Genomic DNA, 115,343 nt, shown 5'->3' with positions numbered 1-115,343 from the left:
CAAGACGATACCGTCCGGCCAGCACCGTTCCCGCTCGCAGCAACGCGACCACCTTCGCAGCCAGACAGACCAATCCCGACTCGAAGAGGGTACGGCGCCCCGCATCGATCTTCGGCGAGGGTGCTCCTCCGGTGCCGGGACGCGGGACCCGCGCTCGGTGGAGGTCCGCGGCGCCCGGCCGCAAGGGTCTGCCGAGTCGACGGGTTGCGGCCGATCTCGCAGGTCGCGCACTCTCAGAAGGTGATCGCCGAACACTTTCCTCTGCTCGGCCTGCGGATCGAGGTGGCCGATCTGGAACTGCGGCTGCCGAGCCCGGAGGAACTGGGACAGCTTGCCGACGCCGCCGCCGACGGCGTGCACGAGCCGGGCATGATGCCGTTCATCGTGCCCTGGAGCGCGCAGAGCCCGGCGGACCGGGGCCGGTCGGTGGTCACGCACCACTGGTCGGTGCTCGGCCGGTGGGCGCCGGATGCCTGGTCGCTGCCGCTGGCCGTGCTGCGTCGCGGCGCGGTCGTGGGCCAGCAGGCGCTCAACGCCAAGGAGTTCGCGATCACCACCGAGTGCACCACCGGCAGCTGGATCGGCCTGCGCCACCAGGGCCAGGGCATCGGGACGCTCATGCGCGCCGCCGTGGCGCACCTGGCCTTCGAGCACCTCGGCGCGACCGACCTCGTCTCGGCGGCCTACCTGGACAACCCGGCGTCGCTGCGCGTGTCGGCCAAACTCGGCTACCAGCCCGACGGCATCGCACGCCACGCGGTCCAGGGCCGCCTGCGGATCTCCCAGCGGCTCCGCCTGACCCGCCAGGACTGGCAGCCCTCCACCCGCCCACCCGTGACGGTACGCGGCCTGGAGCCCTGCCTACCCCTGTTCGGCCTGCCCGACCCGCAGCGGGCATGAACTGGGCGTGGCGCTCTAGCCGAATGACGCCAGATCTGAACCGCCTGAGCGCGCGACCGCAGAGCACAGCCCCGCGCCCGCTCAGCGGAGGCTGGCGGCCCGGTTCTCGAGTCGTTGAGCCGCGGCGAGACCGCGGCTGCGGTAGGCGGCCAGCCGGGCGCGCATGGAGCTGACCGCGTCGCGGGTGCGCGCGGAGTGGATACCGGTCATGCCGTCGAGTGCGGTGTTCCAGGTCTGGCAGGCGGCCTCGACGTTGCCCTGCGCGCACTGGATCTCAGCGAGGTCGGCCATGGTGAGCGCGTGGATGCGCGGGTGGGTGGTGGGGTTCCAGCAGCGCGCTGAGCGGCGCAGTTGCTCCTCGGCGGCTTTGAGATCGCCCATCGCCTGGAGGGCCTTGCCGGACTGGTTGGCCAGCCTCGCCTCGGCGGGTCCGCCCAGCGACGCCCACTCCGGCGCGGCGTCGCCTCGGGTGCGTTCGAGCAGCCGCCCCGCTGCGGTCAGCGCCGCGAGTGCCTGACGGCGGTCACCGGCGGTGGCGTGAGCGCGGGCGGCGGTCAGCCAGAACAGGCTCTCGGTGTCGGGGTCTACGCGACCCTTCACCCGGTCGAGTGCCGCGTCGGCCAAGTCGACGCAGTGCTCGTGTCGTCCGAGATCCATCGCCTGGTGAGCGAGAATCCGCAGCCCGTACGCGGCGTGGGCGTAGGGGTCGGCCTCGGCGGCGAGCTGGTACGAATGCAGGTAGTAGCGCTGCGCCAGACCGGGCAGTCCCAGGTCATGCGCTTTCCAGCCGGCCAGGTAGGACAGCTGCGCGGCGGCGGCGAACATCGATCGGCGCAGCGTGTCGGTGGCGAACGAACCGCGCAGGTAGGCGGTGACGTCGGTGGTGAGGTATTCGACGACGGCACTGCGGGCGTGGCCGCCGCCGAGCCGTTCGTCGGCGGCGTTGAACGCGGCGGTCATCTGCCGAACCGCATCGATCTCCCCCTGCCCGACGGCGACCGTGGTGCGGGTCCGCGCGGCGTCGGCGCGGGCGGCCAGGTCCGGCTGTTGCAGCGGAAGCAGGAGTGCTGCCACCGAGTACGCGGAGCCGGAGATCAGCGTGCGACGGTCCACGTCCGCCCGTCCCAGATGCGCGACCGCTGCCACGGGGTCGTTCGACAGGGATGCCGGGTCGTAGATCGGTTCATCGCCCGAGCGTAGCCCGAGATCTGCCGGTGTGAGTGGACGCGCCAGCCGCCGTGACAGAGCTTCGGCAAGGTAGCGCGCGGTGCGTGGTTGTGGGCGGGTCCCGGAGACCCAGTGCGCCACCGCCGACTTGTTCGCCCGCAGCGCGTTGTCACCGTTCTCGGCGGCGATCTGGCGAACCGATCGGGCCAGCGCCTCGTAGGACACGCCAGCCTGCGCTATCAGTAGTAACAGCTGGTCGTTGGGTGCGGATTTGGGGCTCACGCGTCTACCTCTCGTGAATCCGGTTCATCAACGTGGTTAAACCCGTGAAACGTCCGCACCTGCTCCTAAGCCTACAAGCCGTCCGTGCCCGGCGGTTGACTGTGGGTGGGCGATCGCACCCGCCCCGAACGGCGCGGCGGCCGGATTCATCCCATGGCTCCTGGCCGCCGCGCTCCGATCGCGATGTCAGGAGAGGACGGGGTCATGGGGAGGTCGCTGACGGCCGAGCAGTTCACCGCGTACGCCCGCCGGCAGATCCACACCGCGTGGGACATACTCGATCGCCATCGCGCGGGCCTGTTCGGGTTGTGTGACTGCGGCCGGGCTCAGCCGTGTTCTGTGGCTGTCACCTGCCACGCGGCAATTGCTCGGTACACGGCCAAGCTGGCCCTTGTCGAGGCGACCCAACCGCTCCCGCCCCTCGCGTTCACGGCCGGTCGTGCATCTCGCAGGGGAGTCGCGCTGCCACAGATCGACTCCTGACGCTCGACCACCCACCATCCGGGGGGCTACGTCGGCGGGCCGGAGATCGTCGTCTGCGGCCAGAACGTGAAGTCTGAGGTGAGGAAACGACCGGAGAAGCCGATCATCTCCCCGCGACCGGTGCGCGGGCGACGGTGCGTACCGCGATCGGGCGGTGGCCGGCGCGGGGCGGGTCCGGTGCCGGGAACCGGGCGGACCCGCCCCGCGCTGGCGGACAGGGTCTCAGCAGGTGGCGAGCATGCTGTTCAGGGCCGACTTCTCGGCGCTGTCGACGGTCAGGTTGTAGTAGTACTTCACCTGGATCCAGGCGCGGGCGTACGTGCAGCGGAACGACGCCAGCGACGGCTGCCACTCGGCCGGGTCCTTGTCGCTCTTGGACTGGTTCACGTTGTCGGTGACCGCCCACAGCTCGGGACCGCCCAGGTCGTTGGCGTACGTCTGGCGCTGCGCCGTGGTCCACGCCCATGCGCCCGAGGCCCACGCCTCGGCCAGCGGCACCATGTGGTCGATGTCGACGTCGGCGGAGTTGGTCCAGGTCGCGCCGTCGTACGGGCTGTACCAGGAGCCGGAGGTCGGGGCACAGCTGCTGTTCACCACGACGCCGGAACCGTCGCGCTTGAGGACCTGCTCGCGGGTGTTGCAGGCACCGCTGATGGTGATCCAGTGCGGGAACAGGTCCCGGTTGTAGGTCGAGCCGTGCGACTCGGCGGCGACGGTGAGGCCGGCCAGGCGGCTCACCGCGGTGCTGTACGACGGGATGTTCGGCGGGGTGGCGTGCGCGGGGCTGGCCGAGGCGGCGACCACGGCGACCACGGCGGCCGCCACGGCGACGGCCGCCTTGAGGGTGCGGACCACGGGGGCTCCTGACTGTCTGCCGTCGCGGCCGGTGAGGGTGGCCGGCAGGGGGCGCGGCGGCATGACGGATAGACGATCCCGCATATCGCGGACCCCGGCGCGATCTTGTTACGAAGTTGGCATGAACGTCGTGTGAAGACAGCCCGCCGAACGTCGCGCGATCCGGCCCGCCCGAGCAGACCCGGCTATTCGGTCGCCCGCCCCCGCACCCGGCCGCTATCGTCCGCCGTATGCGACTGGAGCAGGTCACCCCGGAGAACTACGAGGCGGCGCTCGCGCTGTCGGTCCGCCCCGATCAGCAGGACCTGGTCTCGCCGGTGGTCAAGTCGCTGGCCGAGGCGTACGTCTTCCCCGACCACGCCTGGCCGCGGCTGATCTTCGAGGGCGACCGGCTGGTCGGCTTCCTGATGGCCTTCTTCGACTTCCGCTGGGGCGGCAACCCCGACGACCTGCGCTCCGGCCTCTGGCGGCTGAACATCGCGGCCGACACGCAGGGACGCGGCTACGGCCGGTTCGCCGTCGAGGCCGTCGCGGACGAGATCCGCGCTCGCGGCGGCAGCCGGATGTTCGTCAGCTGGGAACCTCGTGAGGGCGGCCCGGAGCAGTTCTACCTGAAGCTGGGCTTCCGGCCGACCGGCGAGCAGAGCGGCGGCCAGACCGTGGGCGTCCTGGAGCTCTGAGAGGCCCGTCCAAACCGCTGCCCGGTGCCCCGCAGCCCGCAGGGGAACTCCCTGATGTGGTCGATACCGAGCGATACATATGGTCGTACTGCCCAACCCGGATCAAGAGGAAGCGGGGGAATGCGGTGCGGAAAGTCCTGTACGGCCTGGGCCTGGTGATGGGCCTCTACCTGATCGGCCGGGCGATCGCCGAGCCGTTCAACATCGACATGAGCGACCCGGCGACCTACCGCGACGACTGGGGCGGTCCCGGGCTGCCGGGTGTGCTCCTGGCCCACTGCGGCCCCGGTGTGCTCTCGGCGATCATCATCGTCGCCGTAGTGCTCCGCCGTCGGTCGCGGCCGGCTTCGTCAGGTCGTTGACGGCCCGAAACCTCGTTGCGGTGCGACAGGCGTGCCGGTCCCGACCGAGGGTTCGAATCCCTTCTGGCCCGCGCATTTCCGAAGTAACTTCTCCAAAATGGCCCGAAGTGGCAGCGCGCAGCCGGATGGTCAGCGCTTATTCCCGGGCGCCGCCGACCGGGCAACTTCGGAGAACCCGCCGCACCGCCGCGCCCGGTACTTGTGGAGGTACATCCGACCCCTGAGCGAGGGAGTACACCGTGCACAGGCGAACACTGGTGGCCGCGGCGCTGGCCGCGCCCATCGGAGCCGTCATCGGTGCCAACGCGGCACAGGCACACCGCCCCGGACCGTCCCGTCACCTCCCGGCCACCGTCGGCCTCCCCAACGGCTTCTGCCCCGAGGGCATCACCCGCGGCAGCGGGACCAAGGCGTACGTCAGCTCGATGGGCGACGGCGCCATCTACTGCACCGACCTCTCGACCGGCCACGGCATGCCGCTGGTGCCGGGCACCTCCGGTGGCAAGGCCACCGGCCTGGCGTTCGACGACGAATGCCGGATCTGGGCCGGGTGCGGCACGATGGGCGGCGCCGCCGTCTACAACGAGTCGGGCACCTGCCTGGCCATGTACCACCTCGGCGGCAACGTCCACGGTGTCGCCGCCACCGCGAAGAACGTCTTCTTCACCGACGCCGACCAGGGCAAGGTCTACTGTGTCGGCCTCGGCCGCCACGGCCGGCTCCCGGGGCAGGAGGGCGTGCAGACGCTGTCGCTGCCCGGCGGCCTCGGCGAGGCGGGTGCCTGCAACAAGGGCGTCGTCGCGGCGTGGAACGGCTGCCTGATCATCGTGCAGGCCGCTGCGAACCGCCTGTACGCGTTCGACCCGGTGACCTGCATGGCCAAGCGCATCGACATCGGCCGGGCCTCCGTGGCCGACGCCGACGGCCTGCTGCTGCGCGGCAACACGCTCTACGTCGTGCGTACCAAGAAGAACAAGGTGTCGAAGTTCCGCCTCAACCACGACCTGTCGCGCGCCACGCTGGTGGAGCGGATCACCGACGCCGACCTCGACTGCCCGTCGACGGTCACCGCGTTCGGCGGCCACCTGTACGCCGTGAACGCCCGGTTCAGCACCCCGCCGACCGCGAGCACCGAGTACTGCCTGGTCCGCCTGTCCGACTGACGGCTGGACCGCGGGAGCGGGCACCCGGCGACGCGGCCGGGTGCCCGCTCCTTGCCGTCAGCGCCCAGCAGATGGTGGACGGCGGCGATCGGGCCGTTCATACTGCGACCCGACCGTCTGGGAGGTCGGCTGATGATGTGGCAGAACCTGCTGTTCAGCGCGCTGGCCGCGCTCGCGGTGGTGCTGGTGGCGTTCGCCGTGGGCGCGTCGCGCGACCTGCACCGGGTGGTGGACGTCGCGTGGGGCCTGGGCTTCGCGGCGATCGCGGTCACCACGTACGTCCTGTCGGCCGGGCACGGCGATCCGGTGCGGCGCGGGCTGGTCACGGCGCTGACGGTGATCTGGGGCGTACGGCTCGCCGCGCACATCGCGTGGCGCGGCCGCGGTCACGGCGAGGACCCGCGCTACGAGAAGCTGCTGTCCCGCGCCACCGGCAGCCGCACCTGGTACGCGCTGCGGATGGTGTACCTGCTCCAGGCCGCGGTGATGCTGTTCATCTCGCTGCCGGTGCAGTTCGCGCAGTACGACGCCGCCCCGCCGGACTGGTGGCTGGCGCCCGGGGTGGCGCTGTGGGCGGTCGGCCTGTTCTTCGAGGCGGTCGGCGACGCGCAGCTGGTCCGGTTCACCGCCGACCCGGCGAACCGGGGGAAGGTGCTGGACACGGGCCTGTGGCGCTACACCCGGCACCCGAACTACTTCGGCGACACGTGCGTGTGGTGGGGGCTGTGGCTGCTGGCGGCGGCGGGCGGCTGGGCCGGGGCGGCCACGGTGCTGTCGCCGCTGCTGATGACATGGCTGCTGGTCGCCCGGACGGGCAAGCCGCTGCTGGAGGCGGGCCTGGTCCGCCGCCGCCCCGGCTACGGCGCCTACATCGACCGCACCAGCGGCTTCATCCCGCTCCCGCCCCGCCGCCGGTGATCCACCCCCCACGCGCGCGCCGAGTTGCCGGGCAATCGGGCGAAAGAGAGCCCAAGATACGCCCGGCTGCCCGGCAACTTGGGTGATCTAGGGGCGGGTGGCGGGAGCGCGGGGCGTGCTCTGGGAGAGTGCCGGTATGCGGATCGTGTCGTTGCTGCCTGCCGCCACTGACATCGTCGCCTCGCTGGGCGCGCTCGGCCAGCTCGTGGGACGGACCCACGAGTGCGACTGGCCGCCCGGGGAACTGGACCACATTCCGGTCGTGACCCGGACCGGGTTGGCGCACGGCCTGGCCAGCCGGGAGATCAACGCGGCCGTGGCGGGCGCGCACCGGGGCTCGGGCATCTACGACCTCGACCATGAGGCGATCGAGGCGCTGCGGCCGGACCTGATCCTCACCCAGGACCTGTGCGACGTGTGCGCGGTGTCGTACCGGACGGTCAACGAGGCGGTGCGGGTCATGCGGCTGGACACGACGGTGGTGTCGTTGCAGCCCGCGACGATCGAGGAGGTGCTGACGGCGGTCACGACCGTGGGCGACCTGATCGGCGCGGCTCCTGCGGCGGCGCGGGTGGTGGCCGGGGCGCGGCGGCGGCTGGCGGCGCTGCCGGGCCCGGATCCGGCGGGGCCGCGGGTGCTGTTCGTCGAATGGCTGGACCCGCTGATGCCGGGCGGCCACTGGGTCCCGGAGCAGATCGCGTACGGCGGCGGGCGCTCGCTGCTGACGTCGGCGGGCGAGCACAGCACGCCGTACCCGGTGGAGACGGTGGTGGCGCTGGACCCGGACGTGATCCTGGTGGGACCGTGCGGGTTCACGCCGGAGCAGACGCGCGCCGAGCTGGCGGGGCTGGCGGCGGTGCCGGGCTGGGAGTCGGTCGCGGCGGTGCGATCGGACCGGGTGTACGTGGTGGACGGCCCGGCCTTCTTCAACCGGCCCGGACCACGGGTGGTCGACGGCGCGGAGCTCGTCGCCGAGCTGCTGGCGCGGTGACCGGCCGCGGTCAGGAGGGCTGGGTCAGGCCGGGTCGAGGGCTCCGCTGCGCAGGGTGTGGGCCACGAACTCGGCCGCGTTGGCGGCGGCGAGGAGGTGGTGGTCGTCGGTCTTGTGGCTGGCGAAGTCGCAGATCGCCTTGACCATGCCCCACTCGACCTTCGCCCGGGTGGCGAACGGGTACACCCCGGCCGCCTCCATCTCGCCGCCGATCGCCTCCGGGAACCGGGCGCGCAGCTCGTCGCGGTAACCGGGATCGTTGACCAGCACGCTCTCGGAGATCATCGGGCCGATGTGCACCCGCGCCGGGCCGGGCCAGGTGCTGCTGGCGCGGGTGAAGCGGTTGATGAGCTTGGGGGAGGGGTGGACCGCCCCGCCGCGCTCGGTCAGGACCTCGGCCCGCTTGTGGTGCGCGGCGACGTAGAGCAGGTCGGCCGCCAGGATGTCACCGTAGTACTGGGAGCCGTGCGGGGCCGGGCCGCGCAGGCCGTAGCAGATGCCGACCAGCACGATGCAGTCGGGCTTGATCGCCTGGATCAGCTCGGCGGTGGCGGGGCCCGCGGAGTGGGGCGTCTGGGTCCCCTGCCCGACCCGGCTGAGCAGCACCTCGCTGCGGCTGACGGTGCCGAGCGCGGTGACGGTCTGGGTCGGCAGGAAGCGGTCGGCGGGGGTGGTCCGGGTGAGGGCGGTCACCGCCCGGATGACGGCTGCCTCCTCAGCCGCGGTGACGGTGAGCAGCAGCGTGCGGCTGAGGCCGGGCGGGGCCGCTGCCGGTGCCGAAGGAGGGCTCGCGGCGTCGTTGTAGTTGTTGGTGATGGTGCCGCCATCGCCGAAGATCGCGCCTCCGGTCACGTTCATCGAGCCGATGGAGTACCGGTCCGGGTGGGACATGGGGGCTCCTACTGCTGTTGGGGCGGCTGCTGGCCACCCGGTCCCTGGGTCTGCTGCTGCGGTGGCACGGCGTTGTTGTTGTTGATCGTGTTGTTGCTGCCGAACGTGACGCCGCCCTGGCTGTTGATGGTGCTGATGATGTACTGCTGCATGTTGACGATCGTGGCGGCCGACTGGCGTCTGAACTCCGACGCGTCGATGCCGGCCTCCTCCAGGTAGGCGGCGACGGCGTCCACGACGCGTCGCTGGAGCCGGTCGGCCTGGGTCAGCATGTCGATGAACGCGTTGTGGTGCTGCAGCTTCTTGTTCATCGCGAGGTCTTCGCGCAGCGAGGCGTTCGCGCCGAAGTCGAAGTCGCCGCGCTCCATGCCGCGCCGGTCCCGCCATGCGGTGACCTTGCGCAGCCCGGGGCGCAGGATCGCGAGCGCCGTCCGGCTCGGCGCCGCGAACAGCACGGACGGCGTGCTCCGCGTGCCTGTCACCAGCCCGTGCCATACGGCGTGGAACAGGTGCGGGGGTACGTGGACGGTGCGTGGCTTCTTCTCCTCCTGCGGGTGGATCAGCAGGGGGGTCTCCGGCTTCTCCTGGCGTGGCCAGGTGACCTCGGGCAGCGCGTTCACACTGACTTCGAGCTGAAGCCGCTCGCCCTCCCGGATCGCCCGCACGAAGACCGTGACGATGACCTCGCCGTCGGGTTCCTCTGCTTGCAGGCAGAGGTAGCCCCGCTGGTACTTGGCGGGACGCGCGACCCGGGTCATGATCTGGTGGTCGGGCAGGACGGTCGCCGGCGGTTCGTCGCCGCCGTCTCGCCGGAGGTCGGGGAGGTACTGCTCGGAGCGGCCGTCGACGTACACGCGGTGGCGGCAGACCACGTTCGGCAGCCCGAGCTCCGCCACGGCCGCGACCAGCCGCCGGTGCAGTGCCAGGACGTCCACCGGCCGGACGATGCTGCCTTCCATCGGCACGGTCACGTCGACCGGGTCGCTGTTCCACCTGGTCAGCAGATGACCGGCGCCCACGAACGGTCCGAGGGCGGAGCGTGCCCGCTCGCGGTCGTAGACCAGGACCGTGGCGTCGCTGATCGCTTCGGCACGTTTTTCGAGCGTGGCCGGTATGCGCGCGCCGAGCCGGGCCAGCTCGCCGGTCGCGGTCAGCACCCGCCGGGCCCGGAGATAGGCGATGACCTGCACCGTCGTGTTGGCCAGCCACGCGGCCACGGCCGCGGCGGTGATGACGCCGACGACGACCTGCGCCGTCCGGTGGTACGCGACCACGACCGCCAGCGCGGCCAGCGCCAGCGCGCCGACCAGGACGCGCTGGAGGAACTGGTCGCCCTGGCGCCTGGCGTAGCGGAACAGCGTGCGCAGTGCCTGCCGCGCCGAGATCTTGCGTCGGCGCAGGTCCCACCGGAGCACGGACACGGCCACGACCAGGCATACGGCGACGGACAGCGCGAGGGCGAGCGAGCCGGTCCACAGCACGGCGGCGGTGGCTGCCGTGAGCAGCAGCCCGGTCAGCACCGCGTCTCTGAGGTGCGCGAGCCGGGCGGCGGAGCGGTTGTGGCGCAGCAGCGCGACCAGGTCGATGCCGTAGCAGGGCGCCCAGGCGCGGGCGCGCCACGCGGGGAAGTGCTCGTCGACGACGTCGCGCAGCTCCTGCTCGACGTGGACCAGGGTGCACAGGTACCGGGTCGGCTCGCTGGTCTCGACCCCGGTCAAGGACATGGGGCCGGCCGGTTCCGCGGCCGGACGCTGCCGGGGGATCCGGGCGGCGCCGGGCCCGGCCATGTCGACGGGCCGGGGGTCGTCGGCGAAGAGGCTGCTCACGGCATGTCCTGGGGTGCGGTTCCCGCGTCCGTGCCGCGGTCGGCGTTGGCGACGATGGCCCAGGCCAGGGTGAGCAGCCCGGCGACCTCGGTGGCCGCCAGCGTCGCGAGGCGGGCCGAGCCGATGGCGGCGGAGACGTTCGCGCCGACCGCGATCAGTCCCGGGGCGCAGAAGGTCAGCAGCGTCACGGTGATCTGGACCCGGCGGCGGCGGCGGTAGCCGGTGTCGGCGCGGTGCACCGTCTCCCAGGCGAAGGCGGGCATGCCGCCGGTGGCCAGGCGCGGTGCCAGGTGCTGGCGGATGTAGCGGCCGATCTCCCAGACCTTGCGGTCGTTGCCGGCATGGATCCAGCCGAGGATGACGCAGACCGGTGGCAGCACCAGCAGCATCAGCGGGCTGGACTGCAACGCCGCCGCGCCGACCGCGCCGACGGCCACCAGCGTGGCGTAGACGAGGTTGTCGCGGCTGGCGATGCGGGCGCGCTGCTCTTCCTTCAGCTGCTCGTACTCGACCACCAGCAGGTCGGAATAGGTGAGTGGGGCGTCGGTTCGCTGACGGGCCACGGCTCCTCCGTTCGACGTGGCGAAACATCGACGACCGTACGGGCGTGCCACTATTATTGTCAAGGTGACATTTAATTGTGGCACAAGGGTTTCCGGGTGACGGCGATCCGATGAGGACGATTGGGTGAGCTGCTTCCGGAAGCGGGCGCCTGTCAAAAATGACACACGCGTGTTATTTTCTCGCGCATGTCGATCGGCACCGTCGCCGCACCCCGCACCAGCTGGCGCACCAAGGTCGCCTACGGCTGGGGCAGCCTGGGCAACAACATCGTGTACGGCTTCATCGCCACCTACCTGGCCGTCTTCTACACCGACCACTACGGCCTGGCCCCCGGTGCCGTCGCGGTGCTGTTCTTCGTGGTGCGCACCGCCGACGCCGTGCTCGACCCGGTCATGGGCGCCCTGGTCGACCGCACCAGCACCCGCTGGGGCCGGTTCCGGCCATACCTCATCTTCGTGCCGCCCGTGCTGGCCACCGCGACCGTCGTCTGCGTCAGCGGCCCGGAGCTGGGCACGGGTGGCAGACTGGCCTTCGCCTACCTCAGCTACCTGCTGTGGGGCATGGCGTTCAGCGCGATGGACGTGCCGTACTGGTCGATGTCGGCCGCGCTGAGCAGCGACGCCCAGGACCGCACCGCGATCGTGATGGTGCCGCGCACCCTGGCCAGCGTCGGCTACATCGGGGTCAACATCGTGACCCTGCCGCTGGTCGGGCTGCTGGCCGGGGGCGACGACCGGCGCGGCTGGCAGCTGGTGGCCGTCCTCTACGGCGCCGTGGCGATCGGCCTGACCTGGCTCACCGCCGCGTTCGTCCGCGAGCGCCCCGCGCCGCCGGCCGAGCCGTACGGCCCGCGCACCATGGCCCGGCTGCTGGCCGCCAACCGGCCGCTGCAACTGCTGCTCGCCGCGATGCTGGTCACCGAGGCGGTCTTCGCCCTGCGCAGCATCGTCCCGGTGTACTACCTGACCTACAACTTCGACGCGCCCGGCCTGGTGCCCGCGTTCATCGGCGTGTTCGCGGTGGCGACGATCGCCGGTTCGCTGCTCAGCCCGGTGCTGGCCCGGCGGGTGGGCAAGCGCCGCCTGGCGGTGGCGGGCATCGTGGCGACGTCGCTGACCTCCGTCGCGGCCTGGTTCACCGGGTACGCCTCGCTCACGCCGGTCATGGCGTGGACGGCGCTCGGGGGCGTGGGGTTCGGGCTGGCCAACATCACGCTGCTGTCGATGCTCACCGACACCGTCGAGTACGGCCAGTGGCGCACCGGCCGCCGGACCGAGGGCCTGGTCTTCTCGCTGAACATCGTCAAGACCAAGATCGCCTCGGCACTCGGCGCGGCCGTGGCCCTGGCGGTGCTCGGCGCGGTCGGCTACGTCGCCAACCAGGAGCAGACCCGGGCCACGCTGGACGGCCTGCACCTGCTGATGACGCTCGCCCCGGGGCTGGCCGGGCTGCTCGCCGTGGTGTTCCTCGCGCGCTACCCGCTGTCGGAGCAGCGCCACGCCGAGATCGTCGCCGAGCTGCGGGAGGCGGCCGCGTGAGCGCCTGGCGGGACGCGCTGCGCCGCGACGTGGAGGACCCGGCGACGGTCGGGCGCGGCAAGCTGCCCGCCCGTGCCGAGGCCGACTGGGCCGACGCGGCGCGCTGGACGGCGAGCCTCGACGGGCGCTGGCGGTTCCACTGGTCGCCGCGCCGCGACCAGGTCCCCGAGGGGTTCACCGCGCCGGGGTACGACGACGGCGGCTGGGACACGATCGCGGTGCCCGGCGTGTGGGAGTTGCAGGGCCACGGCACGCCGTACTACCTGGCGTTCGGGTTCCCGCCGTCGCTGGGCGTACGGGGGCGGCGGCTGGGCACCGTCGATCCGGCCGACAGCCCCACCGGCGCGCACCGGACCTGGTTCCAGGTGCCGCCGGAGTGGACCGGCCGGCGCGTCGTCCTGCGCTTCGGCGCGGTGAAGTCCGCGATGCACGTGTGGGTCAACGGAACCGAGGCCGGCTACAGCGAGGGGTCGATGACCCCGGCCGAGTTCGACGTCAGCCACCTGGTGCGCCCCGGCGCCAACCTGCTCGCGGTGCTGGTGCACCGCTACAGCACCGGGTCGTTCCTGGAGGGCCAGGACATGTGGGCGCTCAGCGGGATCACGCGCGGGGTCAGCGTGACCGCCGAACCCGCGTACGCCCCCTGGGACGTCGCCGTCGCGGCCGACCGCGATCCGGCCACCGGCGACGGCGCCCTCGACCTGACCGTCACCGGCGGCAGCGGGCGCTGCCGGGTGCTGCTGACCGACCGCCGCACCGGCACCACCGCCGAGCTGGGCACGGGCGAGCTCGCCGGGCCGCGGACGGTGCTGAGCTTCCGGGTCGCCGCCGCGGCCGCGTGGAGCGCGGAGACCCCGGACCTGTACGACCTGGCCGTCGAGGTCGCCCACGGCGGCGGCACGTGGCGCAGCACCCGCGCCGTCGGGTTCCGGCGGGTCGAGATCGTCGGCTCCGAGCTGCGCGTCAACGGGCGGCCGGTGGTGTTCCACGGCGTCAACCGGCACGACTTCCATCCGCGCCGGATCTGGGACGTGCCGTCGGAGGTGCGCCGCCAGGACTTCACCATGATGAAGCGCGCCAACGTCAACGCGGTGCGGATGTCGCACTACCCGAACCCGGTCGAGGTCTACCGGCTCTGCGACGAGCTGGGGCTGTACGTCGTGGACGAGGCGGAGATCGAGTCGCACGGGGTGCGCCGCCGGGGCCTGCCCGGCGACGATCCGCGCTGGCACGCCTCGGTCGCCGACCGGGTCGAGCGGATGGTGCGGCGCAGCGGCGGCCACCCCTGCGTGGTGATGTGGTCGCTGGGCAACGAGGCGGGCGACGGCACCGCGTTCGACGTGGCCCGGCGCACCGTGCTGGCGCCGGACCGGACCCGGCCGGTGCACTACGAGGGCGACACCGACCTGCGCAACAGCGACGTCCTGTCGATGATGTACCCGACCCCCGACGACGAGCGGGTGCTGGGCGAGGGCCGCGACCTGCGGGTCACCCTGCTCCAGCGGGCGCTGAACGCCGTCGCCGCCGACCACAAGGCGTTCCGCGCGGACCAGTACGCCGGGCGCCCGATCGTGGCCTGCGAGTACGCGCACTCGATGCAGAACAGCCTGGGCAACCTGGCCGAGCACGTCGACAACTTCCACCGCTACCCGAACTGGGCGGGCGGGTTCATCTGGGACTGGGTGGACCAGACCATCGACGTGGACCTGCCCGACGGGCGGGTGCGCCGGGCGTACGGCGGCGACTTCGGCGACCGGCCGCACGACCGCTACTTCTGCGCCAACGGGCTGGTGGCCGCCGACCGCACCCCGCATCCGGCGCTGGCCGAGGTGGCACGGGTCTACCAGCACGTGGTGTTCGAGCAGGCCGACGGCGGGGTGCGGCTGCGCAACCGGTACGCCTTCGCGGACCTGTCCGGGTTCGCGCTGCGCTGGCGGGCCGACCGCCACGGTGAGCCGCTGGCCGAGGGCGAGGTCGGCGAGGTGCGGACGGCCGCGGGCACCGATCGCCTGGTGCCGCTGCCGGACCTGCCCGAGGGCGCGACGACGCTGACCGTCAGCCTGGTCCACCGGGCCGCGACGGCCTGGGCACCGGCCGGGTTCGAGCAGGCCTGGGCGCAGTTCCCGCTCGGTACGGCCGCCCCGGCGCCGCTGCCGCTGGACCGGGCCGACGGCTCGGCCTGGCGGCTGACCCGGACCGCCGGGCTGGTCACGTTCACCGACGGCGACCGGAGCCTGACCCTGGACCCGCGCACCGCCGCGATCACCGGGTTGCGGGCCGGCGGCCGGGAGCTGCTGGTGGAGCCGCTGCGGCTGAACCTGTGGCGGGCCGAGACCGACAACGACCGGGGCTGGGCCAACTTCAAACCGGCGCTGGCCCCGCTGATCCCGGCCCGGCGCTGGTTGCGGGCCATGGGCCGGGTGCGCGGCCGGGCCACGGCGGTGCGTGCCGACAGTCCCGAGGCGACCGTGCGGCTGTCCGTGCCGGGGCTGCGGGGGACGCTGACCGTCGCGGCCGGCGGGCCGGACGTGCTGCTCACCCTGGACGTGGTGCCCCGGCGGGCGCTGGTGCGGCTGGGCTGGCTGGGCACGTTCGCGCCGGAACTGACCCAGGTCGACTGGTACGGCCGGGGGCCGCACGAGAACCACCGCGACCGCAGCACCGGGGCGCGGCTGGGCCGCTGGTCGGCGCCGGTGGCCGAGCTGCCGCACGCCTACGCCCGGCCGCAGGAGAACGGCAACCGCGCCGGCCTGGACTGGCTGCTGCTGCACGGCGCCGGTGGCGCGGTCGGGTTCGCGCGGGTGGCCGGGGAGCCGTTCGAGGCGTCGGTGCGGCCGTACCCGCAGGAGGCGCTCGCGGCGGCCGAGCACGCCGACGAGCTGCCGGTGACCGGGGCGCCGACGGTGTCGCTGGACGTCGCCCAGCGCGGGGTCGGCGGGGACCAGCCGGGCGAGCTGGCGCTGCGGGAGTACGCGCGGCTGCCGAAGGGGCGGCGCTACCGGCTGACGGTGGCGCTGCGCTGGCGGCAGGCGCCGTGACCGTACCCTGGTCGACGTGTCCGTGACCGACACCCGTGTTCCGATGGAGAACGCCCGGCTGCGCGCCCGCCGCCGGGCGGAGCTGCTGGCCGCCGCGCGCACGCTCTTCCTGGCCCGCGGTGTGGACGCGGTCACGGTGGAGCAGATCGCCGAGCACGCCGAGGTGACCCGGCGCACCGTGTACCGGTACTTCCCGAGCCGCGACCACATCGCGCTGGCGATCGAGGCGCAGATCCTGGACCGCTGGGCCGGGCTGGCCGAGCAGGCGGCCGCGGCGGCGGCCGGCAGCGGGGCGCAGCGGCTGGCCGGGTACCTGGACCGGGCGGAGGCGCTGGTGGACGCGGCCGCCGAGGAGATCGGGTTCACCCGGGTGTTCGACGCGACCTCGCTGGGGGCGCTGGACGACTCGGCCGAGGCGCAGCTGTACGCGCAGGCCATCCGGCGGCTGCACGCGCCGCTGGTCGGCATCCTGCACGAGGGCGCGGCCGACGGGTCGCTGGCGGTGCCGGAACCGGTCGAGCTGACCGCCGCGACCATCTCCAACGGGTACCTGGCCCTGGCCCAGCGGGTGCACGGGCGGGGTGACGCGATCGCGGGGGAGCAGGGGGTCGCGGCGCGGGGCATGCTGACCGCGTACGCGGTGCTGATCCAGCGCGGTCTGCGACCCTGAGCCCTATACGCATAGTAGCCTGACGGTGACTTTGCGTTGCCGTCGGCCGGGCCGGCGGTCCCAGGAGGGCGTGGAAATGGATCTCAAGTTCGAAGCTGTGGTCATCCCGGTCTCGGATGTGGACCGTGCGAAGGCCTTCTACGGCGAGAAGCTCGGCTGGCGGGAGGACATCGACTTCTCCGCCCCGACGTTCGGCGAGGCCGTCGGCTTCCGCAACCCGGGCGCCGACAGCTACCGCATCGTGCAGTTCACGCCGCCGGGATCGGCCTGCTCGATCCACATCGGCAAGGGTGTCAGCGCGGCCCAGCCCGGCTCGTTCAAGGGCATGCACCTGGTCACCTCGGACATCGTGGCCACGCGCGAGGACCTGGTCTCGCGCGGTGTCGAAGCCGGCGAGCCGTTCCACTTCGGACCCGAGGGCAGGATCCCCGGTCTGGAACCGGCGCGCGCCGACTACAGCAGCTACCTGACCTTCGACGACCCCGACGGCAACACCTGGGTCGTACAGGAGATCGTCAAGCGCCTGCCCGGCCGGTGAACCCCGGTGGAGTTCCTCGTCGACATGGTGACCACCGTCCCGCCCGGCACGACCGACGGCGAGATCGCCGACATGCGCGCCCGGGAGGCGGTCCGGGCCGCCGAACTGGCCGCCCAGGGACACCTGGTCCGCCTGTGGCGCCCGCCGCTGGCGCCGGGGGAGTGGCGCTCGTGGGCACTGTTCCAGGCCGACGACGCCGACCAGCTGGAGACGGCCCTGGCGTCGATGCCGCTGCGGGTGTGGCGGCACGACACCGTCACACCGCTGACCCCGCATCCCAGCGACCCGGGGTCGGCCGGGCGGCTCAGCGGAACGGGTCGTCCTTAGGGAGCCAGACGTCGGCGCCGTCCAGCCCGAGCGGGCCGACGTCGCGGGTCAGCGCCTCGGCCACCGCCCGCACCGCGATGCGGGCCTCGTCGCGCCGCCACACCAGCGACCAGGTCCAGCACGGCTCCGGCGCCACCACCTGCCGCCGGGCCAGGTCGGAGGGCACCGGGACCGTCTGCCCCTTCGGCGAGTTCACCACCGGCCGCCGCAGCCGGCGGACGCGGTCGAAGAAGCCGGGCCCGGTGACGCCGCCGTCGTCGACGCGGACCAGGGTGGCGCCGGTGTCGGCGGCGAACCGCTCGGCATATCGGTTCCACGACGACCAGCTCGCCGTGTCGGCGTCCACCAGCACGACGGTGTCGGCGGCCGCGACGGGGGACATGTCGGCGCCGGGGGCGACCGCGTACAGCCGGTCGGCGCCGATCACCCGCCCGTCCAGGCCCAGCTCGGCCAGGTCGGCGAGCTGCACCCAGCACACGGCCAGGTCGATGCTGCCGTCGGCCACCCGGCGCGCCTGCGCGTGCGAGGGCATCACCCACGTGTCCACGTGCAGCTGCGCGATGCCCGACACCCGCGCGGCCAGGTCGCCGGGCAGCCAGTTGACGTAGCCGAGCCGGACCGACTCGTCGGCGGCCAGCCCGGCGGCGGTGCGGCGCAGCTCGTCGGCCTGGTCCAGCAGCGCCCGGGTCCGGCCGAGCAGGGTCTGGCCGCACGGGGTCAGGGTCACGGTCCGGCGGTCGCGCTCGAACAGGCGTACCCCCAGGTCCCGTTCCAGGGCCTTGATCTGCTGCGAGAGGGAGGGGCCCGCGATGCGCAACCGGGCGGCGGCCCGGCCGAAGTTCAGCTCCTCGGCCACGGCGACGAAGTACCGCAGCTGGCGCAGCTCCACACCCGCATCGTAGTGCGCTGGGAGGCTGCGCCTACCAGCAGGGAGCAAACCGGTCGTGGCGGGTGGGCCCGGCGCGGCGCAGGCTTTGACCTGTACATCGGCGGAGGTGCCGGGACCGGCTGACCGGCCGGGACACCACCGCCCGGAACAGAAACGAGAGACTCTGATGAACACTTCGAAGGTCGCCGTCGTCACCGGCGCGTCCCAGGGCATCGGCGCGGCGCTGGTGGCCGCCTACCGCAAGCTCGGCTACGCCGTCGTGGCCAACTCCCGCACCATCGCCCCGTCCGACGACCCGATGGTGCTGACCGTCGCGGGCGACATCGCCGCCCCGGGTGTCGGCGCCCGGGTGATCGAGCAGGCGCTGGCGACGTACGGCCGGGTCGACACGCTGGTCAACAACGCCGGCATCTTCCTCGCCAAGCCGTTCACCGAGTACACCGACGCCGACTACGACCTGGTCACCGGGGTCAACCTGCGCGGCTTCCTCGAGATCACCCAGCGGGCGGCCGCCGCGATGCTCGAACAGGGCGGTGGCCACATCGTCAACATCACCACCAGCCTCACCGACCACGCCAACAGCAGCGTGCCCTCCGCGCTGGCCTCGCTGACCAAGGGCGGCCTCAATGCGGTGACGAAGTCCCTGGCCATCGAGTACGCCACCCGCGGCATCCGTGTCAACGCGGTGTCGCCGGGCGTCATCCGCACCCCGATGCACCCGGACGAGACCCACGGGTTCCTCGCCGCCCTGCACCCGGTCGGCCGGCTCGGCGAGGTCGCCGACATCGCCGACGCGGTCATCTACCTGGAGCAGGCCGGTTTCGTCACCGGCGAGATCCTCCACGTCGACGGCGGCCAGAGCGCGGGACACTGAGCCTGCCCCACGCGCACGGGCGGCGCCCGGGGGCCGCTGCCCGTGCCACCCTCCGAACGAGACAGGACGAAGATGCGCACCCTGCTGCGAGATCTCGGCGTCACCCTGCCCGTGCTGGCCGCGCCGATGGCCGGTGGCGCGGGCACCCCGGAGCTGGCCGCGGCGGCCGCCCGCGCCGGGTCGCTGGGCTTCGTCGCCGCCGGATACCGGACGCCGGAGCAGTTCGCCGAGCAGCTGACCGCGACGGCCGCGGCCGGGGTCCCGTTCGGGGCCAACCTGTTCGCCCCCAACCCGGTGCCCGTCGACCCCGCCGGGTTCCGCCGGTACGCCCAGCTCATCGCCCCGGAGGCCGAACACCTGGGCGTCGTCCTCGACGCGGCGGCGCCGGTCGAGGACGACGACGGCTGGCAAGCCAAGCTCGACGTGCTGCGCGCCCACCCGGTGCCGGTCGTCAGCTTCACCTTCGGCATCCCGGCCCGGCCGGACCTCGCGCTGCTGCGCCGGACCGGGGCGCTGCTCGTACAGACCGTCACCAGCGTCGACGAGGCCAGGGCCGCCGCCGAGGCCGGGGTGGACGCGCTGGCCGTGCAGGCCGCCGCGGCGGGCGGGCACTCCGGCACGCTAACCCCGGCCCGCCTGCCGGCCGACGTGCCGCTGCCGGACCTGGTCGCAGCGGTACGTGCCGCCGTCGGCCTGCCCGTGCTGGCATGCGGCGGACTGGGCACCCCGGCGGCGGTCGCCGCCGCCGTACGCGCCGGCGCCGACGCGGTCGCGGTCGGCACCGTGCTGCTGCGCAGCCACGAGGCGGGCACCTCGGCACCGCACCGGGCCGCGCTGGCCGACCCGGCCCGGACCGAGACCGTGCTGACCCGGGCGTTCACCGGCCGCCCCGCCCGCGCCCTGCGCAACGGGTTCACCGACCGCCACAGCGCGCAGGCGCCCTCCGGCTATCCGGCGCTGCACCACCTGACCAGCCCCATCCGCAGAGCCGCCGCGGCCGCCGGTGACCCCGAGCGGCTGCACCTGTGGGCCGGGACCGGCTTCGCCCACGCCACCGGCGAACCCGCCGCCGCGATCCTCGCCCGCCTGTCCGCCCAGCTGTGACCAGTCCGCACCGAATCCTGGGAGAGCCTCATGACCAGCCACGACACCGAGATCCTGCGCCCGCTGCTGGAGGACTGGAAGTCCGGCGTGGACGCGCACGACCCCGAGGCGGTGGCGGCGGTGTTCGCCGACGACGCCATCTTCCAGGGGCTGCACCCGTACAGCGTCGGGCCCGACGGGGTGGCGGCGTACTACGCGGCGCAGCCGCCGGGGCTGGGGGCCGCCTACGAGATCCGCGAGACCCGGCGGCTGGCCGAGGACGTGGTCCTGGGCTACCTGAGCGTCGAGTTCACCTTCACCGACGGCCGGGCGCCGCTGCCGGTGTTCCTGAGCGTGATCGCCCGCCGCGCCCAGGACGGCTGGCGCCTGGCCCACTACCAGGTCTCCAAACTCGGCTGACCTGACACGCCCGGCCGCGACCAGGCACTCGTCCGAATGAAGTGTGTTCGTCTGATATCGACGTATGAGGGCAGGACACCCTAGATTTCCGGGTATGGCTACGGAGATGCAGCTACGGAAACTGGACAAGGCCTTCAGTCACCTGGACGCCGACGGCAGCGGCTACGTCGAGCAGCAGGACCTGCACAACCTCGGCGTGCGGCTGCTGGCGAACTTCGGCGTCGACGGCGACGCGCCCAAGGCCCGGCGGATGGCCGAGGACTTCGGCATGTTCTGGCAGGAACTGGCCAAGACGCTCGACGTCGACCACGACCGGCGGCTCAGCCTCCAGGAGTGGCGCGCGGGCATGACCTCGGCGTTCGTACACGGCGACGCCTTCGACCGCAGCTTCCGCCCCGGCGCGCTCGCGGTGCTGCGCCTGGCCGACACCGACGACGACGGCCTGGTCAGCCGCGACGAGTTCGCCACCATGCAGCGCGCCTTCGGCACGCCCGTCGGCGAGATCAGCCTCGCCTTCGACAAGCTCGACGCCGACGAGGACGGCTTCCTCACCGTCGACGAAATGATGGTCGGCGTCCGCCAGTTCTACATCGGCGCCGACGAGACCGCCCCCGGCAACTGGTTCTTCGGCACCGTCTGAGCCCCCGGCGGCACGGCACGGCGCGGCGCGGACCGTCCGCGCCGCGCCTTTACCCGTGGTGCCGAGGCGGCCCCGCAGCGGGCACCGAAACTTCCGACCGTTCCGGTCGAGTCATGTCGATCACTGCGTGCTTGACATTCCCGGAATTGTTTCAAGGTCTAATGGGCCACGGGCGCCATTGGCGCGCTCGCATATCGATTGTTCAGGCATTATGCGGAGATGGGGCCCGCGCCGGGTTACCGCAGAACTTCCGGAAGTTGTTGACAGTCCCGTCGGGACGGTCCAATACTGCGTGCATCGATGAAAGTCGACGCTCGTCGGACCTCGGCCGTAGCCACGACCTGGCACTCAGCCGTCGACCGGATCACGCCCACACGTCCCTGGCATGATCCGCTGCCGCGTGACGGCCGACCGCCCCGGCGACCCGCGACAGCATCGAGTCGAGTCCCGCAGCCTGGCCCGCCGGCTGCCCTCCCGAGAAGGATGCACTCGCGTGAACGATCACCCCTCCCACCCCCGGCCCCGCAGGCGCAACCTGGTCAAGCCGCTCATCGCCGGCCTGGCCGCCATCGCGCTGGCCGCCGCCTCGATGGCGCTGTCCGGCACGGCCCACGCCGAGGCCGACCGGACCATCACCTCGAACTCCACCGGCTTCCACAACGGGTTCTTCTACTCGTACTGGAAGGACAACGGCAACGTCACCATGAACCTGGGTGCGGCCGGCCAGTACAGCGTCCAGTGGAGCGGCATCAACAACACCGTCGTCGGCAAGGGCTGGAACCCCGGCTCCAACCACACCGTGAACTACTCCGGGAACTTCAGCCCCAACGGCAACGGCTACCTGGCGCTGTACGGCTGGACCACCAACCCGCTCATCGAGTACTACATCGTCGAGAACTTCGGCAGCTACAACCCGAGCACGGGCACCACCCGGCTGGGTTCGGTCACCACCGACGGCAGCACGTACGACATCTACCGCACCCAGCGTGTCAACCAGCCGTCGATCATCGGCACCGCGACGTTCTACCAGTACTGGAGCGTCCGCCAGCAGCACCGCACCGGCGGCACCATCACCACCGCCAACCACTTCAACGCCTGGGCGAGCCTCGGCCTCAACCTGGGCACCCACAACTACCAGATCCTCGCGACCGAGGGCTACCAGAGCAGCGGAAGCTCCAACATCACCGTCAGCGAGGGCAACCCGCCGACCAGCCAGAGCCCGTCGGCCAGCGCGAGCCCGCGGCCGAGCCCGTCGACCTCGCCGGGCACGGGCGGCGGAGGCTGCCGCGTGACCAACGCGCTCAACCCGTGGAACAACGGCCTCACCGACAACATCACCATCACCAACACCGGTTCGACCGCCGTCAACGGCTGGTCGTTGCGCTTCACCCTCGCCTCCGGCCAGACCATCACCTCCGGCTGGAGCGCCACCTACTCGCCGGCCAGCGGCCAGGTGACCGCGACCAACGTCAACTACAACACCGCGATCCCGCCAGGCGGATCCACCACCATCGGATTCCAGGCAACCCACACCGGCAACAGCTCCGCACCCACCGGATTCTCCCTCAACGGCACCGCCTGCAGCTGATCAGCAAGACCGCATAGGCGCAACCCCTGAGGGCGGCTGCCCCGGCAGGCGGGACCAACCGCCGGCCGGGGCAGTCTGATGCTCGTTGACATCACACATCATATGACTTAGCTTTGGCTGCATTCAGCGAGGGCCGGGCCGTCGGCCCCTTCCCGAGAAGCGAGCATCGATGAAGCAGCGAGCATTCTGGTCGGTCGCCGTGGCGGCGACACTGGCCTTGGCCGGCTGCGGAAGTGCCACTGGCACAGACTCCTCCAACAGCACGAGCGGCAAGCTCGTCGTGTGGGACTGGAAATCCGGTGACAAGACCGCGACCGCGTACGTGGCGAAGGCGAAGGCCGACTTCGTCAAGAAGCACCCAGGGGTGACCGTCGAATTCGTCGCCCAGCCGTTCGATCAGTACTACACGCTGCTCGGTGCGGCGATCCAGGCCGGAAAGGGTCCGGACGTCATGATGTTCAACGGGGGCGGCCAGATTCGCGACCGGGTGGACGCCCTGGTGCCCCTGGACGGGTTCGTCGCACCGGACCAGCAGCGCCTCACCGGATGGGATGCCTTCGCCAAGGACGGCAAGACCTACGGCGCGCCCGTCACGCTGCAGGGCTACCCCGTCTACTTCAACAAGACCCTGTACAAGACGGCCGGGCTCGACCCCCAGCGTCCGGCCACCACCTGGGACGGGTTCACCGCCGACTGCGCCACCATCACCAAGGCCACCAAGGCCAGCTGCTTCGCCCTGGGCAACAAGGAGGGCATCGGCATCCAGTTCTTCCTGTCGGCGTTCGGGTCGGGCATCCTCACCCCCCAGGAGTACGACAGCTGGATCGCCGGGCAGCGTGACTGGACGTCCCCGCACGTCAAGCAGGTCTTCCAGCTGTGGAAGGACGTCAACGACCGGGGCCTGAACAGCAAGGGCGGCAACTCGACCACGCTGTTCACCGACGCCTTCGGCATCTTCCAGTCGGGCAAGGCCGTCAACATCATCGGCCTGATGTCCGACATCGGGCACTGGAAGGACTTCAACGAGTTCCTCGGACCCGACAACGTCGGTGTCATGAAGTCCCCGGTCATCGCCGCGGGCGCCACCCCCAGCCTGCCGTTCGACGGCGGCATCGGCTACGCCGTCGCCAAGTGGACCAAGGACCCGGCCCTGGCCGCCGACCTCGTCCGCTCGCTGACCTCGACCGAGGCCCTCACCGCGTTCTATGCCGACGCCGGTGCGGTGGTCTCCGACACCACCGTGCAGACCTCGAGCGGCGGAGCGGCGATCAGCGCCATCGTGGCCGACCTCAAGACCGGCAAGCCGGCCCTGCACGTCGCGCTGTCGTCGAAGACCATCGAGCTGATGGGCCGGCTGTCCCAGCAGATCCTCGAAGGCACGGTCAGCGTCGACGACGCGCTCAAGCAGCTCGGTGAATCGGACCGGAGCTGACACGTGCAGCTCGGTGATTCTCCGCCGCTTTCGGCCCGCCCCGCCCCGCTGGGGCGGGCCGATGGAACAGGACACGCCCACCGCAAGACGCGACGGGCCGGTCTGCTGTCCGGGGAACGACTGTCCCCGTTCGTGCTGATGGCCCCCGCCGTCCTCGTCATCGTGCTGTTCAGGTTGTGGCCGCTGCTGCTGGGAGTCAACTTCTCCCTGACCGGTGACGGCGACCGCAACGGTGTCGTCGTCGGCCTGGACAACTACGTCGAGCTGTTCGCCGATCCGCTGTTCCTCGGTGCGCTGCGCAACGTCGGATGGCTGGTGCTGCTGCTGCCCGTCGCGGTGGCGATCCCCGGCATCCTGGCGACCTTCATCTACCTCCGGGTGCCCGGCCACCGGTTCTACCGCAGCGTCTACTTCTTCCCCGCGGTGCTGTCCCCGGTCATCGTCGGTTCCATCTTCAACCTCCTGCTGTCGTTCGGCGGCCCGCTCAACCGCCTCCTGGACGTGCTGGGCATCGGCCCGGTCGACTGGCTGGGCGACTCGCACGTCGCGATGTTCACCGTGGTCGGCGTCCACATCTGGGCGACCTTCGGCATGGCGCTGGTGGTCTTCCTGTCCGGGTTCGCGACCCTCGACCCGGCGCTGCTCGACGCCGCCAGGTCGGACGGCGCCACCCTGCCGCAGGTGATCCGCCACGTCATCGTGCCGGGCCTGTCGCGCACCATCCAGTTCGTCTTCGTGACCACCATGATCGGCATGCTGACCTCCATGTTCGGCCTGATCTACGTGATGACCAGCGGAGGCCCGGGCGGGTCGACGTACCTGCCCGAGTACTACATCTGGATCCAGCAGGGCCAGATGAACCGCCCGGCCTACGCCTCGGCCGCCTCGACAGTGCTCTTCCTGGTCATGCTCGTCGTCGGGCTCGCCCAGGTCAGCATCCTGCGACGTACCGGAAGGGAGGACTGATGCGAGGCGCCCGAATCAGCCGGTGGCTGATCGCAGCCCCCATGGCACTGCTCGCGCTGGCCACGATCTACCCCCTGGTCTTCACCGCCAACGCGGCCATGAAGACGCGCCACGACTACGTCCTCGACAGGTTCTCCCTGGCCGACTCGCTGCGCTGGGACAATGTGGTGACGGCGTGGACCAGCGCCGGCACGGCGCGCTATTTCCTCAACTCCGTCATCGCGGTGACCGGCGCCGTGGCTCTGCTGCTGCTGTTCGGCTCGATGGCCGGGTTCGCGCTGAGCCATCTCCGCTTCCGCGGCTCGCGGGCGCTGCTGCTCGGCTGCCTGGCGGCGCTGTTCGTGCCGTTCCAGGTCATCATGGTTCCGCTGGTGCGGACCATGGCCGACACCGGGCTGGTCGACACCTATCCCGGACTGATCCTGGCCTACGTCGCGCAGTTCCTCCCGTTCACGATCTACCTGATGGCCAGCTACTACAGTGCCATTCCGGCCGAGATCGTGGACGCGGCGCGCATCGACGGCAACACCACCTACGGCGTCTATCTCAGGATCATGCTGCCCATGGGGCTGCCGGCTCTGCTGTCGGTCGGCGTGCTCAACGCGCTGTTCTGCTGGAATGACGTGCTCATCGCCCTGCTGCTGATGCCCTCGGCGGAGCACCGGACTCTCATGGTCGGGGTGACCTCGCTGAGAGGGCAGTACTCGGCTGACATTCCCACGTTCGCCTCGGGAGTGCTGATCGCCGCGGTGCCCGTACTGGCGGTCTACCTGTTCTTCCAGCGCCGGATCGCCGACGCTGTCACCGCCGGTTCGACGAAAGGCTGACATGCGCATCACTGGGTTTCGCGCCCTGACCACCGTCCAGGAATGGGGCCGCGCTGTCGGTGACGCCAACGGTGTCTTCGCCGACGGCGTCACCGAGGTCCCCATCGTGCTGGTGACCACCGACGAAGGCATCACCGGTGTCGGCATGGGCTCGCACGTGCAACTGGAGGCCGTCTTCGCGGCGATCGAAGGCGAGGACCCGCGGAGTGTGACGGCACTGTACGACCGCATGCAGCGGCAGACGTTCAAGGCGGGGCATGCCGGGGCGGTGTCCGGCACCATCGGAGCGTTCGACACCGCGCTGTGGGACATCAAGGCCAAGGCGGCGGGGGAGCCCCTGTGGCGGCTGCTGGGCGGACGGGACCGGGCAGTGCCGGCGTACGCCTCCGGTCTGGATATCGGCCTCGACGACGAGGAGCTGGTCGCCGCCTACCAGGCCTACGCCGAACGCGGCATGCGTGCGGCCAAGCTGAAGGGGGGCCTGGACGTCGAGCGCGACCGGCACCGCCTCGCCCTGGTGCGTGATGTGCTCGCCGACACCGGCGGCGTCTCGCGGCCGGGCCTGATGCTCGACGCGAACGAGTGCTGGAACCGCAAGCAGGCAGTCCGCTACGTCAGCGAGCTCGAGCGCACGCTGGACCTCATCTGGGTCGAGGAGCCGGTGCGCCGCTGGGATGCCGAGGGCCTGGCCGCGGTGGGATGCGGGGTGCGGGCGGCGGTGGCCGGCGGTGAGAACCTGAGCGGCCTGGAGCAGTTCCGCGGCCTGCTGGCCGCCGGCGCACTGGACATCGTGCAGACCGCGTCGGTGTGGGGCGTGACGCACTTCCTGCGGGTGGCGGCCCTGGCCCATGCCCACGACCTGCCGGTCAGCCCCATCGGAACCCACCCGGTCGGTCTGGTGCACGCCGCCACGTCGGTGCCCAACCATCTGTCCACCGAGCTGCAGATCATCCAGCCGCCGGTCGGGGTGGCGGTGGACGTCCGGGTCGAGGACGGTGCCTTCGTCCTGGGAGACAGCCCCGGCCTGGGCATCGTCGTGGACGAGGACGCTGTCGCCGCCTGCTCGGCGCGGCCCACCACGGTCGCCTACGACGGGCCGGGCGTCCGGCCGGAGCGGGCTGGCCAGCGGATGCCGGCGGCAGCCTGATCGCGGGTGTCGTGGCAGACGCGTCCACCGGGCGAAGTCTCGCGGTGGACGCGCCGCAGGGCGCGGACAGGCTCACCTGAGTGGTGAGCGGCTCCCGCCGATGGCCACGCATAACACTTTTGTGCGAGAATTATGGCTCTGCGCGGTGAGCTGGCAGGTAAGTGACATATGACATCTTACCTGTGACGTCCTCGGGGGCATACCATGTCCCGTGTCGGGGCAGGCGATTCTGATTCATGTTCCAGGGGGCTTCGTTGGCACGGCAGGTTGCGGCTGGTCCGTTCGGCATGGCCCATGCCGCGTCCGGTGAGGTCGTCCCGCCCCGGGTGCGCGGCACGAAGCTGGGCATCAACGTGGTGCAGCAGATCGTCAACGACATCGTGCGCGGCGCGCTGCCGCCGGGCTCGACCCTGTCCCCGGAGAACGAGCTCTGCGATCAGTTCGGCGTCAGCCGCACGGTGATCCGCGAGTCGGTCAAGGTGGTGCAGGAGAAGGGCCTGGTTCGGATCGAGCACGGCCGGGGCACCCAGGTCACCGACCCGCGCCAGTGGAACCTGCTCGACGACGTGGTGCTCACGGCCATCATCGCCCACGACGCGAACCTGTCGTTCCTGGACGAGCTGGTGGCCACGCGCACGGCGCTCGAGGCTGACATGGCCGCCGCGGCGGCGAGGTCGCACACCCACGAGGACAGGCTGCGCATCAGCGGGGCACTCGAGCTCATGCGCTCCAAGATCAACAATGTGCCGGAGTTCGGCGCGGCCGACGCCCACTTCCATGACATGGTCATGGCGGCCTCGCGCAACCGCCTCGGGCGGGCCATCGTGAACAGCATCCACGACAAGGCGCGCGGCAGCATGCGCTACCACGGGGAGTACAACGAGGCCGTCATGCTGCGCACGCTGGCCGAGCACCAGGCGGTGCACGACGCGGTCCTGGCCGGCGACGCCGAGGGTGCCGCGGCGGCCATGCGCGCACACATCGTCGGCTCCTGGAACCGCCGCCGCCCGAACCTGGACGCCGACCAGCCCGCGACCGCCGCGCGCAAACGGGCACGCTGATCGAGCCACTGCCGGCCGGCGCGTCGGACGTGCGTCGCCCGGGCGGTTCGACACAGCGGACCACCCGGGCGCGGCCCGTCATCCGAAGGCGGCGGCCAGACGCCGCTCATCGATGCCGTAGACGCGCGCCGCGGTCGCCGCAAGGATGTCGTTCCATCCCGCGTCGTCGAGGTCGGGCAGGCTGTGCCGGACGATCTCCAGCGTCCGGCCATAGGGTTCGTGGAGCAGGCAGATCGGCCAGTCGCCGCCGTACATGAGCCGGCGCGAACCGAACAGGTCCAGCGCCGCACCGATGCACCCGCCGACCCGCGCCAGCGCGGACCGGTCCGGGTCCCGCCTGAGGTACAGCCCCGACAGCTTGGCGCAGGCCAGCGGGTGCTCGGCCAGCGCCTCCAGCGAGCGCAGCCACTGCCGCGACGGGGAGGCGTCACCCGACACGGGCGGCGAACCCAGATGGTCCAGTATCAGGTGAAGACCGGGATGCCGCCGTGCCACCTCGGCGGCGACGGCCACCGCCTGCGGCCCGGCCGTCACGAAGTCGAACGGGATCCCGGACTGCTCCAGCAGATCCAGGCCCGCGTCCACCTCGGCACCCAATATCCAGTGCGGGTCCGGTCGCTCGTGGATGAGGTTGCGCACCCCGACCAGGAGGGGGTTCTCCCTCAGCCGCGCCAGCCGGGCCGCCGCGCGGGCCGGCTGGTCCAGGGGGACCCAGCCCACCACGCCGACGACCTGCGGATGTGCGTCGGCGGTTTCCAGCATGAGGTCGGTGTCGAAGTCGTCGTCGGCCGACTGCACCAGCACGACCGCTCCGACACCGTGCCCGGCGAGGCCGGGAAGCAGCTCGCTCAGCGTCATGGTGCGGTCGATGGGAGAAAGCTCCGGCGTGAGCCAGGGGTATCGGCCCCGCGACGGATCCCACACGTGGATGTGTGAGTCGATCACCTTGACATTGCTGATGTCCGGCATGAAGTGACTCCTGAGCAGCGGTTGGCTGACGTCGCGTCCGCAGTGGACGCGAGTCCGGGCGGCGGGTGGGAGCTGACCTTGTCAACTCGCTAAACATATGATGTCATATGTGCGCCGCCAGCTGAAGCCCCCACCGCATGGCGACGAGCCGGCGGCAACCGGCCCGAGTTCGGCACGAAGTGCTCCGCCCTGGAAGGAACGTCATGCAGCAGGCCATATATCAGGGCACCGGGCGCATCAGCGTCGTGGACGTGCCCGAGCAGCCCCCGGCCGCCGGCGAGGTGCAGATCGACGTCGCCTATACCGGCATCTGCGGCACCGATCTGCACATCCTGCACGGCGCCATGGACCACCGGGTCGCCGTCCCCGCCGTCATCGGCCACGAGATGTCCGGAACCGTCGCGCGACTCGGCGAAGGAGTGCACGGCTGGGCCGTCGGCGCTCCCGTCACCGTCCTTCCCGTCCTGCCCTGCGATGACTGCCCCACCTGCCGCGCCGGTCACGGCAACGTCTGCCCCCGCCTGACCTTCATCGGCATCGACAGCGTCGGTTCGATGCAGCAGCGCTGGAACGTGCTCGCGCGAGCGCTCATCGGTCTGCCCGACGGGCTGGACCTCGCCCACGGCGCGCTGGCCGAGCCGACGGCGGTCGCCGTGCACGACGTGCGGCGCAGCGGACTGGCCGGGGGCGAGCGCGCCGTCGTGGTCGGCGGCGGCCCGGTCGGCCTGCTCATCGCGGTCGTCGCCCGCCACGCCGGTGCCCAGGTCCTCATACTGGAGCCCAGCGCCCCACGGCGGGCGACAGCCGACCGGCTCGGCTTCACCACCATCGACCCCTCCCGCGGCGACACGGCCGATGCCGTCCGTGACTGGAGCGGCGGCCACGGCGCGGCCGTCGCGTTCGAGGTCTCCGGCGCGGCGGCAGGGGTGAACGTCGCCGTGGAAGCCCTGGCGCCGCGCGGCAGGCTCGTCATGGTGGCGATCCACCCCACCCCCCGAAACGTCGACCTGCACCGGTTCTTCTGGCGCGAACTGACGATGCTGGGCGCCCGTCTCTACAGCCAGGACGACATGCAGACCGCGGTGGCGCTGGTCGCCTCCGGACAGATCCCGGCCGCCGACCTGATCACCCGGATCGAACCGCTGGGGCAGGTCGACGGCGCCTTCGCCGCCTTGGCGTCCGGAGCAGGAATGATGAAGATCCTCCTCGACTGCGGGGGGCAGCGGTGAGCACGATGTTCGACCTGAGCGGAAGACTCGCCGTCGTCACCGGCGCTCGCCGCGGCATCGGGTTGGCCATCGCCGATGCGCTGGCAGCGGCCGGTGCCGACATCGTCGCCGTCAGCGCGCAGCTTGAGCACGAAGGCAGCGAGGTGGCCCGCCGCGTGACGCGACACGGCCGGCACTGCGAGGTGCGGGCCGTCGACTTCGCCCGCAGAGACGCGGTCGCCGGCCTGGCGGCGGAGCTGACGCGGCGGCACCGGCCCGTCGACATCCTCATCAACAACGCGGGCACCATCGCCCGGGCTCCGGCGGCCGAGCACAGCGACGAAGACTGGGACCGAGTCCTGGCCGTGGACCTGACCGCCCAGTTCGTCCTCGCGCGCGAAGTCGGCCGGGCGATGCTGGCCCGCAGCACCGGGAAGATCGTATTCACCGCCTCGCTGCTCAGCTTCCAGGGCGGTATCACCGTCCCGGGCTACGCCGCGGCGAAGTCCGGCGTGGCGGGACTGACTCGGGCGCTGGCCAACGAATGGGCACCGCACGGGGTGAACGTCAACGCCATCGTGCCCGGCTACATAGCCACCGACAACAACCAGGCCCTGCGCGACGACGCCCGGCGCAACACGGCGATCCTCGACCGCATCCCCGCCGGACGGTGGGGGACGCCGGCCGACCTCGCCGGCGTGGCGGTGTTCCTTTCCTCGGCGGCATCGGACTACGTGCATGGAGCGCTCATCCCGGTCGACGGCGGCTGGCTGAGCAGGTGAACGGGCCGGGCTCCCACCCGCCGTCGCGGACCGGCAGCCGAGCGTCACACACACTGGAGGAACCGTGCAGGTCATCGGCTTACACACCCGACTCCGCCCTGGTCTCGAAGAGACCTACGAACGGATCCATGCGAGGCTGTCGCCCGAGCATGAGCAGGCCCTACGCGACAGCGGTGTGCACTCCTGGCACATCTGGCGGGACGGTCTCGACCTGTTCCACACGATCGTCTGCGCGGACTGGGCAGGCATGGAGGAGGCGATGGGCAGACTGGAGCTGACGCACCGGTGGCACGACGTCATCCACCCGATGCTCGACCTGGCGGTGTCTCAGCGAGGGCCGCTGCCGCTGGTCTGGAAGCTGCCCGAACATACCGCCGCCACGCCGGCCGACGACCGGACAGGGGAGGCCGCGTGACCGGAGCCGATCACCGGATGCCGCAGCGTCCGCTCGGCCGTACCGGCATCGACGTCACCGTGCTGGGCTTCGGTGCTTCCGGCATCGGCAACCTGGGCTATGCCACCGCGGACGGCGACGCCGCAGCTGCCGTCGGCGCGGCCTGGGACGCCGGCATCCGGATGTTCGACACCGCCCCCCACTACGGCCTGGGGCTGTCCGAACGCCGCCTGGGCGAGGCACTGCGACGGTACCCCCGCAGCGAATACGTGCTGTCGACCAAGGTCGGCCGGCTACTGCGCCCCAACCCGGCACCCACCGGATCGGACCTCGCTTCCGGCGGCTTCGCCGTCCCCGACGACCTGACCAGGGGATGGGACTTCACGGCGGCCGGGGTCGAACGCAGCCTGGAGGAGAGTCTGCGCCGGCTCGGCGTGGACCGCATCGACATCGTCTACGTCCATGACCCCGACGATGCCGTCGACGACGCGGTCAGGCACGCGATCCCCGCGCTGGTGAAGCTGCGGGACCAGGGAGTGATCGGTGCGGTGGGCGTCGGCATGAACCAGTGGCAGGCGCCGCTGCGCATGGTCGGGGAGACCGACCTCGACGTGGTCATGCTCGCCGGCCGGTACACGCTGCTCGACCGGTCGGGGACGCGGCTGCTCGACGAATGCGCCCGGCGCGGGGTCGCGGTGGTGGCCGCGGCTCCCTTCAACTCCGGCCTGCTGGCCCGGCCGTGGCCACCCGACGACGCGCGCTACGACTACGGCCCCGCCCCGCAGGACGTGTTGCGGCAGGCCCGGCGCATAGCCGGGACGTGCCAGGCGCACGGCACCGTGCTGCCCGCCGCGGCGGTGCAGTTCCCGCTGCGCCATCCCGCGGTGGCATCGGTCGTCACCGGGATGCGGTCGGCGCGTCACGTCGACTCCGTGGTGACGGGCGCGTTCGCCCGGCTGCCGGACGCTCTGTGGCACGCGGTCGGCTGATCGTCGGCAGGAGACGACGCGGTCCGTCGGACAGGGTCGACGCCCTGCCCGACGGACCGCATGGGGCGGTCATGGAAGATCCGCACCCCCCGGCCCGGCCGCCCCGGTGCGGCTGGGCCGGGTGATCAGGGCGTCAGCCTCGGCTCCACTTCTGGTCGTTGCCGCCGGTGCAGGTCGCCAGGACGATCGGGGTGCTGTTGGCGCCCCCTGCGCCGCTGGGAGCCAGGCAGATGCCGGACTGGACGCCGGTGATGGTGCCGTTGGTGTTGACGTTCCACTGCTGGTTGGCGCCTCCGTTGCAGTCCCAGATGATGACCTTGGTGCCGGAGCCGGTGCCCTGCGCGTTGGCGTCCAGGCACTTGCTGCCGTACACCTGCAGCTGCTTGCCTGCCGTGTAGGTCCACTGCTGGTTGGCGCCGCCGTTGCAGTCCCACAGGGTCACCTGGGTGCCGTTGGTCTGGGCCTGGCCGGGCACGTCCAGGCACCTGCCGGAGTTGGTGTTGAGGACCGGACTCGTGCTGCCGCCCGGCCCGCCCACCACGGACAGGTTGTCGAACTGGGCGGTCTCACCCTGGCTGGTGCCGAACCCGACCTGGCCGGTGCCGAAGGTGGAGTCGGTGGCGGTGCCGACCGTGGTGCCGTCGACGGCGGCGGTGATGCTGCCGTTGGAGAAGGCGAGGGAGAGGCTGTGCCAGCGGTTGGTGCCCAGCGCCGAGACCGTGCCGCTGCGCAGGGTGGTCAGCTGTCCGCTGGTGTTGTTGCGCAGGATCGACCAGGAGCCGGTGTCGGTGACCCGCAGGAAGTAGGCGTTGTAGTTGCCGATCGGGTCCAGGTTCGTCGACCCGACGTGGCCTTCCAGCTGGGCGTATCCGGACCGTTCGAGCATGACCTCGGCGGAGACGGTGTAGTTGCCCCAGTTCAGGTTCCCGCCGTAGGTCGCGGGGTCGGCGAGGGTCTTCCAGGTGATGGGAGCCTGCTGCGACATCTGGCGCAGGCACATGCCGGACCGGCCGCCACCGCAGGAGACGACCTCGAAGGCGCCCTGCATGTCCTGTAGGTACCTCGGCATCCGGCCGGTGGCGTACCCGTCGAAAGTGTCGCTGTACGGGAGGTTCAGCGAGCCCTGCCCCGGGCTGGTCGCGGTGCCCTTGCCCTGTCCGGTGGTCGTGGTGATGCTGTAGAGGTAGCCGGGCTGTACGGTCAGCGAGAAGGCACCGCCCGACGGGGTGATGTCGCTCGTGTGCACGAAGAAGTCGCCGGTGTTGTTCGAGTTCAGGTTGGTCGCCCAGACGTGTACCTGGCCGGTGGACAGGCCGCCGGTGACGTTGAGGTTGAGCTGCTGGGCGCTCGTGGCATCCATCGTCTCGATGATCGTGCTGTAGTCGGTGTTGTTGGTCGACTTCAGCGACACGTAACTGCCGTTGTTGCGGTTGCCGCCGAGGTAGCCGCTGGAGGAGTCCAGGTACTTCCAGCCCGGCGCGGTGAACTGGGTCGTGTGCGCCAGGGCCCAGTTGTTCTTGCCCACGGAATACCAGCCCGACCACGGCTGGTTGGCCAGGATCAGCCCGACGGTGGCCCACGGGAGGTTCGGGGTGATCGCCGCGATCAGGTCCCAGTTGAGGTAGGCGACCATCCTGCCGTCGATGTAGCCGCGGTTGATGCCCCGGGCCAGTGGCTTGGCGCCGTCGTTGTAGTCCTGCGAGCCGCCCTCGCTGTTCCACAGCGTCTTGCCCGTGCCGGTGGCGGTCGACGACACCGGGCAGGAGCTCTGCGCGCTGAGGTAGCCGCACACGTAGTGGGCGCTGAGCACGTCGATGCTGCTGCGCAGGGTGGAGTTGCCGGCGACCGTGTTGGCCGGGCCCCAGCTGCCGGGGTAGTCGTCACCGAAGATGATCTTCACGCCGCTGTAGCCGTTGCTGTTGAGCGCGGAACGGAGGTTGATGGTCCAGGTCGCGTCGGTGCGCTTCTCGTTCTGCGCGGCGGTGATGTAGTCCATGGTCAGGTTGTGCTGCCGGGCGCAGCCCAGCCAGTCCAGATAGTAGTTGATCATGTCCTGGGACATGAAGTTGCCGTTGCCGATCCAGCCCGGGGCGCCCCAGGGCAGCGCGGCCAGCCTGATGTTGGGGTTGCGGGCCTTGGCCTGCTCCATGATCCACCACTCGTAGCCGCGGTTGCAGTCGAGGTCCCCGCGGACGTGCTCGTGGCTCGGCTCGGAGCCGCTGGTGGAGTTGGTGTCGCCGCCCATCTCGACCTTGAGGATCTGCAGGGCGGCACCGTAGCCGGGCTTGAACAGGTAGTCGAGGATCTGGCCGCGCTGTGGCTCCGGGTAGTCGATGAGCAGTCGGCTGTTGCCGCCGCCGCCGCTGACCGCCCCCACTCCGTCGAACGTCTGTCCGCCGGAGGAACCGTTGATGGTGATCGACGTGGCGGCCTGCGCTGGGTCGGCGGCCACCGCCACCAGGCCCGTGGCCGCCAGGGCGGCCGCGGCCAGTGCTGCCGCCGGCCGCGACCAGTGAAGAATTCGTCTCGTTCTCAGCATGGAATGGATCCCTTCGGGAAGCGGAACGGATGCGCCGGACCGGGCACGGCGCCGGTGCTGCGGACTCCGCCGTCCGCGCCGGCTCGCCGACGCGGACGGTGCGGACGATGCAGACGTCAGCGGTAGCCGGCGGCCACGATGTTGGCCTGAACCGCGTTCTCGGTCGCGTCGGACGGGTAGCCGGCGACGATCGCGCCCTCGTAGAAGGTGCCGGCGCTGAGGTTCGCGCCGCCGCCCGGCTTGCAGCAGTCGCCCCCGCTGCCGAGGATGATGGCGCCCTGCTTCTTCATGGGGCTGTACCCGCCGGGCAGGCCTCCGTCCCACAGGGTGAACAGGCTGCCGGACTGGGAGTTGCTGCCCTTCATGGCGAAGCGCGAGGTGCCGTTGTTCTTCAGCGTGGCGGTGACGAACTTGCTCGTGAACGCCCGCTGGTTCGAGTTCCAGGACTGGCTGCCACCGGAGTACAGGCCCCACTCGAGGTCTGCCTGGACCCACGGACCTGCTCCGGAGCAGCCGCCGAACCAGCACTGCGTGCTGAAGTTGATGGCGTCCATCGCCCCGGCGGCGTCGGCGCTGCGGGTGGTCTCGCTGTTGCCGTAGTCGAAGCAGCAGCCGCCGTTGGCATGGACACCGCTGGTCACCATGTACATGCCCTCCGGCGCGCTGCCGGTCGGCACGCCGGTCAGGTGCCCGTCGCGCCAGTAGCTGTTGCCCGGATTGATGTACAGCGAGTACGCCTTGCTGCCGCCGACCGTGAGCGACTCCGAGGTCGCTCTGGCCGGACTGCTCTGGCTGGAGCCGGGCACGACGCTGGAGCCCTGGTACCACAGGTCGTTGCCGCGACCGGACTGGTCGTACACGACGGTGATGACACAGGTCGTGCCGGCGCAGAAGGAGTCCTGGGTGCCGGCGTTCGCCACGCCGCCGGTGCTCAGCACGGCGATGTTCCTGGTCGTGTTGTCCGAGGACCGTCGCACCTGGTAGAGATTGCCGCTGTACGACTGGTAGAGCGCCCGGGTGGTGCTGTGGGCGGCCACGCAGGGCGTCCCGCCGGCGGCGTAGATGTCACAGGGGCCCGAGCCGGGCGGCGGTGTGGTCGTCGTGGACTGACTCCACTGTTGGTTGGCGCCGCCGCCGCACGACCAGATGATGATCTTCGTGCCGTTGGCGGTGGCGGCGCCGTTGGCGTCCAGGCACAGCCCGGACTGCACGCCGGTGATCGTGCCGTTGGTGTTGAGGTTCCACTGCTGGTTGGTCTGGCCGTTGCAGTCCCAGATGATCACCTGGGTGCCGTTGGTCGTGCCGCGGCCGCTCGCGTCGAGGCACTTGCCGCCGTACACCTGCAGCTGCTTGCCGGACGTGTAGGTCCACGACTGATTGGCCTGACCGCTGCAATCCCACAGCTGGATCTGGACTCCGTTGTCGGTGCTGGAGTTGGGCACGTCCAGGCAGCGGCCGGACTGGCCGCCGGTGATCGGCGTGGGTGTGCCGACTGTCGCCGCCGAAGCGACGCCACCAGCGGCCAGCAGGGTCAGGCTGCCGATGAGGAGGGCGACGAGCGTGGCGCCCGATGCGGGCGACCATCGCCTCCGCTGGGCACTTCGCTGATTCGAATAGTCCATGGCCGGGTTCCTTGAGTTCGTTGGGCCGGGTGAAGACGTCCGGACTGCGGTGCTTGTCGAATCGATTCAGAGCGATGGTAGCGCTCACATCGGCAAGGTCAATACGGCAGACTTCAGCGTCATGGCCTGTACCGGAGTGCGACTCCTGAGGTAGATGGGCGATAACAGAACGGGCACGACTCTTTTTTGGATCAATGCGAATGACATTGCTTGTCGCCCGCGACGGAGGTTGGGCCGAGAACGTTTGTGGACAGTCGTTGACACCGGATTAATGTGGCGGGAATGATGGCCGTGGAGCCCGATAGGCGGCGCCGTGGGTGAGGGCAGAACCATCCGACGGCGGCGGCTTCGTCATGGCACGCCTCTGTAGCAGACAGATCCGGGCGGTACCCGATCCTGCACGCACAGATCCTCCAGGAGATGCGTTGAAACCCGATCTCATGTCCTCGCCCCGGCGCCGGATCCTCGCCGCCGCGGTCTCCGCGGTATCCGTCGTGGCCGCCGCCACGGCCGGGTTGCTGCTCGGTGCGGGTGAGGCCGCGGCCGGCACCCTGTCCGGCAGCTTCTACCGCGATCCCACCTCGGCCGTGAACCAGTGGCTGGCCGCGAACCCCAACGACTCGCGGGCCTCGCTGATCAGCCAGCGCATCGGCAGCCAGCCGCAGGCGCGGTGGTTCGCGTCGTACAACCAGAGCACGATCCAGTCGCAGGTCGCCTCGTACGTCGGCGCCGCCAACGCGGTGAACCAGATTCCGGTGCTGGTGGCGTACATGATCCCGAACCGGGACTGCGGCGGCGCCAGCGCCGGCGGCGCGCCGAGCTACTCGGCGTACCGGACCTGGGTGGACGCGTTCGCCGCCGGTCTGGGCAGCCGTACCGCGGTGGTGATCCTCGAACCCGACTCGCTGGCGTTGCAGACGTGCCTGTCGGCCAGTGAGAAGTCCGAGCGCAACTCGGCGCTCAGCTACGCGGTCGGCAGGCTCAAGCAGGCCGACCCGAGTGTGAAGGTGTACCTCGACGCGGGGCATTCGGCCTGGAACAGTGCCTCCGACACCGCGTCGCGGCTGCAGGCCGCCGGTGTGGCCAACGCCGCCGGGTTCTTCTCGAACGTGTCCAACTTCCACTGGACCGCCGACGAGGTCAACTTCGGGCGCAACGTGCTCAACGCGCTCGGCAACGGGAACCTGCACCAGGTCGTCGACGTCAGCCGCAACGGCAAGGGCGCGCTGGGCAGCGAGTGGTGCGACCCGGCCGGTCGCGGTACCGGTGCCGCGCCGACCACGGCGACCAACGAGTCGACCGTGGACGCGCTGCTGTGGATCAAGCCGCCGGGTGAGGCCGACGGCTGCGCCGCCGCGGCGGGCACGTTCGTGCCGGACCTGGCGTACTCGCTGGCCCAGAACGGTGTGGTGACCAGCCCACCGCCGAGCACGTCGGCCTCCCCGTCCCGGTCGGCCTCGCCGTCAGCCTCCCCGTCGCGGTCGGCCTCCCCGTCGCCGTCGGGGAGCACTCCGGCCGGGGCCTGCACGGTGGCATACCGGGTGGAGAACCAGTGGGACAACGGCTTCACCGCCTCGGTCACCCTGACCAACCGCGGCCCGGCCATCACCGCCTGGACCGTCACCTGGTCCTACGCGGGTAACCAGCAGGTCACCAGCGCCTGGAACACCGTGCTGACCCAGAGCGGCACCGCGGTCACGGCCAAGAACGTCGGTTACAACGGCTCGGTCGCCACCAACGGCAGCACCAGCTTCGGCTTCCAGGCGACCTACAGCGGCACCAACACCAGTCCGACCGTGTTCAAGCTCAACGGCACCACCTGCAGCTGAACCGTGCCGGAGCCCGGACGTCGCCCGACGTCCGGGCTCCGGTCATCCCGTACGGCGAGCCGGACCCGCTCGCCGCCGACCTGGCCGCAGCCCCCTCCTGCCGAGTTCCGGATCGTGCGAGCCTCCGCATCGGGCCGCCGGGGAATCCCACTGCTACCGCCGCAAGTCATGTGATGTGTAACCCACGACTTTCGCGTAGAAAGTCCGCCCTGGCCATGGCATCGCCCTCGGTCGGGCCGCCCGTGCCGCTGCCGTGAAGTGGGTCTGATCAGGTAATTCCCGACCGCGCGGCGGTCGATAGGCAGTCGTTGACATGTGACGTGATATGTCGCTACCGTGGTGCTGTCCCTTGGGGACATACGGCCCAGGGCAGAGGGCCGAGCGCCGTCGAAGCAGCCGTGTGGTGAAGAACGTCGGGCCACCCGCGGCCGCGCTCCTGGACTCATCGCCCAGGTCGGCTCCACCTGCCGACGACATCGACCAGCCGCTGCCCGCCCGGGTACGGCGGTCCCGGCCGTGCTGTCGGAATGCACCAGCCGCACGCGGCCACCGGCAGGGCCGCCCCCGCTCCCAAGCAAGGAGACAGCATCGTGACAACAGTCCATATCCGAAGGCCGCGGCACCGATGGCTGGCCGCACTCGGCACGGCCGCCATGGTCGTCGCGGGCGCCCTGGCGGTGACCGCACTGACCGGACCGTCGGCGTACGCCGCGACGACCGCGGGCTGCGGCAAGGCCCCCACGCTGCACAACGGGACGTACACCGTCCAGAGCAGCGGCCAGAGCCGCAGTTTCATCCTGCGGATCCCCGACGGTTACAGCAACACCCGGCCATACCGCCTGATCTTCGCCTACCACTGGCGGGGCGGCACCATGAACGACGTCTCGTCCGGCGGAACCAGCGGCACCACCTGGTCGTACTACGGGATGCAGGAGCAGTCCGACAACAGCGCGATCCTGGTCGCCCCGCAGGGCATCGGAAACGGCTGGGCCAACACCAACGGCGCGGACCTGACCTTCACCGACGACATGGTCCGGATGATCGAGAACGATCTGTGCGTCGACACCGCCCAGCTGTTCGCCATGGGCTTCAGCTACGGCGGTGGGATGAGCTACGCCGTCGCCTGTGCCCGCGCGACCGTCTTCCGGGCCGTCGTGGTCTACTCCGGCGCCCAGCTGTCCGGTTGCAGCGGCGGCAGCCAGCCGGTCGCCTACTTCGGCATCCACGGCGTCTCCGACAACGTGCTCAACATCTCGCAGGGCCGGTCGCTGCGGGACACGTTCCTGCGCAACAACGGCTGTGCCGCGCAGAACGCCCCCGAACCGGCTCCGGGAAGCGGCAGGCACATCACGACCACGTACTCCTGCCGCGCCGGGTACCCGGCGCAGTGGGCCGCCTTCGACGGCGGCCACGGCCCGGCGCCGGTGGACGGATGCTCCGGCTGCGAGGACGGCGTCAGGACCTGGAGCAAGGGGGAGGCCTGGCGATTCCTGTCCCAGTTCGGTGCCGGCCCGGCACCGAGCTCGCCGCCGCCGAGCAGCCCCGCACCCGGCCGGTCGAACGTGCTGATGGTGGGCCAGCAGTCGGGCCGCTGCGTCGACGTGCCCAATTCCGCCACCGCGAACGGCACCCAGGTGCAGCTCTGGGACTGCCATGGCGGAACCAACCAGCGCTGGACCTACACCGCGAGCCGGCAGCTGACGGTGTACGGCAACAAGTGCCTGGACGCCAATGGCAGCGGTACGGGCAACGGCACGGCCGTGATCATCTGGGACTGCAACGGGCAGGCCAACCAGCAGTGGAACGTGAACTCCAACGGCACGATCACCGGCGTCCAGTCGGGGCTGTGCCTCGACGTCAGCGGCCAGGCGACCGCCAACGGCACGAAGATCCAGCTGTGGAGCTGCCACGGCGGCGCCAACCAGCAGTGGACCCTGCGTAACTGATCACCTGACCGGTGGCGGCGGCGAGCCGCGGTACGGCAGCCCACGCCGCCGCCACCCCTTCCCCCATCACTACCCGATAACGGAGTCGAACAGTGAGAATCACCTTGCGGCGGGCGTCGATGCGCGCGCTCGCCCTGGTCGTGGGCCTGTCGTGCCTGGCGGTAGCCGCTCCACACACGGCCCGCGCGGACAACCCGATCGTGCAGCACATCTACACCGCCGACCCGGCGCCGCTGGTCTACAACGGCCGGGTCTACCTGTACACCGGACACGACGAAGACGCCTCGACCTACTTCACGATGCGCGACTGGCGCGTGTGGTCGTCGGCGGACATGGTGAACTGGACCGACCACGGTTCGCCGATGAGCCTGGCGACCTTCAGCTGGGCCAGCTCCGACGCCTGGGCGGGCCAGGCCGTCTACCGCAACGGCAAGTTCTACTGGTATGTGCCGATGCGGATGTCCAACGGATCGCAGGCGATCGGCGTCGGGGTGTCGGACAGCCCGACCGGACCGTTCCGCGACGCCCTCGGCCGTCCGCTGATCCAGGGCTCCGAGATCGACCCGACCGTCTTCATCGACACCGACGGGCAGGCGTACCTGTACTACGGCAACCCGCACCTGTGGTATGTGCGGCTCAACGCCGACATGATCTCGTACTCGGGCAGTCCGACGCAGATCCCGCTGACCACCTCGGGCTTCGGCACCCGCAGCGGAGACGCGAACCGGCCGACCCTGTACGAGGAGGGGCCGTGGTTCTACAAGCGCAACAGCCTCTACTACATGGTGTTCGCGGCGAAGTGCTGCTCTGAGTTCATCGCCTACTCCACCTCGACCAGCCCGACCGGGCCGTGGACCTACCGCGGGACCATCATGCCCACGCAGGGCGGCAGCTTCACCAATCACCCCGGGGTCGTCGACTTCAACGGCGGCTCCTACTTCTTCTACCACAACGGCGCGCTGCCCGGCGGCGGCGGCTACACGCGGTCGGTCGCCGTGGAGAAGTTCAGCTACAACAGCGACGGCACGATCCCGACGATCAACATGACGGCGACCGGTGCGCCGCAGGCCGGCACGCTCGACCCCTACGTCCGGCAGGAGGCGGAGACCATCGCGTGGGGCAGCGGCATCGAGACCGAGGCCGCGGGCGAGGGCGGGATGAACATCGGCTGGATCGAGAACGGCGACTACGTCAAGGTCAAGGGCGTCGCCTTCGGCACCGGTGCCAGCTCGTTCACCGCCAGGGTGGCCTCGGGAGCCGGCGGCGGCCGGATCGAGGCGCGGATCGACAGCGCGACCGGGACGACAGTCGCGACCTGCACCGTCGCGGGCACCGGCGGCTGGCAGACCTGGGCGACGGTGTCGTGCCCGGTGACCGGCGCGACCGGCACCCATGACCTCTACCTGCGCTTCACCGGCGGCAGCGGGTACCTGTTCAACATGAACTGGTGGCAGTTCACCACCGGCCAGGCCACCGGCTACCCGACCGGCTACCACCCGCTCGTCATCGGCAACAACGGCCTGTGCGTGGACGTGAGCGGCATGTCGACCGCGGCCGGCGCGGCGATCGTCCAGAGCACCTGCGGCGGCCAGAACAGCCAGAAGTTCCAGTTCGTGCCGGTGTCCGGCGGCTACGGCCGCCTTCAGGCGCAGCACTCGGGCTACGACGTGGCCGTGGCCAACAGTTCCACCGCCGCCGGAGTCCTCAACATCGTCCAGCAGGTGCCCAACAGCGCGTCGAACAGCCTGTGGCTCCCGGTCCAGCAGTCGGACGGCTCGTACTCGTTCCGGAATCAGAACAGCGGCCTGTGCCTGGACGTGTACGGCGCCAACAGCACCGTCGGCCAGCAGCTCGACCAGTGGCAGTGCAAGAACGCCCCCGGCAACAACCAGGACTTCTCACCGCGCTGACAGCAGGGGCGCATCCCGCCCCCGGCAGGCAAGGAGCTGCTCATGAAACGAACATTCGCCGCGGCGGCGGCCGCGGCACTGGTCACGCTGGGCTTCGTGGCCGTGGCCGCCCAGCCCGCGTCAGCCGCGACGCTGACACAGGTGGTGAACTTCGGCAACAATCCCACCAACCTCAACATGTACGTGTACGCGCCGGACACGACGGCATCGCGCCCGGCGCTGCTGGTGCTGGTCCACTACTGCGGCGGATCGGCGTCGCAGATCTTCGGAGGCAACGGCCACGACTACGCGACCGCCGCGGACCGGTACGGCTACGTCATCGTCCTGCCGGAGGCCACCCGCTCAGGCCACTGCTTCGACGTCTCCACGGCCCAGGCGCTGCGGCGTGACGGCGGTGGCGACTCCACCGGCATCATGTCGATGGTCAGCTGGGCACGCACGCGGTACAACGTCGACTCGTCCCGGATCGTGGTGAGCGGCTTCTCGTCCGGGGCGATGATGACCAACGTCCTGGCCGCCGAGTACCCGGACGTCTTCGCGGCCGCCTCGGCGTTCTCCGGCGTACCGGCCGGATGCTTCGCCACCACCGACGGTTCGCTGTGGAACAGCCAGTGCTCCGGCGGCAACATCAGCAAGACGGCGCAGCAGTGGGGAGATGTCGCGCGTGCGATGTATCCCGGCTACACCGGCCGCTACCCCCGCATGCAACTGTGGCACGGCACCACGGACACCACGCTGGCCTACCCGAACTTCAACGAAGAGGTCAAGCAGTGGACCAACCTGAACGGGCTGGGCCAGACGCCGTCGTACACTGACAGCCCGCAGGCGAGCTGGACCCGGGCGCGCTACGGCAACACGGGCACACAGGCCACTGTCGAGGCGGTGAGCATCTCCGGCACCGGGCACACGCTGCCGCAAGCCGGAATGCTGGCCTATTCCATCTCGTTCCTCGGTCTGGACGGCAGCGCACCACCCAGCAGCCCGCCCCCGAGCAGCCCGCCCCCGAGCCGCTCGAACGTGATGATCGTCGGGACCGAGTCCGGCCGCTGCCTCGACGATCCGAACGGCTCCACCGCCAACGGAACCCAGATGCAGCTGTATGACTGCTGGGGTGGCAGCTCACAACGGTGGACGTACACGTCGAACAGGCAGTTGACCATTTCCGGCAAGTGCCTGGACGCCAGCGGCCACGGCACGACCAACGGGACCCAGGTGATCATCTGGGACTGCAACGGCCAGGCGAACCAGCAGTGGAATCTCAACGCCGACGGCACCATCACCGGGGTCCAGTCGGGGCTCTGCGCAGACGCGGCAGGCGCCGCCACCGCCAACGGGACGAAGATCCAGCTGTGGAGCTGCCACGGCGGCACGAATCAGCGATGGAGCCTGCGCACCTGACGCGAAGGGCGCCGTGACAGGCTGCTTCGCCACCGTGGCCGGTATCGCGGCGGTGGCGAAGCAGCCGCCAGACGCTGCGCGCACAACCGGGGCAGAAGCTAACTCCCGGACTGGAGCCCGCCCACGCCGTGCAGGTACGGCTCGAGCATCTCCTTGACGAGACCTCGAACGCCGTCCGGCGGGACTCCGTTCTCGATCATCTGGGATCCGGTCCGCACCACTGCCTGGATCAGCTCAGCCATGTGCGGTGCCTGCGTCGCTCCCGACCGGGCGAGCGCGTCGACGAGCGGCACGCGCAACTGATCATGCAGCACCCTGCTCGACTCGGCCAGGGCGGCTCCGGGCGCCGCCATGGCCAGGCCGCGCATGACGGCGTGCTCGCCCTGGGCGACCAACTCCAGGTTGGCGTCGGCGTATGCCAGGACCTGCTCAGCCGCGGTCGCCGCACTGTTCATGCGCTGGGCGACGAAGCTCGCCCAGCGGGGGAACATGTCGGCGATGACCGCTTCGAGCAGGTCTTCGCGTGATCTGAAGTACTGGTAGACGCTCGAACGCGCCAAGCCCGCCCGCTGCGCGACAGCGGACAGGCTCGGCGTCTCGGGCGCGCCCGAGGCCAGGATGTCACGGGCAGCGTCCAGCAGAGCGCGGTGCTGCAACGAGCGGTGCTCGGCGACCGTAGCGGCCTGAATCCTCGGCACACACCCTCCCGGCGGTCAAACCCTGCTCAGTGCGCCGTCCATCATCTCGTAGACGGAGTCGCAGTACTGCAGCACCTCGGTGTCGTGCGTGACCATCACCGTGGCGACCCGGTGCCGGCGGGTCTCCCGAGCGAGCATCTGCACGATGTCGCGGCTGCGCGCCTGGTCCAGCGCGGCGGTCGGCTCGTCGACCAGCAGCAGCCGCGGCCCGGTGACCAGCGCGCGAGCTATCCCGACGCGCTGGCGCTCGCCGCCGGAAAGCTGGTGGGGCCGCCGGTCGGCCTTGCCCGCCATACCGACCTCGGCCAGCAGTTCCATCGGATCGCGCGGCACGGTGCCCGCGGAGGCGAAGCGGATCGGCAGGCGCAGTTGGTCGACGGCGGTCAGCGCGGGCAGCAGGTTGCCCGACTGGAAGACGAAACCCACCAGGTCCCGCCGCAGCGTGGTGCGGGCCCTGCGGGAAGCCGTCGTCATCGGCCGCCCGGCGACGGTCACCGTCCCCGACGCCGGGACGGCCAGCCCACCGGCGACTGCCAGCAGACTGGACTTGCCGGATCCGGAGGGGCCGACGATGGCCGCGAACTCGCCCGCGGCCACGGTGAGGCACACGCTGTCGAGCGCACGCACGGTGTCCTCGCCATCGCCGAGCAGCATGGTCACGTCCCTCATGACGAGGCCGTCCTGCTGCGCGGTGTCGTGCGGGTCTCCAGCGAAGGCCTGTCGGGTGGTCACGGTGTCTGCGTTCATCGGTTTCCTCCCAGTGCGGTCGCCGGGTCGACGGCGGCGATGCGGGCTACGGCCACTGCGGCTCCGGTCAGTCCCAGGCCCACCAGCAGCGCGGCGGCGACCGCCACGGCCTGGACGTCCAGCGCGAACGGCACGCCGCCGCCGACCAGGGAGCCCAGCCCGACTCCGGCCCCGATACCGACGGCGGCAGCGGCCAGCAGCAGCACCAGCGCCTGCGCCAGCCCGTCGCGCAGCAGGTAGCCGGTGGGCGCGCCCAGGGCGCGCAGTACGGCGAGCTCGTGCTTGCGCTGGATGGTCCAGACGGTGAAGAACGCGCCCGCGACGAGTGCGCAGATCAGGTACAGGAAGACCTGGATGAGGCTCAGCGTCGACGTCTCGGCGGTGTAGCCGGGCGAGGCTCCGTACGACTCGGACAGGGTCATGCTTTCGGTGCCCGCAGCGGCGTCGCCCGCGGCGAGGTCGACGCCGGTGCCCCGCACCGCGACCGCGGTGATCTCCTGACGGGCGCGATCGGGGACGGGCTCGCCCGGACCGGCGCCCGCGTGGATCGCCTGCCAGGCGGCCAGCGGCAGATACGCGACGTCGACGTGGCCGAAGGTGTGCTGTCCGGCCAGCACGCCGACGACGGTGAGCCGGGTGCCGAGCCGGTCCACGGTGACGATGTCACCGAGCCGCAGGCCCGCGTCAGCGGCGGTGCTGCTGACCACGATGCCGTCGGCATCTGCCAGCACGGACCCGCTGGCGACCTTCGGGTGCGAGGAAAGAGTCCGGCTCGACCCCGAACAACGCGAGGTCGATCTCGACGCCGGAGCCGCTGCGGGCGTTGATGAGGGCGCTGCCGAAAGGGGCGGCCTGGGTGACGCCCGGCTGCCGGGACCAGCTGTCCACGGTGTCGAGGCCGATGACGCTGCGGGTGAACGCGGCGTCGCGCGCGACGCCGTGGCTGAAGGCGAGGGAGGTGACCGGCAGCTGTTGCAGCCCGGACACGCCGTCGCGGACCAGGCCCTGGGACAGGCCGGAGAGGAGGACCATGAGCACGGCGATGAGGGCGATGACCGCTCCCATCAGTGCGAAACGGGCGCGGGCGAAGCGGAGCTCGCGGACGGCTAGGAACACGGGCATCGCCCAGCATTTTTTACTGACATCATGTCGGCATCTTATCGACATGGTGTCGGCAACATGTGGGGCACCCCGCAGCGCGCTGTCCCGGCGCTCGGACCTGCGGCGGCCGCCGTGCCGACCGGTTCGGTCCGCACGGCGGCTGCTGTCACGGCGTCGCGATGCCGACCCTGGTCAGCCGCGCAGGCTCCACTGCTGGTTGGTGCCGCCGTGGCAGGCCCACAGGTGGAGCAGGGTGCCGTTGGCGGTGCCGTAACCACTGGCGTCGACGCACAGGCCCGACTGCACGCCGGTGATCGTCCCGTCGGCGTTGACGTTCCACTGCTGGTTGGTCTGGCCGTTGCAGTCCCAGATCACCAGGCGGGTGCCGTTGGCGGTGCCCTGCCCGGTGGCGTCCAGGCACTTGTTGCCGTACACCATCAGCTGCTTGCCCGTGGTGTACGTCCACCGCTGGTTGCCGGCTCCGCCGCAGTCCCACAGCTGGACCTGGGTGCCGTTGGCGGTGCTGGCGTTGGGCACGTCGACGCAGCGGCCGGAGGGCACCCCCACGATCGTGACGGACTGCTGGGTGGAGGTCTGCAAGCCGGCCGACGTCATGACGGTGCGGGCGGCTGCCGGCCAGTTCCCGCCGGTGACCACGACGGTGCCGGTGTTCGTGTTGCCTCGCGAGCCGGACGTGATGTTGGTGTTGGTGCTGGTGGTCCAGTTGTTGGTGAGGGTGAGGTTGCCGGTGTTGTTGTTCGCCCAGTGCTGCCCGTAGGCCCACTGCCCGATGTTGTCGAACACGTTGTTCGTGGCGGACATGTAACGGGAGCCCTCGTCGAAGTACAGGCCCAGCCAGCCGTTGGTGTTACGGAAGTAGTTGCGGTCCACCGTGGTCCCGGGCAGCGCGGACAGGGCGTAGAACGCCGCCCCGTCGGTCATCTGCGACATCACGTCGTGGACGTGGTTGGCCTGGACGCGATAGTTCTTCGCGATGGTCGCGGTGGTGTACTTCGGCTGGTAGTTGTAGAGGCCCCGGTCGACGTAGTCCTGGGCGCCGCCGGCGTCGTTGGCGCCCCAGCCGTACCCGATCGAGATGCCGGTGTAGGGCAGGTTGTAGACCTCGTTGTTGGACATCGTCGAGTCGGCCAGGTAGGTCATGAGCAGGCCGACGTGGCTGCGGTAGTCGATGGCGACGTCGTGTACGACGTTGTTGCCGTAGGTGATGGCCCGGTTGGTCATCCGGCTGTCGCCCGGGTGGTGCGCGTCGGCCTGCACGCCGCCGGCGATGACGGCGCCGGCCGCGATCTGGTCGAAGGTGTTGCCGAGCACCTTGATGTCGCTGGCCCCGAGGCCGACGCCGGTCGCGTGCGCGTTCGCGTCGTTGCCGATGCCCAGACCGACCTGCCCGAGGTTGGTGAACCTGTCGTTGCTGAAGGTGATGTTGTTGGCGGCCGAGACCTGTACGGCCGCGGGCATCTGCTGCCAGTGCGGCCGGGCGGCCTCGAACGCCTGGCAGCCCGACTGGCACGAGGTGAGCCAGTCGCCCGGCCTGGACCAGGTGCCGTAGATGTACGCGCCGGTCTGCTGGTCGGCGTAGCCCTGGCTGCTATTGGGCTGCAGCCAGCTGGTGTGGGCGAACTGCAGGCCGGAGAAGGAGATGTGGTGGGCGGGCCCGGCATAGGTGCCGCCCACCCTGAGCAGCGACTCCAGCCGGGGGAGCTGCACGTCGGCCGTGGCCATGTTCTGACCGCTCAGCGGCTTGTAATACAGCGCGCCGGCAGCGGTGTCGAGATACCACTCCCCGGCGGTGTCGAGGAATTCGCGCGCGTTGACGAGGTACAACGGCCCGCTGCGGAAGGGCTTGCTCAGCGTGTCATAGCCCCAGGTGTTGTTGTTCCAGGCGGGCTGCTCCATGGCGATGGTGTTGTTGTTGATCGACTGGACCGGCACGTAGCGATCGGTGAACGAGTTGACCGACTCCAGTTCGACCCGGTCCTCGGCGGCGATGTTGTTCAGGTACGCCAGCGCGCCGTTGGTGAAGGTCATGCCGCTGGTCGTGAACGTGAAGTCGCCGCGGTTGACCTGCGTACGAGCGCGCGTGGCGAGGCGGCCGTCGACGTACAGCTGCCGGGTGTCGAAACCGCCGCTGACGCTGGCCCGCCAGATGTTCTGGCCGGAGTCGGCCACGGTCCAGCCGGTCACCCGCTGCCCACCGGAGATGACGGGGACCGCGCCCTGCGCGGCCGTCCAGGACACGGTGTACCCACCGGTCCCGGAGTCGGCGGCGGTGAAGGTCAACGGCGAGCTGAGGGCATACGTGCCGCCCGCCAGCTGCACCACGATGTCACCGGTCATCGTGGGGGCGATCCCGCGCACCGTGGACTGCGCCTGGCCGAGGGAACAGGGCTGGGCGGACGAGCAGGCCGTCCCCGAGCCGGTCGGGGAAACGTACACGGTCGTCATCACGGCGGCGTGCGCCGGCGCGGCGGCGACCAGCGATGCCGCTGCGAGCAACCCGGCGGCACAACTTGAGAACAGGGCGGAGCGGCGCGGCTTTCGCCGACTGCTGCCGCTGCGATCGAGGGCCACGATCTGGCGTCCTTCCTGGAGGGGGATGGGCTCCGGCCGTCCGCTGGGCGAATCGGCCCGCGGAGGTCGGCGGGAGCGGTCATCGCGTGGAAACACCGGTAAAAGTGGAGACACCGGTAAAACCCGTGAATGCATCACATCATATGTATGACGTCATAGCAATGTCGCGGAAACACGGAACTGCCCAGCCTGCTAACGGTTCTCAGCAAACTTCAGCACGCCCGCATACGGCAGGTCATGTGATGTCTGATGTGGTTCAGCGGGCTGGGCAGCGGGGTGGAGCGGGTGTCTGCGAGGGCCTATGCCCGAGTCCACCGCTGGTTCGCGGCGGTGGTGCAGGTCCACAGGATCACGGGTGTGCCGTTGGCGGTGGCGGCGCCGGAGACGTCCAGGCAGAGCCCGGAGCCGGCATTGCTGACGGTGCCGTTGGCGTTGAGGGTCCACCGCTGGTTGGCCGCGCCGCTGCAGGTCCAGATCTGCACCTTCGACCCGGGCGAGGCCCCCGTGGGCGCGTCCAGGCATTTGCCGAGCGACTGGATGGCCTGGCCGCTGACGGTCCACTGCTGGTTCGGGCGGCCGCTGCAGTCCCAGATGATGGGCTGGACACCATTGGTCGTGCGGCTGTTGGGCACGTCGAGGCAGCGTCCGGAGGCCGCGCTGACCAGTGTGGACGACGCCGGGTCGGTGCCGCCCGTGCCGATGCTGCCGGATACCGAGCGCAGCGCGGCGTACCAGGTGGCGGCCATCTTGTCGTAGCCGGTCGCGGTGGGGTGGATGCCGTCGATGAGGTCGGCGGTGGTGAGCGCGCTGTGCATGTCCACGAGGTGGACGTGCTTGCCGGCGTTGGCCTTGTTCTGCACGATGCCGGGGATGGCGGCGTTGTACGTCCGCGCGGCGGACTCCTGGCCGCTGTTGCTCAGGGGGATGATGGTCGCGACGAAGACCTCCGCGCTGGGCGCCGCGGCGGTGACGCGATCGATCAGGGTCGACAGTCTGCCGGGTGCGCCGGACAGGTTGTAGTTCTGCAGCACGTCGTTGGTGCCGATGTGCAGCAGCACGGTGTGCGGGGTCGTCGTCTGGAGCCAGCCGGTGATGTTGGCGTCGATCTGGTCGATCCGCCATCCGGGGTGTCCCTCGTGGTCGTGGTCGCCGAGGCCGGACGGCCCGTTGAACTGCGAGCCCACCAGGTCGACCCGGTAGCCGCCCGCGGCCATCCGCTGCCACAGGCCCGTCCGGTAGCCGCCCGGCACCTGGGTCCCCTCGGTGATGGAGTCACCCAGCGGCATCACCCGTACCCCGCCGTTGGACTCGGCTACGGCGGCGCCGCTCTGTGTCGCGACCACCGCCGCGGTCAGCGTCAGTGTCGCCGCTGCCGCGACGAGCCAGCGTTTATACGTGTACATCTCAATCCCTTCGCTGTGATCAAACGGACTCGGTGTGGCGCTTCGAACGAATCGGCTGCTCCCGCGGAGAGCGGAAGCGGCTGAGCCGGTGCGCGGCCGGTGTCCGCGCACCGGCGTTTTCAGCGGTGAGAGCGTGTCTGGGGCAGCAGCGTGGAACCGCCGCCGCTGCGGTTGATCAGCTGTGGGCGGCCGTGGCCGGGCTCACGACCTCAGCGCTGGAGGGTGAGTACGCCGGGTCGGTAGGGCAGTAGGCCGTAGTCGCCGCCGGAGTTGGTGGCGCGGCCTTGGTAGAGCAGTTGGAGGTTGCAGGGGTCGATGGTCATGGTCTGGTCGGCGGTGTTGCGGATGATTTCGCCGTGGCTGATGTCGTTGGTCCAGGTGGCGCCGCTGTTGGTTTTGCCCGCGAAGGGGTTGCTCTCGGTGGCGGCCTGGGGGGTCCAGGTTCCGTTGAGGGTGGTGGTGGTGAAGGAGCGGAAGTAGCGGCCGTTGTTGCCGATGGCTTCGACGATCATGAGGTATTGGTTCTGGCCGGCGATTTTGTAGACCTGGGGTGCTTCGAAGAGGTTGTTGGTGGTGTCGGTCAGGATGGTGGTGTAGGTGGTGCCGAAGTTGCCGGGGAAGTTGGCGATGGGCATGCTGGCGCGGTAGATCTTGCCGTTGTCGCCGGCGAAGAACAGGTACATGTTGGTGTTGTCGCCGATGATGGTCTGGTCGATGGGTCCGGTGCCGGAGCCGGTGATGGTGCCGGTGAACAGGGGTTGTGCGGCGGACCAGCCGTTGGCGTTGGTGGGGTCGCTGGTGGTGCGGTAGGAGAACGCGGTGGGGCCCCATTGGTAGGTGAGGACCCAGGTGTTCTTGGGGGCGAAGTAGAACAGGTGGGGTGCGACGGTGCCGGATGTCATGGTGTTCTGGGTGGCGGTGGCCATGTCGGTCCAGTTGGTGAACGGGCTGAAGTTCATGGAGCCCCAGGTGGAGCCGTTGTCGTGGGTGGTGGCGTAGACGAGGTGTCTGCCGTTGTAGGGGACGGTGGTGAAGTCTTTGAGTGAGGCCCAGCCTGATTTGGGGGTGGCCAGGGCGCCGGTGGAGGTCCAGCGGTAGCTGGACGGCAGCGAGCACTGGCCGGGCGGGGTGGACGTGGACGGGCTGGGGGTCGCGCCGACGGGGACGAGCTGCCACTGCTGGTTGGTGCCGCCCCAGTCGTCGTACTGGACGATGTTGCCGCCGTCGGCGGTGGAGGCGCCCTGGACTTCGAGGGCCTTGCTGCTGTTGCGGTTGATGAACCGGACGTAGCCGTCGGGGGAGTCGGCCAGGCGCCACTGCTGGTTGGTGCCGTTGAGATCGGACCACTGGACGATCGAGCCGCCGTTGGCGGTGGAGAGGTTGTAGACGTCGAGCACCTTGCCGGAGTGGCGGGACTTGATGCGGTAGTAGCCGCCGCCGGAGTCGACGAACTGCCACTGCTGGTTGTTGGCGGTGCTGCGGGTCCACTGGGTGATGCGGCCGCCGTCGGCGGTGGAGAAGTTGTAGACGTCGATCGCCTTGCCGCTGTTGCGGTTGACCAGGTAGTACCAGGCGTTGGTGTCCACGGTCGCGGCCTGGGCACTGCTGGTGCTGACGGCTGCCATGCCCGCGGTGGCCAGGGCGGTGACCACGGCCATGGTCAGCGCGGCACGCCAGCCTCGCCGGCGGGTAGTGGGCGGTGTGCTGATGCCGGTCACGGCATCCTCCTTCGGGGATCGGTCAGGGCACGACGGGACGGTCCAGGGCGCGACGTATCGCCGTGATCGGCCGTCGTGATGCGTCGGACGGCCGACCACTGTGGTGCTGCCCGGAGACGGGGTCGTGGGTGCGCCGTGGAGCACGTCATGGAAGACGCCGCCCGCTCCAGGCGGTCACTGTGGCGCCACGTTGCCTGCGCGCCGGACTGTCCCGCTCGTCGAATGTGACCGATAACATGGGCGCTCGTCAAGGGTTACGAAAATGTTTCAGGCCCCGTCTCTGCTGCATGCCTTCAGGGCGCGCTGATGTCGAGCCCTATCGGGGCTGCGAGCGCTCACACAAAGCTGGCGATCGGCGCGGGAGGCGGCGATGCGGCTGCGTCAGTCGGCGGATGTCGCCTATCCGGCCAGCGCCGACCGGACCCGGAAGGAACCGGCGGCACGGAAGGCGGCCGAGCCGTCACTCTGGTCGACCCACATCTGGGCGTCTCGCCGGTGCATGAACCAGCCGGGGTAGTTCGACGCCTCGAGCAGGACCGTGCCGGGGAGGGCTCCCGCCCGTACACAGAACGTCGCGTCACCGCGGAACAGCGCGGTGTCGATCCTGGGATCCAACCGCAGCCGCCACGACGAATGGCGGAGATAACGTCCGTCAGCGGCGCGGAACGAGAAGCACCTCGGGTCGGCCAGACCCGGCACCACCTCGAAGGTCGCCTGCTGGCGAGCCGTCATGACGCTGGTGGCCGACAGCGGCTGCAGCACGCCGAACCCGTCGGCGGTGGTCACATACCGGCCGGGGGAGTCACCGGCCTCCAGCGACACCGGCCCGGTCGCCAGCAGTCCAGCCGGGCTGGGCAGCGGCCGGGGCCGTGTGGTGCTCGGGGTGGGGCGTACGGCTGAAGGGCTCACCGTGGCGGTCGCCGCGGGCGCGGCCGTCGCGGCTGACGGCCGGGGTGTCTCGACCGCGGCGGGTGGCGCGGGCGCGGGTGCCGGCCAGGCGATCGCGGTGACGACGGCAGCCGCCGCCACGGACCCGGCTACCGTCGAGGCGACCGGCGCGGCCGCGAACGCCTTCGCCACACTGCCGAGCAGCCCCGTCTTCGCCGCACCGGCGAGGGGCGCCGCCGACGCGGCTGCGCCGATGCCCTTGCCGATCACCGCGGCCGTGATCGCGGCCGGGACGGGCAGCAGGGCGAGCCCGATGAGCAGCTGCTCGGCGGGCAGCAGGTCGTCGGCTGCCTGATCGCAGGTCTGGCAGGCACGTACGTGCCGGATCAGGCGCTTGCGCCACGCCGAGGTCGGCGTGCCGTCCCAGCCGGCCGTCAGACTCTCGAGCGAGGCGCACCGCGGCTGTTGGTCGAGTGCCGCCACGAGGGCGCGGCACAGCTCCAGTTGTCGGCGCATACGCTGAACGCGTACCCCGGCGTGGGCGACGCTGACACCGGCGGCCGCGGCCAGTTCGGTGCGGGTGAGCCCGCCCGCCACCTCCAGCCACCACAGCGACAGCAGTACGCGGTCGTCGTCGTCCAGCCAGTGTGCGGCCCGCGTCGTCTGGCCTCTTTGTGCGGCCAGGTCCAGGCGCAGCATGGTCAGCTCTTCGAAAGCCGGGTCCGCGTCCGGCACTTCGACCAGATCGTTGAGGCCGTCGGCGCGTTCCGGCGAGGTTCGCCGTCGATGCAGGCAGGTGCTGACCTGCCGGACGGCGATGGTGCCCAACCAGGCCCGGAAGGTGTGCGGCTCGCGCAGTCCCCGCAGCTCGCGAACGGCCCGGACCATCGTGTCCTGGACGACGTCGTCGACGTCGTCGGAGTCGAGCGCTCGGCGCGCGATGGTGTAGACGAACGGCAGGTACGCCCGGAACAGGGTTTCGAGGGCGCGGCGGTCGCCGGCTTGGGCCGCGATGACGAGAGCGGCGTGGTCTGGGCTGGTGGCTGGCATGGTCCGTATCGCTGTCGGCAGTGGATGGAGGGGGTTGACTGTCGCCCAGGATCGCTCCGGCGTCAAGACGCGGCGGGGCGGGCACGCCGTGGCACGTGGGCGACTTCGCCGCCGGCACTGTGTAACGGATTCTGATGACAATCCTTCACCGCGCGAGGACGGTGGATTTTGGCGGCGATAGTGTTATGGCCGTCCTGCCGAGATGGTCGCAGGCACTCACTTCCTGCGGCGTTGGATTCTGCCGGGCATGACGACGTGCCCTCTGCCTCTGGAAACGGCGCAGGAGAGCCGACCGGGGGAGGTGGCCGGAGCAGTGCGCTGGCCGGTCGATCGTCAGTGCCCTCTTGAACGTGGGGTGACACTCTGGCAATCTCCTCGGTTACCGAATGGGTGCGCCCGGCGCCCGCCTCGGGCACATGCCGCCTCACGGTCCGCAGCCTGGCCTGTAATGTGAGCGCTAACATAGATTTGTACGAATAAGCGAAGGGTCGAGGCGCGTCGCCCCGCACCTCGGCTCGTTGCTGCCACCCACGCCCGGCGCCTCGACGGCATCGCCGGGCGAATCCACCGCGCTCGTGAAGAGGAGCCTTGTTGACCCTCGGTGGCAACTGGCAGTAATTTGGCTGCCACTCCCGAAGGCCGGAACTGCCGCCGCGGACACCGGCCCCGGACGGTAGTCGAACGCCGCCATGCCGCAGGCGGTCTGCGGCGCCGCGTCGCAGGGGGCATGGGCAGAGGTGGGGCGGTTGACGATCAGGGACCTGGACCACTCGGAACTGGTCATCGCGGCGCGCGACGGCGACCGGCGGGCACAGGGTGACCTGATCTCGGCCTACCTTCCGCTGGTCTACAACATCGTCGGGCGCGCGCTCGGCGGCCACGCCGACGTCGACGACGTCGTCCAGGAGACGATGCTGCGCGTCGCGCGCGACCTGCCGAAGCTGCGCGAGCCGGACAGCTTCCGGTCCTGGCTGGTCGCGATAACGGTCCATCAGATCAGTTCCTACCGGCACCGGCGGCGTCGGCGGGCTGCCGTCGACACCGCGGTCGCCGGCATGGAACAGTTCGCCGACACCGACGCCGGTTTCGAAGACACGGCCGTCCTCCACCTGCAGCTGGCCGGCCAGCGCCGCCAGGTCGCCGAGGCGAGCAACTGGCTGGACCCCGAGTACCGCCTGGTCCTCTCACTGTGGTGGCAGGAACAGGCCGGGTTGCTCACCCGCGGTGAGGTGGCCGCCGCGATGGGACTGACGATCGCCCACGCCGGCGTGCGCCTGCAGCGCATGCGTGAGCAGCTCGACACCGCGTGGGCGATCGAGGTGGCCCTGACCGCGCAGCCCCGCTGCCCCCAGCTGGCCGCGGCCGCGGCCGGCTGGGACGGCGGCCATACCTCGGTATGGCGCAAACGGCTCGGCCGTCATGTCCGCACCTGCCCGGTGTGCACGGCCGGCACCGCCGACCGCGTGCCGCTCGAGCGCCTGCTGCTCAGCGTGGCACCACTGGCCGTTCCCGCCGCGCTCACCGCCGCGCTCGCGGCCAAGGGCCTGCTGGCAGGCGCAGCCGGGTCGTCCGGTCAGGCACTGATCGGTTCCGTGGCCGCGGCGTCGGCCGTCGGCCCCCGCACCTCGGTGATCGGCAAACTCGCGGCGGGCGTGTCCGCTCACCCGCTGCCGAGCCTCGCCGCAGGCCTGGCACTCGCGGTGGGCGCCACCGCGGTGTATGCGAACTGGCCACCGTCACCACAGCCGCCGCAGGTCGTCGCGGACCCGAGCCCTGCCGCTCCGACCCGCTCCCCGTCGCCGGCCGCGGTGTCGCCCTCGCCGACGCCCTCGCCGTCGCCAGGACCGGCCAGCCCGTCCGCGCCGCAGCACAGTCCATCTGCCGGCGCGTCGCCGGGACCCACCCTGCCGTGGGGAACGTGGTCGCTGGAATCGGCAGGTGCTCGCGGCACCTACTTGACCTACGCCGGGATGTACGCGGCGCTCGGCGCCGTCGACGGATCGAGTAGCGAGCAGGTCCGCAGGCAGGCGACGTTCACGGTCGTCAGGGGGCTCGCGGACGCGAACTGTGTCACCCTCCGTGCCGCCGACGGCCGCTATCTGCGCCACTACGAGCTGCGGTTGCGGCTCAGCCCCGAGGACACCACCGCGCTGTTCCGGGAGGATGCCACGTTCTGCCCCCGGCCCGGCCGGATAGCCGGGTCGGTCGAGTTGCAGGCGCACAACTACCCCGCATTGGTCATCCGCTTCCGCGACGGTGCCTTCTACATCGATGTGCCCGACGGCAGCGCCGAGTTCGCCGGGCAGAGTTCCTTCATCAGACAACCCGCCTGGGCGGGCTGACACCGCACTCGTATGTCGTGGTTGTCACCGCGCAGTTTCCGTTACGGCACCCCCGGCTCGAAGCCTCCTGCCCACGAGGGCACCCTGACTCTCGCGTCCTAGCAGATGGACGGTGCGGAGAGCGCAGGCGTGTCCGACGACCGCGGCCGCCCGGGCCCGGATGCGAAGGAGGCGCGATGGACGGACGTGTGGCCAGAGCCAGCTCGCGGCGGCGGGAGGCGGCGTCGGCCCCGGGGGCCGCCGCTGCCAGGGGCGGGGCCATGCTCAGCGCACGGCCGTCCCGTCGGCTGCAGCCCATGCCCCAGGGCCGTACCGGCCGACACCGAGACCTCATCGGGGTGGTCGCGTTCGATGCCGTCAGGTACAGCACGGCCGTGACCATGCGAGGCGTCGAACAGGCGGCCAGACGCGCCGGATACGGCACCTGCATCGTCGAACTCGCGCGGCCGGACGACGTCGGCATGGCGGAGGCGATCGGCCGACTCGCCCGCCAGCCGGTGGTCGGCACCGTGATCATCGCCCCCCTGACCCCGGGGGTGGCAGCCGGCATTCTGCACTCGGCTGTTCCCACCGTCGTCGTAGGCGCCGGTACCTTCGGGCACGTCCAGGTCCCCACCGTGGACCACGCGCTCGGTGCGCGACTGGCTGTCGAACACCTGCTGGACCTCGGACACGAGACGGTGTGGCACCTGTCGGGACCTCAGGACTGGCAGCAGGCACGACACCGCGCTGACGGATGGCGTGCCGCGCTGCGACAGGCCGGGCGGCGCATACCGCCGATCATGCTCGGCGGCTGGGGCGCGGAGTCCGGATACGAGGCGGGCCGGCTGCTGGCCGAGCGCGCCGACGTGAGCGCGGTGTTCTGCGCCAGCGACCAGCAGGCCATGGGCATGCTGCGCGCGCTGTGCGAGCGCGGCGTGCGGGTACCCGACGACGTCAGCGTCGTGGGCTGCGACGGCATCCCCGAAGGCGAATACCTGACCCCGTCGCTGACCACCGTCCGGCAGGACTTCGACGCGCTCGGGCGGTCGTGTCTGACGACACTGCTGGCAACGATCGAGCAACGCGAACTGCCGACGGCGGCAGGGTGCCCGTGGGCGGTGCCCACGCTGGTCGTCCGGGCCAGCAGCGGGCCGCCGCGGTCGCAGAGCCGTTGACCAACGTTGATGTGACCGTTAACATTTCAGACGGCCTGCCGCACCCGCTGTATCCAGGTGCGGTGAGTGGCATGCAAGCCCGGTGCCCTTGTGAGCGATCACGAACGCTCGAACCGTGGGCCGGTGGACGCGCCATGCACCGACATTCATCCCTGACCCGGAGGGACCGCAATGCACACATCTCCCTACAGCCGTCGGGCGTTCCTGGCCGCCTTGGGCGTCGGCGGCGCGGCCGCCGCCGGACTGCCGGCCGTCCTGCTCGCCGAGTCCGCGCAAGCCGCGATCCCCGGACCGGCCTTCTACACCACCACGTGGGCATCGGTGAACCAGCACCCGGCCGCGGCCGAATGGTTCCAGGACGCGAAGTTCGGCATCTACTACCACTGGGGAGTCTTCAGCGTCCCCGCTTACGCCAACGAGTGGTACCCGCGCAACATGTACTACGCGGGCTCCAACGAGAACAACCACCACAAGAGCGTCTACGGAGACCCGTCGGCGTGGCCGTACCACAACTTCATCAACGGAGCCGACGACCGGGCCGGCAACTTCGTTCAGTTCGCCCCGAAGCTCAGGTCAGCCGGTGGGAACTTCGACCCTGACGAGTGGGCGCAGCTGTTCGCCGACGCCGGAGCCAGGTTCGCCGGCCCGGTCGCCGAGCACCACGACGGCTTCTCCATGTGGAACAGCACCGTCAACGAGTGGAACTCGGTAGCCAAGGGCCCCCGGCTCGACCTGCTGCGGCTGCACGCCGACGCGATCCGCGCCAAAGGCCTGAAACTGCTGGTCGCGATGCATCACGCGTACAACTTCACCGGGTTCTACGACCGTGTCCCGCAGCAGTCGACGACCAGCCTGCGCAAGCTGTACGGCCAGCTCGACACCGCCACCCAGGAACAGCTCTGGTACGACAAGCTGCGCGAGGTCGTGGACGGCTACCAGCCCGACATCCTGTGGCAGGACTTCAACCTGTCGCGCATCAGCGAAGCGCAGCGGCTCAAGTTCCTGGCGTACTACTACAACCGCGCGGTCGCCTGGGACAAGGAGGTCGTGGCCACCTACAAGGACGGGTTCAACACCACCGGCGAGGTCGTCGACTACGAGCGCGGCGGCCCTGCCGCCATCCAGACGCCGTACTGGCTCACCGACGACAGCATCTCCAGCTCCAGCTGGTGCTACACGGTGGGCATCGGCTACTACTCCCTCAACGCGATGCTGCACTCGCTGATCGACCGGGTGAGCAAGGGCGGCAACATGCTGCTCAACATCGCGCCGATGGCAGACGGGACGATTCCCTCGGGCCAGCGGACCGTGCTGCTCGGCATGGGCGACTACCTCAGGCGGTTCGGGGAGTCGATCTACTCGACCCGCGCCTGGGGCCAGTACGGCGAGGGCCCGACGCAGATGGGCGGCGGCTCGTTCGTCACCCCGCGTCCCGGCACGAACACCGACATCCGGTTCACCCGCAACAAGGCGAACACCGTCCTCTACGCGACCGTCCTGGGCTGGCCGGGCGCCAGCCTCAACATCACCACCTTGGCCGCGGGACGTGTCAACCTCGGCGCCCTGACCTCGGCGCAGCTGCTCGGCTCCACCGCCGGCTCGTACATCGACCTGCCCACCCGCAGCCAGGACGGCTTCGGCCTGCACCTGTCGATGCCGTCGTCGACCGCACCGTTCAGCGCACCGGCGTACGTCGTGAAGCTGACCTTCTCCGGCCAGATCCCGGTCCTGGGCGGCGCCGCCATCCCCACCGGTTGGGTCCGGCTCACGAACGTCACCAACGGCCTCGCCCTGGACGGCGGCGGCAGCGTGGGCTACGGCTCGGTTGTCAAGGAGTGGACCTGGGACGGCAGCACCAACCTCCAATGGCAGCTCGTCGACTCCGGCAGCGGGTATTACCGCATCGTCAACCGCACCAACGGCATGGTGGTGGACAGCTGGGGCAGCACGACCAACGGCGCCAACGCGCTGCAGGCGCCCTGGAACGGCGGCGTGAACCAGCAGTGGCGGCTCAACAGCATGGGCAACGGCCGGTACCAGCTCGTGAACCGCGGCTGCGGCATGGCCCTCGACGGCCGGGGCAGCATGCCCTCCGGCACCACGGTCGGCCTCTGGGCACCCGACGCCAGCACGAACCTCCAGTGGACCGTCACGGCGATCTGATCCGGCGCCGCTCGCAGCCCTGCCCGGCCATACGACAGCGATCGATGTGGCCGGGCGTGGTCGCGGGGGATGGGCGCCCGCGAGAAACCCCGGCGGCGCCACGATTCTGATGTTAGCGATAACAGTAGACGGCTCTGCGCTGCTCGTGGCGCGGGTCGGGGTGTTCCGCGAGCTGTTGTCGCCACTCGGTGGCCCGGCTTGCACGGTGATCCGGCGAAGCGTATGTTAACGATCACATCGCCGCGCCGGAGATGTCACTTCGAGCCGCCCATGAGAGGGATGCCGTAAATGCTGCGCACACGCCTCATCCATCCGCCGCTGCTTGCCGCACTCGCCGGGACGGGGCACGGATCGCGGATCCTTCTCGCCGACGCCAACTACGCCCACGACGTCAACGTCAGGACCGGAGCGACGGTCATCCATCTCAACCTCCGGCCGGGCATGGTCACCGTCGACGAGATACTGGGGCTCATCGTCGAATTCGTGCCGCTCGAATCGGTGTCCACAATGCGGCCTGACGACGGCTCGACCCCCGACGTGTGGAGCCGCTATGCGGATCTGCTCGGGCCGGATCTCGCGCTGAATCCCATCGGCCGCCAGGACTTCTACGCGGCGGCGCGCGCGCCCGAACTGGCCGTGGCCGTCGCCACCGGCGACGAGCGCCTTTACGCCAACCTGCTGCTGACCGTGGGCTACATCGCGCCACCTGCGCACTAGCCGACCGGCTGCTGAGGCGTGAAGGGCATCGAATGCGACGGCTCAGCGCTTTCCGGGGTCACCTGGGACATCTGGTATCTGTTATCGATAACATCTGAGCGCCGCTGTCCGGCATCGTTTTGCGGCTGATCCGGTGCGGACGTATATCATCGCATAGACCGGTTCGTATTTAAAATATCGATTGCCGAAGATGGCTTCCCGCTGCGGTGGGGACGGGCCGCTCGCCTCGCGGAGGCGGGCGGCTCTGTTCGTTCATGGATGTGGCCAGGTAATACGGTGTGCGTCCCGGTCGCGCCCGTGCCGTCGTGCGCGAGGGGCCGGCTCGGAGTTTCCGGTCTGGGCAGACTGGGCTGAGTGTTGTAACCCAACCGTTACAGCCGTGCCATTGACCGTGCCAGGCGGTCGATCGAAAGTGTGTGAGCGTTAACAGTCGCCGGATTGCCACGAGATGTCGGTCGCTCGCGGTCGTCCAGCCGGCGACAAGGGATCTTCCGGCCCGCGGGCCGTTCATGTCGTAGGGAGTGAGATGAAGATCGTGAAGCTGGCTGCCGCCACGGTGGGCCTGATCGTCGTCATGGGCCTGGCCGCCTGTGGTTCGAGCACCAAGACCGGGGACCAGGAGCAGACCGGCGGTGGTGCCGCGCTGGTGGGCGTGACGATGCCGACGAGGTCGTCCGAGCGGTGGATCCACGACGGGGACAACCTCAAGAGCCAGCTGGAGGCGCTCGGTTACAAGGTCGACCTGCAGTACGCGGAGAACGACATCCCGACCCAGGTCAACCAGATCGAGAACCAGATCACCAAGGGCGCCAAGCTGCTGATCATCGCGTCGATCGACGGCACGGCCATCACCACGCAGCTACAGGAGGCGGCCGACAAGCACATCCCGGTCATCGCCTACGACCGCCTGATCCGCAAGTCGGCGAACGTCGACTACTACGCGACGTTCGACAACTACAAGGTCGGCGTGCAGCAGGCGACCTCGCTGCTGGTCGGCCTGGGCCTGAAGAAGCAGGACGGCTCGGACGGCACCGCGAAGGGCCCGTTCAACGTCGAGCTGTTCGCCGGCTCGCCCGACGACAACAACGCGACGTTCTTCTTCAACGGCGCCATGGACACGCTCAAGCCCTACCTCGACAAGGGCACGCTGGTGGTCAAGAGCGGTGAGACGGACTTCAAGACCGTCGCGATCCTGCGCTGGAACCCGGAGACCGCGCAGAAGCGGATGGAGGACCTGCTCACCAAGACCTACGCCAAGGGCGCCAAGGTCCAGGGGGTGCTGTCGCCCTACGACGGTCTGTCCATCGGCATCCTCTCCGCGCTGAAGAGCAGCGGCTACGGCACCGCCGGCCAGCCGTACCCGATCGTCACCGGACAGGACGCCGAGGTCGCGTCGGTCAAGTCGATCATCGCCGGTGAGCAGTACGCCACGATCTACAAGGACACGCGCGAGCTGGCGAAGGTCACCGTGAAGATGGCCGACGCGGTGCTGAAGGGCGGCAAGCCCGAGGTCAACAACACCAAGGACTACGACAACGGCGTCAAGGTCGTGCCGTCCTACCTGCTGGAGCCGGTGATCGTCTACAAGGACAACTACAAGGCGGCCCTGATCGACACCGGTTACTACACCGAGGACAAGCTGAAGTAGGCGCCCGCGCCCGGCCGGTCACGACCGGCCGGGCGCCCGTTCCGGAGGAGGACGACCTTGACCGACGTGGTCCTGCAGATGCGCGAGATCACCAAGACGTTCCCGGGCGTCACCGCCCTCAAAGACGTCAATCTCACGGTACGCCGCGGCGAGATCCACGCGATCTGCGGAGAGAACGGCGCCGGCAAGTCGACCCTGATGAAGGTGCTGTCCGGCGTCTACCCGCACGGCTCCTACAGCGGTGAGATCAGCTTCGACGGGCAGCCGTGCCGCTTCTCCGGCATCCGTGACAGCGAGCACCTCGGCATCGTCATCATCCACCAGGAACTGGCGCTCTGCCCGAATCTGTCCATCGCGGAGAACATCTTCCTGGGCAACGAACGCGCCGCGCGTGGTGTCGTGGACTGGAACCGCACCCACGCCCAGGCGGCGCAGCTGCTGGAGCGGGTGGGGCTGCGCGAGAACCCGGCCGCCCTCGCGATGGACCTCGGCGTGGGCAAGCAGCAGCTGGTCGAGATCGCCAAGGCGCTGTCCAAGCGGGTGCGGCTGCTCATCCTCGACGAGCCGACCGCGGCGCTCAACGACGAGGACTCCGCGCACCTGCTCGACCTGCTGCGCGGGCTGCGCGAGCAGGGCATCACCTGCGTCATCATCTCGCACAAGCTCAACGAGATCGAAGCGATCGCCGACTCCACGACGATCCTGCGCGACGGGCGCACCATCGAGACCCTCGACATGAAACGGGACCAGGTCACCGAGGACCGCATCATCTCCGGCATGGTCGGCCGGGACCTGGAGCACCGGTTCCCCGAACACGAGCCGAACATCGGCGACGAGGTGCTGCGGATCGAGGACTGGACCGTACACAGCCCGACGCAGCACGGCCGGGTCGTGGTCAGCGGTGCGAACCTCAGCCTGCGCCGGGGCGAGATCGTCGGGTTGGCCGGCCTGATGGGCGCCGGGCGCACCGAACTCGCGATGAGCGTGTTCGGCCGCAGCTACGGCATCGGCATCTCCGGCCGGGTCTTCAAAGACGGCCGCGAGATACACCTCCGGACGGTGCGCGACGCGATCCGTCACGGCATCGCGTACGCCACCGAGGACCGCAAGCGCTACGGCCTGAACCTGATCGAGGACATCAAGCGCAACGTGTCAGCGGCGGCGCTCGACAAGCTCGCGACCGGCGGGTGGGTTCACGACAACGAGGAGTACCGGGTCGCCGACGGATTCCGGGCCAGCATGAACATCAAGGCTCCCAGCGTCTCGGCGGTCACGGGCAAGCTTAGCGGCGGCAACCAGCAGAAGGTCGTGCTGTCGAAGTGGCTGTTCACCGACGCTGACGTGCTCATCCTCGACGAACCCACCCGCGGCATCGACGTGGGCGCCAAGTACGAGATCTATTCGATCGTCAACCAGATGGCCGACCAGGGCAAAGCCGTGCTGGTCATCTCGTCCGAACTACCAGAACTGCTGGGGATCTGCGACCGCGTGTACGCGATGTCCGCCGGTCGCATCACCGGCCAGCTCACGCGTGCGGAGGCGACCCCCGAGCGCCTCATGCAATACATGACCAAGGTGAAGGAGCAGTAGAAGCGATGACCGGTGTCGGACCCTATGCCGTGACGACCGCGTCCGCCGACCAGCCGGCCGAGCCCGCGGCGCCCGGCCGTCTCGGCGGCCGGCTGTTCTCGGCCAACCTGCGCCAGAACGGCATCTACATCGCGTTCGCGCTGATCATCGTGCTGTTCTCGATCCTCACCGGCGGAGACCTGCTGGCACCACAGAACATCTCCAACCTGGTGGTGCAGAACTCCTACATCCTGATCCTCGCCATCGGCATGATTCTGATCATCATCGCCGGGCACATCGACCTGTCCGCCGGTTCGGTCGTCGCCGTCACCGGCGCGATCTCGGCCGTGCTCATGGTCGACAACGATGTGCCCTGGCCGCTGGCGATCCTCGTCACGCTGGTCTGCGGCGGGCTGATCGGCGCCTGGCAGGGCTACTGGGTCGCCTACTTCGGCATCCCCGCCTTCATCGTCACCCTGGCGGGCATGCTGGTGTTCCGGGCGCTGACCCTGGCCGTGCTGGGCAACCAGGGCATCGGGCCGTTCCCGACCGAGGTGAGCACGATCGCCAACGGCTTCATGCCCACCTACCTGGGCAACATCGGCCTCGGGCCGCTTGACGGCGCCGACCTGTTCACCCTGCTGATCGGGCTGATGTTCGTCGCGGGAATCGGGGTCGCGCAGTGGCGCACCCGGGCCGGACGGGCCCGCTACGGCCAGGGCGTCGATCCGATCGCCCTGTTCGTCGCCAAGCTCGCCGTCGCCGCCGTCGTCGTCATGACCGTCATCGTGCAGTTGGCCCGGTTCAAGAACCTGCCATGGGTGCTGGTGCTGCTGGCCGTGCTCGTGCTCGCGTACTCACTGCTCACCGACCGTATCGTGTTCGGCCGCCACATCTACGCCATCGGCGGCAACCTCAATGCCGCGAGTCTGTCCGGCATCAAGGTCAAATCCGTCACGTTCTGGCTGTTCGTCAACATGGGAGTGCTCGCCGCGATAGCCGGCATGGTGTTCGCCGGGCGGCTCAACCAGGCCGGGCCGACCGCCGGAAACGGGTTCGAACTCGACGCCATCGCCGCGGCGTTCATCGGCGGGGCGGCGGTGCAGGGCGGCGTCGGCCGGGTGACCGGCGCGATCACCGGCGGGCTCATCATGGGCGTCATCAACAACGGCATGTCCCTCATCGGCGCGCCGACCGAGCAGGTCATGTTGTTCAAAGGGCTGGTACTGCTGGCTGCCGTCGCATTCGACGTCTACACCAAGCGCCGGGCCGGAGCCGTCGCGGGATGACCCCGGCGGACCAGCGGGCGGCGCCGGACAGCGCCGCCCGCTGCCGCGCGTTTCGGCGTCCTGCCTGGACACCTCATCGACGGAGGCGGCAGCCGAGGCGCGTTCACCGATGAGGTTCTCCGGTGTCCGGGAGTCTTGCCCCCTTGGCCGGCGAGAGGCGACGGCATCGGCGTCCGTGCGCCCGCGACGATGGTTGGAGCGGGCGGGGATGCCGCTCTCACCGCATGAAGGTGCACCCCCGCCCGCAGTCGAGTGCCATCGCCGAACGGGCTTGCGGCGACGGTCTGCCGCCATCCGCTGGGAGCCGGCTCGCGTCGGGCGACTCAGTGTTAACGCACACATGGGGCGGCGTCAAGACGTTGCGTTACAGGCATTGCACATTGGACGCACGCACGAAAGCTTTCGCACGTTTTCGGACTGAATTTGGCTGCTGACCGTTACCTAGACGTTGCCGACTCATATCTTGACGAGTACTTGTGTTAGCGCTAACACTGTTGGCGGCACAAGAGCTGGAGGATGAGATGAGCATTGCCGCAGACCCGCGCGACCGGTACGTCGTCGGCGTCGACTACGGCACCCTGTCGGGCCGGGCGCTGGTGGTGCGCGTGTCCGACGGCGCCGAGGTCGGCACGGCGGTGCACCCGTACCGCCACGCGGTGATGGACACGGTGCTGGCCGCCGACGGGAAGGCGCTGCCGCCCGACTGGGCGCTGCAGGACCCCGACGACTACCGCGACGTGCTGCGCCACGCGGTGCCCGCCGCGGTCGCCGCCGCCGGGATCGACCCGGCGCGGGTCGTGGGCATCGCCACCGACTTCACCGCGTGCACGGTGCTGCCCGTGCTGGCCGACGGCACGCCGCTGTGCGAGCTCGACGGGCTGCGCACCCGGCCGCACGCGTACGTCAAGCTGTGGAAGCACCACGCCGCCCAGTCGCACGCCGACCGGATCAACGCGGTCGCCGCCGAGCGCGGCGAGCCGTGGCTGGCCCGCTACGGCGGGAAGATCTCCTCGGAGTGGCAGTTCGCCAAGGGCCTGCAGCTGCTGGAGGAGGACCCGGAGGTCTACCACCGGGCCGACCGCTGGATCGAGGCGGCGGACTGGATCGTGTGGCAGCTGTGCGGCGCCGAGACGCGCAACGTCTGCACCGCCGGCTACAAGGGCATCCGCCAGGACGGGCAGTACCCGTCGGCCGACTACCTGGCCGCGCTCAACCCCGGCTTCACCGGTTTCACCGCCAAGCTCGACGGTCCGCTGCTGGAGCTGGGGGAGCGGGCCGGATCGCTGACCGCGCAGGCCGCCGCCTGGACCGGGCTGCCCGAGGGCATCGCGGTCGCGGCCGGCAACGTCGACGCGCACGTCACCGCGGCCGCCGCGCAGGCCATCGAGCCCGGCCGCCTGGTCGCCATCATGGGCACCTCCACCTGCCACGTCGTCAACGGCGAGAAGCTGGCCGAGGTGCCGGGCATGTGCGGCGTCGTCGAGGGCGGCATCAGCGCGGGTGCCTGGGGCTACGAGGCGGGCCAGTCCGGGGTCGGCGACATCTTCGGCTGGTTCGTCGAGCACGCCGCGCCGGCCGGACACGACTCGCACGAGACGCTGTCCGAGCTGGCCGCCGCGCAGCCCGTCGGCGCGCACGGCCTGGTGGCCCTGGACTGGTGGAACGGCAACCGCTCGCTGCTGGTCAACCACGAGCTGTCCGGCCTGATCGTCGGCCTGACCCTGGCCACCCGCCCGCACGAGATCTACCGCGCGCTGCTGGAGTCCACCGCGTACGGCACCCGCATGATCATGGAGGCGTTCGCCGGGGCGGGCGTGCCCGTGACCGAGCTGGTCATCGCGGGCGGCCTGGCCGCCAACAGCCTGCTGATGCAGATCTACGCCGACGTGACCGACCGGCCGCTGAGCCTGATCGGCTCGGCGCAGGGCCCGGCGCTGGGCTCGGCGATCCACGCCGCGGTCGCGGCGGGCGCCTACCCGGACGTGGCCGCGGCCTCGGCGGCGATGGGCAGGGTCGAGCGCGCGGTCTTCCGCCCCGACCCGGAGCGCGCCCGCGCCTACGACGCCCTCTACGCCGAGTACCGCGCGCTGCACGACCACTTCGGGCGCGGCGGCGACGACATGATGCTGCGCCTGCGCGCGGTCCGCAACGCGGCCCGGGGGGAGAAGGCATGAGCGAGCCGGTCCTCAAGCTGCGGGAACAGGTCGCGGCACTGCACGCCGAGCTGACGCGCTACGGCCTGGTCGCGTGGACGGCGGGCAACGTGTCGGCCCGCGTGCCCGGCGCGGACCTGATGGTGATCAAGCCCAGCGGGGTGTCCTACGACGACCTCAGCCCGGCCAACATGATCGTCTGCGACCTGAACGGCACCGTCGTCGAGGGCGAGCTGTCCCCGTCGAGCGACACCGCCGCGCACGCCTACGTGTACCGGGCGATGCCCGAGGTCGGCGGGGTGGTGCACACGCACAGCACGTACGCCACGGCGTGGGCGGCGCGCGGGGAGGCGATCCCGTGCCACCTGACGGCGCAGGCCGACGAGTTCGGCGGGGAGATCCCGATCGGGCCGTTCGCGCTGATCGGCGGGGACGACATCGGCAAGGGGATCGTGGCGACCCTGTCGGGGCACCGGTCGCCGGCCGTGCTGATGCGCAACCACGGCGTGTTCACCATCGGCAAGGACGCGAAGGCAGCGGTCAAGGCGGCGGTGATGTGCGAGGACGTGGCCCGTACCGCGCACCTGGCCCGCTCGCTCGGCCAGCCGCTGCCGATCGCCGGCGCCGACGTCGACGCCCTCTACCACCGCTACCAGAACGTCTACGGCCAGTCGGCCGAGCCTGCCGGTAGCTGATCCTCCGACGACAGGCCGCCCCGAGGCGGACCGTCCCCTGCACCTCTCACCGCAGCAACACCGCTCCACAGGAAAGGCCGCGCACCGTCGTCCCTTCGGCGCGCGGGGGTAGGCCCACATCATCCAAGGAGATTGCATGCTCACCAAGAGCTTTACCCGCCGCGGCCTGGCCGTGGTCACCGCGGGGCTGCTCGTGGCCGGTATGGCCGCGTGCGGCAACAGCGACACCGGCGACAAGCCGGCCGACGACGGCAAGCTCACCCTCGGCTTCTCGCAGGTCGGCGCCGAGAGCGGCTGGCGCACCGCGAACACGAACTCGATCAAGGAGTCCGCCACGGCGGCCGGGATCGAGCTGAAGTTCGACGACGCGCAGGGCAAGCAGGAGAACCAGATCAAGGCCATCCGCAACTTCATCCAGCAGAAGGTCGACGTCATCGCCTTCTCGCCGGTGGTGTCGTCGGGCTGGGACACCGTGCTCAAGGAGGCCAAGGACGCCGGCATCCCGGTGATCCTGACCGACCGCTCGGTCGACTCGGCCGACAAGTCGCTGTACAAGACGTTCATCGGGTCGGACTTCATCAAGGAAGGCAAGCTCGCCGGCGAGTGGCTGGTGGAGCAGACCAAGAGCGCGACCGCCCCCGTGAACATCGTCGAGCTGCAGGGCACCACCGGGTCGGCCCCGGCCAACGACCGGAAGAAGGGCTTCGGCGACGCCATCGCGGCCAACCCGAACCTGAAGGTCATCGCGTCGCAGACCGGTGACTTCACCCGGGCCGGCGGCAAGGCCGTCATGGAGCAGTTCCTCAAGGCCAACCCGAAGATCGACGTGCTGTTCGCGCACAACGACGACATGGGCCTGGGCGCGCTTGAGGCGATCACCGCGGCGGGCAAGGTGCCCGGCAAGGACATCACCATCATCACCATCGACGCGGTCCACGACGGCATGCAGGCCCTCGCCGACGGGAAGTTCAACTTCATCGCGGAGTGCAGCCCGCTGCTCGGGCCCCAGCTGATGGACCTGGTGAAGAAGGTCAAGGCGGGCGAGACCATCCCGACCCGCATCGAGACCCAGGAAGGCACCTTCACCTCCGAGCAGGCCAAGGCCGCTCTGCCCAACCGCAAGTACTGATCCACCTCCGGGTCGCCGCACGGCACTGTGCGGCGACCCACCCCCAATGACCGGGGCCGCCGCGGACGGTCGCGGCGGCCCCTTCCTCATGAACCCAGTGAAAGGTCTGATGGGATGTCGGGTAGGCAACCGGTCCTGACGATGACCGCGATAAGCAAATCGTTCCCCGGCGTCCGGGCTCTGGACGACGTCGACTTCCGGCTGTTCCCCGGCGAGGTGCACGCCCTCATGGGCGAGAACGGCGCCGGCAAGTCCACCCTGATCAAGGTCCTGACCGGCGTGTACAGCAATGACTCCGGCACGATCAACCTGGCCGGAACCGACGTCTCCTTCAGCGGCCCGATGCAGGCCGCCTCCCACGGTGTCAGCACCGTGTACCAAGAGGTCAACCTCTGCGCCAACCTGTCGGTGGCCGAGAACATCTTCATCGGCCGCGAGCCGCGCACCTTCGGCGCCATCCGCTGGGGCGAGATGCGGCGTCGTGCCCGTGACCTCCTGGCCCGTCTCGACATCCACATCGACGTGACACAACTGCTGGGAACGTACTCCCTCGCGGTCCAGCAGATGGTCGCCATCGCCCGTGCCATCGACATCCGGGCGCGGGCCCTCATCCTCGACGAGCCCACGTCGAGCCTCGACGCGGGCGAGGTCGAGCAGCTGTTCCGCATCATGCGCCAGCTGCGCGACGAGGGTATCGCGATCCTGTTCGTCACCCACTTCCTCGACCAGGTCTACGGCGTTGCCGACCGCATCACCGTGCTGCGCAACGGCCGCCTGGTCGGCGAGTACCCGACCGCCGAGCTGCCGCAGCTGGCCCTGGTCGAGAAGATGATCGGCAAGGACCTCGACGTCCTGGAAGGCCTCGACGAGCAGCCCAAACGAGAGCTGGCCGCGATCGAGGCCAGCACGCCGTTCCTGCGCGCCGAGCAGTTGGGCCGCAAGGGTTCGGTCGCCCCGTTCAGCATGACGATCCATGCCGGGGAGGTGGTCGGCCTGGCCGGCCTGCTCGGCTCCGGGCGTACGGAGGTCGCGCGACTGCTGTTCGGCGCCGACCGCGCCGATCACGGCGGTGTCGTCATCAACGGCAAGCCGTCCGCGCTGCGCAACCCCGTCGCGGCCATCGGCCACGACATCGCCTTCTGCTCGGAGAACCGGCGCACCGAAGGTCTGGTCGGCGACCTGACCGTGCGCGAGAACATCATCCTCGCGATGCAGGCGGCCCGTGGCTGGCTGCGGCCCATTCCGCGGCGGCGCCAGGACGAGCTGGTCGAGAAGTACATCAGCGCGCTGAGCATCCGGCCCGCCAACCCGGAGATGCCGGTGCGCAACCTGTCCGGCGGCAACCAGCAGAAGGTGCTGCTGGCCCGCTGGCTGATCACCGAACCCCGGCTGCTCATCCTCGACGAGCCCACCCGCGGCATCGACATCGGCGCCAAGGCCGAGATCCAGAAGCTCGTCGTGCAGCTGTCCGACGGCGGCATGGCGGTGCTGTTCATCTCCGCCGAGCTGGAGGAGGTGCTGCGGCTCAGCCACAAGATCGCCGTCATGCGCGACCGGCAGCTGGTCACCGAACTGGCCAACGACCACACCGTCGACGCCGCACGAGTCATGCAGACCATCGCCAGCGGCGCCCACCACGAAGGGCCGAACGCATGAGCACCTGGACCGCACGCCGCGATGCGATCGCCGGCCATTCGCTGTTCTGGCCCGCCCTCGCGCTCATCGCGTTGGTCGTCGCCAACACGGTCTACCGGCCCGGGTTCCTGGCCGTCGAGATGAAGGACGGCCACCTGTACGGCAGCCTGGTCGACATCCTTCGGCTGTCGGCGCCGCTGATCCTGGTGGCGCTGGGCATGACCCTGGTGATCGCCACCGGTGGGATCGACCTGTCGGTCGGCTCGATGTGCGCGATCAGCGGCGCCGTGGCCTGCCTCTACATCAGCAAGCAGCCGGATCAGAACGCCGTCGGCGGCGTGCTGATCTCCCTGGTGCTGGGGGTCGGTCTCGCACTCGTCCTCGGTGCCTGGAACGGGGCGCTGGTCGCGGTGATCGGCATCCAGCCGATCATCGCCACGCTGATCCTGATGGTGGCGGGGCGCGGGCTGGCGCAGCTGATCACCGAGGGTCAGATCATCACGATCAACTCCGACCCGTACAAGGCGATCGGCGTGGGGCACCTGCTCACGCTGCCGCTATCGATCTTCATCGCGGCGGCCGTGACGGTGCTGATCATGCTGGTGACCAGGCGTACGGCCCTGGGGCTGATCATCGAGTCGGTCGGTGGCAACGCCCAGGCCAGCCGGCTGGCCGGTATCCGGTCGGGCCGGATCATGTTCCTGGTCTACGTCATCAGCGCGGTCTGCGCCGCCATCGCCGGATTCATGATCACCGCGAACGTCTCCAGCGCCGACGGCAACGCCGCCGGTCAGTGGATCGAACTGGACGCCATTCTCGCGGTCGTCATCGGCGGCACGTCACTGGCCGGTGGCCGGTTCTCCCTCGGCGGCACGATCCTCGGCGCGCTGATCATCCAGACCCTGACCACGACCGTGTACGCCATGAACATCTCGCCGCAGACGTCGCTGCTGTTCAAGGCGGTCGTCGTGATCATCGTATGCCTGGTCCAGGCCCCCGCGTTCCGGGCCCGGATCGTCCCCCGCCGAGCAGCCGGTCCCGCCGCGCCGGCCGTCACCGACCAGCCGAAGGAGCAGGTGCCGGCATGACGACCACCACCCCGTCGCAGATCTCCGGCCGCCAGCGGTGGCGGATCCCGCAGCGGCACGTGCCGGTGCTGGCCACCCTCGCCCTGCTGCTGGTCATGTACGCCGTGGGCGTCTCGCAGTACCGCGCCTTCTCCAACGTCCAGGTCGTCTTCAACGTCTTCATCGACAACGGCTTCCTGCTGGTCGTCGCGGTCGGCATGACGTTCGTGATCCTCACCGGCGGCATCGACCTGTCGGTCGGGTCGGTGGTGGCGATGACCGCCATGGTGTGCGCCTCACTGCTGCAGGCCGGAACGCCCGCACCGCTGGTGCTGGTGATCGCGCTGCTCATCGGCCCGACGCTCGGGTTCCTGATGGGCCTGGTGATCCACTTCTTCGAGATCCAGCCGTTCATCGTCACCCTCGCCGGCATGTTCTTCGCCCGCGGCATGTGCACCCTGATCAGCAAGTCGTCCATCCCGATCACCGACGAGTTCTGGACCGTCGCGGCCCAGCAGCGCATCGGCGATCCGCACGGCAACTTCGTGTCGATCAGCGTGCTGATCGCGTTCGTGGTGGTCCTGGTCGCGGCGTACGTCCTCGCGTACACCCGCCTGGGGCGCAACGTGTACGCCATCGGCGGCAACCCGCAGTCGGCGCTGCTGATGGGCCTGCCGGTGGCGCGGACCCGGATCGCGGTCTACACCATCAGCGGCCTGTGCGCGGCGATCGGCGGCATCCTGCTGTCCTTCTACACCCTGTCCGGTGCCCCGCTGATCGCCGTCGGGATGGAACTCGACGTCATCGCCGCGGTCGTCATCGGCGGCACCGTGCTCACCGGCGGCTCCGGCTATGTCTTCGGCACCGTGCTCGGAGTGCTGGTGCTCGGCGTCATCCAGACGCTGATCACCTTCGACGGCACGCTCAGCTCCTGGTGGACCAAGATCGTGATCGGTGGCCTGCTGTTCGCGTTCATCCTGCTCCAACGCCTCATCGGCATCCGCAAGAAGTAACCCTCGACCCGTAACGCGGAAGGCAGCCCCCATGACAACGCACGCTCACCCCGAGGTCTGGTTCCTCACCGGCAGCCAGGGCCTGTACGGTCCCGAGACCCTGCGCCAGGTGGCCGACCAGTCGCGCGAGATCGCGCGCCGGCTCGACGAGTCGCCGGACATCCCCGCCCGTGTGGTGTGGAAGCCGGTCCTCACCTCCAGCGCGGACATCCTGGCCGTGTGCCGGGACGCCGCGGTGCAGGGCGCCGTCGGGGTGATCGCGTGGATGCACACGTTCTCCCCGGCCAAGATGTGGATCTCGGGATTGGATGCGCTGCGCACCCCGCTGCTGCACCTGCACACCCAGGCCAACGTGGTGCTGCCCTGGGACGAGATCGACATGGACTTCATGAACCTCAACCAGGCCGCGCACGGCGACCGCGAGTTCGGGTTCGTGCAGACCCGGCTCGGGGTCGCCCGCAAGACCGTCGCCGGGCACGTCAGCGACCCCCGGGTCACCGCCCGCATCGGCGCGTGGACCCGGGCGGCGCTGGGCTGGTCGGCGATGCGCTCGCTGCGGCTGGCCCGCTTCGGCGACAACATGCGCGACGTGGCGGTGACCGAGGGCGACAAGGTCGAGGCGGAGCTGCGCTTCGGCGTCTCGGTCAACACGTACGGTGTCAACGACCTGGTCGCCGCAGTCGACGCCGTCGCCGACGCCCAGATCGACGCCCTGGTCAAGGAGTACGACGACAGCTACCGCCTCGCCCCCGAGCTGCGGCCCGGCGGCGACCGGCACGACTCGCTGCGCTACGCCGCCCGCATCGAGGCCGGCCTGCGCGGCTTCCTGGAGGCAGGCGGCTTCCGGGCCTTCACCACCAACTTCGAGGACCTCGGCGGGCTGCGCCAGCTGCCCGGCATCGCGGTGCAGCGGCTGATGGCCGACGGCTACGGCTTCGGCGGCGAGGGTGACTGGAAGACGTCGGTGCTGGTCCGCACGCTCAAGGCGATGGCGGTCGGCACGACCGGCGGCACCTCGTTCATGGAGGACTACACCTACGACCTCACCCCCGGCAACGAGCTGGTGCTCGGCGCGCACATGCTGGAGGTCTGCCCGTCCATCGCGGCCGACACCCCGAAGGTGGAGATCCACCCGCTGGGCATCGGCGGGCGGGAGGACCCGGTCCGCCTGGTCTTCGACGCCGCGGCCGGTCCGGCCGTGGTGATGGGCCTGGCCGACATGGGGGAGCGGTTCCGGCTGGTCGCCAACGAGGTCGACGTGATCGCCCCGCCGCAGCCGCTGCCGAAGCTGCCGGTGGCCCGCGCCGTGTGGCGGCCCCGCCCCGACCTGCCCGGCTCGGCCGAGGCCTGGATCACCGCGGGCGCCCCGCACCACACGGTGCTGTCGCAGGCGGTGGGGGTCGAGGAGCTGCACGACCTGGCGGAGATGAGCCGGACCGAGCTGGTCGTCATCGACGCCGACACCACCCCGCGCCGGTTCGCCGACGAGCTGCGATGGAACCAGGCGTACTACCGCCTGGCCCGCGGATTCTGACGCCGGTCTGACAACGCGACGGATGCGTGCCACGCCAAGCGTGGGCCACGCATCCGTCGCGCTTTCAGTCACCGCACCAAGCCAGATGATCATATTGCGCTATGATGTGCCGTCAGGGGAGACGCAATGAGCCAGCAGCCGGCCGCGCGCGCCGCGGTCATGAACGACGTGGCCCGGCTCGCGGGCGTGTCGCACCAGACGGTGTCCCGGGTCCTCAACAACCACCCGAGTGTGCGCGAGGAGACCCGTGAGCGGGTCCTGCGCGCGGTGGCCCAGCTCAACTACCGGCCCAACGCGCTGGCCCGGGGGCTGGCCGGGCGGCGCTCGCGCGTCATCGGCGTGGTCAGCTTCGACACCATCCTGTACGGTCCCGCCGCGACCCTGCTCGGCGTCGAGCGGGCGGCGCGGCGGGCCGGATACGGCATCAGCATCGTGGCCCTGGAGCAGCTCGACCGCGCCGGGGTCGCCGCGGCGGTGAACCGGCTCACCGAGCAGTCCGTCGCCGGAGTCGTGATCATCGCGCCGCTGATGACCGCGGCCGCCGCCGCACACAGTCTCCCGACCGGTGTGCCGGCGGTGGTCGTGGAGTCCGATATGGCAGGTGACCTGCCGACCATCTCCGTCGACCAGGTCGCGGGCGCCCGCCTGGCCGTCCAGCACCTGCTCGACCTGGGACACGAGACCGTGTGGCACCTGACCGGCCCCCGGGACTGGCTGGAGGCCCGCGACCGGGTCGACGGCTGGCGCCAGGCACTCGAAGGAGCCGGGCGCCGTGTGCCCGTCGCGATCCCCGGTGACTGGAGCCCGAACTCGGGCTACGAGGCGGGCCACCACATCGCCGAGCGCCCGGATGTGACCGCCGTCTTCTGCGCCAACGACCAGCAGGCCCTGGGAATGCTGCGCGCCCTGCACGAGCGCGGCATCCGCGTCCCCGAGGACGTCAGCGTCGTCGGCTTCGACGACATCCCGGAAGCCGCCTACCTGTCGCCCCCCCTGACCACCATCCGCCAGGACTTCGATGAGGTCGGACGGCGATGCCTGGCCGCGCTGCTGGACATGCTCGACGCCCAGGGGCCGGACTCGCCGCTGCGTCATCCGCGCGTGCCGCCGACCCTGGTCGCGCGAGCCAGCAGCGGCCCACCGCCGTCCCGGCGAGGCCGGTAGGGGTCACGAGGCGCAAACGACGTCGGCGGGCCGGGGTGACCCGGCCCGCCGACGTCGGCATCGGACTCTGTTCGCTGCCGCCCTGCGCCGATACGGCGTCGTCAGGCTGAACTGGCTGACTCCCACGGTTCCGCCAAGCGACTGGCTCGCGTAGTTGAAGATGGCGAACCGGTAGCCCATGAAGAAATACCACTCGTTGTTCAGCGTGAGGGCATTGCCGAGCGGCGTGAACGTGGTGCCGTTCGTACTGTAGGAGAACGTCGCCTGACGGCTCGCCGAACCCGGCCGGATGTCGGCGGTGGCCCGCAACCAGATGCGGCCGCCGGACACCGCGGCCCCGGCCTGCTCGGATCCGGTACCGGACGTGGCCCAGTTGTTGTTGCGGTCCATGGAGAGCCCGTTGGTCATCACGACTCTGGTGGTGCCGTTGTCGCGTTTGACGCCGATCCACGCCGACGAGTTGCGCAGCACCGCCAGCCCGGCGCGGTCACCGTCCTTCATCGTGGAATAGTCGAGTTCGATCGTGGCGGTCGACGTCGGCCCCTGGATGCGGTGGGTCAGCGTGTTGCGGGCCGCGTAGAGGTCACCGGTGACGGTCGCGGTCTGCAGGCGCAGGCCGTTGTTGACCGACCACTTGGTGTTGTCCGGGTTGTGGTTCCACTCCCACTGCGGGCCGAGCGTGGTGCCGGTGAACGTGTCGGTGCCGGTCATCGGCTTGACCGCGCGGGGAGGTGCCGGCAGATTCGGGCGCGGGTACGAGGCACCCCAGGCGTTGTTGACCAGCTGGATCTGCGGCCAGCCGTCGGCGGTCCACGTGACCGGCGCCAGCACCGGGATCCGGCCGCCGGGGTAGGAGTCGACGAAGGCCATGTAGTACCAGTCGCCGTTCTGCGTCTGCACGAGCCCGCCCTGATGCGGCACCCCGCCGCCGGAGACCGGTCCGGACAGGTTCAGCAGGACCTGCTGCATCGTGTACGGACCGAACGGGCTGGTCGCCCTGAGGATGTACTGGCCGTTCGCCGGCTTGGTGACGAAGATGTAGTAGTAGCCGTTGCGCTTGTAGAACCGGGAACCCTCAAGCGTGCCGACGCTGGACGGCGTGGTGAAGACCTGCTGGGTCCGGACCTGGCTGAGCCCGTCGGCCGACAGCTGCGCGACGCTGATGGTGGTGTTGCCGTAGGCGACGTACATCGTGTCGTTGTCGTCGACGAGCAGGCCGGCGTCGTAGTAGCAGTTGTTGATCGTCGACCGCTTCGACCAGGTGCCGTCCACGGTGGTCGACGTGTACACGTACGTCTGGTTGAAGTCGATGCAGCCCAGCCAGTAGAACGTGTTGTTGCTCGGCCGGTAGTTGAACGCCGAGGCCCAGATCCCGTCGACGTAGCCTTGGCCGCTGCCGTTGAGGTTGTACTTCGCGCCGAAGTCGAGCGACGGTACGGAGTGCCCGGCGTACTCCCAGTTCACCAGGTCGTACGAGCGCAGGATCGGGGCACCGGGGGAGTAGTGCATCGTCGACGCGGAGTAGTAGTAGGTGTCGCCGACCCGGATGATGTCGAGGTCGGCGAAGTCCTGCCAGACGACGGGGTTGCCGTACGGCGAGTTGTTCGACGGCGAGGTCGACGGGGTGGGGCTGGCGCCGCCGACTTTGACGAGTTGCCACTGCTGGTTGTTGCCGCCCCAGTCGTCGTACTGGACGACGTTGGCGTTGTCGGCGGTGGAGGCGTTCTGGACCTCGAGGGCCTTGCTGCTGTGGCGGTTGATGAGGCGGACGTAGCCGCCGGTGGAGTCGGCCAGGCGCCATTGCTGGTTGTCGCCGTTGAGGTCGGTCCACTGGACGACGGCGGTGCCGTTGGTGGTGGAGAAGTTGTAGTCGTCGAGGACCTTGCCCGAGTGGCGTGACTTGAGGCGGTAGTAGCCGCTGCCGGAGTCGACGAACTGCCACTGCTGGTTGTTGCCGTCGTTGCGGGTCCACTGGGTGATGCGGGCCCCGTCGGCGGTGGCGGAGTTGTAGAGGTCGAGGGCCTTGCCGCTGGTGCGGTTGACCAGGACGTACCAGGCGGTGGTGTCGACGGTGGCGGCCTGGGCGCCGCTGGTGGTGACGGCGACCAGGCCCGCGGTGGCCATCGCGGTGACGACGAGGGCGGCGATCGCGGTGCGCCAGGCTCGTCGGTGTGGGGCGGATCGGGGAACGGTGCTGATGCCGGTCAAGGCATCCTCCTTCGCTGGAAGGCCAGGCCGGGCCTGGCCGCGGGCTGTCTCAGGCGTGGCCGTGCCGCCACCGCCACCGCGGCGGCGGCACGGACGGCAGGCAGGTCGGCAGGCTTACAGGAAGCGCCAGAGCCGGTCGTCGGAGCCGGCGTCGTCGGCGGTCACGATCTGAGCACCCTGACCGGTCGATCCGCCGCTGACGGCCAGGAGCCTGCCGCCGTTGGCGCACTGGATACGGAAGCAGCCGTTGCCGCCGTGGCGCAGCCGCCAGCGGTGGTCGGCGGTGCCGTTGTCGGACCACTGCAGGACCCGGGCGCCGGCGGCGGTCGAGGCGTTCTCCACGGCGAGGACCTTGCCGCTGTTGGCGTTGCGCAGCCGCAGGTAACCGCCGGTGTCCACGACCGCGGACCACAGGTGGTCGGCGGTGCCGCTGTCACCCCACTGGATGACCAGGCCGCCGTCGGCGGTGGACATGTTCTGGACCCCCAGCACCAGGCCGCTGGCGACGTTCTGGATGCGCCGCGCACCGTCGGGGATGAGCCGCCACAGGTTGTCGGCGCCGCCGTTGTCCGGGTCCTGGACGGCCTGGGCGCCCTGTGTGGTCGAGCCGCTGAGGATCGCCAGCAGCTTGCCGCTGTTGGCGTTGCGGATCTTGTGGGTACCGTCGCCGACGTCGACCAGGGTCCAGTTGTGGTCGGCCGTGCCGTTGTCGGTCCACTGCAGCACGCGGGCGTTGTCGGCGGTGGACATGTTCTCCACGCCGAGGACCTTGCCGCTGTTGGCGTTGCGCAGCCGCAGCGCCGAGCCGCTGACCAGCAGCTCCCAGTCGTGGTCCGCGGTGCCGCTGTCGGCCCACTGAATGGCCAGGCCGCCGTCGGCGGTCGACATGTTCTGCACGCCGAGCACCAGTCCGCTGGCGGCGTTCAGGAGCCGGAAGGCGGCGTTTCCGCCGGTCGAGCCCTGGCCGGTGGCGTTCCAGTAGACGGTGTAGTTGTAGCCCTGAGCGTCGTGGAACGGGCCGAGGTTGACGCTGGCACCGTTGGCGGTGGCCGTGAAAGCCAGGGCGGTGGTGCTCGTACGGGTCACCGAGCTGGTCGTCAGCACCGGCAGCGACGACAGGGAGGTGTTGCCGTAGTTGCCGGCGAGCACGACCGGACCGTAGGTGACCGCGGCGACGTTGGCGTCGTCGTTGGCGGCCCGCATGACCACTCGCATCGGCAGGGTCACCGTCACCGTGTCACCGGAGGTCCAGGAGCGGGTGAGGGTGGCATACGTGCCAGGGGTGGTGGTGATGCTCTGCGCCGTGCCGTTGACGCTGATCGTGGCGCCGGTGGTCCAGCCGGGGATCCTGATGCGCATCGACCAGCTGCCGCTGACGCTTCCGGTGACCGTCAGGGTGGTGGTGTCGCTGACCGGGAAGGCCGTGTTCTGGGTGACCGTGATGCCCCGCTGCGACCAGTCCAGCACCGACGGGGTGAACAGGTTCACCGTGAGCGTGGTGCCGTTGTAGAAGTAGATCGAGTCCATGAGCTTGGTGTTGGTCTCGATGCCGGTGCCCTGGCAGCACCAGAAGGTGCCGTAGTCGGTGCTCCAGGTGCCGCCGCCCCAGGCCGGACCGACGCCTCGGCGACCGCCGGGGTTGAGCGGGGTGAAGTAGGTGACGTGGCCGTGGCTGTCGGCCGGGTTCTGCTGGCCGAGCAGGTGGTTGAGCAGGGCACGTTCGTAGAAGTCGAAGTAGGCGGCCTGGTCGGGGTTGAGCAGCCACAGCTCCCGGGTCAGTTTCAGCATGTTGTACGAGTTGCAGGCCTCGCACGCGTCGCTGTTGAGGTATCCGGCGATGGCGTTCGGGGCCCGGAAGTGCTCGGCCTGGCTGTTGCCGCCGATCACATAGGTGTGCGCGTTGACGGTGATGTTCCAGGCGTTGACGGCGATGTCGCGGTAGCGGGTGGTGCCGGTCGCCTTGTACTCGCGGGCGGCGCCGATCCACTTGGGCACCTGCGTGTTGGCGTGCAGTCCGTTGAGCTGGTCGGAGTTGGCGGCCAGCGGGTTGAACACGGCGGCGTGGTCGAAACGCTGCGCGGCGGTCAGCCAGCGGCTGTCGCCGGTCTGCTGGTAGAGGTCGGTCAGCACCGCGTTCATGCCGCCGAACTCGGTGCCGAGCTGCGCCTGCATCTGGGTGGAGGTCAGCCGCGCGGTTCTGGTGTCGACCCAGCCGGCCAGCGCGAGCAGCACGTCGCGGGCCTGCGTGCTGCCGATCAGCCGCCACACGTCCAGGAGGCCTGCGAGGGTCTTGTGTACGGCGTAATACGGCACGTTGCCGTTACTGAGGGTCCGGTTCTCCAGGGCGGTGAAGTCGGACTCGGGGAAGCCGGCCAGGTAGCCGGCGCTGAACCCGGCCGCGCTGTTGTTGGCCTGGCAGGCGGCCATGGCGGCGACCATCTGGGTGGCCTTGTCCCGGCAGGTGGTGTCGCCGAGCACGGCCCAGGCCTGCGCCCAGGCGGTGAGGAAGTGCCCCTGGCTGTGGCTGCGGAACGGGAACGTCGGCGCCTCCCAGCCGCCGGTGGCGGCGGCGCCGTTGGTCGACAGGCGGTGGTTGGCCCGCAGCACGTACAGCAGCCGGTCGACGTCGACGAACCGCAGGTATGCCAGGGTCCGGTTCTGGTTGTCCAGCCACCGGCTACTGGTGAGCCGGACCTGGCCGAGGTCGAACGGGTACGCCGAGACGCCGAGGTCGGCGCGCGCGGGCGGAAGCGCCGCCGCCGCCTCGGTGGCGGTGAGGGCGGGCAGGGTGGTGGCTGCTGCCGCCACCCCAGCAGCCTGTAGTACCCGGCGCCTGTTGATGGACGATGACATGGGCTCTCCACAAGATGGGGAAGGCGGGACAGGGAGGGGTGCGACGCCGAGCCGGGAGGCCGCGCCTCCTGTCTCGAACCGCCGGCGCCACACCGCCGAACGCGGGCAGGCGCCCGGCGATGAGACCGTTAACATAACCGACCTGAAAAGCGCTCGCAATGATCGGTCGATTTCCAAAATTCGATCAGAGAAGTGTTATCTGATCATCTCCTGATGAGACGCATTCGCACATACGGTCATCCACATGCGATAAAACAAACGCCTGACTCATCTTGATGAATGGAAGCCGTCTAAGGTCGGCGCCTGGCGGTGAATGCGGAGCGGTCGTCCGGGCCATGCGGGCGGAGCTCGACGAAGGCCGGCGATGACCGCGCTGTTATCGTTAACATTCTGCGCTTGGCTTGACCTGCGGCCGGAGTGGTCCGCTATGCGGAGTGCCGGTCGCCAGAGCTGATCCGGAGCAGTCGATCCGTTGGCCGCTCATGGCAGGATGGCGCAGACTGACCCGACGGCAGTCCCGTCGGCGCGGTCACCGGCTCAGGACCACCCGGGACGGCGGGCTGCTGCTGGCACGCACCATCAGGGTCGGCTGCACGCGAAGGTGACGTGAAGTCGCGGTGGCCGAGCCTGCCTCGATCACTTCGAGAAGCGTTCCCAGGCAGCGTCGACCGACCTCGTCGAAGTCCTGGCGCACCGTCGTCAACGGCGGAGACAGGTAGCGCGATTCGGGGATGTCGTCGAAGCCGACGACGCTGACGTCCTCGGGCACGCGGACCCGGCGCTCGTGCAGTGCCCGGAGCAGACCCAGCGCCTGGTGGTCATTGGCGCAGAACACCGCTGACACCTCCGGCCGCTGGGCCAGGTCCAGCCCGACCTCGTAGCCTGAGCGGGGGCTCCAGTCACCCGCCAGGACCGGTGGGACTCGCCGCTGCGCCGCCTGCAACGCCTGACGCCATCCGTCCTCACGGCTGCGTGCCTGCGACCAGTTCTGCGGCCCGGACAGGTGCCAGACCGTCTCATGCCCGAGGCCGAGCAGATGCTCGACCGCCAGGTGCGCGCCGGCGACCTGGTCGACCGCCACGGTCGAGAGGTGGGCTTCCGCGTCGGGCTCGACCAGGACCGCGGGGACGGCGGCCAGCAGAGTCTGCGTCGCTTCAGAGACGCTCAACAGGGGCGCGATGACGGCCACACCGGCGACAGCCTGTGCGGTGAGCCGGTCGAGTGCCTCGACGACGGCATGGTGGTCGAGCTGCTCCAACGCGACGACACTGACGCCGTAGTCTGCGGCCCTGGCTGCCCGTTCGACGCCGAGCAGGGTTGACGCCGGGCCGAACAGCAGCGGCTCGAAGCTGATGACGCCGATCAGACGCGAACGACGATTGGCCAGGCCGCGGGCGTTCGCATTGGGCCGGAAGTTCAGCTGGTGAACCGCCTTCATCACGCGGTCACGTGTCTCCGGCCGTACGCTCGGATGATTGTTCATCACGCGGGAGACGGTCTGGTGCGACACCCCGGCGAGCCGCGCGACGTCCCGGATGACCGCACTGCGTGGCTGCTGGCTCATGGCGACCCCCTGAGACGGCATGCTAGCGCAGGTATGTTTCCGGGCCGCCATGGAACTGCCAGTTCAGGGTGCGGTCACCCGCACGCGGATGCGACGGCTGGCGGTGGCCGGTCGCAGGGCACCTGGCGGTGCCAGGGCGAGCGGGTGCGTGACCGACGGAGGTGGACCTCCCCGGCCGGTCTTCGCCGACCGGGGAGGTCCAGCGCGTGCCGCCTGCGGCGGGGTCTGACAGACCCGTGCGGCGGCATCGCGACCACGAAGCCTGGGCTGCCCGGCCTGGCGCCGTGGTTGTCGGGTAGCGCCATGTTAGCGGTCACCCTACAGATGTCAATCATTGATCAAGATGGACCTCTGGGGCTCGTGTACGTGCAATTTCGTCGTTACGTCTTGACGATTATGGATGTGATCGCTCACAGTCTTGTCGAGTGAGTCGCCGAGGCGCCCGCTGACCGGGCGCGGCGCGGACCCGCGCGACGGCGGCGCACTCGCGAAGCGCACCCGGTGGCGATGGCGGTCGCGGTTTCCGCAGGCAACCCATCGACGGGCAGACCGGTCGCCTCGCGTCCGTTTCCGCCCGAACGACGCAGGAGAGACTGATGGATCACCGACCCCGCAGGTGGCGCACCGGCGCCGCCATGGTGGCCGCGCTGCTGGCGGCTGCCGCCGTCGGCTGGCAGGCCACCGCCGTCCAGGCGTTGGAGAACGGCGTCGCCCGAACGCCACCGATGGGCTGGAACTCTTGGAACACCTTCGGCTGCAGCATCAACGAGGCACTCATCCGCCAGATGGCCGATGCGATGGTCAGCTCCGGCATGCGCGATGCCGGCTACCAGTACGTCGTCGTCGACGACTGCTGGTTCAACCCCAACCGCGACGGCTCGGGCAACCTCCAGGGCGACCCCGGCCGCTTCCCCAGCGGCATGAAGTCCCTCGGCGACTACCTGCACGGCAAGGGCCTCAAGTTCGGTCTCTACCAGGTGCCGGTCGACAAGACATGCGCCCAGTACTTCGGCTCCTACCCGGGAGCGACGGGCAGCCAGGGGCATGAGGCGCAGGACGCCCGCCAGTTCGCCGCCTGGGGTGTGGACTACCTCAAGTACGACTGGTGCTCGCCCAGCGGCACGATCGACCAGCAGGTCGCGACCTTCGCCAAGATGCGCGACGCGCTGGCGGCCACGGGACGCCCGATCGTCTACAGCATCAACCCCAACAGCATCCATGCCAAGACCGGACCCCAGCGCAACTGGGGCGACGTCGCCAACATGTGGCGGACGACGGAAGACATCACCAACGCGTGGGACACCGGCCAGACCAACGGCTACCCGATGGGTATCCAGAACATCGTCAACGTCACCGTTCCCCTCGCCTCGTATGCCCGGCCGGGCGCCTTCAACGACCCGGACATGATGGAGGTCGGCCGTGGCGGGATGACCGACACGGAGATGCGCAGCCACTTCGCCCTGTGGGCGATCATGGCGTCACCGCTGATCGCGGGCAACGACCTGCGATCGATGACGGCGGCCACCCAGACCATCCTGAAGAACCAGAACCTGATCGCCGTCAACCAGGACTCGCTGGGACTGCAGGCGACCCAGGTCAGCAACGACGGAACGCGCCGGGTGCTGGCCAAGCGCCTGGCCAACGGCGACGTCGCGGTGGCGCTGTTCAACCAGGGAGGCGCCACCACGACCGTGTCGACCACGGCGGCGGCCATCGGCAAGAGCGGCACCTCCTTCACGCTGCGCGACGCCTGGACCGATACCACCAGCACCTCGACCGGCTCGATCGCCGCGAGTGTCCCGGCGCACGGCACGGTGGTCTACCGCGTCAGCGGCGGAGCGGTCGTGTCGCCGTCTCCGACGACGAGCAGCGCCCTGGTCAGCGCGGCCTCCGGTCGCTGCCTGGACATCCCGCAGAGCAACACCGCCAACGGCACGCAGCCGATCATCTGGGACTGCAACGGCGCGGCCAACCAGCGCTGGACCGCGACCGGCCAGTCGCTGCAGGTGCTCGGCAAGTGCCTCGACGCCCCGACCGGGGCCGCGGCCGGCAGCAAGGTCCAGATCTGGGACTGCAGCGGCTCGACCAACCAGCAGTGGACCCTCAACGCCTCCGGAACCATCAGCAGCAGCAGTTCCGGGCTGTGCCTCGACGTCAACGGGAACGCGACCGCGAACGGCACCACCGTCATCCTGTGGACCTGCGCGGGCGCGGCCAACCAGCGATGGACCAGGCAGTGATCCGGCACGGCTGACGGGCACGGACGGGAAACCGGCCCGATCGGCCGAGGACCCGAGATCTCCGCGGGCCTGTACCAGCCGGCTTGGCGGTGCAGGTCAGCGGCGCCCGACCCCCCGACCGGAACGGGGGGTCGGGCACTCTCGACACCGCGCCACCGCGCAGCGCCGCCTGGGTGCCCAGAGGCGACAGCGCGGACGGCATACGCGGACATGCGTTCGGCCCGGCGATACCGCCGGGCCGAACGTTGCCGCTGGTCGGCGGCTTGATTGGTCAGTCTGACGGGACTGTACGACCCGTGTCAGGGGGCGTGGCCGGGACATCGCGGGTCACCGCGGCAGCCCTGCCGATGGTTCCGTCACCTCCTGGACGAGCCCGGTCGCTGCGCATGACCGGTCAGCTGGTCGCGGTGCAGGTCGGGCTCATGGCCGCACCGTTGCCGTCGGCCTGGAAACCGAATTCGGTGTACTGGCCGGCGGACACCTGGCCGTTGTAGGACACGTTGGAGAACGAGACGGTGCCGCTGGTGCCGCTCGGGGCGGCATTCCAGGTGTTGACGATCACGGCACCCGAGGGCAGCGTGAGCCGCACCGACCAGGACCGGATCGCCGTCGACCCCGCGGTGACCCGCACGGTGGCGTTGAAACCGCCGGTCCAGGTCTGGAGCGACACCGTCGCGGTGCAGCCGCCCGGAGCCGGGGAGACCGACGGCGAGGGCGAGGCCGGGCTGCTCGGCGAAGGCGAGGCCGGGCGGCTCGGCGACGGGCTGATGATCGGGCCGCTGTTCAGGGCGTTGAGGACCGACGTGTAGGCGGCCTTCTTGTTGCCGGAGGAGTCGAACAGCAGCGGGTTCTGGCCGGTGCGCCACGAGTCGCTGTCGCGGATGCCCCACACCGTGATGCCGGTGCAGCGCGACACCGCCAGGCAGGCACGGGTGACCGCGTCGTAGGCGCCGGCCTGCGTGGAGCCGGCGATGTCGAGCTCGGTGATCTGCACGTCCACGCCGAGATTCGCGAAGCGCTGCAGGTTCGCCTGGTAGTCCGACGGCGCGGAGTTGGTCAGGTGCGATTGGAAGCCGACGCAGTCGATGGGCACGCCCCGGGCCTTGAAGTCCTGCACCATGTTGTAGATGCCGGTCGACTTCGAGTTGATCCCGTCGGTGTTGTAGTCGTTGTAGCAGAGCTTGGCGTTCGGGTCGGCCGCCCGCGCGGTGCGGAACGCGACCTCGATCCAGTCGTTGCCCGTACGCTGCAGGTTCGAGTCACGCCGTCCGCCGCCGCCGCCGTCAGCGAATGCCTCGTTGACCACGTCCCAGGCGTAGATCTTGCCCCGGTAGTGGGTGGCGACCTGCGTGATGTGGTTGACCATCGCCGAGCGCAGCGCGCTGCCGGACAGGTTCTGCGCCCAGCCCGGCTGCTGGGAGTGCCAGGCCAGCGTGTGGCCGCGCACGCGCATGCCGTTGGCCTGGGCGTGGTTGACGATCCGGTCGCCACCGGACCAGTTGAAGCTGCCCTGCGAGGGTTCGGTGGCGTCCCACTTCATCTCGTTCTCGGGCGTGATGGCGTTGAACTCGCGGTTGAGGATGCTCACGTACGTGGAGTCGCCGAGCTTGCCGGCCGCGACGGCGGCGCCGTAATAGCGGCCGCGTTCGGCGGCCGAGGCGCCCAGCGTGGTGCCGGCGCTGGCCGAGGTGGCCAGGACCGTCGCGGCGGCTGTGGTGACGGCCATGAGCAGTGCGGCCGTCGCCGTGGCCCGCAGAACGCGGGCAGGCGGCATTGTCATGTGTTGGCTCCTGGGAACGGAGGGCCCGGATCAGCGGCCGGACCGGGTGGATGCGGTGGTGCGGGAACGCGGCGGCTCCCGGGCGGGCGCGCCGGACTGCTGCGAACGGTGCCGTCGGCGGCACGCCGGCCCAGTCGGCCGGTGGCCGGACGAATCGCCCATGAACAACCCCGCCCAGGCCACCGGACACGGCTCCATGTGAACGCACCGCATGGGTCACTGCCCTGCTCCATGCGGCGACAAGGTGGCCTGATGAGGCGAGCACGTCGCTTGCCCGCCAGTCGAATGTGACCGATAACATTCAAATAGTCAATGGGGCGGCGAAATGTTTCGGATGCCGCAGGTCAGGCGGCCACCTGGTCGTGTCGCGGTCGCCGCGGGCGGCGCCGCTTCGGCTCCGAGCCGAGGTGGCAGCCGCGAGCACCCGTCACACCGGCGTACTAATCGGCACGTTCGACGATCATCTCGTTGAACGCCGGCGCGAGAACGGGCTTTCTGTCGAGCCTGGCTCCGCGGCGAGCGCGGACCCCGGTACGCAGGATGTCGCAGCAGAGAACCGCGGTCAGTGTCGCGGACAGGAGCAGTTCGGTGACGGGATCGGGCAGGCGGACCGCGTCATCGTAGGCCGGGGGGTCGTTGTGGCTGACGAAGCCCGTCAACGCCGGCAGCACCCACGAGATGACCAGGAAGATCATTAAGGAGCTGAAGGCCGAGGAGATCAATTGCGGCCCGCAGCCCGTGCCTTCCGTCGGCACGTGACAACACCGCCACGACCAGACCGGTGGCCGCGACGGCGGCCAGCGCCGAAGCGTCGCCGGCCGCAAGCGGCACCGTGATCGCGAACATGGCCCAAACCGCTGCGCCGGTGACCGCGGCCAGGCACGCTGGCGCCGCGATCCGCAGGGCCGAGGCCGACTGCGGCCGGGTCGCCCACAGGATCGCCGCGAACTGCAGGGCGATCAAGAACGTCCACGCGGTTCGCGCGGGCATCCCGTCGGCCTGGGAGGCGATCGCCGTCACCTCGGCGGCGAGGACGGCGAACCCGGCGACGCGGGCGGACATGCGGATCGTCACCGCCAGACGATAACGGCTGCACGCGGGGAGTCGCGGAACGTGCACCGGTCACCAGATGTCACCACCTCAAGTGATCGGTCACATGGCGCCTCCTCTGCTCGCCCGGTCCGCCGTGGTTACAGACGCGGTCGACAACTCCGTTCGCCGAGCCGGCCTGCCTGCTGGCGATGACGCGATGGCGTCTTGCCGCTCGGTCGAGGTGATCGATGCTTGTGGTTGTATGTCTGGGAGCGCTCCCGTAACATGCTCGCTACTACTGTTAGCGGTCACATTTCAGGCGCTGGAACCTGTGGACCGCGAGATGTCAGGAGGTGTTTGATGGCAAGGACCAGATCGACCCTCGCCGGCCTGGTGGCAGCGGGTGCCACGATGCTGGCGTCGGCAACCGTTCTCGTGGCGCTGCCCGCCGGTGCCGCCGCCGCAGGCTGCTCGGTCAACTACGCCGTGTCGTCGGAGTGGCCGGGCGGATTCGGCGCCAACGTCACCATCACCAACCTGGGCGACCCGGTGACCAGCTGGACGCTGACCTGGTCGTTCGGCGCCGGTCAGACGGTCACCCAGGCGTGGAACACGACGCTGACCCAGAGCGGTTCGGCGGTGACCGCCAAGAACATGAGCTACAACGGCTCGATCGCGACCAACGCCGCGGTGTCGTTCGGCTTCAACGGCTCGTCGACGGGCAGCAATCCGCTTCCGACGAACTTCGCCATGAACGGCGTGACGTGCAACGGCGTCCCGACGCCGACATCCTCACCGTCCACCGGGCCGTCGCCCTCGGCCTCGCCGTCGCCGTCACCCTCGACGTCGCCGCCCGGTCAGTGTTCGCTGCCGTCCAGCTACCGCTGGACCTCCACCGGCGCCCTGGCCACCCCCAAATCAGGCTGGGCCTCACTCAAAGACTTCACCACCGTCCCCTACAACGGCAGACACCTCGTCTACGCCACCACCCACGACAACGGCTCCACCTGGGGCTCCATGAACTTCAGCCCGTTCACCAACTGGACCGACATGGCCACCGCCACCCAGAACACCATGACATCCGGCACCGTCGCACCCCACCTGTTCTACTTCGCCCCCAAGAACACCTGGGTCCTCACCTACCAATGGGGCCCCACCGCGTTCTCCTACCGCACCACCAGCGACCCCACCAACGCCAACGGCTGGTCCGCCGCACAACCCCTGTTCACCGGCACCATCACCGGCTCCGGCACCGGACCCATCGACCAGACCATCATCGGCGACAACACCAACATGTACCTGTTCTTCGCCGGCGACAACGGCAAGATCTACCGCGCCAGCATGCCCATCGCCAACTTCCCCGGCAACTTCGGCACCACCTACACCACCATCCTGACCGACACCACCAACAACCTCTTCGAAGCACCCCAGGTCTACAAAATCGCCGGCCAGAACCAATACCTCATGATCGTCGAAGCCATCGGCAACAACGGCCGCTACTTCCGCTCCTTCACCACCACCACCCTCAACGGAACCTGGACCCCCCAAGCCGCCACCGAGAGCAACCCCTTCGCGGGCAAAACCAACAGCAGCGCCACCTGGACCAACGACATCAGCCACGGCGAAATCATCCGCAACACCGCCGACCAGACCATGACCATCGACCCCTGCAACCTCCAACTGCTCTACCAAGGCCGCGCCACCAACTCCGGCGGCGACTACGGCCTACTGCCCTACCGACCCGGCCTACTCACCCTCCAGCGGTAGTGCTCTGACGCCGGTCCAGGCCGTGTCTTCCTGACATTCAGGATGGCCCACACCACCTTCGGCAGGCGGTGTGGCGAGAGTTCCGAAGCCGAGCTGGGCGGACTCGTCCAAGAGCGAGGCCGCCCAGCTCACGCACAGTTCAGCGCAACTTGCTGCCCGCACCGGGGTCTCGTCCGGTGACCGCGGCGCGGGCAGCCGCCGAGCACGGCAGTCACGTTGTCCGACATGGCGGCCGGACGGCAGCCGGGGGTTCGCACCGGATGTGCCGGTCGTCCTTCATTTCGAGGAGCTCCCATGAGAAAACGCAGCATGCCCCATGCCGCCTGGGTGTCAGCCGGCGCTGTGCTACTGGCCGCGGTCGCGGTCGCGCTGCCGGCCGGGGCCGCAGCGGCAGGATGCGCGGTGGACTACACGGTGTCGTCGCAGTGGCAGGACGGCTTCGGCGCCGACGTCACCTTCACCAACCTCGGTGACCCGATCACCGGCTGGACCCTGACCTGGTCCTATGGCGCCGGTCAGGCCGTCACGCAGGCCTGGAACACGACGTTGACCCAGAACGGTGCCGTGGTCACCGCCAAGAACGTCGGCTACAACGGGACTGTCGCGACCAACGGCACCGCCTCGTTCGGCTTCAACGCCTCGTGGGCCGGCAGCAATCCCGCGCCCACCAGCTTCGCGCTGAACGGCGTGGCCTGTACCGGCGGCACTGCGCCGACGTCGCCGAGCGCCTCCCCGAGCGCGTCGCGGAGTCCTTCGCCGAGCGTCTCACCCAGCACCGCGCCTTCCAGCGGCCCCGCGGACATCACGGTGAACAGCGCCACCACGTACCAGACGATCGACGGGTTCGGGGCCGCCGTGTCGATCTGGGGGAGTGCCTGGTCGACCGCCGAGACGCAGACGCTGGTCGGGCTGGGGCAGAACCAGCTGGGCCTGTCGATCGTGCGTACCGGCATCTCGCCGGTCTCCGGTGAGTGGGCGACTCAGGTGAACGCGCTCAAGACGGCGAAGTCGTACGGGTCGGGGGTGAAGATCCTCGCATCGCCGTGGACGGCGCCCGCGGCCTGGAAGACCAACAACAGCCGCACCAACGGCGGCAAGCTGAAGACCGACTACTACGACGACTACGCAAACCATCTCAACAGCTACGTCCAGTACATGCGCAACCAGGGCGTCACGATCGATGTGACGTCGGTGCAGAACGAGCCGGACTGGCATCCTGACTATGACTCGATGGACTGGAGCGGCACCGAGCTGCAGAACTGGGCATGCACCCAGGGCGCGAAGGTGCAGAACACCAGGCTGCTGGTCGCCGAGGCGGTGAACCTCAACTACGGCTACACCGACCCGACCCTGAACGACTCGTGTGCCCGCAACAACATCGGCTACATCGGCGGTCACCTGTACGGCACGGAGTCCGCCGGTCGGCTGACGCCCTACGCCCTTGCCAAGCAGTACAACAAACCGGTGTGGATGACCGAGTGGAACCTGCACGCCGCCGACGGCAACGGCTCCAACATCTGGGGAGACCCCGGCAACCAGGCTGTCTGGAACGAGACGCTCGACGACATCATGCGCACCGTGCACAAGTCCATGGAGTCCGACTGGAGCGCCTACATCTGGTGGTACGGCAAGCGCTACTACTCCTTCATCGGTGACGGCGAGGCCGCCTACGGCACCACCGCCGGAGCTCCGCTGAAGCGCGGGTACGCGTTCTCGCAGTTCGCCAAGTACGTCCGCCCCGGCTACCAGCGGGTCGCCCTGACGAAGAGCTCGAAGGCGTCGCCGCTGGAGGTGACCGCCTACCTGGGCGGCGGGAAGGTCACGCTGGTCATCCTCAACCGGTCGACCAGCGCGGTGAACAACGCCGTGATCCAGGCGCCGCAGAACATCACGAAGGCCGAGTACTACCTCACCTCGCAGAACGCCAACGCCGCCGGCCAGCCGACCGGGGTGAACGGGCGCCAGGTCACCGTCAATGTCGCCGCCCGCAGCATCTCCACCGTGGTGATCACTCTCTGACGGGTGCCGCCGAACTCGTCGAAGCGCCGGTCGGGCGTGGGGTGCTCGCTGCGCCCACACGCCCCGGCCGGCGCCTACACGAGCCGGCGGCTCACGGGTTCCTTCGACGACACTCGATGTTGCGTAAACATTTCGCCCCGAGTATGTTAGCGCTCACAACTGGCCGCGCCGTTGCCCTGCGCGCCTGGCCATGCTGCGTCGGCGTCCCCGCCGAAAGGAGGTTCGGCAGTCCCGCCGCCGCACCCGTTGACCCCTCAGCTCTCGCCGCAGCGACCCCTCCTGACGGACCAGTCCCAGCCCGCCGCGCGTCGCGTCCCGACGTGCCGGTGCACCCTGCCCGGCGACGGTCCCCAGCTCCCCACCGCAACGGAAGAGGAAGCAATGGCACTCCACCCCAGGCACCGTCACCTGCGCACCGCCGCGCTGGCGGTCGTCAGCACGGCGGCGCTCATCGCGGGCGTCCTCACGGGCGCGGGCACCTCGCTGGCCGCCACGACCGGCCCCTGCGACATCTACGCCTCCGGCGGCACCCCCTGCGTCGCCGCGCACAGCACCACCCGGGCCCTGTTCGGCACCTACAGCGGCTCGCTCTACCAGGTGCGGCGCTGGTCCGACGGCGCGACCACCAACGTCGGGGTGCTCAGCGCCGGCGGCTACGCCAACGCGGCGACGCAGGACAACTTCTGCTCCGGCACGTACTGCACGATCGTGCGGATCTACGACCAGACGTCGCGTCACAACGATCTGACGATCGCTCCCGGCGGCGGCGCCAACCCGACCGCCGACCAGGGTGCGAACGCCGCCGCGCTGCCCGTGACCGCGGGCGGGCACAAGGTCTACGGCGTCTACATCTCGGCGGGCAACGGCTACCGCAACAACGCGACCAACGGCATCGCCACCGGCAGCCAGCCCGAGGGCCTGTACATGGTGACCGAGGGCACCCACGTCAACGACCGGTGCTGCTTCGACTACGGCAACGCCGAGACGAACAACCTGGACACCGGCAACGGCGACATGGACGCGATCTACTTCGGCAACCTGTGCTGGTTCTCGCCCTGCTCGGGCGGCCCGCGCGTCGCGGCCGACCTGGAGAACGGACTGTTCGCGGGCGGCAACGGCTCCTGGACCGCGAACACCGGCCGCAACAGCGCGTTCGTGACCGCGATGCTGAAGAACAACGGCACCACCACGTACGCGATCAAGGACGGCGACGCGCGGTCCGGCGGCCTCAAGACCCAGTACAACGGCGGGCTGCCGACCCAGTCCGGCTACAAGCCGATGACCAAGCAGGGCGCGATCATCCTCGGGATCGGCGGCGACAACAGCAACGGCTCGGTCGGCTCGTTCTTCGAGGGCGTCATGACCAGCGGCTACCCCAGCGACGCCACCGAGAACTCGGTGCAGGCCAACATCGTGTCGGTCGGCTACAGCAAGAGCGTGACGTTCCCGGTCGACGGGGCGACCTACCGGCTCACGAACCTGGCCGGCGGCAAGGTCCTCGACGCCGTCAACTGCGGCACCGCCAACGGCACCGGACTCCAGCTGTGGCAGTCGCTGGGCAACACCTGCCAGCAGTGGCGGTTCAACAGCGTCGGCGCTAACAAATGGACCATCACCAACGTCAACGCGGGCAAGGTCCTGGACGCGGTCAACTGCGGCCAGGCGCTGGGCACGGCCACCAACCTGTGGCAGTCACTCGGCAACACCTGCCAGCAGTGGGCGGTGATCCCCGCCGGCAACGGCCGCTACGAACTGGTGGTCGAGAACAGCGGCATGGTCCTGGACGCCCAGAACTGCGGCACCGCCAACGGCACCAAGGCGCAGCTGTGGATGTGGCTCAACAACACCTGCCAGCTCTGGTCCATCGCACCGTAGGCCGCGGGCTGTGGCGCGGCCGGAACACCGCGCCACAGCCGGGCCGGTCGATGCCGGCCCCGCTCAGGTGACCCGGTAGGCGGTGTAACGGACCTGGTCGGCGTCGCGGACCGCGGCGGCTACGAAGATCGAATGCTCGAGTTCGACAAGCGTCGGTGCGGAGGTCTCCAGTTGGACGCCGATGCGGAAGTAGTACTCCGACGGGTCGACCGGGTCTCCGCGCAGCAACGCCTGCAGCACCTCGGGCCGGCCGCTGCGGACCCCGAACGTGCGCAGGTAGACGTACTCCCCGGCGGGGGTTCGCGCGGTGTAGCGGGTGTCGATCTCTACGGCGCCATCCGGGCGGACGAGTTGCCAGTCCGCGCCGCCGGGCAGGATCTGCGCGGCGAACAGGCCCGACACCCGTCCGCCGACGATCGGCACGACCCGGCGATGCCCCGCGCGGGTGATGCCGTGGTCTTCGAGCCGGCCGAGCCGGACCGCGACGTCGAACGCCGGGGCCAGGCCCGGCACGGGGAGTGCGCCGGTCACGGCTGCCACACCGGCAGGTCGACGCGCGAGGCGCGGGCGGTGTCGTGGGAGATCTCCTGCTCGGCCACCCGGGTGACCGTCGCGGTGGCGGCGGGCTCGCCGATGCCGGTGTTGCGGGCGTAGCGCGGATGCGCGCCGGAGCTGACCTGCACGCCGATGCGGTGCCCGGCGTCGAAGCGGTGGAACGCGGGCCACAGCGGCACGTCGACCTCGACGAAGCCGTCGCCGTCGGGACCGGGGTCGGTGGCCGCGGTGCCGGGGCTGCCGATGCGGCGGATGCCGTCGCACACCGTCATCGACCGGCCGTCGGGGTGCACGTCGCAGATCCGTACGAACACGTCGGCGGTGGGCTGCGACGAGCGGAACCGGATCCGGGCCACCGGCTCGCCCGCGAGCACGACGGCGGCCTCCAGCGGGGTGCTGCGGAAGACCGCGACGTCGGCGCGGGTCTCGTGGACGGCGTTGTCGACGGGTTCGCAGTCGCGTTCCAGGCTGGGGCCGCCGACGGCGGGGGTCGGGTCGGTCGGGTCGTAGGTGTAGGCGGTGACGCCGCCGTCGGGGGCGGCGGGGTCGAGCAGCCCGGAGGCGTGCAGGTGCCAGGGCGCGGCGGCGGAGCCCGGCGGTGGCCAGGTCGGCAGGTCGTGCCAGCGCTGCTCGCCGGTGAGGAACGCGCGTACCGGCATTGCCCGGTCACCTGCTGCGCCGGTGAAGTGCTCCTTGAGGAACTCGACCGACTCACCGACGGCCGGCACGCCCATGCCGGGCGAGACGTGGCCCCACGGTCCGATGGTCAGCCGGGGTGGGCGCCCGGCTGCGGCGAGCTGGGCGTAGTTGCGCAGCTGCCAGGGCAGGAAGATGTCGTACCAGCCGGTGATCATGTAGACGGGTGCGGTCACGTCGGTTACCGAGGCGGTGTGCGACTGCTCGGTCCAGTAGTCGTCGGTGAGCTTCTCGAACGTGAGCCAGTCCTGGTACCAGCGGATGGGGCGCCCGGCGGCGGCGGTGTCGCCGTCGCGCAGCGGCAGCACCTCGAAGGCGCGGCGGAGTCTGGGCGTGCCGCGCAGCTGTTCAAGGATCAGCCGGTGGAAGGCGCGGCGTTCCATCCAGTCCATCATCTGCGACCAGCCGAGCGCATTGCGCAGCGAGAACGCGCCGTTGTCCCAGGTGATCGCGCCGAAGTCGGGCATCGTCGTGATGAGGCACAGCGCGTCGGGCGCGTTGTCGGGGTCGTCGCGCTGCATCCGCCCGGCCACCGCCCACTGCGTGTACCCCAGGTAGCTCGGCCCATAGGTGGCCACCACGCCGGTGAACCACGGCTGGCGGCGCACCCACCGGTGGGTGGCGATACCGTCGCGCTGCTCGTCGACCTGCGGAGTGAACACCCCCGCCGACCCCCACGTGCCGCGGCAGCTCTGGATCAGGACCGTGAAGCCTTCCCGCGCCAGCGCGCCGGCCTGGGTGGCGAAGGCACGTCGCCCGTACGGCGAGCGCATCACGATGGTCGGCAGCGCCGGGGCGACCGTGCCGACGGGTGTGAACAGGTCGGCGAGCAGCTCGACGCCGTCGTCCATCGGTATGCGCTGCTTCGCGCTCACCTCCACGGCGTACGGGCCGGGCGTCAGGCCGGGCAGTGACCTGTTCTGCAGCCACCGTGACAGGCGTCCGAGTCTTCTGGTCATCGCTGGTCCTCCGGTTCGGGGGCGGGGTCTGTCGCGCGGGCCAGGCGCTGGGCCGTGATGGCGTCGCGCAGCCGCTCCAGAGCGGGCAGGGCGGCGGCGAGAGCCTGGCGGTCGCTGTCGGGCAGGGTCGCGGCGGCGTCGGCGACCAGGGCCGTGCCGGCGCGGTCGAACCGTTCGAACAGGTCCAGTGCCGTGGCGGACGCCGCGATGCTCACCTGGCGGCGGTCGGTGTCGCTCGGGGTGCGGGTGATCAGCCCGGCGGTGTCCATGGCGCGCAGCAGGTTGCTGACCGTGGGCCGGCTCAGGCCGAGCCGGACGGCCAGCTCGCCAGGGGTGGCGGAAGTGCCCCGGGGCAGCGCGCGGATCACTTCGATCTGTGCGTCGGGGATCTCGGGCAGGTGCTCGGCGGCTCGCGCGGCGGCCAGCAGGGTGCGCCGCAGCGGGGAGATGACCGCGGCGAGCTTCGCCGGGTCGAGGGCGCTCACCGGGCCGTCCGCGGCGGGGTCAGCGACGGCCGCTCGTTGAGGGCGTCGGGATGGAAGCCCGCCGCGCGCTTGTACGAGGCGGCGATCTCGGCGAGTTCGCCTGGGGCGAAGACGTCGCCGATGTCGGCGAAGCCCGCCGGGGCGCGTTCGTGGGCCAGCACCATGACCTGCTCCGGGCCCTGGCGGCGGTTGCTGAGCACCAGCGCGCTGGTGGCCGGGCGCCGGTCGGTCTCGTACGCGGTCAGGGCCTGTGCGACGGTCGGCGCGGTCGCCAGGTGGAAGGCCAGGGTCCGGGCGTCGATGATCGCCTGGGAGGCGCCGTTGGAGCCGTTGGGGTACATCGGATGGGCGGCGTCGCCGAGCAGGGTGCTTCGCCCGAACGTCCACCGGTCGACAGGGTCGCGGTCGACCATCGGGTACTCCAGGATCTGGTCGGCGGCGGCGATGACCGCCGGGATGTCGAGCCAGTCGAAGCGCCAGCCGGCGAACAGGTCGATGATCGGGGCGGGGTCGACGGCCCGGTTCCAGTCGGCGTTCTGCTCGGAGGTGCCGTCCTGCCGGCGTTCGGCGATGAAGTTGAGCCGGCAGTGCCCGTCGGCGTCAGGCGGCCCGACCGGGTAGGCCACGAACTTCTGCTCCCCGTCACCGGCCATGATCATGGTTCGTCCGTCCAGGTAGGCCGGTACGCGGGCGGTGCCGCGCCACAGGGTCAGGCCGTTCCAGCGGGGTGCGCCCTCGTGCGGGTGATGCTGGCGACGCAGCGCCGAGTGGATGCCGTCAGCCCCGACGACCACCTCGGCCTCGACCCGGACCTCACCCCCGACGGTGTCGAAACAGGCGGTGCCGGTGTCCGGGCCGTGCTCGACTCCGACCAGGCGGTGACCCGTGCGGATCGCGTCGGCCCCGAGCCGCTCGGTCACCGCGTCCAGCAGTGCCGCCTGCAGGCGGCCCCGGTACAGCGACACCTGCGGCCACCGGTACCCGGCCTGCAGGCCCCGTGGCTCGCTCCAGATCTGCTGACCGAACCGGTTGAAGTAGGCCAGGGCGCTCGGCGCGACGCCGAGCTGGGCGACCTGCTCCCCGAGGCCGAGTTCGGTCAGCTCGCGTACGGCGTGGGGGAGCAGGTTGATCCCGACCCCCAGCGGCTGGAGCCGAACGACGCGCTCGTAGATCCGGATGTCGCTCAGGCCGGCTTCATGCAGGCTCAGCGCCGCGGTGAGGCCGCCGATGCCGGCGCCGGCGATCACGATCGTCATATGTCCCCGCTCCGCTCGGATGAAAGTAGTTTTGGAACAAAACCAATTCATGTCAAGCGGCGAGTGGAAATCCCAGTGATCGTGCCGGCCCGGCTCGGCGGCAGTTGACCGCCCTACGTTCGCGGCCGTGCGGTCCCGTCGCCACAGCACTGCACAGCCGCTCTCGCGCGTACGGCGGCGACCCGAGGCGTGCCGCTGCTGCCAGGCGTGCACGAGGACTCGGCCGGGCACCGGGCCATGCTCGACGCGTACGCCGAGTCCGGTCCGGACGCCGCCGAGCGGCTGCACCGCGCCGTCGAGGCCACCGGGGTGCGGGGACTGGTGCTGATGGTCGAGGCCGCCGGCAGCCCGGCCGAGGTCGCAGACACGATCGGCGACCTCGGTGGCCGGGTGCTGCCCGTGCTGCCCGTGCTGCGCCCGGGGCGCTGATCCGCCGGGCCTACTGGAGCGTGGCCAGGTCCGGCGGCACGTCGACCGAGTGCTGGCGCAGCGCCTCCAGCGGGATGACCTCCAGCGCGCGCGCATGGGTCGAGGCGAGCACCACCGGCGCGGCCGCCCCGTCCTGGTAGGCCTGGAGCCAGCGCACGGCCACCACGCACCAGCGGTCGCCGGGGCGCAGTCCGGGGAAGTGCCATTCCGGGCGCGGGGTGCTCAGGTCGTTGCCGATGCGCTGCTGGTGGGCCAGGAACTCGGCGGTGACCACGGCGCAGACGGTGTGGCTGCCGAAGTCGTCCGGTCCGCTGCTGCAGCAGCCGTCGCGGTAGAAGCCGGTCATCGGGTCGGTCCCGCACGGTTCGAGCTCGCCGCCCAGCACGTTGCGATCGGTCATGTCCACAAGCGTCGCATCCGTGACGAAGCCGCCCGCCGCCAGGTGGCGGCGGGCGGCGTGCGATGCGGCTCTCAGCCGGCGACGGTGCGCGCGAAACGGTGCTCAGCTAGCGACGGTGCGCGCGAAACGGTGCTCAGACGGCGGCGTGCGATGCGGCTCTCAGTCGGCGACGGTACGCGCGAACGGTGCTCAGACGGCGGCGGCGACGGCCGTTGCGAGGAAGACCAGCTGCAGGAGGGTGCGCTGCGGCAGCGGGGTGACCGGCTTGCCGCCGAGGCTGAGCCCGCGCCGGGCGGCCGAGACGTTGGCCGGGAACATCGCGACCATCAGCAGCGCCAGGCCGATCGCGGCCGGGCGGGCCAGCGGGGCGATCAGCAGCCCGGCGGCCCCGGCCAGCTCCAGCACGCCGGTGAGGGTCACCAGCAGGCCGGGGGCAGGCAGGCGCGGCGGGATCATCGCGATCATGTCGCGCCGGTACGCCGGGACGAAGTGGACCACGCCGGTGACGACGAACATGAGGGCGAGTCCACCGCGCAGGGCGGGCTGCCAGGCGTCGAGCGCGTCCACTCCGGCCAGTCCGAGCAGTCGCAGCACGACGGAACCGGCGATCAGGGCGATGAGGGGAGCCATGTCGTGTTCTCCAATCTTGTCACTGACAAGATTGCGTCACACACCCAAACTTGTCAACGACAAGATTGGTGACCTGCGGCACGTGCGCGGGGCGCGCTGCACGCGCAGCGCGCGTGGGGCGCGTAGAGCGCGTGGGGCGCGTAGAGCGCGTGGGGCGTTCCAGGATCGGCTAAGTTGCCGGGCAACTGGGCGTATCTTGGGGCCTCGATCGCCCGATTGCCCGGCAACTTGGCCGATCTTGGGGGCGTGGTCGCCGCGCGGTGGCCGGGTCATGGTGGGCGTTCGGGCCGGGGTGTGCCGGGGCGTGATCGTCGTTTGCGGTCATGAACATGGCCGCCTGTTCGTCTTTTGACCGACAACGACGATCACCGGGCGCACACCCCCGTAAGGACGCCGCGCAGAAGGTGGCCTTCGGACCGAAGCTGCTGATCTTCAGCCCTTGGGTGCCCAAGATCGCTGTTCTCGGTCACTACGTCCTCTGCAAACGCTGACCCTGACCGCAAACGGCGATCATCACGGAAGCGCCGACGCGCGGCAGCGGAAGCGCCGACGCGCGGCAGCGGCAGCGGCAGCGGCAGTGGCAGCGGGAGCGGGAGCGGATGGGCCCGCCCGCGGGGTGGCGGGCGGGGCGGGGGTCGGGAGCAGGGGGTCAGGAGCAGGGGATGGTCAGGACGGTGCCGGTGGCGGGGGGTGGGGTGGCCGGGACCAGGACCGTGATCACGGTGGTGTTGTTGGACTCGTCCAGCTCGTACACGGTGTTGATGGGGTCGATGGCGGCCGTGAGCAGCACGGTGTGGCCGAGGAACGAGTTGCCTGCGGTGGGCTCGCCGCCGATCGCCCACCGGAACGGGGCCGCCGAGGTGACCGGGCCGCCCGCCGTCCGCTTGCCGTAGTTCGAGCGCATGTTGAACGCGTTGCTCGGGAAGATCTTGCCGGTCCAGTTCGCGGCGAGCACTGGGGCGATCCAGAGGTTGGCGCCGGAGTCCTGGTACCACTCGCAGGTTCCGGCGCGGTGGATGGTCAGGTCGCCCGCGGGCATGGCGGCGGCCGGGGCGGCGGCCACGAGGGTCGCCGCGGCGAGTCCGGTGCAGACGAGTGCTGAGGTCAGTCGACGCATGCCCTGACGGTAGGTTCGCCACCCGTGCTGTGCCATGACGGATTCGCGACTGCCGCTGGTCAGTGGGCAGGCGGGCGGGGTGCGGTCCGGCGGGGCTGTGCCGCCGGACCGCACCACGGCTGTTACGGCAGGGCGTACTTGGACTTCAGGTAGTTCTGATTGGTGGTGCGGTCGGTGTCGCTGAGGGCGCTGGGGTAGACCAGCAGCTCGGCGAGGTCGCCCAGCATGAACGAGGACGAGTAGTAGGCGCCGATCTGGTTGATCGACCACCCGCCGCTGGCCGCCACGGCGGTGGAGCTGTACAGCGTGCCGTCGCGGTAGACCTTGAGCGTGCTGCCGTCATACCGGATCACCAGGTCGTGGAAGACCCGGGTGTTGCCGATGGTGCTGGTCGTGGTCCCGAGGCCGTTGGACCCGTACACCAGCGACTTGGTGCCGCTCTCCCAGCGCAGCTGGTTGTTGGCGTTGTTGCCGCCCGGCCCGAGGATCATGCTGTACGACTCGGCGGGGTTGGAGTTCTTGCCCACCACGAACACCGTGAACGCCGTCGGGTTGATGGTGACCAGGCTCAGCGACTGGCTGCCGCCGAACCGGATCACCGGCTTGCCGTTGACGACGCTGCTGACCAGGCTCGGCTGGCGGGCGGCGACGGTCATGCTGGCGTGGTGGCCGGTGCCGCTCTGGTCGGCCCAGTTGCTGACCTTGCCCGCGCTGCTGGTGACGCCCGCGTCGGCGCGCAGCCAGACGAGGCTGCCGGCGGTCGGGCCCGTGACGCACGGGTCGGCGCCGGTGACGGCGACCGCGGCCCAGGCCGCGTGCACGGCCTTGTACTCGGTCGAGCAGGAGCCGTACAGGTCGGCCGCGGCGGCCAGCGTGTGGGTGCGGGCCTGCGCGTACGTCTCGCTGGAGACGAAGTACACGTCCAGTGCCCGGTACCAGATCTTCTCGGCCTTGGCGCGGCCGATGCCGACCACGGCCGGGGCCGAGCCGCAGACCGGGCTGGTGCCGTACGCGGTGGCGCCGGTGCCCTCGGCCAGGTCGAAGAAGAAGTGGTTGCCGACGCCGGAGGAGTAGTGCGGGTCGGCGCCGGCGACAGCGGAGGACCAGCAGCCGTACGACGCGCCGTCCAGCGGCGGGTTGTACATGTAGCGCAGCGGCTGCCCGGTGCCGAAGATGTCGATCTTCTCGCCGACGCTGTAGTCGCCCGGGTCGGCGGCCACGCCCGCGTAGAACTCGACCATGTTGCCGAAGATGTCGCTGGTGGACTCGTTGAGGCCGCCCGACTCGTTGGCGTAGACCAGCCCGGCCAGGGCCTCGGTGACGCCGTGGCTCATCTCGTGCCCGGCGACGTCCAGCGCGGTCAGCGGCTTGAGGTTGCTCGAACCGTCGCCGTAGGTCATCTGGGTGCCGTCCCAGAACGCGTTGACGTAGTTGCTGCCGTAGTGCACCCGCGAGACGACGCCGTTGCAGTCGCCCCAGATGCCGCAGCGGCTGTGGACGTTCTTGAAGTAGTCGTAGGTCTTGGCGGCACCGAAGTGCGCGTCTACCCCGGCGGTCTGCGTGTTGCTGGCCGAGCCGTTGCCCCAAACGTTGTCGGCGTCGGTCATGACGGTGCAGCTGGTGCCGGTGCCGCCGCCCATGCTGCACACCCGGCCGTTGCCGTGCGACGGGTCGATCAGCGAGTAGGTCACCGGCGACGACGAGGTCAGCGTGGTGTCGATCGAGACGGTGCCGGAGTACATCGAGTTGCCGGTGCCCAGCACGTTCTCGATCTCGTCGAAGCTGCCGCGGACCGCGCCGGTGCGCGCGTCGGTGATGACGTGCAGCACCGAGGGGGTCTGCCCGTCGCGGGCCCACCCGCGCACGACCGTCTCCCAGGCCAGCGCGGGCGCGGCCGGGGTGCTGGCGTCGACGAACAGTTCGGCGGAGCCGACCGAGGTGACCGTGCCCGTGAACGCCTTGGCCGCGCTCGCGCCGGCCGCGCTCGCGGTCACCTTCGGCAGGACGCCGAGGGTGAGCGGGGCGGTCAGGCCGGTGTCGGCGCCCGCGAACGCGCCGCCGGGGGCGGTGTGCACGACGAGGTCGCCGCCGTACACGCGCAGGCCGTGGTAGGTGCGCTGGTAGCGGACGTGTCCGGCGCCGCTGGGGTCGGCGATGGTGCGCCCGACCGTGTACGTCTCGGCCGCGGTCCCGTGGATCACGTCGAGGTGCTGCGCGAGCGCGGCGCCGGCGGTGGCGGCCAGCGTCGGCGCACCGGTGGGTGCGGCCGCTGACGCGGCGGCCGACAGGGGAGTGAGCAGGGCGGCCAGCAACAGTGCGCCGGCTGCGCCCGCGAGGGTACGTCTCATGAGTGTCCTCTCCGAACTGCGTCGACTGCCATGAGCTAATCGATGGCAGGCTATGCTTATCGAATTGAGCGACGATTGTAAATATTGACGAAAGACGATTGATTGGCTACGGGGCCGACGGCGCCCGGGGACCGGGCAGGATGAGGGCGTGGAAGCATCGCAGGAACCCCGCCGCGCGCGGGAGCTGGACATCGTCGTCGGCGAGCTGCCGCCGGGCCCGCTGAACGCCGTCACCGACGTGCCCGGCATCCGGGTCGGCCACACCACGCTGGTCGAGGGCGCCGACATCCGCACCGGCGTGACGGCGATCGTCCCCGACCAGCTGGCCACCCGGAGTTCCCTGCCCGCCGGGCTGTACGTCGGCAACGGCTACGGCAAGCTGGTCGGGTCGACACAGGTGGTCGAACTCGGCGAGATCGAGACCCCGGTCGTGCTGACCGCGACGCTGTCGGTGTTCCGGGCCGCCGACGCGCTGCTCGACCACGTGCTCGCCCAGCCGGGCCGCGAAATGGTCCAGTCGCTGAACCCGCTGGTCGCCGAGACCAACGACGGCTTCCTGTCCGACATCCGGGCGCGCCCGATCCGGGCCGAGCACGTCCTGCACGCACTGGGCTCGGCCCGTGGCGGCCTGCCCGCCGAAGGCGCGGCGGGGGCGGGGACCGGGACGGCGGCGCTCGGGTTCAAGGCCGGCATCGGCACCGCCTCGCGGCTGGCGGCCACGCGGGGCGGCCCGGTCACCGTCGGCGTCCTGGTGCAGGCCAACTTCTCCGGGGTGCTCCGGGTGCTGGGCGTGCCCGTGCCCCGCGAGGCGGTCGGAGTGCCGACGGGGCCGCCGCTGCCGCCGTACGTTCCCGAGCATCCGGGCAACTCGTGCGTCATCGTGGTGGCCACCGACGGGCGGTTCGACGCCCGGCAACTGGGCCGGGTGGCGCGGCGGGCGGTGTTCGCGATGGGGCGGGTCGGCTCCGACTTCGCCGGTGGCAGCGGCGACTACGCCCTGGCCCTGTCGACGGCGGAGGTGGACGGCCCGGCGGCGGCGGAGTCCGAGCTGGAGCCGGTGTTCGCGGCGGTGCAGGAAGCGGTGGAGGAGGCGTTGCTGAACTCGCTGTTCATGGCGCGTACCACCGTCGGGTTCCGGGGCCGCGTCAAGTTCGCGGTGCCGCACGACCGCCTGCTGAACCTGCTGGGCCGGGGCCGCGGTCACTGACCTCGGATGACGGTCGGCGGGCCGTGCCGTCGGCGCGCTCAGTTCTCCGCCCGGCCCGGCTGCCGTCGCCGGAGGGGAAGCCGGTGTCGTTCCCGGTGCCAGGGGCGGCGCGTGCCTGCGCGGCCGCCCCCGGCACCGGGAGTCAGGGCAGGCTGCTGATCAGCCCGGCGAGCAGCGCGACCCGGGGCACGACGCTGCCGAGGTCGAGCCATTCGTCGGGGCCGTGGTCGCCGCCGCCGACCGGGCCCAGCCCGTCGAGCACCGGCTTGCCGGAGGCGGCCAGCAGGTTCGCGTCGGCGCAGCCGCCGGTGGCGGCGTGCGAGACCGCGATACCCAGGGTCGCGCCGACCCGCGCGGCGATGTCGAGCAGCGCGACCGTCCCCGGGCCGCCCGGCCAGGGCGGTGTGGGCGCGACCACGCGCAGTCGCGCGGTGACCCCCTCGACCAGCGGCCGCGCGGTGAGCCGGGTGATGTCGGCCAGCGCGGCGTCGTAGGCGGCCGGGTCGGTCGCGCGGACGTCGACGACCAGCCGGGCCCGGTCGGCGACCACGTTGGCGCGGGTCCCGGCCTGCACGATGCCGACGTTGACGCCGGGCAGGGCCTGCAACGCGACGGTCAGCCGGGCCGCGGCCAGCGCCGCGTTGGCGCCGCGTTCGGGCTCGATCCCGGCGTGGGCGGCCCGCCCGTGCAGGTCGATCTCCACGTCCGCGACGCCCTTGCGGGCCGAGACGAGGTCGCCGTTGTCGCGGGCGCACTCCAGGCACAGGATGGTGTCGGCCTGCGCGGCGAGTTCGGCCAGCAGCGGCCTGCTGCCGATGGAGCCGATCTCCTCGTCGGGGGTGGCGACCAGGACGACCTCGCCGAACCCGGTCGCGTCCAGGGCGGTGAGCGTCTCGACCGCGGCGAGCCCGGCGAGCAGCCCGCCCTTGTCGTCGCACACGCCGGGGCCGAAGGCGCGGCCCGCGGCCCCGTCCACGGTCAGCGGCCGGTCGGCCGCGGTGCCGGGCGGGAACACCGTGTCCAGGTGCGCGGCCAGCAGCACGCGGTGGGTGCCGGACCCGGCCAGCCGGGCGACCACCGCCTCGCCCAGCGGTTCGCCGCCGTCGGCGACCGGGACGCGGGCGACCGTAAGCCCGGCTTCGCGGCAGTATCCGCCCACCAGCTCGGCGACCTCGCGCAGGCCGCCGAGGTGGCGCGAGCCGCTGTCGACGGCGACGAGTTCGGCCAGCCGGGCCAGGAACGCCGGGTAGCGGCGGCCGGCCGCGGCCAGCAGCGCGTCGGGGGCCGGGGCGCGGCTCACAGGACCTTCGCCAGGAAGGCTCGGGTGCGCTCCTGCGTCGGCGCGCCCAGGACCTGCGCCGGGCTGCCGGACTCGACGACCGCGCCGCCGTCCATGAAGACGACGGTGTCAGCGACCTCGCGGGCGAAGCCCATCTCGTGGGTGACCACGAGCATGGTCATGCCCTCGGCGGCCAGGCCGCGCATGACGTCCAGGACCTCGCCGACCAGCTCGGGGTCCAGCGCGGAGGTGGGCTCGTCGAACAGCATCAGCTTGGGCCGCATGGCCAGCGCGCGGGCGATGGCCACGCGCTGCTGCTGGCCGCCGGAGAGCATGGCCGGGTACGCGTCGGCCCGGTCGCCCAGGCCGACCCGGTCGAGCAGGGCCCGTGCGCGCTCGCGGGCGGCGGCGCGGGACTCGCCGAGCACCCGGACCGGCGCCTCCATGATGTTGCCGAGCGCGGTGAGGTGCGGGAACAGGTTGAACCGCTGGAACACCATGCCGATGTCGCGGCGCCGGGCGGCGATCTCGCGGGGGCGCAGCTCGTGGATGCGGTCGCCGCGCTGGCGGTAGCCGACGAGTTCGCCGTCGACCCGCAGCCGCCCGGCGGTGACGGTCTCCAGGTGGTTGACGCAGCGCAGGAAGGTGGACTTGCCGGAGCCGGACGGGCCGAGCAGGCAGCAGACCTCGCCGAGGGCGACGGCCAGGTCGATGCCGCGCAGCACCTCCAGGTGGCCGAAGCTCTTGCGTACGCCCTCGGCCTCGATCATGGCGGTCATCGGATTCCTCCCACGACGGGGCGGTGGCCCCGGCCGAACCGGCGCTCGACGAACCACTGCACCACCGACAGGGCGCTGACCAGCGCGAGGTACCAGATCGCGGCCACGCACAGCAGCGGGATGACCTTGTAGTTCTGGGCGTAGACGGTCTGCACCGCGGTCATCAGGTCGCGTCCTGCGATGACGGACACCAGGGAGGTGGACTTGAGCATGGTGATGACCTCGTTGCCCATCGGCGGCGCGATGACGCGCATGGCCTGCGGCAGCACGATGCGGCGCATGCTCAGGGCGGGGGACATGCCCAGCGCGTACGCGGCCTCGGTCTGCCCGGGGTCGACGGACAGGATGCCGGCGCGCACGATCTCGGCGGCGTAGGCCATCTCGTTGAAGGACAGGGCGAGCACGGCCGGGACGATGCCGACCATGACGGCGTTGGTGGGCTGGTCGAACAGGACGATGCCGGTGAACGGCACGCTGAGGGTCAGCCGGGGCAGCAGCGCGCCCAGGAAGCCGAAGAAGACGATCTGGACCAGCAGCGGGGTGCCGCGGAAGAACCAGACGAAGGCCGCGGCGACCGCCCGCAGCACGGGGTTGTCCGACAGCCGCATGACGGCCAGCAGGACGCCTCCGGCGACGCCGAAGGCCATGGACAGCGCGGTGAGCAGCAGCGTGGTGCGTACGCCGTCGAGGACGAAGTCCTTGAACAGGTAGGCGCCGATGGTGTGCGGTTCGAGGTTGGGGCTGGCCAGCACGGTGGTGGCGTAGAGGTAGGCCAGGGCGAGCACGGCGGCCGCGGCGATCCAGCGGCCGTAGTGGCGCACCGGCACGGCCTTGACCGGTCGGTTCGGTGTGGTCATGAGGGGGCTCTCCGGTGGTGGGCGGGGCGCGGCGGCGCGCCCCGCCCGGGGCGGGCGTCGGTCAGTCGATGGCCTTGTCGACGGTGATGGTCACCAGGCCGATCGCCTGCTGCTGCCAGTGGGCCAGGATCTTGCCGTAGGTGCCGTCGTCGACCAGGGACTGGAGCGCGGCCTGGTACGCCCCGGCCAGGTCGGGGTGCGACTTGAGGAAGCCGAAGCCGTTGGGGCTGGCCAGCCACCCGTTGGGGTTGGCGCTGTCACCGGCGACCACGACCTTGTCGGCCAGCTGCGCCTGGGTGTCCATCAGGTTGACCTTCGTCGCGGCGACGACCTGGACGGCCCCGGCGAGCAGGGCCTGCACGGCCTGCGGGTTCTCCGGGTACTCCTTGACGGTGATGTCCTTGCCGCCGCAGCTGGCCTTGCTGTACTCGGCCAGGTTCTTGGCCTGGTTGCTGGCCTTCTGGACGCCGACGGTGCGGCCGCACAGGTCGGCGACGTCGTCGATGCCGAGCGGGTTGTCCTTGAGCAGCAGGAAGCCGGTGCCCGACGCGGAGTAGTCCACGAAGGTCGCGACCTCCTGGCGGGCCTTCTTGTCGGTGACACCGCCGACGATCATGTCGTACTTGGCGGCCTGGAGTCCGGGCACGAGGCCGTCGAAGGGCTGCTGGCTCCACTGCGGGGTCAGCCCGAGCCGGGCGGAGGCGGCCTGGACCAGGTCGTAGTCCAGGCCCTTGAACTTCGTGGTGTCGCCCTCGCTCTGGAAGTCGATGAACGGCTGGTACGGCGCGTTGGTGGCGACGGTGACGGTGCCCTTGGCGCGCCAGTCGGCGGGGACCTTGGCGGCGAGCTTCGGGTCGGTCGTGACGGCTCCGGCGCCGTCGATGGTCACGGTGACGGTGCGGTTATCAGCGGAGCTGGTGGGGGCGGCGCTGTCGTTGGTGCCGCAGGCCGCCGCCGCGAGGGCGGTGGCCAGGACGGCGGTGCCGAGCGCGATACGGCGCAGGCGCATGGGAATCCTCCCGGTCGACGTGACGTCAGTACCGGGGAATGTAATAGCTATTACAGAAAAGTGGAAGTTACGTTTTGATGTAACGAAGAGGTCAGTCGAGTAACCCGTACCGCTGCGCGGCGGTCTCGATCGAGCTCAGTCGTTCGCCCGCGGCCGCGCCCAGGCGGGCGATCATGCCGTCGATCAGCGTCTCCAGCACCGCGACGGTGGGCACGAAGCTGTCGTACGCCGACGGCGAGTCGACCCGGCTCGGCAGCACCACGTCGGCCACGCCCGCGATCGGCGAGAGCCACCGGTCCGTGAGCAGGATGATCTTGCAGTCGTGCTCCCGCGCCGCCTGCGCGATGGTCAGCGTCGGCTGCTCGTAGCGGCGGTAGTCGAACAGCACCAGCAGATCGCGGCGGCCCAGCTCGGCCAGCGCCCCGGCCCGCTCCACCTGCCCGGCGGGCAGCAGCCGGGCGTTGCCGCGCACCTGGATCAGGTGCATCACCAGGTAGTGCGCCAGCAGCCCGGAGAACCGGCCGCCGTGCGCGGTCACCCGCAGATGCGGGTCGGCCAGCAGCTTCACCGCCGCTTCCACCTCGGCCTCGGGCAGCTCCGCCAGGGTCGCCTCGACGGCGGCGGGCAGCACGCGGCGGGCGCGCTCCAGCGCCCCGCCGGGTGCGGCGGGCGGCTCGGCGGTGAACGCGGCCAGCGGCGAGGTGTCGCGTTCGGACAGTTCGTCGCGCAGCGCCTTCTGGAACTCCGGGTAGCCGCGGAAGCCGAGCCGGTTGACGAACCGGAGCACCGTCGGACCGCTGACGCCGGCCCGCTCGGCCAGCACCGCCACCGTCTCCAGCGCCGCCGTCGGGTAGGCGGCCAGCAGCACCCGGGCCACCCGGCGCTCGGCCGGGCTGCACTCGGCCAGCCTCGCGTGGATCATTCCTGCGACGCCGTGCTCCACTGCGGTCATCTGCCACCTCCGCGGCACAGCGTAGCCAGCCGGGTGCGCTGCGGCGGGTTCCGCCCGGCGGGTGCCGGGCGGAACCCGCGGGTCTCACTTGGCGACGGTGCAGGTGTAGGCGGCCGAGCCGGAGCCGGAGTAGGCCTCCAGCTCGACGTAGACGGTGGCGCTGCCGGACGCGGTGCGGGTGTACGACAGCGACTCGTCGATCCCGGCGCCGTTGTTGACCGAGCGCACCAGGGTGCTGCCGCCGCTGTCGAGCAGGTACAGGTCGGCGTCGTAGGCCGTTGGCACGGCGCAGTCGACGGTGATCGTCTGGCCGCTGCTCAGCGTGGTGGCGAAGTAGTCGCGGTCGGAGGTGCTGCCCATGCTGCCGGTGACGGCGGCCGGGTAGGTCAGGCCCGCGATGCTGTTGGCGGTGGTGCGGGAGTTGTTGGCCTCCACCTCGGTGTAGCTGGAGCCGCCGCCCCCGCCGCCGGGCGGGGGACAGGTGGTGACCGGCGTGCCGCTGTAGAGGTTGGCGTCGGCGACGCCGCCGGTGACGCTGCGCAGGTAGTAGCCGCAGGTGGGCCGGTTGGCGAAGTCGTAGCTCTGCCCGCTGGTCAGCCGCCAGATCTTGTAGTTGCTGAAGGTGAGCGGCTGCCCGGAGACGGCCTTCTCCGGCTGGTGGTCACCGAGCACGATGTACGCGTCGGCGCCGGACAGTGTCGCCCTGCCCGCGGCGTCGATGAACAGCGAGCCGCCCTCCTCGACGCCGACGCCCCAGGCCGCGCCCCCGGTGGTCAGCCCGTCCTTGATGGCGCGGGCGACGAAGGCCATGGTCCGGCCCATCCGGTCGCGGGTCACGAAGTGCGAGTCGTTGATCGTGTTGGCGTAGTTCGGCCAGCTGAACATCCCGGTGGTGAAGCTGATGTAGCCGTCGTACGGGTTGGCCAGCGCCTCCGAGGACAGGACGCTGCCGTTGCAGGCGTCGTACACGATCGCGCTGTTGATGTGGTGGCCCGCGCTGCCGCCGCCGGAACCGCCGCCCTTGGTGATGACGGACTGCACGGACGCGCGCAGCGACGTGGTCTTCCAGGCGGCGTAGCGGCACTGGTCGCCGCCGGCGAAGTAGACGAACTCGGCGTTGCGGATGTCGGTGTTGACCTGGCTGTTGTTGCCGTCGTTCGTCGCGGTCAGGGTCAGCGTCGTGCACGAGTTGACCCCGGACAGTGCGGTGATCGCGTCACACTCGGGGGTCTTGCTGCCCGAGGTGGGCGCCGATCCGGCCAGGACCACGACGTCGATGCTGCCGGTGCCGCCCCGGATGGCGTCGATGGCCTTGGTCATGGTGGCCGGGATGATCGCGCCCGACCCGTTCATGGTGAACGCCGGGCCGCTCCAGCTGCTGCGGCTGACGTCCGTGGTGCTGCCCTGCCGGACGCGGGTCACGGCGGCGTGGGCGGGGGTGGCGACCAGAGTGGACGCCGCTACGACGAGGGCTGTCGCGGCGGCTAGGCGGGGAACAGGGGGCATTGTTTCTCCTCACGAGAGTCCCACCACGCTGTGATGTACCGCACAGTACAAGCCGCCTCTAGATCTGTACATCTGTATTTTCTATTACTTACAAGACTGTAACATTCATTACATCTAGACGGAGAGTTCGGCCTCTTGTAACGTCGCCTCCCATCGCCCCACCGGGCGTGCGTGTCACCCCAGACCGGCTCCGCCCGCCGTCGGAACCCCACCACGCTGCGACGGGCGGAGCCTTCCCCCCGCCGGGAGGCATTCCCATGACCCATCGACGTTCCGTGCTGGCCGGCGCCCTCGGCGCCGCCGCACTCACCGCGTTCGGACCCGCCACCGCCGCCGGCGCCGCCGGCCGCAAGGGCCCGCTCATCCTCGTCGGCGGTGCGCTCGCCGACGACAACACCGACGTCTACGGCGAGATCGTGCGGCGTGCGGGCGGGCCCCGGGCCCGCATCGGCGTGCTCACCGCCGCGTCGGTGCCGCCCAGCCAGGACCCCGACGCGGGCACCCCGGACGCCAGCAACAGCGAGGCCAACGGCACGTTCTACCGCGACCTGCTGCTGTCGCACGGCGCCGGCGACGCGGTGTGGATCCCCGTCGACCTGGACAACGTCGCCGCCGCCGACGACCCGGCCGTCGCCGCGCTGGCCGCGGGGTGCACCGGGTTCTTCTTCGGCGGCGGAGACCAGTTCCGCTACGTCACCACGCTGCTGCACGGCGACGCCCACACCGACACGCTGGTCATGGCCGCCATCCGGCGGCGCCACGCTTGCGGCGCGGTGGTCGCCGGGTCCAGCGCGGGTGCCCAGATCCAGCAGGGCGCTGACATGGTCACCGGCGGTGAGAGCTACAACGCCCTGCGCGACGGCAGCCACCCCGGCTACTTCGACGACCCCGACGCGAGCGGTTACTGGCCCGCGGGCGGGTTCGGGCTGCTCACCTCGGGGCTGATCGACACGCACTTCTCCGCGTACGCCCGCCTGGGCCGCGCCGTCACGCTCGCCGCCACCACCGGCCACGACCGCGTCTACGGCCTCGACCCGGACACCGCGCTGCTCGTCACCGATCCCGGCGGGGCCGACGAGCGCGGCCGCGTGCTCGGCACCGGCGGCGTCAACATCCTCGACCTGCGCGACGGGATCCGCTGGAGCCACCTGACGGCGCGCTTCGACTACCGGCCCCGTACCTGGCACGAGCACGCCCCGGCCGGGCTGCGCGACCTGCGCCCGGCCGGCCCGGCCGCGATCGAGGGCGGCGACGACGTCCTCGGCGACGACGTCGCCACGGCGCTCGCGCTGCGGCTGGCCGGGTCCGCCGCCCGCACCGTCACCGGCTACTCCCGGCAGACCGGCCCGCGCTTCGCGGTGACCCTCGCCAAGGGGCGCGGCTACGCCGCCTACACGGCCGACGGCACCACCGCCGTGGCGTTCCGCGGCCTGGGCGTCCGGATAACCCAGGCCTGACCTGCGGTGATGCGGGGTGGGCCGCACCTGGCGGCCCACCCCGTGCCGGGACGCGTCAGGGGCAGGGCTCGGACTCGATCGTGTAGTACGAGGTGTAGGCGCCCCAGTGGTAGCTGGGATCGCCGGGGCACTCGCTGAACGTGGACCCGCCGACGAGGTTGCTGTGGGCGGCGTCGCTGAAGTAGGCGACGAAGGTGATGGTGCCGTTGGCGTGGGCGGGCACCGCGGTGCCGACCAGGGCCAGGCACGCGGCCGCGGCGACGGCGGCGATCCGACTGACGGTTCGTGACCTGCGCATCATGCCTCCAAACTGGGGGAACAGCATCATACATCGAGATACGCAGATGTCTGCTGTCTCGTGCGCCGGTCCGACAGTTTCGGGGAAAGTGCTGGAATCTTGGCCGGGATTCCAGCACTTTCCCCGAAACTGTCCGATAGGCCCGCCCGCCCCCGCCCCCGCCCCCGCCCGCGTTCGCTTCCACGTATGTGGACGGTAGGTTGCATCTTGGCTGGGCGGTGGCGGGCTGGCTATGCTGCTGGCCATGGAGCGAATCTTGATCACTGGCGGCGCCGGCAAGGTCGCCACGCTGCTGCGTACCGGGATGAGGCGCCCGGACCGGGTGCTGCGGCTGCTGGACATCCGCCCGCCCGCGCCGCTGCCCGACGACGGCGGCGGTGCCCGCGAGGAGGTGGTCATCGGCTCGCTGACCGACCCGCACGTGCTGGCCGACGCGCTGCGCGGGGTGGACGCGGTGGTGCACCTGGGCGGCCAGAGCCGCGAGTCCGACGTGCGCGACGTGCTGGAGTCCAACATGTTCGGCACGTACCAGCTGCTGGAGGCGGCCCGCGCCGCAGGGGTGAACCGGCTGGTGCTCGCCTCGTCCAATCACGCCGCCGGGTTCCAGGACCGGGGCCAGACGGGCGCCGACGGCCTGCTCCCCGCCGACCTGCCCGGCCGCCCCGACACCCTGTACGGCTGGAGCAAGGTCGCGATGGAGTCCTGCGGGCAGCTCTACGCCGACCGGTTCGGCATGGACGTGGTCTGCCTGCGCATCGGGCTGTGGTTCCCGAAGCCGCCGGGGCTGCGCGGTCTGGCGCTGTGGCTGTCGCCCGACGACGGGGTGCGCCTGGTCGAGGCGTGCCTGACCGTACCGTCGCCGGGGTTCCGGATCGTGTGGGGGATCAGCCGCAACACCCGCCGCTGGTGGTCGCTGGCCGAGGGCGAGGCGCTGGGCTACCACCCGGTCGACGACGCGGAGGTGTTCGCGCAGGAGCTGATCGCCCAGCACGGCGAGCCCGACTTCGACAAGGACCCGGTGCTGACCCGGGTCGGCGGCCAGTGGTGCGAGATCCCGCTGGGGGTGGCGTACTGACGGCGCGATGACGGGGCGGCCCGGCGGGCCGCCCCCGCGGGTCAGCGGATGCCGTGGCGGCGCAGCGTGCCCGCCAGCGCGCCGGCGGCCCGGACCACGGCCGCGGCGACCCGCGCGACCTCGGCCTCGGTGGCCAGCTCGGCGGGCATCGAGCAGCTGATCGCGTCGGTGGCCGGGATGCGGTAGTGCACCGGCGCGGCGACGCAGGCCACGCCGGTGGTGCCCTGCTCGTGCTCGGCGGCCCAGCCCCGGTCGCGCACCCGCGCCAGCTCCTCGTGCAGGGCGGCCAGGTCGGTGACGGTGCGCGGCGTGTACGCCTCCAGCTCGTCGGGCAGCACCTTGTCCACCTCGACCGTGGTCAGCTCGGCCAGCAGCGCCTGGCCCAGCGCGGTCAGGTGCGCCGGCAGCCGCCGCCCGACCCGCGACACCACGCGCACGGCGTCGCGCGACTCGCGGCTGCCCAGGTAGAGCACGTGCCCGTCGTCGCGGCGGGCGTAGTGCACGGTGTAGCCGATCTCCGAGCGCAGGTCTTCGAGGGCCTCGTACACGTGCGGCAGGGCCGGGTCGCGGTCGAGGTAGGCGGTGCCGGACAGCAGGGCGTGCGGGCCGACGCCGAACGTCGAGCCGCTGTCGTCGGCCTCCACCCACTTCAGCTCGCGCAACGTCCGGACCAGGGCATGGAGGCTGCTGCGGGGGTACCCCATGAGCTCCTGAAGCTCGGAGATGCTCAGCCGCCTCGGCGACGCGGCCAGCGTCTCAAGGATGCGCACCGTGCGCTCGGCTGACTTGACCAGCGAGCTGTCGGACTGGCTTGACGTCATGGGTCCACCGTCCACGCGAATTGTTTCAGCAGTGTTGACGGTCATAGTAGCGGACGCTAACTTGTCGATGCACCACTTGCACAAGACAAGAAGCCGTCCACATATGTAGACAGGAGGCAGCGTCCGATGCTCAGTCGTAAAGCGACCAGGCTCGTGGCGGCGCTGGCGGTCACGTTCGCGCTGGCGACCGTGACCGGCTGTGGTGAGGACCAGCCGGCCGCCGACAGCAAGGCGCCGCTGGAGATCTGGGTCCGCAAGCCCCCGGGCTCGCCGACGGAGAAGACCCATCAGGACCTGGCCGCGAAGTTCACGGCGGCCACCGGCGTCCCGACCAGGGTCACGGCCGTGTTCGAGGACTTCGAGACCAAGTTGCAGCAGGCGGCGGCGCAGAAGAAGCTGCCCGACATCGTCGTCAACGACACCGCCCAGCTCGGCACCCTGGTCAAGCAGGGCCTGGTGCGCGACGTGAACCAGGCCGACATCGCCGGCGGCGACCAGCTCACCCCGGCCTCGTGGGACGCGGCCAGGGGCGCCGACGGCAAGCTCTACGCGGTGCCGTTCTCGGCGCAGTCGTTCGCGCTGTTCATCCGCAAGGACTGGCGCGAGAGGCTGGGCCTGGCCCAGCCGACGAGCTGGGCCGAGCTGGACGCGCTGGCCACCGCGTTCACCACGAAGGACCCCGACGGCAACGGCAAGGCCGACACCTACGGGTACGTCATCCCCGGCTCCACCAAGCGAGGCTACCTCGACTGGTATTTCAGCAGCTTCCTGTGGGCGTCGGGCGCCGACTACTTCAGTGGCAGCCCCGGCAGCCTGACCCCGGCGATCGGCTCCGACCAGGCGGTCGGCGCGGCGACGTGGCTGAAGAGCCAGTTCTGCACCGCCAAGAGCGTCGTACCCGGCGCGGTCACGGCCGAGACCACCCAGGCGCACCCCCTGTTCGAGACCGGCAAGGGCGGCGTCTACTTCACCGGGCCGTACAACATGGCGCGGTTCGACAAGAGCCTCGGCAAGGACAAGTACGAGGTCGTCGCGCTGCCCGCCGGGCCCGGCGGAAAGTCGGCGTCGCTGGCCGAGGGCGAGAACGTCTACCTGATGGCCGGTTCGGCCAACCCCGCCGGGCAGGAGCGCTTCGCCGAGTTCCTGATCAGCGAGCAGGGGCAGACCATCGGCATGGCCGGGGACACCGACGGCAACGTCGTCCGGCTGCCGGTCAACAAGAACATCGACCTGGCCAAGGTCCGCACCGACGCCCGCTGGCTGGTCTTCGACAAGGTGTACAAGGAGGTCGGCCGCTACGCGCCGGTCGTGCCGGAGTGGACCCCGTTCCGCACCGCGTCGGCCGAGGCGCTCAACGCGATCGTCTCGAACTGCGCCTCCGACCCGAAGGCGGAGCTGGCCAAGCTGGCCACTGAGTTCGGCGCCGAGCTGAAGAAGCAGGGAGCGGGCGCATGACGCGGCCGCTCGGAGGCTGGAGCCGCTGATGTCGCACACCGGTTCCGGGGCGGCGGCCACGGCCGTACGCCCCGGCCGGCAGGCAGGGCGCAGCGCCCCGCCGCCGGACCCCGCCCCGCGGCCCCGCCGCCGCCTCGACCTGACGGGCGCGCTTAGCCCGTGGCTGTTCCTGGCCCCCGCACTGACGATCTTCGCGCTGTTCAAGTTCTGGCCGATGGCGCAGGCCGTGGCGATGAGCCTGCACGAGGTGCGGCCGTACCTGGGCGACCGGTGGGTGGGGCTGGACAACTACACCCAGGTGCTCACCGACGAGGACTTCCTGTCCGCGATCGGCCACACGGCGGTGCTGGCCGTGGGCCAGACCGGCGGCTCGATCCTGCTCGGGATGGCGCTGGCCCTGCTGCTGGAGGGCTCGGCCAAGCACCTGTGGGTGGTCCGCACCGCCGTGTTCCTGCCGACCGTCGTGGCGATGGCGGTGGTCGCCGAGGTGTGGCGCATCCTGTACTACCCGGCCCCCGACGGCACCGTGAACACCGTGCTGGGCTGGCTCGGGATGGGACCGTCGCAGTTCCTCAACAGCCAGGACAGCTCGCTGCTGAGCGTGATGGCCGTCGGGATCTGGCGCGGCGCGCCGTACGACATGATGATCTTCCTGGCGGGCCTGGCCGGGGTCGACCGCAACCTGTACGAGGCCGCCGCCGTCGACGGCGCCAGCGTCGCCCGCAGGCTGTGGCACGTCACGTTCCCCGCGCTGCGGCCGGTCTTCGCGATCCTGTTCACCCTGGCCGCGATCCGCGGGCTGCGCGTGTTCACCGAGATCTTCCTGCTCACCAACGGCGGCCCCAACGGCGCCACCGAGGTCATGATGACCCTGATCTACAAGCTCGGCCTGGAACGCGGCGAACTCGGCGTCGCCGCCGCCGGATCGATGCTGCTGCTGGCCGCGACCGTGCTGCTGACCCTGGTCGTGCGCCTGCTGCGGTCCCGCGCGGAACGGAAGGTGGCGTGATGGCCTCCGGATTCGACAGCGCGCTCGGCTTCACCGCCCGGCGCGGCCCGCTGGCCCTGCTGGTCAAGACGATCGTGTACGGCCTGCTCGTCATCGTCTTCGCCGGGCCGCTGCTGGCACTGATGATCGGCGCGTTCACGAAGGTCAACGACCCGACCTCGCTGGTGTCGGGCGGCGGGTTCACCCTCGACAACTTCACCCGCGCCTTCGACCGGGGCGTGCTCGGCTACCTGGCGAACTCGTTCATC

Annotated in this window: 94 protein-coding genes (2 of these 94 running past the window's edge); 55 read left to right on the top strand and 39 right to left on the bottom strand. The window is 70.4% G+C overall.

Features of this window, described 5'->3' with window-relative positions:
- A protein-coding gene (locus Cs7R123_RS41055; protein WP_212823915.1) for a protein kinase crosses the window boundary here: on the bottom strand, positions 1–43 show its beginning. It extends 1,718 nt beyond the left edge of the window; 43 of the gene's 1,761 nt are visible here — the first part of the coding sequence; it begins with the start codon at positions 41–43; its stop codon lies beyond the left edge, outside the window.
- 197 nt (positions 44–240) lie between these two features.
- Between Cs7R123_RS41055 and Cs7R123_RS05475 the strand changes: the two genes are divergently transcribed.
- A complete protein-coding gene (locus tag Cs7R123_RS05475) occupies positions 241–900 on the top strand; it encodes a GNAT family N-acetyltransferase (protein ID WP_212823913.1) in 660 nt (219 codons plus the stop codon).
- Between the two features lie 81 nt (positions 901–981).
- On the opposite strand, the gene Cs7R123_RS05470 is transcribed toward Cs7R123_RS05475, so the two are convergent.
- Both Cs7R123_RS05470 and Cs7R123_RS05465 read right to left on the bottom strand, forming a co-directional pair.
- Positions 982–2,349, bottom strand: coding sequence for a Tat pathway signal protein (locus tag Cs7R123_RS05470; protein WP_212823909.1), 1,368 nt, complete (start codon positions 2,347–2,349; stop codon positions 982–984).
- 705 nt (positions 2,350–3,054) lie between these two features.
- A complete protein-coding gene (locus Cs7R123_RS05465; RefSeq protein ID WP_244871628.1) occupies positions 3,055–3,687 on the bottom strand; it encodes an HNH endonuclease family protein in 633 nt (210 codons plus the stop codon).
- A gap of 230 nt (positions 3,688–3,917) precedes the next feature.
- Between Cs7R123_RS05465 and Cs7R123_RS05460 the strand changes: the two genes are divergently transcribed.
- The 5 genes from Cs7R123_RS05460 to Cs7R123_RS05440 all read left to right on the top strand — a co-directional run bounded on the left by Cs7R123_RS05460 (position 3,918) and on the right by Cs7R123_RS05440 (position 7,801).
- Positions 3,918–4,367 (top strand): GNAT family N-acetyltransferase, encoded by a 450-nt coding sequence (locus tag Cs7R123_RS05460; protein WP_212823905.1) that lies wholly within the window; start codon positions 3,918–3,920, stop codon positions 4,365–4,367.
- Between the two features lie 125 nt (positions 4,368–4,492).
- Positions 4,493–4,729, top strand: a complete 237-nt coding sequence (locus Cs7R123_RS05455; protein WP_212823904.1) for a hypothetical protein — start codon at positions 4,493–4,495, stop codon at positions 4,727–4,729.
- Positions 4,730–4,968: 239 nt separating this feature from the next.
- Complete coding sequence (locus Cs7R123_RS05450) at positions 4,969–5,892, top strand: hypothetical protein (protein ID WP_212823902.1); 924 nt, start codon at positions 4,969–4,971, stop codon at positions 5,890–5,892.
- Between the two features lie 132 nt (positions 5,893–6,024).
- On the top strand, positions 6,025–6,810 hold the full coding sequence (locus tag Cs7R123_RS05445) for a DUF1295 domain-containing protein (RefSeq protein ID WP_244871627.1): 786 nt from the start codon (positions 6,025–6,027) through the stop codon (positions 6,808–6,810).
- Positions 6,811–6,925: 115 nt separating this feature from the next.
- On the top strand, positions 6,926–7,801 hold the full coding sequence (locus Cs7R123_RS05440; protein ID WP_212823900.1) for a cobalamin-binding protein: 876 nt from the start codon (positions 6,926–6,928) through the stop codon (positions 7,799–7,801).
- Positions 7,802–7,825: 24 nt separating this feature from the next.
- Here Cs7R123_RS05440 and Cs7R123_RS05435 read toward each other — a convergent pair whose 3' ends face one another.
- Genes Cs7R123_RS05435 through Cs7R123_RS05425 form a run of 3 tightly spaced genes read right to left on the bottom strand, consistent with a single transcriptional unit; the run spans position 7,826 to position 11,081 of the window.
- Entirely contained in the window at positions 7,826–8,692 is an 867-nt protein-coding gene (locus tag Cs7R123_RS05435) for a hypothetical protein (protein ID WP_212823899.1), read from the bottom strand.
- Between the two features lie 8 nt (positions 8,693–8,700).
- The gene (locus Cs7R123_RS05430) at positions 8,701–10,518 is read right to left on the bottom strand and encodes a hypothetical protein (protein WP_212823898.1); all 1,818 of its coding nucleotides are present in this window, start codon (positions 10,516–10,518) and stop codon (positions 8,701–8,703) included.
- Complete coding sequence (locus Cs7R123_RS05425) at positions 10,515–11,081, bottom strand: hypothetical protein (RefSeq protein ID WP_212823896.1); 567 nt, start codon at positions 11,079–11,081, stop codon at positions 10,515–10,517. The genes Cs7R123_RS05430 and Cs7R123_RS05425 overlap by 4 nt, the downstream gene beginning before the upstream one ends.
- 186 nt (positions 11,082–11,267) lie before the next feature.
- On the opposite strand from Cs7R123_RS05425, the gene Cs7R123_RS05420 reads away from it, so the two are divergent.
- The 5 genes from Cs7R123_RS05420 to Cs7R123_RS05400 all read left to right on the top strand — a co-directional run bounded on the left by Cs7R123_RS05420 (position 11,268) and on the right by Cs7R123_RS05400 (position 17,193).
- Positions 11,268–12,620: a glycoside-pentoside-hexuronide (GPH):cation symporter gene (locus Cs7R123_RS05420; protein ID WP_212823894.1), complete on the top strand. Its 1,353-nt coding sequence runs from the start codon at positions 11,268–11,270 to the stop codon at positions 12,618–12,620.
- On the top strand, positions 12,617–15,658 hold the full coding sequence (locus Cs7R123_RS05415; protein WP_212823892.1) for a glycoside hydrolase family 2 TIM barrel-domain containing protein: 3,042 nt from the start codon (positions 12,617–12,619) through the stop codon (positions 15,656–15,658). Before Cs7R123_RS05420 ends, Cs7R123_RS05415 begins: the two co-directional genes overlap by 4 nt.
- A gap of 16 nt (positions 15,659–15,674) precedes the next feature.
- Positions 15,675–16,328 (top strand): TetR/AcrR family transcriptional regulator, encoded by a 654-nt coding sequence (locus tag Cs7R123_RS05410; RefSeq protein WP_212823889.1) that lies wholly within the window; start codon positions 15,675–15,677, stop codon positions 16,326–16,328.
- 76 nt (positions 16,329–16,404) lie between these two features.
- Complete coding sequence (locus Cs7R123_RS05405; RefSeq protein WP_212823885.1) at positions 16,405–16,866, top strand: VOC family protein; 462 nt, start codon at positions 16,405–16,407, stop codon at positions 16,864–16,866.
- A gap of 6 nt (positions 16,867–16,872) precedes the next feature.
- On the top strand, positions 16,873–17,193 hold the full coding sequence (locus Cs7R123_RS05400; protein WP_212823883.1) for a muconolactone Delta-isomerase family protein: 321 nt from the start codon (positions 16,873–16,875) through the stop codon (positions 17,191–17,193).
- Here the strand turns inward: Cs7R123_RS05400 and Cs7R123_RS40675 are convergent.
- Positions 17,171–18,082 carry a LysR family transcriptional regulator gene (locus tag Cs7R123_RS40675; RefSeq protein ID WP_212823881.1) on the bottom strand — a complete coding sequence of 304 codons (912 nt, stop codon included), beginning with the start codon at positions 18,080–18,082 and terminating at the stop codon, positions 17,171–17,173. The two genes, Cs7R123_RS05400 and Cs7R123_RS40675, sit on opposite strands and share 23 nt — an antisense overlap.
- Before the next feature lie 166 nt (positions 18,083–18,248).
- Between Cs7R123_RS40675 and Cs7R123_RS05390 the strand changes: the two genes are divergently transcribed.
- The 10 genes from Cs7R123_RS05390 (at position 18,249) to Cs7R123_RS05345 (ending at position 28,120) form a co-directional block, all read left to right on the top strand.
- Positions 18,249–18,956 (top strand): SDR family NAD(P)-dependent oxidoreductase, encoded by a 708-nt coding sequence (locus tag Cs7R123_RS05390; RefSeq protein ID WP_212823880.1) that lies wholly within the window; start codon positions 18,249–18,251, stop codon positions 18,954–18,956.
- A gap of 72 nt (positions 18,957–19,028) precedes the next feature.
- Positions 19,029–20,060, top strand: a complete 1,032-nt coding sequence (locus tag Cs7R123_RS05385; protein ID WP_212823878.1) for a nitronate monooxygenase — start codon at positions 19,029–19,031, stop codon at positions 20,058–20,060.
- 30 nt (positions 20,061–20,090) lie between these two features.
- Positions 20,091–20,459, top strand: a complete 369-nt coding sequence (locus Cs7R123_RS05380) for an SgcJ/EcaC family oxidoreductase (protein ID WP_212823877.1) — start codon at positions 20,091–20,093, stop codon at positions 20,457–20,459.
- Positions 20,460–20,553: 94 nt separating this feature from the next.
- Positions 20,554–21,099 (top strand): EF-hand domain-containing protein, encoded by a 546-nt coding sequence (locus Cs7R123_RS05375; protein ID WP_212823875.1) that lies wholly within the window; start codon positions 20,554–20,556, stop codon positions 21,097–21,099.
- 493 nt (positions 21,100–21,592) lie between these two features.
- On the top strand, positions 21,593–22,687 hold the full coding sequence (locus Cs7R123_RS05370; RefSeq protein WP_308442871.1) for a glycoside hydrolase family 11 protein: 1,095 nt from the start codon (positions 21,593–21,595) through the stop codon (positions 22,685–22,687).
- Positions 22,688–22,856: 169 nt separating this feature from the next.
- Positions 22,857–24,119 (top strand): ABC transporter substrate-binding protein, encoded by a 1,263-nt coding sequence (locus Cs7R123_RS05365; protein ID WP_212823873.1) that lies wholly within the window; start codon positions 22,857–22,859, stop codon positions 24,117–24,119.
- A 138-nt stretch (positions 24,120–24,257) separates the two neighbouring features.
- Positions 24,258–25,085 carry a carbohydrate ABC transporter permease gene (locus tag Cs7R123_RS05360; protein ID WP_212828890.1) on the top strand — a complete coding sequence of 276 codons (828 nt, stop codon included), beginning with the start codon at positions 24,258–24,260 and terminating at the stop codon, positions 25,083–25,085.
- Positions 25,085–25,912, top strand: coding sequence for a carbohydrate ABC transporter permease (locus tag Cs7R123_RS05355; RefSeq protein WP_212823870.1), 828 nt, complete (start codon positions 25,085–25,087; stop codon positions 25,910–25,912). The genes Cs7R123_RS05360 and Cs7R123_RS05355 overlap by 1 nt, the downstream gene beginning before the upstream one ends.
- 1 nt (position 25,913) lies before the next feature.
- Positions 25,914–27,059: a mandelate racemase/muconate lactonizing enzyme family protein gene (locus tag Cs7R123_RS05350; RefSeq protein WP_212823868.1), complete on the top strand. Its 1,146-nt coding sequence runs from the start codon at positions 25,914–25,916 to the stop codon at positions 27,057–27,059.
- 254 nt (positions 27,060–27,313) lie between these two features.
- A complete protein-coding gene (locus Cs7R123_RS05345; RefSeq protein ID WP_212823865.1) occupies positions 27,314–28,120 on the top strand; it encodes a FadR/GntR family transcriptional regulator in 807 nt (268 codons plus the stop codon).
- Positions 28,121–28,198: 78 nt separating this feature from the next.
- Here the strand turns inward: Cs7R123_RS05345 and Cs7R123_RS05340 are convergent, their stop codons facing one another.
- The gene (locus tag Cs7R123_RS05340) at positions 28,199–29,089 is read right to left on the bottom strand and encodes an amidohydrolase (RefSeq protein ID WP_212823862.1); all 891 of its coding nucleotides are present in this window, start codon (positions 29,087–29,089) and stop codon (positions 28,199–28,201) included.
- A 203-nt stretch (positions 29,090–29,292) separates the two neighbouring features.
- On the opposite strand from Cs7R123_RS05340, the gene Cs7R123_RS05335 reads away from it, so the two are divergent.
- The 4 genes from Cs7R123_RS05335 (at position 29,293) to Cs7R123_RS05320 (ending at position 32,462) form a co-directional block, all read left to right on the top strand.
- On the top strand, positions 29,293–30,318 hold the full coding sequence (locus Cs7R123_RS05335) for a zinc-binding dehydrogenase (protein ID WP_212823860.1): 1,026 nt from the start codon (positions 29,293–29,295) through the stop codon (positions 30,316–30,318).
- A gap of 5 nt (positions 30,319–30,323) precedes the next feature.
- Positions 30,324–31,079 carry an SDR family oxidoreductase gene (locus tag Cs7R123_RS05330; RefSeq protein WP_280517309.1) on the top strand — a complete coding sequence of 252 codons (756 nt, stop codon included), beginning with the start codon at positions 30,324–30,326 and terminating at the stop codon, positions 31,077–31,079.
- Between the two features lie 64 nt (positions 31,080–31,143).
- On the top strand, positions 31,144–31,494 hold the full coding sequence (locus tag Cs7R123_RS05325) for an L-rhamnose mutarotase (RefSeq protein ID WP_212823855.1): 351 nt from the start codon (positions 31,144–31,146) through the stop codon (positions 31,492–31,494).
- On the top strand, positions 31,491–32,462 hold the full coding sequence (locus Cs7R123_RS05320; RefSeq protein ID WP_244871626.1) for an aldo/keto reductase: 972 nt from the start codon (positions 31,491–31,493) through the stop codon (positions 32,460–32,462). Before Cs7R123_RS05325 ends, Cs7R123_RS05320 begins: the two co-directional genes overlap by 4 nt.
- Positions 32,463–32,595: 133 nt before the next feature.
- On the opposite strand, the gene Cs7R123_RS05315 is transcribed toward Cs7R123_RS05320, so the two are convergent.
- Positions 32,596–35,001, bottom strand: a complete 2,406-nt coding sequence (locus Cs7R123_RS05315) for a ricin-type beta-trefoil lectin domain protein (RefSeq protein WP_212823853.1) — start codon at positions 34,999–35,001, stop codon at positions 32,596–32,598.
- A gap of 116 nt (positions 35,002–35,117) precedes the next feature.
- The gene (locus Cs7R123_RS05310; protein WP_212823850.1) at positions 35,118–36,623 is read right to left on the bottom strand and encodes an arabinofuranosidase catalytic domain-containing protein; all 1,506 of its coding nucleotides are present in this window, start codon (positions 36,621–36,623) and stop codon (positions 35,118–35,120) included.
- A gap of 425 nt (positions 36,624–37,048) precedes the next feature.
- Here Cs7R123_RS05310 and Cs7R123_RS05305 point away from each other — a divergent pair, with 425 nt between their 5' ends.
- From Cs7R123_RS05305 to Cs7R123_RS05290, 4 genes are all read left to right on the top strand, one after another.
- Positions 37,049–38,452, top strand: a complete 1,404-nt coding sequence (locus Cs7R123_RS05305) for a glycoside hydrolase family 6 protein (RefSeq protein WP_244871625.1) — start codon at positions 37,049–37,051, stop codon at positions 38,450–38,452.
- Positions 38,453–39,105: 653 nt separating this feature from the next.
- Positions 39,106–40,398, top strand: a complete 1,293-nt coding sequence (locus Cs7R123_RS05300; protein ID WP_212828884.1) for an RICIN domain-containing protein — start codon at positions 39,106–39,108, stop codon at positions 40,396–40,398.
- A 92-nt stretch (positions 40,399–40,490) separates the two neighbouring features.
- Positions 40,491–42,308: a family 43 glycosylhydrolase gene (locus Cs7R123_RS05295; RefSeq protein WP_244871624.1), complete on the top strand. Its 1,818-nt coding sequence runs from the start codon at positions 40,491–40,493 to the stop codon at positions 42,306–42,308.
- Between the two features lie 42 nt (positions 42,309–42,350).
- Entirely contained in the window at positions 42,351–43,706 is a 1,356-nt protein-coding gene (locus Cs7R123_RS05290; RefSeq protein ID WP_212823848.1) for a PHB depolymerase family esterase, read from the top strand.
- 98 nt (positions 43,707–43,804) lie between these two features.
- Here the strand turns inward: Cs7R123_RS05290 and Cs7R123_RS05285 are convergent, their stop codons facing one another.
- The 8 genes from Cs7R123_RS05285 to Cs7R123_RS05255 form a co-directional block, all read right to left on the bottom strand.
- Positions 43,805–44,404, bottom strand: coding sequence for a TetR/AcrR family transcriptional regulator (locus tag Cs7R123_RS05285; protein ID WP_212823845.1), 600 nt, complete (start codon positions 44,402–44,404; stop codon positions 43,805–43,807).
- 15 nt (positions 44,405–44,419) lie between these two features.
- The gene (locus Cs7R123_RS05280; RefSeq protein ID WP_244871623.1) at positions 44,420–45,136 is read right to left on the bottom strand and encodes an ABC transporter ATP-binding protein; all 717 of its coding nucleotides are present in this window, start codon (positions 45,134–45,136) and stop codon (positions 44,420–44,422) included.
- 11 nt (positions 45,137–45,147) lie between these two features.
- Entirely contained in the window at positions 45,148–45,882 is a 735-nt protein-coding gene (locus Cs7R123_RS05275) for an FtsX-like permease family protein (protein ID WP_244871622.1), read from the bottom strand.
- A complete protein-coding gene (locus tag Cs7R123_RS40000) occupies positions 45,836–46,273 on the bottom strand; it encodes a hypothetical protein (RefSeq protein WP_244871621.1) in 438 nt (145 codons plus the stop codon). Before Cs7R123_RS40000 ends, Cs7R123_RS05275 begins: the two co-directional genes overlap by 47 nt.
- A gap of 171 nt (positions 46,274–46,444) precedes the next feature.
- Positions 46,445–48,718, bottom strand: coding sequence for an RICIN domain-containing protein (locus Cs7R123_RS05270; RefSeq protein WP_212823841.1), 2,274 nt, complete (start codon positions 48,716–48,718; stop codon positions 46,445–46,447).
- Positions 48,719–49,143: 425 nt separating this feature from the next.
- Entirely contained in the window at positions 49,144–50,247 is a 1,104-nt protein-coding gene (locus Cs7R123_RS05265) for a ricin-type beta-trefoil lectin domain protein (protein ID WP_212823840.1), read from the bottom strand.
- Between the two features lie 209 nt (positions 50,248–50,456).
- On the bottom strand, positions 50,457–51,905 hold the full coding sequence (locus Cs7R123_RS05260; protein WP_212828874.1) for a non-reducing end alpha-L-arabinofuranosidase family hydrolase: 1,449 nt from the start codon (positions 51,903–51,905) through the stop codon (positions 50,457–50,459).
- A 459-nt stretch (positions 51,906–52,364) separates the two neighbouring features.
- Positions 52,365–53,903 carry a sigma-70 family RNA polymerase sigma factor gene (locus tag Cs7R123_RS05255; RefSeq protein ID WP_212823838.1) on the bottom strand — a complete coding sequence of 513 codons (1,539 nt, stop codon included), beginning with the start codon at positions 53,901–53,903 and terminating at the stop codon, positions 52,365–52,367.
- Between the two features lie 746 nt (positions 53,904–54,649).
- Between Cs7R123_RS05255 and Cs7R123_RS05250 the strand changes: the two genes are divergently transcribed.
- The 15 genes from Cs7R123_RS05250 (at position 54,650) to Cs7R123_RS05180 (ending at position 75,178) form a co-directional block, all read left to right on the top strand.
- Entirely contained in the window at positions 54,650–56,245 is a 1,596-nt protein-coding gene (locus Cs7R123_RS05250) for a sigma-70 family RNA polymerase sigma factor (RefSeq protein WP_244871620.1), read from the top strand.
- A 380-nt stretch (positions 56,246–56,625) separates the two neighbouring features.
- A complete protein-coding gene (locus Cs7R123_RS05245; RefSeq protein ID WP_244871958.1) occupies positions 56,626–57,402 on the top strand; it encodes a substrate-binding domain-containing protein in 777 nt (258 codons plus the stop codon).
- Positions 57,403–57,573: 171 nt separating this feature from the next.
- Positions 57,574–59,565 carry an alpha-L-fucosidase gene (locus Cs7R123_RS05240; protein WP_212823833.1) on the top strand — a complete coding sequence of 664 codons (1,992 nt, stop codon included), beginning with the start codon at positions 57,574–57,576 and terminating at the stop codon, positions 59,563–59,565.
- 288 nt (positions 59,566–59,853) lie between these two features.
- Positions 59,854–60,282, top strand: coding sequence for an RbsD/FucU family protein (locus tag Cs7R123_RS05235; RefSeq protein ID WP_212823831.1), 429 nt, complete (start codon positions 59,854–59,856; stop codon positions 60,280–60,282).
- Positions 60,283–60,808: 526 nt separating this feature from the next.
- Positions 60,809–61,930 carry a multiple monosaccharide ABC transporter substrate-binding protein gene (chvE, locus tag Cs7R123_RS05230; RefSeq protein ID WP_212823830.1) on the top strand — a complete coding sequence of 374 codons (1,122 nt, stop codon included), beginning with the start codon at positions 60,809–60,811 and terminating at the stop codon, positions 61,928–61,930.
- A gap of 78 nt (positions 61,931–62,008) precedes the next feature.
- Positions 62,009–63,520, top strand: a complete 1,512-nt coding sequence (mmsA, locus tag Cs7R123_RS05225) for a multiple monosaccharide ABC transporter ATP-binding protein (protein WP_374706978.1) — start codon at positions 62,009–62,011, stop codon at positions 63,518–63,520.
- Positions 63,521–63,525: 5 nt separating this feature from the next.
- Entirely contained in the window at positions 63,526–64,788 is a 1,263-nt protein-coding gene (gene mmsB, locus Cs7R123_RS05220; protein WP_212823825.1) for a multiple monosaccharide ABC transporter permease, read from the top strand.
- Positions 64,789–65,309: 521 nt separating this feature from the next.
- Positions 65,310–66,962, top strand: a complete 1,653-nt coding sequence (gene araB, locus Cs7R123_RS05215) for a ribulokinase (RefSeq protein WP_212823822.1) — start codon at positions 65,310–65,312, stop codon at positions 66,960–66,962.
- Complete coding sequence (locus Cs7R123_RS05210; RefSeq protein WP_212823820.1) at positions 66,959–67,636, top strand: L-ribulose-5-phosphate 4-epimerase; 678 nt, start codon at positions 66,959–66,961, stop codon at positions 67,634–67,636. Before araB ends, Cs7R123_RS05210 begins: the two co-directional genes overlap by 4 nt.
- 136 nt (positions 67,637–67,772) lie before the next feature.
- Positions 67,773–68,765 carry an ABC transporter substrate-binding protein gene (locus Cs7R123_RS05205; RefSeq protein WP_212823817.1) on the top strand — a complete coding sequence of 331 codons (993 nt, stop codon included), beginning with the start codon at positions 67,773–67,775 and terminating at the stop codon, positions 68,763–68,765.
- A 114-nt stretch (positions 68,766–68,879) separates the two neighbouring features.
- Entirely contained in the window at positions 68,880–70,421 is a 1,542-nt protein-coding gene (locus Cs7R123_RS05200; protein ID WP_212823815.1) for a sugar ABC transporter ATP-binding protein, read from the top strand.
- The gene (locus Cs7R123_RS05195; protein ID WP_212823813.1) at positions 70,418–71,488 is read left to right on the top strand and encodes an ABC transporter permease; all 1,071 of its coding nucleotides are present in this window, start codon (positions 70,418–70,420) and stop codon (positions 71,486–71,488) included. The genes Cs7R123_RS05200 and Cs7R123_RS05195 overlap by 4 nt, the downstream gene beginning before the upstream one ends.
- Complete coding sequence (yjfF, locus tag Cs7R123_RS05190) at positions 71,485–72,480, top strand: galactofuranose ABC transporter, permease protein YjfF (protein ID WP_212823811.1); 996 nt, start codon at positions 71,485–71,487, stop codon at positions 72,478–72,480. The genes Cs7R123_RS05195 and yjfF overlap by 4 nt, the downstream gene beginning before the upstream one ends.
- Positions 72,481–72,511: 31 nt before the next feature.
- Positions 72,512–74,014, top strand: a complete 1,503-nt coding sequence (gene araA / locus Cs7R123_RS05185; protein ID WP_212823809.1) for an L-arabinose isomerase — start codon at positions 72,512–72,514, stop codon at positions 74,012–74,014.
- A gap of 126 nt (positions 74,015–74,140) precedes the next feature.
- Complete coding sequence (locus tag Cs7R123_RS05180; RefSeq protein ID WP_212823807.1) at positions 74,141–75,178, top strand: LacI family DNA-binding transcriptional regulator; 1,038 nt, start codon at positions 74,141–74,143, stop codon at positions 75,176–75,178.
- 3 nt (positions 75,179–75,181) lie between these two features.
- Here the strand turns inward: Cs7R123_RS05180 and Cs7R123_RS05175 are convergent, their stop codons facing one another.
- The 3 genes from Cs7R123_RS05175 to Cs7R123_RS05165 all read right to left on the bottom strand — a co-directional run bounded on the left by Cs7R123_RS05175 (position 75,182) and on the right by Cs7R123_RS05165 (position 81,803).
- Positions 75,182–77,302 (bottom strand): family 43 glycosylhydrolase, encoded by a 2,121-nt coding sequence (locus Cs7R123_RS05175; RefSeq protein WP_212828866.1) that lies wholly within the window; start codon positions 77,300–77,302, stop codon positions 75,182–75,184.
- 198 nt (positions 77,303–77,500) lie between these two features.
- Positions 77,501–80,239 carry a beta-L-arabinofuranosidase domain-containing protein gene (locus Cs7R123_RS05170; RefSeq protein WP_212823805.1) on the bottom strand — a complete coding sequence of 913 codons (2,739 nt, stop codon included), beginning with the start codon at positions 80,237–80,239 and terminating at the stop codon, positions 77,501–77,503.
- Positions 80,240–80,768: 529 nt separating this feature from the next.
- Entirely contained in the window at positions 80,769–81,803 is a 1,035-nt protein-coding gene (locus Cs7R123_RS05165) for a LacI family DNA-binding transcriptional regulator (RefSeq protein ID WP_212823803.1), read from the bottom strand.
- A 596-nt stretch (positions 81,804–82,399) separates the two neighbouring features.
- On the opposite strand from Cs7R123_RS05165, the gene Cs7R123_RS05160 reads away from it, so the two are divergent.
- Positions 82,400–84,043 carry a ricin-type beta-trefoil lectin domain protein gene (locus tag Cs7R123_RS05160; RefSeq protein ID WP_212823800.1) on the top strand — a complete coding sequence of 548 codons (1,644 nt, stop codon included), beginning with the start codon at positions 82,400–82,402 and terminating at the stop codon, positions 84,041–84,043.
- Between the two features lie 394 nt (positions 84,044–84,437).
- Here the strand turns inward: Cs7R123_RS05160 and Cs7R123_RS05155 are convergent, their stop codons facing one another.
- Positions 84,438–85,817: an endo-1,4-beta-xylanase gene (locus tag Cs7R123_RS05155; RefSeq protein WP_212828855.1), complete on the bottom strand. Its 1,380-nt coding sequence runs from the start codon at positions 85,815–85,817 to the stop codon at positions 84,438–84,440.
- A 621-nt stretch (positions 85,818–86,438) separates the two neighbouring features.
- Positions 86,439–86,897, bottom strand: a complete 459-nt coding sequence (locus Cs7R123_RS05150; protein WP_212823797.1) for a hypothetical protein — start codon at positions 86,895–86,897, stop codon at positions 86,439–86,441.
- A 318-nt stretch (positions 86,898–87,215) separates the two neighbouring features.
- Here Cs7R123_RS05150 and Cs7R123_RS05145 point away from each other — a divergent pair, with 318 nt between their 5' ends.
- The 3 genes from Cs7R123_RS05145 (at position 87,216) to Cs7R123_RS05135 (ending at position 92,516) form a co-directional block, all read left to right on the top strand.
- Positions 87,216–88,622: a non-reducing end alpha-L-arabinofuranosidase family hydrolase gene (locus Cs7R123_RS05145; protein WP_212823795.1), complete on the top strand. Its 1,407-nt coding sequence runs from the start codon at positions 87,216–87,218 to the stop codon at positions 88,620–88,622.
- Between the two features lie 294 nt (positions 88,623–88,916).
- Entirely contained in the window at positions 88,917–90,641 is a 1,725-nt protein-coding gene (locus tag Cs7R123_RS05140; protein ID WP_212823793.1) for a cellulose binding domain-containing protein, read from the top strand.
- A gap of 381 nt (positions 90,642–91,022) precedes the next feature.
- The gene (locus Cs7R123_RS05135; RefSeq protein ID WP_212823792.1) at positions 91,023–92,516 is read left to right on the top strand and encodes an arabinofuranosidase catalytic domain-containing protein; all 1,494 of its coding nucleotides are present in this window, start codon (positions 91,023–91,025) and stop codon (positions 92,514–92,516) included.
- Between the two features lie 63 nt (positions 92,517–92,579).
- On the opposite strand, the gene Cs7R123_RS05130 is transcribed toward Cs7R123_RS05135, so the two are convergent.
- The 4 genes from Cs7R123_RS05130 to Cs7R123_RS05115 are packed head-to-tail and all read right to left on the bottom strand — an operon-like array spanning position 92,580 to position 96,467.
- The gene (locus Cs7R123_RS05130; RefSeq protein WP_212823791.1) at positions 92,580–93,047 is read right to left on the bottom strand and encodes a DUF3237 domain-containing protein; all 468 of its coding nucleotides are present in this window, start codon (positions 93,045–93,047) and stop codon (positions 92,580–92,582) included.
- Positions 93,044–94,726 (bottom strand): CocE/NonD family hydrolase, encoded by a 1,683-nt coding sequence (locus tag Cs7R123_RS05125; RefSeq protein WP_212823790.1) that lies wholly within the window; start codon positions 94,724–94,726, stop codon positions 93,044–93,046. The genes Cs7R123_RS05130 and Cs7R123_RS05125 overlap by 4 nt, the downstream gene beginning before the upstream one ends.
- On the bottom strand, positions 94,723–95,211 hold the full coding sequence (locus tag Cs7R123_RS05120) for a MarR family winged helix-turn-helix transcriptional regulator (protein WP_212823789.1): 489 nt from the start codon (positions 95,209–95,211) through the stop codon (positions 94,723–94,725). The genes Cs7R123_RS05125 and Cs7R123_RS05120 overlap by 4 nt, the downstream gene beginning before the upstream one ends.
- Positions 95,208–96,467 carry a flavin-dependent oxidoreductase gene (locus Cs7R123_RS05115; RefSeq protein ID WP_212823788.1) on the bottom strand — a complete coding sequence of 420 codons (1,260 nt, stop codon included), beginning with the start codon at positions 96,465–96,467 and terminating at the stop codon, positions 95,208–95,210. Before Cs7R123_RS05115 ends, Cs7R123_RS05120 begins: the two co-directional genes overlap by 4 nt.
- Before the next feature lie 189 nt (positions 96,468–96,656).
- On the opposite strand from Cs7R123_RS05115, the gene Cs7R123_RS05110 reads away from it, so the two are divergent.
- A complete protein-coding gene (locus Cs7R123_RS05110) occupies positions 96,657–96,896 on the top strand; it encodes a hypothetical protein (protein ID WP_212823787.1) in 240 nt (79 codons plus the stop codon).
- Positions 96,897–96,906: 10 nt separating this feature from the next.
- Here Cs7R123_RS05110 and Cs7R123_RS05105 read toward each other — a convergent pair whose 3' ends face one another.
- The 4 genes from Cs7R123_RS05105 to Cs7R123_RS05090 form a co-directional block, all read right to left on the bottom strand.
- Entirely contained in the window at positions 96,907–97,296 is a 390-nt protein-coding gene (locus tag Cs7R123_RS05105) for a DUF2237 family protein (RefSeq protein ID WP_212823786.1), read from the bottom strand.
- Between the two features lie 189 nt (positions 97,297–97,485).
- Positions 97,486–97,926, bottom strand: coding sequence for a DoxX family membrane protein (locus Cs7R123_RS05100; protein WP_212823785.1), 441 nt, complete (start codon positions 97,924–97,926; stop codon positions 97,486–97,488).
- 649 nt (positions 97,927–98,575) lie between these two features.
- The gene (locus Cs7R123_RS05095; RefSeq protein ID WP_212823784.1) at positions 98,576–99,043 is read right to left on the bottom strand and encodes a hypothetical protein; all 468 of its coding nucleotides are present in this window, start codon (positions 99,041–99,043) and stop codon (positions 98,576–98,578) included.
- A 122-nt stretch (positions 99,044–99,165) separates the two neighbouring features.
- Positions 99,166–101,391, bottom strand: a complete 2,226-nt coding sequence (locus Cs7R123_RS05090; RefSeq protein WP_212823783.1) for a M4 family metallopeptidase — start codon at positions 101,389–101,391, stop codon at positions 99,166–99,168.
- Positions 101,392–101,539: 148 nt separating this feature from the next.
- Between Cs7R123_RS05090 and Cs7R123_RS05085 the strand changes: the two genes are divergently transcribed.
- The gene (locus Cs7R123_RS05085) at positions 101,540–102,598 is read left to right on the top strand and encodes a P1 family peptidase (RefSeq protein WP_244871619.1); all 1,059 of its coding nucleotides are present in this window, start codon (positions 101,540–101,542) and stop codon (positions 102,596–102,598) included.
- A 142-nt stretch (positions 102,599–102,740) separates the two neighbouring features.
- Here Cs7R123_RS05085 and Cs7R123_RS05080 read toward each other — a convergent pair whose 3' ends face one another.
- The 6 genes from Cs7R123_RS05080 to Cs7R123_RS40670 form a co-directional block, all read right to left on the bottom strand.
- Entirely contained in the window at positions 102,741–103,898 is a 1,158-nt protein-coding gene (locus tag Cs7R123_RS05080) for a M20/M25/M40 family metallo-hydrolase (RefSeq protein ID WP_212823782.1), read from the bottom strand.
- Positions 103,895–104,656 carry an amino acid ABC transporter ATP-binding protein gene (locus Cs7R123_RS05075; RefSeq protein ID WP_280517278.1) on the bottom strand — a complete coding sequence of 254 codons (762 nt, stop codon included), beginning with the start codon at positions 104,654–104,656 and terminating at the stop codon, positions 103,895–103,897. Before Cs7R123_RS05075 ends, Cs7R123_RS05080 begins: the two co-directional genes overlap by 4 nt.
- Positions 104,653–105,513 carry an amino acid ABC transporter permease gene (locus tag Cs7R123_RS05070; RefSeq protein ID WP_212823781.1) on the bottom strand — a complete coding sequence of 287 codons (861 nt, stop codon included), beginning with the start codon at positions 105,511–105,513 and terminating at the stop codon, positions 104,653–104,655. The genes Cs7R123_RS05075 and Cs7R123_RS05070 overlap by 4 nt, the downstream gene beginning before the upstream one ends.
- Positions 105,514–105,574: 61 nt before the next feature.
- A complete protein-coding gene (locus tag Cs7R123_RS05065; protein ID WP_212823780.1) occupies positions 105,575–106,522 on the bottom strand; it encodes a transporter substrate-binding domain-containing protein in 948 nt (315 codons plus the stop codon).
- Positions 106,523–106,613: 91 nt separating this feature from the next.
- Positions 106,614–107,474 (bottom strand): MurR/RpiR family transcriptional regulator, encoded by an 861-nt coding sequence (locus tag Cs7R123_RS05060; protein WP_212823778.1) that lies wholly within the window; start codon positions 107,472–107,474, stop codon positions 106,614–106,616.
- 84 nt (positions 107,475–107,558) lie between these two features.
- The gene (locus Cs7R123_RS40670) at positions 107,559–108,980 is read right to left on the bottom strand and encodes a pre-peptidase C-terminal domain-containing protein (protein ID WP_212823776.1); all 1,422 of its coding nucleotides are present in this window, start codon (positions 108,978–108,980) and stop codon (positions 107,559–107,561) included.
- Between the two features lie 257 nt (positions 108,981–109,237).
- On the opposite strand from Cs7R123_RS40670, the gene Cs7R123_RS05050 reads away from it, so the two are divergent.
- On the top strand, positions 109,238–110,437 hold the full coding sequence (locus Cs7R123_RS05050) for a cyanophycinase (protein ID WP_212823775.1): 1,200 nt from the start codon (positions 109,238–109,240) through the stop codon (positions 110,435–110,437).
- A gap of 55 nt (positions 110,438–110,492) precedes the next feature.
- Here the strand turns inward: Cs7R123_RS05050 and Cs7R123_RS05045 are convergent, their stop codons facing one another.
- Complete coding sequence (locus tag Cs7R123_RS05045; protein ID WP_212823774.1) at positions 110,493–110,735, bottom strand: DUF6289 family protein; 243 nt, start codon at positions 110,733–110,735, stop codon at positions 110,493–110,495.
- 244 nt (positions 110,736–110,979) lie between these two features.
- Between Cs7R123_RS05045 and Cs7R123_RS05040 the strand changes: the two genes are divergently transcribed.
- The gene (locus Cs7R123_RS05040; protein ID WP_212823773.1) at positions 110,980–111,810 is read left to right on the top strand and encodes an NAD(P)-dependent oxidoreductase; all 831 of its coding nucleotides are present in this window, start codon (positions 110,980–110,982) and stop codon (positions 111,808–111,810) included.
- 41 nt (positions 111,811–111,851) lie between these two features.
- Here Cs7R123_RS05040 and Cs7R123_RS05035 read toward each other — a convergent pair whose 3' ends face one another.
- The gene (locus Cs7R123_RS05035; protein ID WP_244871618.1) at positions 111,852–112,631 is read right to left on the bottom strand and encodes an IclR family transcriptional regulator; all 780 of its coding nucleotides are present in this window, start codon (positions 112,629–112,631) and stop codon (positions 111,852–111,854) included.
- Between the two features lie 126 nt (positions 112,632–112,757).
- Between Cs7R123_RS05035 and Cs7R123_RS05030 the strand changes: the two genes are divergently transcribed.
- The 3 genes in view from Cs7R123_RS05030 to Cs7R123_RS05020 are tightly spaced (at most 28 nt apart) and all read left to right on the top strand, a layout consistent with a single transcriptional unit that may run on beyond the window.
- Positions 112,758–114,086, top strand: coding sequence for a sugar ABC transporter substrate-binding protein (locus tag Cs7R123_RS05030; protein WP_212823771.1), 1,329 nt, complete (start codon positions 112,758–112,760; stop codon positions 114,084–114,086).
- Positions 114,087–114,114: 28 nt separating this feature from the next.
- Positions 114,115–115,095, top strand: a complete 981-nt coding sequence (locus tag Cs7R123_RS05025) for a carbohydrate ABC transporter permease (RefSeq protein WP_212823769.1) — start codon at positions 114,115–114,117, stop codon at positions 115,093–115,095.
- A protein-coding gene (locus Cs7R123_RS05020) for a carbohydrate ABC transporter permease (RefSeq protein ID WP_212823767.1) crosses the window boundary here: on the top strand, positions 115,095–115,343 show its 5' portion. It continues 600 nt past the right edge of the window; 249 of the gene's 849 nt are visible here — the first part of the coding sequence; its start codon is at positions 115,095–115,097; the stop codon falls past the right edge of the window. The genes Cs7R123_RS05025 and Cs7R123_RS05020 overlap by 1 nt, the downstream gene beginning before the upstream one ends.

It is taken from the genome of Catellatospora sp. TT07R-123 (genome assembly GCF_018327705.1).
Classification (GTDB): domain Bacteria; phylum Actinomycetota; class Actinomycetes; order Mycobacteriales; family Micromonosporaceae; genus Catellatospora.
The sequence above is the reverse complement of the archived record's forward strand: the minus strand, read 5'-3'. Positions and strand labels throughout refer to the sequence as shown.

Bases quoted from the DNA above. Each gene is read 5' to 3' on its own strand.
- Cs7R123_RS05420 (WP_212823894.1), top strand. From the start codon at position 11,268: ATGTCGATCGGCACCGTCGCCGCACCCCGCACCAGCTGGCGCACCAAG.
- Cs7R123_RS05315 (WP_212823853.1), bottom strand. From the start codon at position 35,001: ATGCTGAGAACGAGACGAATTCTTCACTGGTCGCGGCCGGCGGCAGCA.
- Cs7R123_RS05340 (WP_212823862.1), bottom strand. From the start codon at position 29,089: ATGCCGGACATCAGCAATGTCAAGGTGATCGACTCACACATCCACGTG.
- Cs7R123_RS05355 (WP_212823870.1), top strand. From the start codon at position 25,085: ATGCGAGGCGCCCGAATCAGCCGGTGGCTGATCGCAGCCCCCATGGCA.
- Cs7R123_RS05195 (WP_212823813.1), top strand. From the start codon at position 70,418: ATGAGCACCTGGACCGCACGCCGCGATGCGATCGCCGGCCATTCGCTG.
- Cs7R123_RS05240 (WP_212823833.1), top strand. From the start codon at position 57,574: ATGCACACATCTCCCTACAGCCGTCGGGCGTTCCTGGCCGCCTTGGGC.
- Cs7R123_RS05160 (WP_212823800.1), top strand. From the start codon at position 82,400: ATGGATCACCGACCCCGCAGGTGGCGCACCGGCGCCGCCATGGTGGCC.
- chvE (WP_212823830.1), top strand. From the start codon at position 60,809: ATGAAGATCGTGAAGCTGGCTGCCGCCACGGTGGGCCTGATCGTCGTC.
- Cs7R123_RS05300 (WP_212828884.1), top strand. From the start codon at position 39,106: ATGGTCGTCGCGGGCGCCCTGGCGGTGACCGCACTGACCGGACCGTCG.
- Cs7R123_RS05365 (WP_212823873.1), top strand. From the start codon at position 22,857: ATGAAGCAGCGAGCATTCTGGTCGGTCGCCGTGGCGGCGACACTGGCC.
- Cs7R123_RS05075 (WP_280517278.1), bottom strand. From the start codon at position 104,656: ATGACCGCCATGATCGAGGCCGAGGGCGTACGCAAGAGCTTCGGCCAC.
- Cs7R123_RS05460 (WP_212823905.1), top strand. From the start codon at position 3,918: ATGCGACTGGAGCAGGTCACCCCGGAGAACTACGAGGCGGCGCTCGCG.
- Cs7R123_RS05245 (WP_244871958.1), top strand. From the start codon at position 56,626: ATGCGAGGCGTCGAACAGGCGGCCAGACGCGCCGGATACGGCACCTGC.
- Cs7R123_RS05040 (WP_212823773.1), top strand. From the start codon at position 110,980: ATGGAGCGAATCTTGATCACTGGCGGCGCCGGCAAGGTCGCCACGCTG.
- Cs7R123_RS05115 (WP_212823788.1), bottom strand. From the start codon at position 96,467: ATGACGATCGTGATCGCCGGCGCCGGCATCGGCGGCCTCACCGCGGCG.
- Cs7R123_RS05060 (WP_212823778.1), bottom strand. From the start codon at position 107,474: ATGACCGCAGTGGAGCACGGCGTCGCAGGAATGATCCACGCGAGGCTG.
- Cs7R123_RS05180 (WP_212823807.1), top strand. From the start codon at position 74,141: ATGAGCCAGCAGCCGGCCGCGCGCGCCGCGGTCATGAACGACGTGGCC.
- Cs7R123_RS05335 (WP_212823860.1), top strand. From the start codon at position 29,293: ATGCAGCAGGCCATATATCAGGGCACCGGGCGCATCAGCGTCGTGGAC.
- Cs7R123_RS05035 (WP_244871618.1), bottom strand. From the start codon at position 112,631: ATGACGTCAAGCCAGTCCGACAGCTCGCTGGTCAAGTCAGCCGAGCGC.
- Cs7R123_RS05100 (WP_212823785.1), bottom strand. From the start codon at position 97,926: ATGGCTCCCCTCATCGCCCTGATCGCCGGTTCCGTCGTGCTGCGACTG.
- Cs7R123_RS05205 (WP_212823817.1), top strand. From the start codon at position 67,773: ATGCTCACCAAGAGCTTTACCCGCCGCGGCCTGGCCGTGGTCACCGCG.
- Cs7R123_RS05175 (WP_212828866.1), bottom strand. From the start codon at position 77,302: ATGGCCACCGCGGGCCTGGTCGCCGTCACCACCAGCGGCGCCCAGGCC.
- yjfF (WP_212823811.1), top strand. From the start codon at position 71,485: ATGACGACCACCACCCCGTCGCAGATCTCCGGCCGCCAGCGGTGGCGG.
- Cs7R123_RS05090 (WP_212823783.1), bottom strand. From the start codon at position 101,391: ATGAGACGTACCCTCGCGGGCGCAGCCGGCGCACTGTTGCTGGCCGCC.
- Cs7R123_RS05445 (WP_244871627.1), top strand. From the start codon at position 6,025: ATGATGTGGCAGAACCTGCTGTTCAGCGCGCTGGCCGCGCTCGCGGTG.
- Cs7R123_RS05105 (WP_212823786.1), bottom strand. From the start codon at position 97,296: ATGACCGATCGCAACGTGCTGGGCGGCGAGCTCGAACCGTGCGGGACC.
- Cs7R123_RS05065 (WP_212823780.1), bottom strand. From the start codon at position 106,522: ATGCGCCTGCGCCGTATCGCGCTCGGCACCGCCGTCCTGGCCACCGCC.
- Cs7R123_RS05170 (WP_212823805.1), bottom strand. From the start codon at position 80,239: ATGTCATCGTCCATCAACAGGCGCCGGGTACTACAGGCTGCTGGGGTG.
- Cs7R123_RS05255 (WP_212823838.1), bottom strand. From the start codon at position 53,903: ATGCCAGCCACCAGCCCAGACCACGCCGCTCTCGTCATCGCGGCCCAA.
- mmsA (WP_374706978.1), top strand. From the start codon at position 62,009: ATGCGCGAGATCACCAAGACGTTCCCGGGCGTCACCGCCCTCAAAGAC.
- Cs7R123_RS05095 (WP_212823784.1), bottom strand. From the start codon at position 99,043: ATGCGTCGACTGACCTCAGCACTCGTCTGCACCGGACTCGCCGCGGCG.
- Cs7R123_RS05380 (WP_212823877.1), top strand. From the start codon at position 20,091: ATGACCAGCCACGACACCGAGATCCTGCGCCCGCTGCTGGAGGACTGG.
- Cs7R123_RS05145 (WP_212823795.1), top strand. From the start codon at position 87,216: ATGGCAAGGACCAGATCGACCCTCGCCGGCCTGGTGGCAGCGGGTGCC.
- Cs7R123_RS05310 (WP_212823850.1), bottom strand. From the start codon at position 36,623: ATGGACTATTCGAATCAGCGAAGTGCCCAGCGGAGGCGATGGTCGCCC.
- Cs7R123_RS05025 (WP_212823769.1), top strand. From the start codon at position 114,115: ATGTCGCACACCGGTTCCGGGGCGGCGGCCACGGCCGTACGCCCCGGC.
- Cs7R123_RS05165 (WP_212823803.1), bottom strand. From the start codon at position 81,803: ATGAGCCAGCAGCCACGCAGTGCGGTCATCCGGGACGTCGCGCGGCTC.
- Cs7R123_RS05390 (WP_212823880.1), top strand. From the start codon at position 18,249: ATGAACACTTCGAAGGTCGCCGTCGTCACCGGCGCGTCCCAGGGCATC.
- Cs7R123_RS05405 (WP_212823885.1), top strand. From the start codon at position 16,405: ATGGATCTCAAGTTCGAAGCTGTGGTCATCCCGGTCTCGGATGTGGAC.
- Cs7R123_RS05435 (WP_212823899.1), bottom strand. From the start codon at position 8,692: ATGTCCCACCCGGACCGGTACTCCATCGGCTCGATGAACGTGACCGGA.
- Cs7R123_RS05200 (WP_212823815.1), top strand. From the start codon at position 68,880: ATGTCGGGTAGGCAACCGGTCCTGACGATGACCGCGATAAGCAAATCG.
- Cs7R123_RS05235 (WP_212823831.1), top strand. From the start codon at position 59,854: ATGCTGCGCACACGCCTCATCCATCCGCCGCTGCTTGCCGCACTCGCC.
- Cs7R123_RS05270 (WP_212823841.1), bottom strand. From the start codon at position 48,718: ATGACGACCGTGTACGTTTCCCCGACCGGCTCGGGGACGGCCTGCTCG.
- Cs7R123_RS05030 (WP_212823771.1), top strand. From the start codon at position 112,758: ATGCTCAGTCGTAAAGCGACCAGGCTCGTGGCGGCGCTGGCGGTCACG.
- araB (WP_212823822.1), top strand. From the start codon at position 65,310: ATGAGCATTGCCGCAGACCCGCGCGACCGGTACGTCGTCGGCGTCGAC.
- Cs7R123_RS40670 (WP_212823776.1), bottom strand. From the start codon at position 108,980: ATGCCCCCTGTTCCCCGCCTAGCCGCCGCGACAGCCCTCGTCGTAGCG.
- Cs7R123_RS05360 (WP_212828890.1), top strand. From the start codon at position 24,258: ATGGCCCCCGCCGTCCTCGTCATCGTGCTGTTCAGGTTGTGGCCGCTG.
- Cs7R123_RS05125 (WP_212823790.1), bottom strand. From the start codon at position 94,726: ATGACCAGAAGACTCGGACGCCTGTCACGGTGGCTGCAGAACAGGTCA.
- Cs7R123_RS05330 (WP_280517309.1), top strand. From the start codon at position 30,324: ATGTTCGACCTGAGCGGAAGACTCGCCGTCGTCACCGGCGCTCGCCGC.
- Cs7R123_RS05290 (WP_212823848.1), top strand. From the start codon at position 42,351: ATGAAACGAACATTCGCCGCGGCGGCGGCCGCGGCACTGGTCACGCTG.
- Cs7R123_RS05265 (WP_212823840.1), bottom strand. From the start codon at position 50,247: ATGTACACGTATAAACGCTGGCTCGTCGCGGCAGCGGCGACACTGACG.
- Cs7R123_RS05375 (WP_212823875.1), top strand. From the start codon at position 20,554: ATGGCTACGGAGATGCAGCTACGGAAACTGGACAAGGCCTTCAGTCAC.
- Cs7R123_RS05135 (WP_212823792.1), top strand. From the start codon at position 91,023: ATGGCACTCCACCCCAGGCACCGTCACCTGCGCACCGCCGCGCTGGCG.
- Cs7R123_RS05260 (WP_212828874.1), bottom strand. From the start codon at position 51,905: ATGGCCGTGGTCACCGCCCTGGCCACCGCGGGCATGGCAGCCGTCAGC.
- Cs7R123_RS05385 (WP_212823878.1), top strand. From the start codon at position 19,029: ATGCGCACCCTGCTGCGAGATCTCGGCGTCACCCTGCCCGTGCTGGCC.
- Cs7R123_RS05045 (WP_212823774.1), bottom strand. From the start codon at position 110,735: ATGCGCAGGTCACGAACCGTCAGTCGGATCGCCGCCGTCGCCGCGGCC.
- Cs7R123_RS05350 (WP_212823868.1), top strand. From the start codon at position 25,914: ATGCGCATCACTGGGTTTCGCGCCCTGACCACCGTCCAGGAATGGGGC.
- mmsB (WP_212823825.1), top strand. From the start codon at position 63,526: ATGACCGGTGTCGGACCCTATGCCGTGACGACCGCGTCCGCCGACCAG.
- Cs7R123_RS05210 (WP_212823820.1), top strand. From the start codon at position 66,959: ATGAGCGAGCCGGTCCTCAAGCTGCGGGAACAGGTCGCGGCACTGCAC.
- Cs7R123_RS40000 (WP_244871621.1), bottom strand. From the start codon at position 46,273: ATGCCCGTGTTCCTAGCCGTCCGCGAGCTCCGCTTCGCCCGCGCCCGT.
- araA (WP_212823809.1), top strand. From the start codon at position 72,512: ATGACAACGCACGCTCACCCCGAGGTCTGGTTCCTCACCGGCAGCCAG.
- Cs7R123_RS05155 (WP_212828855.1), bottom strand. From the start codon at position 85,817: ATGCCGCCTGCCCGCGTTCTGCGGGCCACGGCGACGGCCGCACTGCTC.
- Cs7R123_RS05050 (WP_212823775.1), top strand. From the start codon at position 109,238: ATGACCCATCGACGTTCCGTGCTGGCCGGCGCCCTCGGCGCCGCCGCA.
- Cs7R123_RS05140 (WP_212823793.1), top strand. From the start codon at position 88,917: ATGAGAAAACGCAGCATGCCCCATGCCGCCTGGGTGTCAGCCGGCGCT.
- Cs7R123_RS05070 (WP_212823781.1), bottom strand. From the start codon at position 105,513: ATGACCACACCGAACCGACCGGTCAAGGCCGTGCCGGTGCGCCACTAC.